This window comes from Enterobacter sp. SCRI0065 (genome assembly GCF_059766475.1).
This window is the reverse complement of the sequence record NZ_JCBAJB010000011.1, coordinates 1-111,251: the sequence shown is the minus strand read 5'-3', so window position 1 is coordinate 111,251 and position 111,251 is coordinate 1. Positions and strand designations below refer to the sequence as shown.

At 54.4% G+C, this 111,251-nt stretch carries 102 protein-coding genes, 1 rRNA gene and 1 riboswitch; of the genes, 49 read left to right on the top strand and 54 right to left on the bottom strand.

All coding sequences use genetic code 11. The annotated features are described in order from the left end of the window. The first annotated feature begins 1 nt into the window (after position 1). A 5S ribosomal RNA gene (rrf, locus tag AC6EMZ_RS21030) occupies positions 2–117 on the top strand. Between the two features lie 69 nt (positions 118–186). Here rrf and mobB read toward each other — a convergent pair. Together mobB and mobA are read right to left on the bottom strand one after the other, a co-directional pair. Further along, a complete protein-coding gene (gene mobB / locus AC6EMZ_RS21025; RefSeq protein ID WP_498404776.1) occupies positions 187–693 on the bottom strand; it encodes a molybdopterin-guanine dinucleotide biosynthesis protein MobB in 507 nt (168 codons plus the stop codon). Continuing rightward, positions 690–1,274: a molybdenum cofactor guanylyltransferase MobA gene (gene mobA, locus AC6EMZ_RS21020; protein WP_498404775.1), complete on the bottom strand. Its 585-nt coding sequence runs from the start codon at positions 1,272–1,274 to the stop codon at positions 690–692. Before mobA ends, mobB begins: the two co-directional genes overlap by 4 nt. Positions 1,275–1,342: 68 nt before the next feature. On the opposite strand from mobA, the gene AC6EMZ_RS21015 reads away from it, so the two are divergent. From AC6EMZ_RS21015 to spfP, 5 genes are all read left to right on the top strand, one after another. Further along, positions 1,343–1,612, top strand: a complete 270-nt coding sequence (locus tag AC6EMZ_RS21015) for a YihD family protein (protein WP_498404774.1) — start codon at positions 1,343–1,345, stop codon at positions 1,610–1,612. Between the two features lie 75 nt (positions 1,613–1,687). Next, entirely contained in the window at positions 1,688–2,674 is a 987-nt protein-coding gene (locus tag AC6EMZ_RS21010; RefSeq protein ID WP_498404773.1) for a serine/threonine protein kinase, read from the top strand. A gap of 26 nt (positions 2,675–2,700) precedes the next feature. Next, a complete protein-coding gene (dsbA, locus tag AC6EMZ_RS21005; RefSeq protein WP_498404772.1) occupies positions 2,701–3,324 on the top strand; it encodes a thiol:disulfide interchange protein DsbA in 624 nt (207 codons plus the stop codon). 567 nt (positions 3,325–3,891) lie between these two features. Beyond that, complete coding sequence (gene polA, locus AC6EMZ_RS21000) at positions 3,892–6,684, top strand: DNA polymerase I (protein ID WP_498404770.1); 2,793 nt, start codon at positions 3,892–3,894, stop codon at positions 6,682–6,684. A gap of 166 nt (positions 6,685–6,850) precedes the next feature. Further along, a complete protein-coding gene (gene spfP / locus AC6EMZ_RS20995; RefSeq protein ID WP_071892919.1) occupies positions 6,851–6,898 on the top strand; it encodes a small protein SpfP in 48 nt (15 codons plus the stop codon). Positions 6,899–6,997: 99 nt separating this feature from the next. Here spfP and yihA read toward each other — a convergent pair whose 3' ends face one another. Further along, entirely contained in the window at positions 6,998–7,630 is a 633-nt protein-coding gene (gene yihA, locus AC6EMZ_RS20990) for a ribosome biogenesis GTP-binding protein YihA/YsxC (RefSeq protein WP_498404769.1), read from the bottom strand. A gap of 579 nt (positions 7,631–8,209) precedes the next feature. Between yihA and yihI the strand changes: the two genes are divergently transcribed. Continuing rightward, the gene (gene yihI, locus AC6EMZ_RS20985; protein ID WP_498404768.1) at positions 8,210–8,725 is read left to right on the top strand and encodes a Der GTPase-activating protein YihI; all 516 of its coding nucleotides are present in this window, start codon (positions 8,210–8,212) and stop codon (positions 8,723–8,725) included. A 188-nt stretch (positions 8,726–8,913) separates the two neighbouring features. Then, positions 8,914–10,287: an oxygen-independent coproporphyrinogen III oxidase gene (hemN, locus tag AC6EMZ_RS20980; RefSeq protein ID WP_498404767.1), complete on the top strand. Its 1,374-nt coding sequence runs from the start codon at positions 8,914–8,916 to the stop codon at positions 10,285–10,287. A gap of 38 nt (positions 10,288–10,325) precedes the next feature. Here the strand turns inward: hemN and glnG are convergent, their stop codons facing one another. From glnG to glnA, 3 genes are all read right to left on the bottom strand, one after another. Beyond that, positions 10,326–11,738, bottom strand: a complete 1,413-nt coding sequence (glnG, locus tag AC6EMZ_RS20975) for a nitrogen regulation protein NR(I) (RefSeq protein WP_498404766.1) — start codon at positions 11,736–11,738, stop codon at positions 10,326–10,328. Between the two features lie 11 nt (positions 11,739–11,749). Beyond that, complete coding sequence (glnL, locus tag AC6EMZ_RS20970; protein ID WP_498404765.1) at positions 11,750–12,799, bottom strand: nitrogen regulation protein NR(II); 1,050 nt, start codon at positions 12,797–12,799, stop codon at positions 11,750–11,752. A gap of 183 nt (positions 12,800–12,982) precedes the next feature. Continuing rightward, on the bottom strand, positions 12,983–14,392 hold the full coding sequence (gene glnA / locus AC6EMZ_RS20965; RefSeq protein ID WP_498404763.1) for a glutamate--ammonia ligase: 1,410 nt from the start codon (positions 14,390–14,392) through the stop codon (positions 12,983–12,985). Positions 14,393–14,771: 379 nt separating this feature from the next. Between glnA and typA the strand changes: the two genes are divergently transcribed. Continuing rightward, complete coding sequence (gene typA / locus AC6EMZ_RS20960; protein ID WP_498404762.1) at positions 14,772–16,598, top strand: ribosome-dependent GTPase TypA; 1,827 nt, start codon at positions 14,772–14,774, stop codon at positions 16,596–16,598. A gap of 59 nt (positions 16,599–16,657) precedes the next feature. Here the strand turns inward: typA and ompL are convergent, their stop codons facing one another. The 7 genes from ompL to yihU all read right to left on the bottom strand — a co-directional run bounded on the left by ompL (position 16,658) and on the right by yihU (position 25,410). Beyond that, positions 16,658–17,344, bottom strand: coding sequence for a porin OmpL (ompL, locus tag AC6EMZ_RS20955; RefSeq protein ID WP_498404761.1), 687 nt, complete (start codon positions 17,342–17,344; stop codon positions 16,658–16,660). A 74-nt stretch (positions 17,345–17,418) separates the two neighbouring features. Then, entirely contained in the window at positions 17,419–18,843 is a 1,425-nt protein-coding gene (locus AC6EMZ_RS20950) for an MFS transporter (protein ID WP_498404760.1), read from the bottom strand. Positions 18,844–18,887: 44 nt separating this feature from the next. After that, positions 18,888–20,270, bottom strand: a complete 1,383-nt coding sequence (locus AC6EMZ_RS20945; protein ID WP_498404759.1) for an MFS transporter — start codon at positions 20,268–20,270, stop codon at positions 18,888–18,890. Positions 20,271–20,315: 45 nt separating this feature from the next. Then, positions 20,316–22,340 (bottom strand): alpha-glucosidase, encoded by a 2,025-nt coding sequence (locus tag AC6EMZ_RS20940; RefSeq protein ID WP_498404758.1) that lies wholly within the window; start codon positions 22,338–22,340, stop codon positions 20,316–20,318. A 27-nt stretch (positions 22,341–22,367) separates the two neighbouring features. After that, positions 22,368–23,609 (bottom strand): sulfoquinovose isomerase, encoded by a 1,242-nt coding sequence (gene yihS / locus AC6EMZ_RS20935; RefSeq protein WP_498404757.1) that lies wholly within the window; start codon positions 23,607–23,609, stop codon positions 22,368–22,370. Positions 23,610–23,623: 14 nt separating this feature from the next. Further along, on the bottom strand, positions 23,624–24,499 hold the full coding sequence (yihT, locus tag AC6EMZ_RS20930; protein WP_498404756.1) for a sulfofructosephosphate aldolase: 876 nt from the start codon (positions 24,497–24,499) through the stop codon (positions 23,624–23,626). Between the two features lie 20 nt (positions 24,500–24,519). Beyond that, complete coding sequence (gene yihU, locus AC6EMZ_RS20925; RefSeq protein WP_498404755.1) at positions 24,520–25,410, bottom strand: sulfolactaldehyde 3-reductase; 891 nt, start codon at positions 25,408–25,410, stop codon at positions 24,520–24,522. 169 nt (positions 25,411–25,579) lie between these two features. Between yihU and AC6EMZ_RS20920 the strand changes: the two genes are divergently transcribed. The 6 genes from AC6EMZ_RS20920 to fabY all read left to right on the top strand — a co-directional run bounded on the left by AC6EMZ_RS20920 (position 25,580) and on the right by fabY (position 30,329). Beyond that, positions 25,580–26,476 (top strand): sugar kinase, encoded by an 897-nt coding sequence (locus AC6EMZ_RS20920; RefSeq protein WP_498404754.1) that lies wholly within the window; start codon positions 25,580–25,582, stop codon positions 26,474–26,476. A 34-nt stretch (positions 26,477–26,510) separates the two neighbouring features. After that, the gene (locus tag AC6EMZ_RS20915; RefSeq protein ID WP_498404753.1) at positions 26,511–27,311 is read left to right on the top strand and encodes a DeoR/GlpR family DNA-binding transcription regulator; all 801 of its coding nucleotides are present in this window, start codon (positions 26,511–26,513) and stop codon (positions 27,309–27,311) included. Positions 27,312–27,443: 132 nt separating this feature from the next. Further along, positions 27,444–28,043, top strand: coding sequence for a glucose-1-phosphatase (gene yihX, locus AC6EMZ_RS20910; protein ID WP_498404752.1), 600 nt, complete (start codon positions 27,444–27,446; stop codon positions 28,041–28,043). Continuing rightward, entirely contained in the window at positions 28,037–28,909 is an 873-nt protein-coding gene (locus tag AC6EMZ_RS20905; RefSeq protein WP_498404751.1) for a virulence factor BrkB family protein, read from the top strand. Before yihX ends, AC6EMZ_RS20905 begins: the two co-directional genes overlap by 7 nt. Next, complete coding sequence (dtd, locus tag AC6EMZ_RS20900; RefSeq protein ID WP_498404750.1) at positions 28,906–29,343, top strand: D-aminoacyl-tRNA deacylase; 438 nt, start codon at positions 28,906–28,908, stop codon at positions 29,341–29,343. Before AC6EMZ_RS20905 ends, dtd begins: the two co-directional genes overlap by 4 nt. 44 nt (positions 29,344–29,387) lie before the next feature. Beyond that, a complete protein-coding gene (fabY, locus tag AC6EMZ_RS20895) occupies positions 29,388–30,329 on the top strand; it encodes a fatty acid biosynthesis protein FabY (RefSeq protein ID WP_498404748.1) in 942 nt (313 codons plus the stop codon). A 19-nt stretch (positions 30,330–30,348) separates the two neighbouring features. Here fabY and AC6EMZ_RS20890 read toward each other — a convergent pair whose 3' ends face one another. Beyond that, positions 30,349–31,263, bottom strand: coding sequence for an alpha/beta hydrolase (locus AC6EMZ_RS20890; RefSeq protein ID WP_498404747.1), 915 nt, complete (start codon positions 31,261–31,263; stop codon positions 30,349–30,351). 200 nt (positions 31,264–31,463) lie between these two features. Between AC6EMZ_RS20890 and AC6EMZ_RS20885 the strand changes: the two genes are divergently transcribed. Then, the gene (locus AC6EMZ_RS20885) at positions 31,464–31,706 is read left to right on the top strand and encodes a ribbon-helix-helix protein, CopG family (protein WP_498404746.1); all 243 of its coding nucleotides are present in this window, start codon (positions 31,464–31,466) and stop codon (positions 31,704–31,706) included. 2 nt (positions 31,707–31,708) lie between these two features. Further along, a complete protein-coding gene (locus tag AC6EMZ_RS20880; protein WP_498404745.1) occupies positions 31,709–32,080 on the top strand; it encodes a type II toxin-antitoxin system VapC family toxin in 372 nt (123 codons plus the stop codon). Between the two features lie 38 nt (positions 32,081–32,118). Here the strand turns inward: AC6EMZ_RS20880 and fdhE are convergent, their stop codons facing one another. Genes fdhE through fdnG form a run of 4 tightly spaced genes read right to left on the bottom strand, consistent with a single transcriptional unit; the run spans position 32,119 to position 37,663 of the window. Next, on the bottom strand, positions 32,119–33,048 hold the full coding sequence (gene fdhE / locus AC6EMZ_RS20875) for a formate dehydrogenase accessory protein FdhE (protein ID WP_498404744.1): 930 nt from the start codon (positions 33,046–33,048) through the stop codon (positions 32,119–32,121). Continuing rightward, positions 33,045–33,680: a formate dehydrogenase cytochrome b556 subunit gene (gene fdoI, locus AC6EMZ_RS20870; protein WP_498404743.1), complete on the bottom strand. Its 636-nt coding sequence runs from the start codon at positions 33,678–33,680 to the stop codon at positions 33,045–33,047. The genes fdhE and fdoI overlap by 4 nt, the downstream gene beginning before the upstream one ends. Next, on the bottom strand, positions 33,677–34,600 hold the full coding sequence (fdxH, locus tag AC6EMZ_RS20865; RefSeq protein WP_498404742.1) for a formate dehydrogenase subunit beta: 924 nt from the start codon (positions 34,598–34,600) through the stop codon (positions 33,677–33,679). The genes fdoI and fdxH overlap by 4 nt, the downstream gene beginning before the upstream one ends. 12 nt (positions 34,601–34,612) lie before the next feature. Continuing rightward, a complete protein-coding gene (gene fdnG / locus AC6EMZ_RS20860; RefSeq protein ID WP_498404741.1) occupies positions 34,613–37,663 on the bottom strand; it encodes a formate dehydrogenase-N subunit alpha in 3,051 nt (1,016 codons plus the stop codon). A gap of 382 nt (positions 37,664–38,045) precedes the next feature. Between fdnG and fdhD the strand changes: the two genes are divergently transcribed. Then, positions 38,046–38,882 (top strand): formate dehydrogenase accessory sulfurtransferase FdhD, encoded by an 837-nt coding sequence (gene fdhD / locus AC6EMZ_RS20855; protein ID WP_498404740.1) that lies wholly within the window; start codon positions 38,046–38,048, stop codon positions 38,880–38,882. Positions 38,883–38,996: 114 nt separating this feature from the next. Further along, complete coding sequence (locus AC6EMZ_RS20850) at positions 38,997–39,209, top strand: YdgH/BhsA/McbA family protein (protein WP_498404739.1); 213 nt, start codon at positions 38,997–38,999, stop codon at positions 39,207–39,209. 53 nt (positions 39,210–39,262) lie between these two features. Here AC6EMZ_RS20850 and AC6EMZ_RS20845 read toward each other — a convergent pair whose 3' ends face one another. Genes AC6EMZ_RS20845 through AC6EMZ_RS20835 form a run of 3 tightly spaced genes read right to left on the bottom strand, consistent with a single transcriptional unit; the run spans position 39,263 to position 40,401 of the window. After that, positions 39,263–39,397, bottom strand: coding sequence for a transcription antiterminator BglG (locus tag AC6EMZ_RS20845; protein WP_498404737.1), 135 nt, complete (start codon positions 39,395–39,397; stop codon positions 39,263–39,265). 21 nt (positions 39,398–39,418) lie between these two features. Then, entirely contained in the window at positions 39,419–39,742 is a 324-nt protein-coding gene (locus tag AC6EMZ_RS20840) for an AzlD domain-containing protein (protein ID WP_498404736.1), read from the bottom strand. Beyond that, complete coding sequence (locus tag AC6EMZ_RS20835; protein ID WP_498404735.1) at positions 39,742–40,401, bottom strand: AzlC family ABC transporter permease; 660 nt, start codon at positions 40,399–40,401, stop codon at positions 39,742–39,744. The genes AC6EMZ_RS20840 and AC6EMZ_RS20835 overlap by 1 nt, the downstream gene beginning before the upstream one ends. Before the next feature lie 101 nt (positions 40,402–40,502). Here AC6EMZ_RS20835 and AC6EMZ_RS20830 point away from each other — a divergent pair, with 101 nt between their 5' ends. From AC6EMZ_RS20830 to AC6EMZ_RS20815, 4 genes are all read left to right on the top strand, one after another. Further along, entirely contained in the window at positions 40,503–41,051 is a 549-nt protein-coding gene (locus tag AC6EMZ_RS20830) for a helix-turn-helix domain-containing protein (protein ID WP_498404734.1), read from the top strand. Positions 41,052–41,071: 20 nt separating this feature from the next. Beyond that, positions 41,072–42,067 (top strand): LacI family DNA-binding transcriptional regulator, encoded by a 996-nt coding sequence (locus AC6EMZ_RS20825; RefSeq protein ID WP_498404733.1) that lies wholly within the window; start codon positions 41,072–41,074, stop codon positions 42,065–42,067. Positions 42,068–42,171: 104 nt separating this feature from the next. Beyond that, positions 42,172–44,295 (top strand): alpha-galactosidase, encoded by a 2,124-nt coding sequence (locus AC6EMZ_RS20820; protein ID WP_498404731.1) that lies wholly within the window; start codon positions 42,172–42,174, stop codon positions 44,293–44,295. Between the two features lie 44 nt (positions 44,296–44,339). Beyond that, on the top strand, positions 44,340–45,605 hold the full coding sequence (locus AC6EMZ_RS20815) for an MFS transporter (protein WP_498404730.1): 1,266 nt from the start codon (positions 44,340–44,342) through the stop codon (positions 45,603–45,605). Between the two features lie 38 nt (positions 45,606–45,643). Here the strand turns inward: AC6EMZ_RS20815 and rhaM are convergent, their stop codons facing one another. The 9 genes from rhaM to rhaB form a co-directional block, all read right to left on the bottom strand. After that, a complete protein-coding gene (gene rhaM, locus AC6EMZ_RS20810) occupies positions 45,644–45,958 on the bottom strand; it encodes an L-rhamnose mutarotase (RefSeq protein ID WP_498404729.1) in 315 nt (104 codons plus the stop codon). Then, positions 45,955–47,103: a lactaldehyde reductase gene (fucO, locus tag AC6EMZ_RS20805; protein ID WP_498404727.1), complete on the bottom strand. Its 1,149-nt coding sequence runs from the start codon at positions 47,101–47,103 to the stop codon at positions 45,955–45,957. Before fucO ends, rhaM begins: the two co-directional genes overlap by 4 nt. 90 nt (positions 47,104–47,193) lie before the next feature. Next, on the bottom strand, positions 47,194–48,198 hold the full coding sequence (locus AC6EMZ_RS20800) for an ABC transporter permease (RefSeq protein WP_498404726.1): 1,005 nt from the start codon (positions 48,196–48,198) through the stop codon (positions 47,194–47,196). Then, on the bottom strand, positions 48,195–49,199 hold the full coding sequence (locus AC6EMZ_RS20795) for an ABC transporter permease (RefSeq protein ID WP_498404725.1): 1,005 nt from the start codon (positions 49,197–49,199) through the stop codon (positions 48,195–48,197). The genes AC6EMZ_RS20800 and AC6EMZ_RS20795 overlap by 4 nt, the downstream gene beginning before the upstream one ends. Beyond that, positions 49,199–50,701: a sugar ABC transporter ATP-binding protein gene (locus AC6EMZ_RS20790; protein WP_498404724.1), complete on the bottom strand. Its 1,503-nt coding sequence runs from the start codon at positions 50,699–50,701 to the stop codon at positions 49,199–49,201. Before AC6EMZ_RS20790 ends, AC6EMZ_RS20795 begins: the two co-directional genes overlap by 1 nt. Before the next feature lie 83 nt (positions 50,702–50,784). Continuing rightward, a complete protein-coding gene (rhaS, locus tag AC6EMZ_RS20785; protein WP_498404723.1) occupies positions 50,785–51,771 on the bottom strand; it encodes a rhamnose ABC transporter substrate-binding protein in 987 nt (328 codons plus the stop codon). 83 nt (positions 51,772–51,854) lie between these two features. After that, entirely contained in the window at positions 51,855–52,685 is an 831-nt protein-coding gene (rhaD, locus tag AC6EMZ_RS20780; RefSeq protein ID WP_498404722.1) for a rhamnulose-1-phosphate aldolase, read from the bottom strand. 89 nt (positions 52,686–52,774) lie between these two features. Continuing rightward, positions 52,775–54,034, bottom strand: a complete 1,260-nt coding sequence (gene rhaA, locus AC6EMZ_RS20775) for an L-rhamnose isomerase (RefSeq protein WP_498404721.1) — start codon at positions 54,032–54,034, stop codon at positions 52,775–52,777. Next, positions 54,031–55,500, bottom strand: coding sequence for a rhamnulokinase (gene rhaB / locus AC6EMZ_RS20770; protein WP_498404720.1), 1,470 nt, complete (start codon positions 55,498–55,500; stop codon positions 54,031–54,033). The genes rhaA and rhaB overlap by 4 nt, the downstream gene beginning before the upstream one ends. Positions 55,501–55,801: 301 nt before the next feature. Here rhaB and rhaS (AC6EMZ_RS20765) point away from each other — a divergent pair, with 301 nt between their 5' ends. Continuing rightward, the gene (gene rhaS / locus AC6EMZ_RS20765) at positions 55,802–56,638 is read left to right on the top strand and encodes an HTH-type transcriptional activator RhaS (protein WP_498404719.1); all 837 of its coding nucleotides are present in this window, start codon (positions 55,802–55,804) and stop codon (positions 56,636–56,638) included. Between the two features lie 72 nt (positions 56,639–56,710). Next, positions 56,711–57,559, top strand: a complete 849-nt coding sequence (gene rhaR, locus AC6EMZ_RS20760; protein ID WP_498404717.1) for an HTH-type transcriptional activator RhaR — start codon at positions 56,711–56,713, stop codon at positions 57,557–57,559. Here the strand turns inward: rhaR and rhaT are convergent, their stop codons facing one another. Then, the gene (gene rhaT / locus AC6EMZ_RS20755; protein WP_498404716.1) at positions 57,560–58,594 is read right to left on the bottom strand and encodes an L-rhamnose/proton symporter RhaT; all 1,035 of its coding nucleotides are present in this window, start codon (positions 58,592–58,594) and stop codon (positions 57,560–57,562) included. 289 nt (positions 58,595–58,883) lie between these two features. On the opposite strand from rhaT, the gene sodA reads away from it, so the two are divergent. Continuing rightward, positions 58,884–59,504, top strand: coding sequence for a superoxide dismutase [Mn] (gene sodA, locus AC6EMZ_RS20750; RefSeq protein ID WP_498404715.1), 621 nt, complete (start codon positions 58,884–58,886; stop codon positions 59,502–59,504). 74 nt (positions 59,505–59,578) lie between these two features. Next, positions 59,579–60,253, top strand: coding sequence for a 6-hydroxyaminopurine reductase (yiiM, locus tag AC6EMZ_RS20745; protein ID WP_498404714.1), 675 nt, complete (start codon positions 59,579–59,581; stop codon positions 60,251–60,253). A 52-nt stretch (positions 60,254–60,305) separates the two neighbouring features. Here the strand turns inward: yiiM and cpxA are convergent, their stop codons facing one another. Beyond that, positions 60,306–61,679: an envelope stress sensor histidine kinase CpxA gene (gene cpxA, locus AC6EMZ_RS20740; RefSeq protein ID WP_498404713.1), complete on the bottom strand. Its 1,374-nt coding sequence runs from the start codon at positions 61,677–61,679 to the stop codon at positions 60,306–60,308. Beyond that, positions 61,676–62,374 (bottom strand): envelope stress response regulator transcription factor CpxR, encoded by a 699-nt coding sequence (gene cpxR, locus AC6EMZ_RS20735; protein ID WP_498404712.1) that lies wholly within the window; start codon positions 62,372–62,374, stop codon positions 61,676–61,678. Before cpxR ends, cpxA begins: the two co-directional genes overlap by 4 nt. 149 nt (positions 62,375–62,523) lie before the next feature. Here cpxR and cpxP point away from each other — a divergent pair, with 149 nt between their 5' ends. The 6 genes from cpxP (at position 62,524) to AC6EMZ_RS20705 (ending at position 68,579) form a co-directional block, all read left to right on the top strand. Next, complete coding sequence (cpxP, locus tag AC6EMZ_RS20730; protein ID WP_498404711.1) at positions 62,524–63,024, top strand: cell-envelope stress modulator CpxP; 501 nt, start codon at positions 62,524–62,526, stop codon at positions 63,022–63,024. Positions 63,025–63,178: 154 nt separating this feature from the next. Continuing rightward, positions 63,179–64,084 (top strand): CDF family cation-efflux transporter FieF, encoded by a 906-nt coding sequence (gene fieF / locus AC6EMZ_RS20725; RefSeq protein ID WP_498404710.1) that lies wholly within the window; start codon positions 63,179–63,181, stop codon positions 64,082–64,084. 174 nt (positions 64,085–64,258) lie between these two features. Next, the gene (pfkA, locus tag AC6EMZ_RS20720) at positions 64,259–65,221 is read left to right on the top strand and encodes a 6-phosphofructokinase (protein ID WP_015961015.1); all 963 of its coding nucleotides are present in this window, start codon (positions 64,259–64,261) and stop codon (positions 65,219–65,221) included. 135 nt (positions 65,222–65,356) lie between these two features. After that, a complete protein-coding gene (locus AC6EMZ_RS20715) occupies positions 65,357–66,346 on the top strand; it encodes a sulfate ABC transporter substrate-binding protein (RefSeq protein ID WP_498404709.1) in 990 nt (329 codons plus the stop codon). Positions 66,347–66,457: 111 nt separating this feature from the next. Next, complete coding sequence (locus AC6EMZ_RS20710; protein WP_498404779.1) at positions 66,458–67,201, top strand: CDP-diacylglycerol diphosphatase; 744 nt, start codon at positions 66,458–66,460, stop codon at positions 67,199–67,201. A 73-nt stretch (positions 67,202–67,274) separates the two neighbouring features. Beyond that, the gene (locus tag AC6EMZ_RS20705; protein WP_498404708.1) at positions 67,275–68,579 is read left to right on the top strand and encodes an SLC13 family permease; all 1,305 of its coding nucleotides are present in this window, start codon (positions 67,275–67,277) and stop codon (positions 68,577–68,579) included. Between the two features lie 49 nt (positions 68,580–68,628). Here the strand turns inward: AC6EMZ_RS20705 and tpiA are convergent, their stop codons facing one another. Next, positions 68,629–69,396, bottom strand: coding sequence for a triose-phosphate isomerase (gene tpiA / locus AC6EMZ_RS20700; protein WP_498404706.1), 768 nt, complete (start codon positions 69,394–69,396; stop codon positions 68,629–68,631). Between the two features lie 111 nt (positions 69,397–69,507). Further along, positions 69,508–70,104, bottom strand: coding sequence for a DUF1454 family protein (locus AC6EMZ_RS20695; RefSeq protein WP_498404705.1), 597 nt, complete (start codon positions 70,102–70,104; stop codon positions 69,508–69,510). Between the two features lie 112 nt (positions 70,105–70,216). Between AC6EMZ_RS20695 and AC6EMZ_RS20690 the strand changes: the two genes are divergently transcribed. Further along, entirely contained in the window at positions 70,217–70,636 is a 420-nt protein-coding gene (locus AC6EMZ_RS20690) for a DUF805 domain-containing protein (RefSeq protein ID WP_498404704.1), read from the top strand. On the opposite strand, the gene fpr is transcribed toward AC6EMZ_RS20690, so the two are convergent. From fpr to AC6EMZ_RS20670, 4 genes are all read right to left on the bottom strand, one after another. Continuing rightward, positions 70,637–71,383, bottom strand: coding sequence for a ferredoxin--NADP(+) reductase (fpr, locus tag AC6EMZ_RS20685; RefSeq protein ID WP_498404702.1), 747 nt, complete (start codon positions 71,381–71,383; stop codon positions 70,637–70,639). Positions 71,384–71,480: 97 nt separating this feature from the next. Beyond that, positions 71,481–72,491 carry a class II fructose-bisphosphatase gene (gene glpX / locus AC6EMZ_RS20680; protein ID WP_498404701.1) on the bottom strand — a complete coding sequence of 337 codons (1,011 nt, stop codon included), beginning with the start codon at positions 72,489–72,491 and terminating at the stop codon, positions 71,481–71,483. 112 nt (positions 72,492–72,603) lie between these two features. After that, the gene (glpK, locus tag AC6EMZ_RS20675; protein WP_498404700.1) at positions 72,604–74,112 is read right to left on the bottom strand and encodes a glycerol kinase GlpK; all 1,509 of its coding nucleotides are present in this window, start codon (positions 74,110–74,112) and stop codon (positions 72,604–72,606) included. 21 nt (positions 74,113–74,133) lie between these two features. Continuing rightward, the gene (locus tag AC6EMZ_RS20670) at positions 74,134–74,979 is read right to left on the bottom strand and encodes an MIP/aquaporin family protein (RefSeq protein ID WP_498404699.1); all 846 of its coding nucleotides are present in this window, start codon (positions 74,977–74,979) and stop codon (positions 74,134–74,136) included. A 394-nt stretch (positions 74,980–75,373) separates the two neighbouring features. On the opposite strand from AC6EMZ_RS20670, the gene zapB reads away from it, so the two are divergent. After that, the gene (zapB, locus tag AC6EMZ_RS20665; protein ID WP_498404777.1) at positions 75,374–75,619 is read left to right on the top strand and encodes a septal ring assembly protein ZapB; all 246 of its coding nucleotides are present in this window, start codon (positions 75,374–75,376) and stop codon (positions 75,617–75,619) included. Positions 75,620–75,806: 187 nt separating this feature from the next. Here the strand turns inward: zapB and rraA are convergent, their stop codons facing one another. The 7 genes from rraA to priA all read right to left on the bottom strand — a co-directional run bounded on the left by rraA (position 75,807) and on the right by priA (position 83,808). Next, the gene (gene rraA / locus AC6EMZ_RS20660; protein ID WP_498404698.1) at positions 75,807–76,292 is read right to left on the bottom strand and encodes a ribonuclease E activity regulator RraA; all 486 of its coding nucleotides are present in this window, start codon (positions 76,290–76,292) and stop codon (positions 75,807–75,809) included. 92 nt (positions 76,293–76,384) lie between these two features. Beyond that, positions 76,385–77,305: a 1,4-dihydroxy-2-naphthoate polyprenyltransferase gene (gene menA / locus AC6EMZ_RS20655; protein WP_498404697.1), complete on the bottom strand. Its 921-nt coding sequence runs from the start codon at positions 77,303–77,305 to the stop codon at positions 76,385–76,387. 68 nt (positions 77,306–77,373) lie between these two features. Further along, positions 77,374–78,705 (bottom strand): ATP-dependent protease ATPase subunit HslU, encoded by a 1,332-nt coding sequence (hslU, locus tag AC6EMZ_RS20650; protein WP_498404695.1) that lies wholly within the window; start codon positions 78,703–78,705, stop codon positions 77,374–77,376. Between the two features lie 9 nt (positions 78,706–78,714). Continuing rightward, on the bottom strand, positions 78,715–79,245 hold the full coding sequence (hslV, locus tag AC6EMZ_RS20645; RefSeq protein WP_498404693.1) for an ATP-dependent protease subunit HslV: 531 nt from the start codon (positions 79,243–79,245) through the stop codon (positions 78,715–78,717). Between the two features lie 92 nt (positions 79,246–79,337). Beyond that, positions 79,338–80,363: a cell division protein FtsN gene (ftsN, locus tag AC6EMZ_RS20640; RefSeq protein ID WP_498404692.1), complete on the bottom strand. Its 1,026-nt coding sequence runs from the start codon at positions 80,361–80,363 to the stop codon at positions 79,338–79,340. A 92-nt stretch (positions 80,364–80,455) separates the two neighbouring features. Next, positions 80,456–81,481, bottom strand: coding sequence for a DNA-binding transcriptional regulator CytR (cytR, locus tag AC6EMZ_RS20635; protein WP_498404690.1), 1,026 nt, complete (start codon positions 81,479–81,481; stop codon positions 80,456–80,458). A gap of 131 nt (positions 81,482–81,612) precedes the next feature. Further along, complete coding sequence (priA, locus tag AC6EMZ_RS20630; protein ID WP_498404689.1) at positions 81,613–83,808, bottom strand: primosomal protein N'; 2,196 nt, start codon at positions 83,806–83,808, stop codon at positions 81,613–81,615. A gap of 202 nt (positions 83,809–84,010) precedes the next feature. Between priA and rpmE the strand changes: the two genes are divergently transcribed. Both rpmE and AC6EMZ_RS20620 read left to right on the top strand, forming a co-directional pair. Continuing rightward, positions 84,011–84,226, top strand: a complete 216-nt coding sequence (rpmE, locus tag AC6EMZ_RS20625) for a 50S ribosomal protein L31 (RefSeq protein ID WP_498404687.1) — start codon at positions 84,011–84,013, stop codon at positions 84,224–84,226. A 350-nt stretch (positions 84,227–84,576) separates the two neighbouring features. Further along, entirely contained in the window at positions 84,577–85,251 is a 675-nt protein-coding gene (locus AC6EMZ_RS20620) for an oligogalacturonate-specific porin KdgM family protein (RefSeq protein WP_498404686.1), read from the top strand. Between the two features lie 78 nt (positions 85,252–85,329). Here the strand turns inward: AC6EMZ_RS20620 and metJ are convergent, their stop codons facing one another. Next, positions 85,330–85,647, bottom strand: a complete 318-nt coding sequence (gene metJ / locus AC6EMZ_RS20615) for a met regulon transcriptional regulator MetJ (RefSeq protein WP_015960995.1) — start codon at positions 85,645–85,647, stop codon at positions 85,330–85,332. Between the two features lie 277 nt (positions 85,648–85,924). Between metJ and metB the strand changes: the two genes are divergently transcribed. From metB to katG, 4 genes are all read left to right on the top strand, one after another. Further along, positions 85,925–87,085: a cystathionine gamma-synthase gene (gene metB, locus AC6EMZ_RS20610; protein WP_498404684.1), complete on the top strand. Its 1,161-nt coding sequence runs from the start codon at positions 85,925–85,927 to the stop codon at positions 87,083–87,085. A gap of 2 nt (positions 87,086–87,087) precedes the next feature. Next, positions 87,088–89,520 carry a bifunctional aspartate kinase/homoserine dehydrogenase II gene (locus tag AC6EMZ_RS20605; protein ID WP_498404683.1) on the top strand — a complete coding sequence of 811 codons (2,433 nt, stop codon included), beginning with the start codon at positions 87,088–87,090 and terminating at the stop codon, positions 89,518–89,520. Between the two features lie 222 nt (positions 89,521–89,742). After that, complete coding sequence (metF, locus tag AC6EMZ_RS20600; protein ID WP_498404681.1) at positions 89,743–90,633, top strand: methylenetetrahydrofolate reductase; 891 nt, start codon at positions 89,743–89,745, stop codon at positions 90,631–90,633. Positions 90,634–90,778: 145 nt separating this feature from the next. After that, complete coding sequence (gene katG, locus AC6EMZ_RS20595; protein ID WP_498404680.1) at positions 90,779–92,959, top strand: catalase/peroxidase HPI; 2,181 nt, start codon at positions 90,779–90,781, stop codon at positions 92,957–92,959. Positions 92,960–93,024: 65 nt separating this feature from the next. Here katG and gldA read toward each other — a convergent pair whose 3' ends face one another. From gldA to argE, 5 genes are all read right to left on the bottom strand, one after another. Further along, the gene (gene gldA, locus AC6EMZ_RS20590) at positions 93,025–94,128 is read right to left on the bottom strand and encodes a bifunctional L-1,2-propanediol dehydrogenase/glycerol dehydrogenase (protein ID WP_498404679.1); all 1,104 of its coding nucleotides are present in this window, start codon (positions 94,126–94,128) and stop codon (positions 93,025–93,027) included. A 12-nt stretch (positions 94,129–94,140) separates the two neighbouring features. After that, the gene (gene fsa, locus AC6EMZ_RS20585) at positions 94,141–94,803 is read right to left on the bottom strand and encodes a fructose-6-phosphate aldolase (protein WP_498404677.1); all 663 of its coding nucleotides are present in this window, start codon (positions 94,801–94,803) and stop codon (positions 94,141–94,143) included. A 128-nt stretch (positions 94,804–94,931) separates the two neighbouring features. Then, positions 94,932–95,714 (bottom strand): helix-turn-helix transcriptional regulator, encoded by a 783-nt coding sequence (locus AC6EMZ_RS20580; protein ID WP_498404676.1) that lies wholly within the window; start codon positions 95,712–95,714, stop codon positions 94,932–94,934. 28 nt (positions 95,715–95,742) lie between these two features. Beyond that, entirely contained in the window at positions 95,743–98,394 is a 2,652-nt protein-coding gene (gene ppc / locus AC6EMZ_RS20575) for a phosphoenolpyruvate carboxylase (protein WP_498404675.1), read from the bottom strand. A gap of 268 nt (positions 98,395–98,662) precedes the next feature. After that, positions 98,663–99,814 (bottom strand): acetylornithine deacetylase, encoded by a 1,152-nt coding sequence (gene argE, locus AC6EMZ_RS20570; protein WP_498404674.1) that lies wholly within the window; start codon positions 99,812–99,814, stop codon positions 98,663–98,665. 88 nt (positions 99,815–99,902) lie between these two features. Here argE and argC point away from each other — a divergent pair, with 88 nt between their 5' ends. The 4 genes from argC (at position 99,903) to oxyR (ending at position 104,327) form a co-directional block, all read left to right on the top strand. Beyond that, positions 99,903–100,907: an N-acetyl-gamma-glutamyl-phosphate reductase gene (gene argC / locus AC6EMZ_RS20565; protein ID WP_498404672.1), complete on the top strand. Its 1,005-nt coding sequence runs from the start codon at positions 99,903–99,905 to the stop codon at positions 100,905–100,907. Between the two features lie 6 nt (positions 100,908–100,913). Beyond that, positions 100,914–101,690 (top strand): acetylglutamate kinase, encoded by a 777-nt coding sequence (argB, locus tag AC6EMZ_RS20560; RefSeq protein WP_498404671.1) that lies wholly within the window; start codon positions 100,914–100,916, stop codon positions 101,688–101,690. 56 nt (positions 101,691–101,746) lie between these two features. Further along, on the top strand, positions 101,747–103,120 hold the full coding sequence (argH, locus tag AC6EMZ_RS20555; RefSeq protein ID WP_498404670.1) for an argininosuccinate lyase: 1,374 nt from the start codon (positions 101,747–101,749) through the stop codon (positions 103,118–103,120). A 289-nt stretch (positions 103,121–103,409) separates the two neighbouring features. Next, positions 103,410–104,327 carry a DNA-binding transcriptional regulator OxyR gene (oxyR, locus tag AC6EMZ_RS20550; protein WP_498404668.1) on the top strand — a complete coding sequence of 306 codons (918 nt, stop codon included), beginning with the start codon at positions 103,410–103,412 and terminating at the stop codon, positions 104,325–104,327. On the opposite strand, the gene sthA is transcribed toward oxyR, so the two are convergent. Further along, complete coding sequence (gene sthA / locus AC6EMZ_RS20545; RefSeq protein WP_498404667.1) at positions 104,310–105,710, bottom strand: Si-specific NAD(P)(+) transhydrogenase; 1,401 nt, start codon at positions 105,708–105,710, stop codon at positions 104,310–104,312. The genes oxyR and sthA overlap by 18 nt on opposite strands. 196 nt (positions 105,711–105,906) lie before the next feature. Between sthA and fabR the strand changes: the two genes are divergently transcribed. Together fabR and AC6EMZ_RS20535 are read left to right on the top strand one after the other, a co-directional pair. Further along, entirely contained in the window at positions 105,907–106,548 is a 642-nt protein-coding gene (gene fabR / locus AC6EMZ_RS20540) for an HTH-type transcriptional repressor FabR (protein WP_498404666.1), read from the top strand. A gap of 3 nt (positions 106,549–106,551) precedes the next feature. Further along, on the top strand, positions 106,552–106,911 hold the full coding sequence (locus AC6EMZ_RS20535; protein WP_498404665.1) for a YijD family membrane protein: 360 nt from the start codon (positions 106,552–106,554) through the stop codon (positions 106,909–106,911). Between the two features lie 5 nt (positions 106,912–106,916). On the opposite strand, the gene trmA is transcribed toward AC6EMZ_RS20535, so the two are convergent. Next, the gene (gene trmA, locus AC6EMZ_RS20530) at positions 106,917–108,017 is read right to left on the bottom strand and encodes a tRNA (uridine(54)-C5)-methyltransferase TrmA (protein WP_498404663.1); all 1,101 of its coding nucleotides are present in this window, start codon (positions 108,015–108,017) and stop codon (positions 106,917–106,919) included. A 104-nt stretch (positions 108,018–108,121) separates the two neighbouring features. Further along, positions 108,122–108,296, top strand: a riboswitch (cobalamin riboswitch). A 66-nt stretch (positions 108,297–108,362) separates the two neighbouring features. Between trmA and btuB the strand changes: the two genes are divergently transcribed. Further along, a complete protein-coding gene (btuB, locus tag AC6EMZ_RS20525) occupies positions 108,363–110,216 on the top strand; it encodes a TonB-dependent vitamin B12 receptor BtuB (RefSeq protein WP_498404662.1) in 1,854 nt (617 codons plus the stop codon). Further along, entirely contained in the window at positions 110,161–111,012 is an 852-nt protein-coding gene (murI, locus tag AC6EMZ_RS20520) for a glutamate racemase (protein ID WP_498404661.1), read from the top strand. Before btuB ends, murI begins: the two co-directional genes overlap by 56 nt. The last annotated feature ends 239 nt before the right edge of the window (positions 111,013–111,251 follow it).

The following is a 111,251-nucleotide window of genomic DNA, read 5'->3' as shown; positions in this document are numbered from 1 at the left end:
GCCTGGCGGCTTTAGCGCGGTGGTCCCACCTGACCCCATGCCGAACTCAGAAGTGAAACGCCGTAGCGCCGATGGTAGTGTGGGGTCTCCCCATGTGAGAGTAGGGAACTGCCAGGCATTAATTAAGCGAAAAGGCCATCCGCAAGGATGGCCTTTTTGCGTATTTAAAACAAAATAAAAACAAGCCTAACGGCCTGCCATCCATTCCTCAATAAAGCTCGCTATCTCATTAACATCATTCAAATTTAGAACCGTTACATCAAGCGGCAGTTCAATGTCGCTGGCCACTGCAATAACATGCTCATCCAGTGCCAATTCGCTGACGTCATGCCCAGCATCGCTTCTAAAAAGCAAAATCTTAGCCACTGACTCATGCTTAAAGCCTTCAACCAGCACTAAATCCAGCGATGAATGATCCATACGGCTTACTAGCCAGGCTAGATCCAGTGGTGATTCATCGGGGGTTTCTGTCATTAATGCCCACCGTTGATCGCTGGCAACCAGAGTTTGAGCGGCTCCAGCTTTACGCAACTCATAGCTATCCTTGCCAGGTTTATCGACATCCATATTGTGGTGAGTATGCTTGATTAACCCCGGGCGGATATGTCGGGCACAAAGTACGGGAATAAGCTTTTTCAAGAGCATGGTTTTCCCGGTACCGCTCCATGCGGCAATAGCCAGAACAGGCTTCATCTTTTCTCCTGCAAAGATTGCAAATCTTCAGTGCTATTCACGTTGATAAAAGCTGATGTTAAATCACTGAAATCGACTGAATGTCCCCCTGACTGGCGCATGAAGACCATCACACGTCGCTCACCTGATAGCAGATAATCCTCTAATTTTGAAATTAACGTCTTATTAATCAATGTGATAGTGGGGTGATCGCGCTCCCCGTCATACACCCAGACTACTGGAGCACTTTGTTGCTGGTCGATCAGTCTTTCAACAAGACAGGCAGGAATAAAGGGGGTATCGCAAGGGCAAAAAACAAACCATTCACTATCGGATTGCTGCATAACAGAGAGCATACCGGCCAGGGGACCTGGAAATTCGGCCAACGTATCCTGATAAACGGTGTATCCGCTTTGCTGATAAGTATCGATATTGCGATTAGCACTGATGACGATTTCCTTCACTTCACCTTGAAGCGCATCGGCGACATGTTGCCATAAAGGTTTGCCGTGCAGTTCCTGCAATCCCTTATCTTTCCCGCCCATACGTGTCGCTCTTCCACCTGCCAGTACGACTCCGGTAATTTCTCGGCACTTATTCACCAATATCGCCTCTTTTAATGTGGGATTGACCCTGATAACGTATCTCTCTCAATGAAAGGAGCACCATCATGAAATGTAAACGCCTGAACGAAGTGATTGAACTTCTCCAGCCAGCCTGGCAAAAAGATCCAGAACTCAATTTGATCCAATTTTTACAGAAACTGGCGAAAGAGTCAGGTTATGACGGTGAATTGACGGACCTTTCTGACGACATCCTGATCTATCATCTCAAAATGCGTGATTCTTCAAAAGATGCAGTCATCCCCGGTATTCAGAAAGACTATGAGGATGATTTTAAAACCGCATTACTGCGTGCTCGCGGGGTAATTAAAGAGTAAAAGCTTGTAAGAGGCGCCACCGAAGTCGCTGTTAAATGATATCCTAAATTATTCGTATATTTTCCGGATGATCGGATGAACGACCAGGCTTTTACTTTTCAGACGCTACACCCGGATACCATTATGGATGCGCTGTTCGACCAGGGCATTCGAGTGGATTCCGGGCTTACCCCGCTAAACAGCTATGAAAATCGCGTATACCAATTCCAGGATGAGGATCGCCAGCGCTTCGTTGTTAAATTCTATCGCCCTCAACGTTGGTCAGCTGAGCAAATTCAGGAAGAACATGACTTTACGCTCGATCTGTTGAGCGATGATGTCCCTGTCGCAGCACCTATTCAATTTAATAATCAAACGCTGTTAACGCATAAAGGTTATTACTTTGCGGTGTTCCCAAGTCTGGGTGGCCGTCAATTTGAGTCCGATAATATCGATCAGATGGAATGGGTCGCTCGGTATTTGGGCCGAATCCACCAAACGGGCCGCAAAAAAGCGTTTAGCGCCCGTCCTACTATCGGTATTCAGGAATATCTAACCGATCCTCGTCAGGTTTTTGAAACCTGCAATCTCATTCCAGCTTCATTGAAAGCCAATTTTCTCAAAGCAACAGATGCACTTATTGATGAAGTCACTGTGCGTTGGGATGATAAAGCAGAAACGCTACGCCTCCATGGGGACTGCCATGCCGGTAATATTCTTTGGCGAGATGGGCCATTATTTGTCGATCTCGATGATGCCCGCATGGGGCCCGCTGTTCAGGATCTGTGGATGCTCCTGAATGGTGATAAAGCCGAACAGCGTATGCAGCTTGAAACCATTATTGAAGCTTATGAAGAGTTTAGTCCCTTCAATTCAGACGAAATTGCCCTGATTGAGCCTTTACGCGCGATGCGTTTTGTATATTATCTCGCATGGTTAATCAGGCGTTGGGACGACCCTGCATTTCCTCGAAACTTCCCGTGGCTTACGGGGGAAGACTACTGGCGCAGCCAGACAACCACATTTATTGAGCAGGTTAAGGTTCTCAAAGAACCTCCACTGCAATTAACGCCAATGTATTAATCGGACACATCAGGAGAAAGTTGATCATGAAAAAAATATGGCTGGCGCTGGCAGGCGTAATATTGGCATTTAGCGCATCTGCTGCTCAATTCAGCGATGGCAAGCAGTTTACTACGCTGGAAAAGCCGGTTGCCGGTGAACCTCAGGTGCTTGAGTTTTTCTCATTCTATTGCCCACACTGCTATCAGTTTGAGGAAGTTCTGCATGTTTCCGATAACGTGAAGAAAAAGCTCCCTGAAGGCACCAAAATGACTAAATACCACGTCGAATTCTTAGGTCCTTTGGGCAAAGATTTGACGCAGGCATGGGCAGTAGCGCTCGCGCTGGGTGTGGAAGACCAAATCACTGCACCTATGTTTGAAGCAGTACAGAAAACTCAGTCTGTTCAGACGGTTGCCGACATCCGCAAGGTGTTTGTAGATGCTGGTGTTAAAGGTGAGGATTATGACGCGGCATGGAACAGCTTTGTTGTGAAATCCCTGGTTGCGCAGCAGGAAAAAGCCGCTGCCGATCTCCAGCTCCAGGGCGTACCAGCCATGTTTGTTAACGGAAAATACCAGGTTAACCCTCAAGGCATGGATACCAGCAGTATGGATATCTTCGTACAGCAGTATGCTGATACGGTGAAACATCTGGTCGAGAAGAAGTAAAAGTGAAAACGCCGGTCAATGACCGGCGTTTTTATTTACAGATTTCATCGCTTCTATTTGTATACCTTTCTCATTCCAGAGCGCATTCGGTCACAGCTGGAATCGACGTTTAAAACCCCTATCATTAATAATGAACTTTTTCAATTGCTTAAGTGGTATTAACGACCGGGTTAAACACGGTGGGCGCCGACTTTAATAGAAAAGAAGATGAGAGAGGGTGCTTTCATACGGTGATCATGTGCAATCGTCAGCTCAACAGAGTATTTATCTGCAAAACCCTATTAGACGCGTCTTATATCCACATAGAGTAAATAGTCATCACATGGGAATATATCGACACGATCGTTTTTCAACCCCATGAAAGATAAGGATAAATAAAAGATCTTAAAAATAATAGTGACTAGATTATTCATACGCGATGAAAGTATGCACAAAGTTATCCACAATTTTAATTTGCGAGCGATCCCGACGATCGCAAAATGTTTACCTGATTTAGGCGCTAAAAACTGATGTTTTCATCCTTCTGTGGCATCCTTTAGCCATAAATTGATTAAAGGCACGGACATTATGGTTCAGATCCCAGAAAACCCTCTTATTCTCGTCGACGGCTCCTCTTACCTGTATCGGGCGTATCATGCGTTTCCTCCTCTGACCAACAGCGCAGGGGAACCCACCGGCGCGATGTACGGCGTGCTGAACATGCTGCGAAGTCTGATCCTTCAGTATCAGCCTTCGCATGCCGCGGTCGTCTTTGACGCAAAGGGTAAAACCTTCCGCGATGAACTGTTTGAAGATTACAAATCTCATCGTCCTCCTATGCCGGATGATTTGCGTGCGCAAATCGAGCCGCTGCATACCATGGTTAAAGCGATGGGCCTGCCTTTGTTGGCAGTTTCTGGCGTTGAGGCTGACGATGTTATCGGTACGCTCGCTCGCGAAGCAGAAAAGCTTGGCCGCCCGGTACTGATAAGCACCGGTGATAAAGACATGGCGCAATTGGTTGCGCCAGGCATAACGCTGATAAATACCATGACCAACACTATTCTTGGTCCGGAAGAAGTGGCCACTAAATACGGCGTGCCGCCAGAGCTTATTATCGATTTTCTTGCCCTGATGGGTGACTCCTCCGATAACATTCCAGGCGTACCCGGTGTGGGCGAGAAAACAGCTCAGGCACTTCTGCAAGGCCTGGGGGGATTGGATACGCTATATGCTGAAATGGACAAAATTGCCGGTCTGACCTTCCGTGGTGCCAAAACCATGGCTGCTAAGCTTGAGCAAAGCAAAGAGGTGGCTTACCTCTCCTACAAACTGGCGACCATTAAAACGGACGTCGAGCTGGAACTCACCTGCGAGCAGCTGGAAGTCCAGCAACCCGCAGACGATGAGCTGCTGGGCCTGTTTAAGAAGTATGAGTTCAAACGCTGGATCGCAGATATTGAAGCCGGAAAATGGATGCAGGCGAAAGGCGCAAAAACGGCTGCTAAGCCAAAAGAGACGATCGTTGTCGATGCTGAAAGTGAAGTGGAAGAAGAAGCTACGGCGTTATCGTCTGAGCATTATGAAACCATTCTTGAAGAAACGCAGCTGATCGCCTGGATTGAGAAACTGAAAAAAGCACCGGTCTTTGCATTTGATACCGAAACGGACAGTCTCGATAATATCTCAGCTAACATGGTCGGACTCTCATTTGCGGTGGAGCCAGGCATTGCCGCGTATGTGCCTGTGGCTCATGATTATCTGGATGCACCAAATCAGATACCTCGAGAACGCGTACTTGAGCTACTCAAACCTCTTCTTGAAGATGACAAAGCGCTCAAGGTTGGACAAAACCTCAAGTTCGATCGTGGAATCTTGCAAAATTATGGTATCGAACTGCGTGGTATTGCTTTCGACACTATGCTTGAATCCTACATTCTGGATAGCGTCGCGGGTCGTCATGATATGGACTCGCTATCCGATCGCTGGCTGAAGCACAAGACCATCACCTTCGAAGAGATTGCTGGAAAGGGTAAAAATCAGCTGACGTTTAATCAGATTGCCCTTGAAGAAGCGGGTCGCTATGCGGCGGAAGATGCTGATGTCACGCTGCAACTGCATCTGAAAATGTGGCCCAAGCTGCAAAAGCTGGAAGGGCCGCTGAACATTTTCGAGAACATCGAAATTCCGCTGGTGCCTGTCATTTCTCGCATTGAGCGCAATGGCGTCAAAATCGATCCAGCAGTGCTGCATAAGCATTCTGAAGAAATTGCTATTCGCCTGAATGAACTTGAGCTCAAAGCGCATGAAATAGCGGGTGAAGCATTTAACCTGGCCTCCACTAAGCAACTGCAAACTATTCTGTTTGAAAAGCAAGGTATCAAGCCGTTGAAGAAAACCCCGGGTGGCGCGCCTTCAACCTCTGAAGAGGTACTGGAAGAACTCGCGTTAGACTATCCGTTACCCAAAGTGATTCTGCAATATCGCGGCTTAGCGAAGCTCAAATCGACCTACACCGACAAGCTGCCGCTGATGATCAATCCAAAAACAGGGCGCGTGCATACCTCCTACCATCAGGCGGTGACGGCGACCGGACGTTTGTCCTCCACCGATCCTAATTTGCAGAATATCCCGGTTCGCAGCGAAGAAGGCCGCCGTATTCGCCAAGCGTTCATTGCCCCGAAAGATTATCTGATCGTTGCCGCTGACTACTCGCAAATCGAACTGCGCATTATGGCGCACCTCTCGCGCGATAAAGGCTTGCTGGCTGCCTTTGCTGAAGGGAAAGATATCCACCGCGCAACCGCTGCGGAAGTATTTGGTCTGCCACTGGATAGTGTGACCAACGAGCAGCGACGCAGCGCTAAGGCGATTAACTTCGGTTTGATCTACGGAATGAGCGCATTTGGCCTTTCACGTCAGTTGAACATCCCGCGCAAAGAGTCGCAGAAGTACATGGATCTTTACTTTGAACGTTACCCTGGCGTCCTTGAATACATGGAGCGGACGCGCGCGCAGGCGAAGGAGAAAGGGTACGTCGAAACGTTAGACGGTCGACGCCTCTACCTACCGGATATCCAGTCCAGCAATGCCGCACGTCGTGCTGGTGCTGAACGTGCTGCAATCAACGCACCGATGCAGGGTACGGCAGCAGATATCATTAAACGTGCAATGATCGCCGTTGATGCTTGGCTGGAAAAAGATAAACCACGTGTAAGCATGATCATGCAGGTTCACGATGAACTGGTATTCGAAGTGCATCACGAAGACCTGGAAAAAGTCTCCAAAAAAATTCATGAACTCATGGAAAGCAGCATGAAACTAGACGTGCCATTGCTGGTGGAAGTGGGAAGCGGTGAAAACTGGGATCAAGCTCACTAAGTGTTCAATGAATGACTCGCTGTTTCTGTAAGTAAGCAACATAACCGACGATATTTTGTGACGGTCATTAGATTTACCTATGTAAAGAGTGAAAAAAAACTACAAAAAGTGCTTTGTCCAGCGATAAAAAAAGAGTAGAGTTATCGACGTAGGGTACAGAGGTAAGATGTTCTATCTTTCAGACCTTTTACTTCACGTAATCGGATTTGGCTGAATATTTTAGCCGCCCCAGTCAGTAATGACTGGGGCGTTTTTTATTGCGGCAAAGAAAATATTTGGACAAAAAAAAGCGCGGACATCGCCGCGCTTGTTCTTACTCTTCCGCTTCTGCTTCCACTGCGGGTTCCAGCTCGTTAAACCAGCTATCCAGCTTTTGGCTGAGCTTATCAACTCCCTGTTTCTTCAACGATGAAAACGGTTCAACCTGCACATCACCGTTGAATGCCTGTACCGCTTCCCGAACCATATTGACCTGCGCTTTGCGCGCACCGCTTGCCAGCTTATCGGCTTTGGTGAGCAGTACCAGGACTTCAATATCGCTTTCAACTGCCCAATGAATCATCTGCTGATCGAGATCTTTCAGAGGATGGCGAATATCCATCAGGATCACCAGGCCCTTCAGGCACTGGCGTTTTTCGAGATATTCACCCAGTGCGCGCTGCCACTTAATCTTCATCTCTTCCGGGACTTGCGCATAGCCATAGCCCGGTAAATCCACCAGGCGTTTCCCCTCCACGACTTCAAAGAGGTTAATCAGCTGGGTACGGCCAGGCGTTTTTGAGGTACGCGCCAGGCTTTTCTGGTTAGTCAGTGTATTCAGGGCGCTGGATTTTCCCGCATTGGAGCGCCCAGCAAATGCCACTTCAATTCCCGTATCAGAGGGTAAATGGCGAATATCAGGCGCGCTGGTGACAAAATGCGTCTGTTTATAGTTCCAGGTAGTCACGTGGTCGTCTCCAAAAATCGTAATCTGAGGGGAGTATACCTGAATGCGGGCAAAAGGCTTTTCCCTTCGCTTCGGCGCTGTAAGTAAAAGCCTTTAAAAATGTAAGACATTGACCATTCATACTATGGGACATTTAAGAGAAATCGCAGGGTGAAAAAAGTACAATATTATAAAAATCATATCTTTAGTTTTAAGTAATAATCTGAAAATCCATTTCTGTACCTTTTCACCGCTTGTCAGATTAACGGAAAAAGGTAAAGTAGCACCCAAGGCGAGGACGCCAACAGGATAATGACTTAAGGATAAGGGTCAGGAACGCCAGGAGGCGAAGACTCAGGATTGTCAGGATGACCGGCGCTTTGGAGGCGTTGAACAAGGATAAGGAACCGTATCACGGACGGTAGCCGCTAAGGGATAAACAGGGTTAGTTGTAGGCAAACATGGATTGTTAGACCCGTTAAGGGTTGAGAGTCAGGAAAAAAGGCGACAGATTGCTCTGTCGCCTTTTTTCTTTGCTTGCTTTCTGCTAGATTTCGCCGCAATTCTATACTGAAGAAAATGGCTTAAAGATAAGGCACCATGAAAAAACCAACCTCTGCATCGGGCGCTAAACGCCCTGCAAAAGCGCACCGTAAGACCCGTGAAGAATTAAATCAGGAAGCGCGCGATCGTAAGCGTGTGAAAAAGCACAGCGGTCATTCCGCCGGTAGCCGTGCAAATGGTAGCGGTGATGCAGGTTCCTCTGCACAGAATTCCAAACAGAAAGATCCGCGTATCGGCAGTAAAACGCCAATCGCACTGGGCGTTACCACTACTACCCCGGTAACCAGGCAGCAAAAACCAAAGAGCGAGAAACCTATGCTTTCACCGCAGGCTGAGTTGGATACGCTGGAGAACGACGAGCGCCTGGACGCGCTGCTGGAACGTCTTGAAGCAGGTGAAAGCCTGAATGCAGAAGAGCAGAAATGGGTCGATGCTAAGCTCGATCGTATCGATGAGCTGATGCAGCAACTCGGTCTTTCTTACGACGATGAAGACGAAGAAGAAGAAGAAAAGCAGGACGATTTAATGCGTCTGCTGAAAGGTGGAAACTAACATTTGCACCCAGCGGGCTCTTTGGTCCTGCTTATAACCCTTCCGGTTATATGTTATCTGGTGTGGTTATTCGTTAAACTACGGCGGTTGTCGCGGCGACAGAGGTTGTTGCGCACCCGGATGATGGCTCGTAATGGGGTCAAAACGGGCCGCCGTAAACGAACGCGATACCAACGGAAGGAGTGAGCATGTCTATACCAACTATCGATTGGGATCTGGCCCTGATCCAAAAATATAACTATTCTGGGCCGCGTTACACCTCGTATCCGACAGCGCTCGAGTTTGCAGAAACCTTCGGCGAGACCGATTTTCAGCAGGCCGTGGTGCGCTATCCCGAGCGTCCGCTTTCGCTGTATGTTCACATCCCTTTCTGTCACAAGCTCTGCTATTTCTGCGGCTGCAATAAAATTGTCACCCGTCAGCAGCACAAGGCCGATCAGTATCTGGATGCGCTTGAGCAAGAAATTCTCCACCGTGCGCCGCTTTTCGCTGGGCGTCACGTTAGCCAGCTGCACTGGGGTGGCGGCACGCCAACCTATCTCAACAAGGCGCAAATTAGCCGCCTGATGATGCTCCTGCGCGCGAACTTCAATTTTAACGAGGATGCAGAAATTTCGATCGAGGTCGATCCGCGTGAAATTGAGCTCGATGTGCTGGATCACTTACGCGGTGAAGGCTTTAACCGCCTGAGCATGGGCGTGCAGGACTTCAACAAAGAAGTGCAGCGCCTCGTGAACCGCGAGCAGGACGAAGAATTTATCTTTGCGCTGCTGAACCACGCGCGTGATATCGGCTTTACCTCAACCAATATCGACCTAATATACGGCCTGCCAAAACAGACGCCAGAAAGTTTTGCATTCACGCTTAAGCGCGTTGCCGAGCTAAACCCAGACCGCCTGAGCGTATTCAACTACGCGCATCTCCCCACGCTGTTTGCTGCACAGCGTAAAATTAAGGATGCCGATCTGCCGTCCGCGCAGCAGAAACTGGACATCCTGCAAGAAACCATCACTTCGCTGACGGAAACCGGCTATCAATTTATCGGGATGGATCACTTTGCCCGTCCGGATGACGAGCTGGCTATCGCACAGCGCGAAGGCGTACTGCATCGCAACTTCCAGGGCTACACCACCCAGGGCGACAGCGATTTGCTGGGCATGGGCGTTTCAGCCATAAGCATGATTGGCGACTGTTACGCGCAAAATCAAAAAGAGCTCAAACAGTATTATCAACAGGTGGATGAAACCGGTAACGCCCTGTGGCGCGGTATCGCACTCACGCGAGATGACTGTATCCGCCGGGACGTTATCAAGGCGCTGATTTGTAACTTCCGCCTCGATTTTGCCGACATTGAAACCCCGTGGGCGCTCGAATTCCGGGATTATTTTGCTGAGGATTTGAAACTGCTCGCACCGCTGGCGAAAGATGGGCTGGTGGATGTGACGGATAAAGCGATTCAGGTCACGCCAAAAGGGCGCTTATTGATTCGTAATATCTGCATGTGCTTTGACGCCTATCTGCGCCAGAAAGCGCGCTTGCAGCAATTCTCAAGAGTCATTTAATGGTTCCCCGGAGCCATGCGGCTCCGGGAAATCTCATCTTATTCCATTCCCAACTCTTTCAGCTTGCGGGTCAGGGTATTACGCCCCCAACCCAGCAGGCGAGCCGCTTCCTGTTTATGGCCTTGAGTGTGTCGCAGTGCCGTTGTCAGCAACGTACGCTCCATCTCTGGCTGGGCTTCTGATAGCAGGTTTTGATGACCGGAACGCAGGGCGCGATCGGCCCATTGCGCCAGAAGCGTTGCCCAACTGTCTGGTAATGATTGCCCGTTGCTGCTCTCCGGAGCGGTTGACTCAAACAGTTCGCTGGGTAAATCCTGAATCAACACTTCCTGGCCAGCAGCCATCACGGTGAGCCAACGGCAGGTATTTTCTAACTGACGCACGTTACCCGGCCAGGCCAGACGCGTCAGGGCGGCATCCGTTTCGGGATGAAGCAGTTTCGCTTCAACGCCCAGTTCACGTGCTGCGTCCTGTAAAAAATGACGCGCCAGACGCGGAATATCTTCGCGGCGCTCGCGCAGCGGTGGCAGGTGGACGCGAATCACGTTCAAACGATGGAACAAATCATCGCGGAACTTGCCTTCCTGCACGCGCTGCTCCAGGTTCTGGTGCGTCGCAGCGATAATACGCACGTCCACCTTCACCGGCGCATAACCCCCCACGCGATAAAACTGCCCGTCAGCCAGGACGCGAAGCAGGCGAGTTTGCACGTCCATCGGCATATCACCGATTTCATCGAGGAACAGCGTACCGCCGTCGGCTTGTTCAAAACGACCCTGACGAATCGTATTCGCGCCGGTAAATGCGCCTTTCTCGTGGCCGAACAGCTCGGACTCAATCAGGTCTTTTGGTATAGCGGCCATATTCAGTGCGATAAAAGGCGCTTTAGCGCGCGGGCTATGGCGGTGCAACGCGTGAGCAACCAGTTCTTTACCGGTCCCGGACTCACCGTTTATCAGCACGCTAATGGACGAACGCGACAGGCGGCCAATAATGCGAAACACGTCCTGCATGGCAGGGGCTTCACCAATGATATCCGTCGTGGGGCCAAACACTGGCGCATTACGTGGCTGTTGTTGTTCCTGATAATGGCTAATCGCGCGCTCAACCAACGCCACCGCTTCGTCGATATCAAAGGGTTTTGGCAGGTAATCAAAAGCACCTTGCTGGTACGCGCTAACGGCGGCATCCAGGTCGGAGTGAGCGGTCATTATGATGACCGGAAGCATCGGGTGGCGTTGTTTGATTTGCTTTAGCAGCGCCAGCCCGTCCATTCCCGGCATACGAATGTCCGAAAGCAGCACATCCGGGGTTTTGGTGATGAGCGCATCGAGCACTTCGCTACCACTTTCAAAGGTGGTGCAGTTTAAGCCCGCTCCGGTCAGTGCACGTTCAAGCACCCAGCGGATCGAACTATCATCATCGACTACCCAGACTATCCCTCGTTGCATCGTCGTCACCTTTATTTTTTTATTGGCAGGTAAACCGAAAACTCGGTATGACCCGGCCAACTGGTAAATTCAATTTTGCCGGAGTGTTGATCGATCAGATTACGGGCAATGGACAATCCAAGCCCGGTACCGCCTTCACGGCCACTCACCATCGGGTAGAACAATGTGTCCTGAAGTTGCGACGGGATGCCTGGCCCGTTGTCTTCAACGTCAATTCTGGCCGCCAGGCGATAACGCACGCCGTGCAGCGTCAGCTGGAATGCCGTACGGGTTCGCAGAACAATCTCTCCGCCCTCTGGGCCTAATGCCTGAAGTGCGTTACGCACGATATTCAACAGAACCTGTTCAACCTGGTCTGGATCGTGCGGGAGTTCAGGCAAGCTCGGGTCGTAATCGCGAATCAGCGTAACGTTGGACGGAAGCTCCATCGACACCAGCTTTACGACGCGCTCGGCGACTTTGTGAATACTTTCGGTGATATGCATGCCCGGCTGCTGTGGGCCCAGTAAACGGTCGACCAGGTTGCGTAGCCGATCGGCTTGCTCAATGATGACATTGGTATATTCGGCAAGTGCAGGGTCGGGCAGTGCTTTGGTTAATAGCTGTGCTGCGCCGCGTAGTCCACCCAGCGGGTTTTTTATCTCATGGGCGAGGCCTCGTACCAGATCGCGTGCCGCAATCTGCTGTGCGTGCTGGAGCTGCTCCTGGCTGAGACGTCGCTGATTATCCATCGGCGCCATTTCCAGCAGGATTAATCCATCAGGCAGTCTTTGCGCGGTGAGCGAAAGAATATGCGAACGCCCGTCGATTACCAGGGTGACTTCGTTATCGGTAAATCCCTGGCCCGCCAGCAGGCTTTCCTGCATCAAGGCAATGTTCAGAGAAAAATAGCTCAACAGTTCTGGTAACGGTGAACCGAACAACTTACGCGAACTTTGGGCGAGCAGCTGTTGCGCCGCAGGATTGGCGTAATGAACCGCCAGTTCGTCGTCGACCAGTAAGATACTGTTGATGAGGGAATTGAGGATCTGCCCAGCATCGGGCAGCGTGCCAGTTGCCATTAAGCAGTCTCCTGGAGTTGGCTGCACTACTTTAGTGCAGTATAGCGTTATCATCGCAAAAAGCGCGTGGGATCAGATTGTTGCTGGAGAAAAAAGCCCATCCGGAGATGGGCTGAAAGTTTCCACGGCAACAAAAACAGCTTTGGGTTCGCGCTAAAAGCGTCGCGCGAAACCCTTTAACTATTAAACGCTGTAGTACAGCTCAAACTCAACCGGGTGTGGCGTCATGCGAACACGGTCGTTTTCTTCAATACGCAGCGCGATGTAGGCATCGATAGCGTCGTCGGTGAACACGCCACCCGCCGTCAGGAATTCACGGTCAGCGTCCAGCGCGTTCAGTGCTTCTTCCAGAGAACCGGCAACCTGTGGGATCTCTTTCGCTTCTTCTGGAGGCAGATCGTACAGGTTTTTGTCCATCGCTTCGCCAGGGTGGATTTTGTTCTTGATGCCATCAAGACCCGCCATCAGCAGGGCCGCAAAGCACAGGTACGGGTTAGCCGCTGGATCCGGGAAGCGTACTTCGATACGACGTGCTTTCGGTGAAGACACCACTGGGATACGGATGGAAGCAGAGCGGTTACGCGCTGAATAAGCCAGCATAACTGGCGCTTCGTAGCCCGGGACCAAACGCTTGTAGGAGTTGGTCGTCGGGTTCGCCAGGGCGTTAATCGCTTTAGCGTGCTTGATAACGCCGCCAATGTAGAACAGTGCCTGCTCGGACAGACCAGCATATTTGTCACCAGAGAACAGGTTCACACCGTTCTTGGACAGGGACATGTGGCAGTGCATGCCGGAACCGTTGTCACCAAACATTGGTTTAGGCATGAAGGTGGCGGTCTTACCGAAACGGTGAGCAACGTTATGCACGACGTATTTGTAAATCTGAATTTCGTCCGCTTTCTTGGTCATGGTGTTAAAGCGGGTGGCGATTTCGTTCTGACCCGCGGTGGCCACTTCGTGGTGGTGCGCTTCAACTACCAGACCCATCTCTTCCATGATCAAACACATGGTAGAGCGGATGTCCTGAGAAGAGTCGACCGGAGGAACCGGGAAGTAACCGCCTTTCACGCCTGGACGGTGACCTTTGTTACCGCCTTCGTATTTGGTGGAGGAGTTCCAGGCACCCTCGATATCATCGATAGCAACGTGGGAACCGGAGATAGACGCACCAAAACGGATATCGTCAAACAGGAAGAACTCGGGTTCTGGCCCAAACAGCACGGTGTCTGCCAGACCAGTAGAACGCAGATATTCTTCAGCGCGTTTTGCGATAGAGCGCGGGTCGCGGTCGTAGCCCTGCAGCGTGCCTGGCTCGAGGATATCGCAACGGATGATCAGGGTAGACTCTTCGAAGAACGGGTCAATGAGCGCGGTAGAAGCATCTGGCATCAGAACCATGTCAGATTCGTTGATACCTTTCCAGCCACCAATCGAGGAGCCGTCAAACATTTTGCCTTCTTCAAAGAATTCGGCATTTACCTGGTGAGCAGGAATTGTGACGTGCTGTTCTTTGCCTTTGGTATCGGTGAAGCGCAGGTCAACAAACTTCACTTCGTGTTCGTTCAGCATCGTCAAAACGTGTTCAGCGGACATACTTAACTCTCCCGGATTGGTCATTGTCGTCGTGGTAACGAGGTCTTCAAATTCTAATATTCAGGCGTTGTTGCCATATTTTTTATAAAGCGAAATCTGTGCCAACTTTTAAATCACCCCAAAAAGGCGTTATCATGCATGTCATAGTGCAATTGAGCTGCACCACGATAGTCATCTTGCACCAGTATAGTGCTTCAACGCGATCGTTGAGCACCATCTTGGTGCAAATTTCGTTAAAGTGCACTTTTAATGCGGCGTGAAAGCGGTCACAAAGCAACTCTGCAATACTTGTTTGCGGAGGATGTTTGTGATCCTGTTTAGTCCTGCGCTTAATCCGTGTACAATAACGCGCTATTTCTAAAATGCCTGAGGCAAAGTTGTGATCGAAAATCTGCGTAATATCGCCATCATCGCGCACGTTGACCATGGTAAAACTACCTTGGTTGATAAGCTGCTGCAGCAATCCGGTACTTTCAGTAATGAACGTGCTGAAGCCACTGAACGCGTGATGGACTCCAACGATTTGGAGAAAGAGCGTGGGATTACCATCCTCGCTAAAAACACCGCTATCAAATGGAATGACTACCGTATCAACATCGTTGATACCCCAGGGCACGCCGACTTCGGTGGTGAAGTTGAACGTGTAATGTCCATGGTAGACTCCGTTCTGCTGGTCGTTGACGCAATGGATGGCCCAATGCCGCAGACGCGCTTCGTAACCAAAAAGGCATTTGCCCATGGTTTGAAGCCAATCGTGGTTATTAACAAAGTTGACCGTCCTGGCGCGCGTCCTGACTGGGTTGTGGATCAGGTCTTCGACCTGTTCGTTAACCTGGACGCAAGCGACGAACAGCTTGATTTCCCAATCATCTATGCATCTGCATTGATGGGTATCGCGGGCAACGAACACACTGACATGGCGGAAGATATGACCCCGCTGTATCAGGCGATTGTTGACCACGTTAAAGCACCAAGCGTTGACCTTGATGGTCCGTTCCAGATGCAGATCTCTCAGCTGGATTACAACAACTACGTTGGCGTAATCGGCATTGGTCGTATCAAGCGCGGTAAAGTGAAGCCTAACCAGCAGATCACTGTCATCGACAGCGAAGGTAAAACACGTAACGGTAAAGTCGGTAAAGTACTGACTCACCTCGGTCTGGAGCGTATTGAATCCACCGAAGCCGAAGCGGGCGATATCATTGCTATCACCGGTCTGGGCGAGCTGAACATCTCCGACACCCTTTGCGATCCGCAAAACGTCGAAGCGCTGCCAGCCCTGTCTGTTGATGAACCGACCGTAACCATGTTCTTCAACGTCAACACCTCTCCGTTCTGTGGCAAAGAAGGTAAATATGTTACCTCTCGTCAGATCCTTGACCGCCTGAACAAAGAGCTGGTGCACAACGTTGCGTTGCGCGTTGAAGAAACCGAAGATGCGGACGCGTTCCGTGTATCCGGTCGTGGCGAGCTGCACTTGTCTGTTCTTATCGAAAACATGCGTCGTGAAGGCTTCGAACTGGCTGTGTCCCGTCCGAAAGTTATCAACCGTATGATCGATGGTCGTCTGCAAGAGCCGTTCGAGAACGTGACTCTGGATATCGAAGAACAGCACCAGGGTTCTGTGATGCAGGCAATGGGCGAGCGTAAGGGCGATGTCAAAGACATGATCCCTGACGGCAAAGGCCGTATTCGTCTGGATTACCTGATCCCGGCACGTGGCCTGATCGGCTTCCGTACCGAGTTCATGACCATGACTTCCGGTACCGGTCTGCTGTACTCCACTTTCAGCCACTACGATGACGTTAAACCGGGTGAAATCGGCCAGCGCCAGAATGGCGTACTGATTTCTAACGGCCAGGGTAAAGCAGTCGCATTCGCACTGTTCAGCCTGCAGGATCGCGGTAAGCTGTTCCTGGGTCACGGTGCAGAAGTTTACGAAGGCCAGATCATCGGTATTCACAGTCGTTCTAACGACCTGACTGTAAACTGCCTGACCGGTAAGAAACTGACCAACATGCGTGCTTCCGGTACTGACGAAGCAACCACGCTGGTTCCAGCACAGAAAATGTCTCTTGAGCAGGCTCTGGAATTTATCGATGACGACGAACTGGTAGAAGTGACTCCTACCTCCGTACGTATCCGTAAACGTCACCTGACCGAGAACGACCGTAAACGTGCGGGCCGTGGCGGTTCTAAAGACTAATACGATACCTTTGTAAGGTGCGTAGTGCGAAAAGCCGCTGATATTCAGCGGCTTTTTTATTAAAACGAATAGCGTAACCCTAAGCGAATACGGTACTGCTCGCGGTTGTAATCATTCCACCGATCAAGCCACTGAAGCTCCATGTACGGCATCCAGTTGCGATCGATTTTATAGCTAAATTTGTTGGTGATTTCCCAATGATGGTCTTTGCCGTTTTTGCTGCGGTAATCATTCACCCGTTGGAAGAAGTGTGGTTCAAAGGTATAGGAAAACGCATCGGTTAATTTGAAGTTCCAGTAATTGGCAAACTCGTGGGTATCGTTTTTATCCATCTCACCGTTATAGTCCGGCGTATCGTAATTATTATGGTTATAGCGATAGCGAAACGTCAGATTAAACCAGTCGACAAATTTATAGTTGGTATCCAGATAAATCGCTCCACCGGATCCATCGCTGCTGTCGTTAATTAACCCACCAGGCTGGAAGGTCAATTTGTCGGTAGGTTTGAACAACGGATACCAGCCCTCGATTTCGTTATAGCTGTGTTTCAGCTCATCCCATTTTCCGACGTTATAGGCGTTGGTGAACATCAGCCCCGCGCCCATATCAAAGTTATATCCGGCGCGCAGGATAACTTCATGCAGTTCAGAGGCGGTGTTATAGGCCTCACGCGTTTCGACGTAGGCACCGGCAAATGCCGAGCATGAAACCGATGAAATCAGTAAGGCAGTGGCTATTTTTTTCATAATTCTTCCATGTGTCAGGTACAGAAGGGCCGCCCCTCCTGTAAACAGGAAGGGAATACCGGCCAGATTTATCGTTATAAAGTGACAGCTGACGCTTTATTTTCGCGGGTCATTTCAGTCATCGGTGTAGGGTGTTTTTTTCGTTTCCCAATCTCCTCAATAATAAAAGCGAAGCGCGCTTCGTTGAGTTTATAAAACAGTCCCATGGTGATGGCGGCAACAATCGCCAGGCCACATGGCCACAGAAATATCAACTGACGCAGGCCGAGCAGGGTGCCTGCGCTCTGTACCGCGTGGGGAATATAGCCAATCTGCGTCAGCATAATGCCCGGCAGGAATCCAGCGAGCGCGGCGGAGATTTTGCGCGAAAACGTATAGCCGGTATAAACCGAGCCTTCTGCACGAATGCCCGTTTTCCACTCGCCGTAGTCCACGGTATCCGGCACTAGCGCCCAGTTCAGGCTATTCACAAACGCCGTACCGAAAAACGCCATGCAGGAAAACAGCACAAACGACAGCGAACTGCTCCCCCAGACAAAGTTCAGTACATCGCCCACGGCCCACAGCGTCAGCCCGCCCAGATAGACCTGCTTCTTGCCAAAGCGCTTCACCGCACCGGGTACCAGGAACACGCCCACCAGAATGCAGCCCATGCTGAAAAATCCCATCCACGACAGCAGATGAATATCGTTGAGCACGTACTGGGTGTAATAGACCTGAATCGCGAGCTTGATGTTAAAGGCCGCCAGCGTACACAGATTGGCGATACACAACACCAGCAGCGGCGGGTTGCGAAAAATGGCGTAGAACGATTTCATGATGCCGGGCTTATGGTGAGCGGGTGTCACCTCAACGTAGCGCTCCTTCACGCCGCTATAACACCACCACATGCAGAACAGCCCAAGGGTCACGAACAGCAGTGCTGCCACCAGATAACCCAGCGACGGCTGGCTCACGAACAGCGCCTGAATCGGCATAAAGCCGACGGTACAGAGCAACAATCCGATCGTTGCCCCGCCCTGACGCCAGGCGGCAAGGTGCGCACGCTCGTTCGGATTTTTGGTGATGGCGGGCACCATCGCCCCGTAGGAGCAGTTCATCAGGCTGTAGAACAGTCCAAACATCATAAACAGTATGGTGGCGATGGCCGTTTTCACCGTCAGGCTAAAGTCATTCGCCAGAAACTGCGCCGTCGCCACCAGCGCGACCGGAACGGAGGCGTACAAAATAAACGGTCTGAATTTGCCCCGTTCACCAATATTACGCCGTGAATCCAGTAGCACGCCGGTCAGCATGTCGGTGAAGGCGGTGAAGAATTTCGCCACCAGAAAAATAATGCCGCCGTAAAACGCTGGCATACCCAACTCGTCGGTGTAAAACTTCAGCAAATACAGCGTGCCAATACACAGCATCAGGTTCGAGCCAAAATCGCCCATCCCGTAGGCGCACTTCTCGCGCAGGCTCAGCTTCAGGGTTAACGGATCAGTGTTGTGGTTCATAGTCGATCCTCATAGCGCCCCGAAGAGCGCTATTTCAAAGTCATTCAGGCTGGACGTTTACGCAGTTCTATCTCTTCAACGATACGCACGTACATCTTCTCGTTGAGGTTATAGAAACATCCCATCGCCACGATAGTGGCCACCGCCAGGATGCTGGGATAGATGAAGATCAGCTGCCGCAAACCTTCCACCGTTCCCGCCGATTGCACCACGTTGGGCATATAGCCGATTTGGGTCAGCATAATGCCGGGGAAGAAGCCCGCCAGCGCTTGCGACACCTTGCGAAAGAAAGTAAATCCGGTGTAGACCGTTCCCTCTGAACGCACGCCGGTACGCCACTCGCCGTATTCGACCGTATCGGAAACCAGCGCCCAGTTCAGGCTGTTCACGAACGCGGAGCCGAAGAACGCCAGGCATGAGAACGCAACAAAGCTGACCGAGCCGCCGCCGAAGAAGTAGTTCAAAAGATCGCCCGCGACCCAGATAAGCAGCCCGCTGATATAGACTTTTTTCTTGCCGAAGCGACGCACCGCACCGGGCATCATAAAGACGCCGATAAAAATGCAGCCCATGCTGAAGAAGCCCATATACGACAACAGAATCGGGTCGTTGAGCACGTACTGCGTGTAGTAAACCTGAATGGCCAGCTTGACGTTAAATGCGCCCAGCGTGCACAGGTTAGCGATACAGAGGATAAACAGCGGTCGGTTGCCCGCAATGGCGCGGAAGGACTGCAACAACCCCGGTTTCTGCGTCGGATGCGCGGGCTGAGGCTCGACATAGCGTTCTTTCACGCCGCGATAGCACCACCACATAAAGAACAGACCAAAGAGCGAAAACAGCGTGGCGGCAAAGATATAGCCGAGCTGGGAATTGCCCTCAATCAGGTTCATCACCGGCACAAAGCCCACGGTACACAGCAGCAGGCCGAGCGTGGCGCCGCCCTGACGCCACGCCGCCAGCGAGGCGCGCTCGTCAGGATTTTTAGTCATAGCGGGCACCATCGCGCCGTAGGAACAGTTCATCATGCTAAAGAACAGGCCATACAGCATGAACAGCACGGTCGCCATCACCGTCTTGCCGGTGACCTCAAAAGAGGTACCGACAAAGTTAGCGATCGCCAGCAGCGTCACCGGGAACGCGGCATAGAGTACGAACGGACGGAACTTACCCTTCGGCCCAATCTTGCGCCGCGAGTCGAGCATAATCCCGGTACCCATATCGGTAAACGCGGTAAAGAACTTGGCGATCAAGAAGATAATGCCGCCGTAGGTCCCCGGTAGCTCCAGCACGTCGGTGTAGAATTTCAGCAGATACAGCGTGCCGATATCCAACAGGATATTGGAGCCCAGATCGCCCATCCCATAGGCGAGTTTTTCTTTAAACGGCAATCGTAGGGTTGCCGGATCGGATGATGTTTGACTCATTATTATTCTCCGTCTGCCCGCAGGTTTCCCCGCGGGCGAGCCTTATCAAATGTGACGTAAGGTGTCGAACAGCTCGGTCCATTCGCTTTGCTGGCGATAGAAGACCGGCGGTTTGCCGAGCGGGGCATCAACGGTCACTTCACCGCCCTGATGCACTTCGCCGGTCCACGCGTTCACCCAGCAGTCCTGTGGCAGATAAAGCGTCCAGTCGCGACGGCCCTGTTCATGCACCGGAGCCACCAGCAGATCGCGGCCAAACAGATACTGGTATTTCAGCGTGTAGGCCTGCGCGTCGTCCTCGTAGTGCAGGAACAGTGGACGCATCACCGGCAGTCCGCTTTTGGCGTTCTGCGCCACCGCGTCTTTGATGTAGGGTTTCAGCGTGGTGAAGACGGTAGTCATCCGCGCGAAGTGGGCGATGGTTTCGGCATCGCCGTCAAACTGCCAGTTATCGCCTGGGCGGTTACCTTCGTGGGTGCGCATCATCGGCGTAAAGGCGCTGAAGTCGCACCAGCGCAGCAGCAGCTCTTTGCTGCGCTTCATGTCGAACAGCGTGGTGTACCCGCCGATATCGCTGTGGTGCAGGCCGTGTCCGGTCATCGCCAGCGACAGCGCCGCCGGAACCACCGAGGCCAGCCCATCGTCCAGGCTCCAGTCGACGTTCTGATCGCCCGCCCACATCATCACCGAGTGTTTCTGGCTGCCCGTATAACCCGCGCGCATAAAGAACAGGATCTCCCCGAGCTTGCCGGTCTCCTCCAGCGCTTCGTAGTTACATTTCGCCCACAGCGCAGGCCAGGCGTTATGCATGATCTCCGCGCTCACGCCGTTATGCAGGAAGGTATCGGTCGGCAGATATTCGCCAAAGTCGGCCATCCAGCCGCCGCAGCCCAGTTCGATCAGGTTCTTTTTGATCACCTCTTTGAACCAGTCGTAGGCTTCTGGATTGGTCAGATCGATAACGCCCGCATAAAACTCGCCGAACTCGACGTGGTAATCCTTGCCGTGAGCGTCTTTGGTCAAATAGCCACGTTGAGAGGCCACTTCGCACAACTCTTTGTCACTGGCGAGATACGGGTTGATATAGGAGAGGAACTGCACGCCTTCGTCTTTCCACTGCGGGATGCGTTCATCAAGCTGCGGATACAGCTCGCTGTTCCACTTCCAGTTCCACATCACGCGCTTGCCGAAAGAGGTCATTCGAATGCCGGACCAGTCCTGCGCCCAGATGCCGTTGACCTTCACGCCGCCGTTTCGCATGGTATCCAGCTTGTTCTGGCAAACGTCGGTGCCGCCCTGAATGCCGAGCGTCACGCCGTCGTAAACCCAGTCCGGCAACTCAGGCTGACGGCCCAGCAGCCCGGTCAGTTTTTCCAGCAGATCGACGTAGGTTTCCGCACATTCGAAGCGCAGGGTGGCATTATCTTCCCAGAATGCCAGCTCGTGGAACTCGGGCGCGCTAAAGTCGAAGTTCATGTAGCAGCTGTTGTCGACATGGCAGTAATACTTCTGCGTGCTGACGAACGTGGGTTGTGGGAAGAAGGTCCAGTAATAATCACCGCCCGCGTTCTCTTTGCAGTCGGCCTGCCAGGTGACGTAGGTCTGTTTGTTACGGCCCACGCCCTGTTCACTGGTCCACAGCGGGAACGGTTTACCGCGCAGATCGAAATAAGAGAACTGCTCGCCGCAGCCGTAAATATGATCTTCTGGCTGGGCTGCCAGCCGCAGCCAGATGCGATTGTGGCTGGTGGCATCATTTTTAAGTTTCAGCTCAAGGCGGCCCTGCTTATCGGTGCCAACTAACAGCGTGGCGCTCACCGTATCGCCGCGGGTAAAGCGAACCGCCCAGCCCGCGCTTTGCTTCGCGATAGTCGCTTCGGTCAGGGCAATCTTTTCGTTGAGCTTGTCTTTGATGCTGAAATTGCCGCGAAACATCTCAATGTCCGCTTCGCCTGCGCCAATCCACAGGCACGGGTTTTCGTCGGTATGCGACAAAATCAGGCGATCTTGCCAGCTCAGGGTGAAGCCGTTACCGGTATTTGTCAGGGTAATATTGTGTAGGGTACTCATAAGATCTCCATCCATCTGGAAGGTTTATTATTTGGCCTGGCTATCCAGCATTCCGGCGGCGACCGCAGGTGCTAATCCCGGTGCCAGCGGCAGACGCGGGATCACCAGGCAGTGCAGCAGGTGATAAATATCCTGCTTGCCGTCCCAGACTTTGGTTGTCACTTCGTTGTTGGTATCCAGCTCTTGCCACCAGGAACCGTTTTCGTAATCCATCAGGTACTTGATGCAGTATTCCCACCACGTCTGATACCAGGTTTCGTACTGGGCCTCACCGGTAACGGTATACAGCGCATAGGCGGTGCCCATCGCCTCGACAATCGGCCAGCGCACACGCTCGCGAACGATAGGCTTACCGTCCCAGCCAACGGAATAGACAAAGCCGTCGGCCCCGTCCGGTGCCCAGGCGTCGCGGATCGTGGCGTGGAACAACCCTTTGGCATCTTCCAGTAGCCACTCCGGCGGCGTTTCAAAGCGGGTCTCCAGCGCGGCGCGCAGATGCAGCATCAGGCGACCCCACTCAATCCAGTGGCCCGGCGTGCCGCCGTAAGCGCGAAAGCGGTGGGCGGGATTATCTTTGTTGTAATCGCGGATGGGGTTCCAGTGAGTATCGAAATGCTCGTTGACGCGATACTCGCCTTTGCGCGCCACGTCGTGAATAATCACCGAGGCAATGCGCAGGGCGCGGTCGAGCCATTTGCGGTCATGGGTCACGTCGTACACAATCAGGAACGCTTCCACGGCGTGCATGTTGGCGTTGCCGCCACGGTAATCCTCGGTTTTGCTAAAGGCTTCATCCCAGGACTCCAGGCACATCTGCTCCTGTTCGCTCCAGAAGTATTTTTCGATGACCTCGATAGCGTCGTCCAAAAGCTGGCGGGCTTCGGGGTGCCCAGTTGTCACCGCGCTGGCCGCGCCGAGTAAAACAAAGAAGTGCTGATAGCCCTGCTTGGAGGCATCGACTACACCTTCGTCATTCACGCAGGCGTACCAGCCGCCGTACTGCTTATCGCGTAGGGCATCGTTCAGGGTATGGATCCCATGCTCGACCAGCGCGTAAGCGCCAGGACGCCCCATGTTCGCCGCGACGGCATAAACGTGCAGCATGCGCGCGGTGATCCACAGGTGCGTACCCATATCGCTGCGCACCTGGCCGTTATTACCCAGCCAGCCGAAACCGGTCGGCACCGCTGCATTCTTGCCAAAATCCAGAATGCGGTCGGTCTCTTGTTCGAGCCAGCGGTTGTGGCTCAGCGTGTTAAACCATTTCATGTCGTTGTCCTTTCTTAACGGCGAGCCATCATATCGTCGACAATCTCACCCAAACGTTGCAGCTTAGGCACGGAAATATCGCGCAACATCAGTTCGGTATCCGGCAGGCCAACGACCGATGACCACACCGCGCGGCCCGCTAAGAACCCGGACGCCCCCGCCTGCATCGCCACGCTCACGGCGCGCGGGAACAGCTTCTCGTCCACACCAGAAGAGAGGATCACCCACGGCATGCTGATGTGCTCATTGAGCTTTTGCGAGGCGGTCAGCAGTTCTTGCTGGGTGCCTTTGCCATACAGCGGCATCTCGACTTTATAGAGGTCGGCCCCGCTGTTACCCAGCTCTTTTGCCGCGTCGATAATGGCCTGCTCACGATTAAAGGCCGCACCACGGCGTGGAGGACGCACTACCGGCTCGATAATGCTCAGTAGCCCGTTGTTGTGGCACAGCTGATTAAACTCGCTCACCATCTCCAGACGCTGCTGTGCGTCTTCATCGCTACGCCACAGCACCAGCAGCTTCAGCGCTTTACCGCCGTCACGTTTGACCGCCTGCGGATCGATGCTTTTATCAATCACCACGCTGTCTACCGGAATACCGTTGCCCGGAATAAACTCGTCAGCCGCGACGATCATGGCGCAGCTTTTAGCCACCGCGTGTTGCTCGACGACCTGGCGATAACAGAACTGCTGATCGACCAGAATAGCGGAGGCATACGGCGACAGAATTTTTGCCGCATTCACTTTGAAATCGGTCAAGTGCCCATCGGTCACAGGAGCAGGTGCGCCCGCCGCGGCAAACATCATGCGCATCGCTTCGCGCTGATCGACCGCGAGCATGGCAAAACCGCCGGAAGGTCGGGTGATATCTTTCAGGGTGTAGGAGGTCATTCGAGAGTCCTTTTTATTGATCAATGTTGAGGGTTCAGCCCGGCGGATGCGCGAACCTGTTCGAGGATGGCGGTCCAGTCTTCGCGTCCGCGTCCGGCGGCGCGAGCCTGGTTATAAACTTCACGAGACGCCGCACCGAGCGGCATCGGAACGTGCAACTGGTTTGCCACGTCCAGTGCGATCCCCAGATCCTTGTGCGCCAGGTCGATCATGAAGGCCGGAGAAAGATCGCCTTTCAGCACCTTGTTCGGCCACGAGGTGGTGAAATGGCCTTTACCGGCAGGCGTGCCGCTCATCACTTTTAGCGCCACGTCAAAGGACAGCCCCAGCGCCTCGCACAGCACGGCGGCCTCAGCGGAAAGGGCGTTCAGGGCAATGCTCATGTAGTTGTTGATGAGCTTGACGCGGATCCCCATTCCGGGGCCACCGGCTTCGATAAGCTCATTACCCATCGCCATCAGTACCGGCGTGGCGCGTTCCACCTGCTGTGGTGTACCGCCCACCAGCAATAGCAGCGTACCGGCGATAGCGTGATCGGAGGTTCTGCCGACGGGCGCATCCATCATGCTGAACCCTTTAGCGTTCATCTCGGCAATGAGTTTGTCGGTTTGCAGCGGGTGGATGGTCGACATATCAATCACCAGCGCCTCGCGCGCCAGCCCTTCGCAGACGCCGCTTTCACCAAACAGCACGGTGCGAACTAAATCGCCGTTCGGCAGCATGGTTATCACAAATTCTGCGTCCATTACCGCGTCGGCAGGCGTGGCTGAGGCCGTCGCGCCTTTCTCGACCAGCGCCTGCACCGCCTGCGGATTCACATCAAAAACGTTAAGCTGATGGCCATGTTTAAGCAGATTGCTCGCCATCGGCGCGCCCATTTGCCCTAAACCTATAAATGCGATTGCTGACATGCTTCTCTCCCGCCGGTGCGTTGTTGTCACTGTTTGTCTGTTAGTGAGCGTTTGTGGTGTCTGTTTTTGATCGTATTTGTAATTTATAGTCAAAAAATTGACACGGGTCACTTTTTAAACATTTGATGAAATTAAAATGTCAGCATCAGAAAACGTAAAAGGAATCACCATGACTCGAATCGCCTGTGTAGGCATTACCGTGCTGGATCGCATCTGGTATCTCAGTGACTTACCGAAAGAAGGGGGCAAATATGTGGCAAATGACTACACGGAAGTGGGTGGCGGTCCGGCGGCAACTGCGGCGGTGGCAGCGGCGAAATTGGGCGCAGAAGTGGACTTTATTGGTCGGGTGGGCGACGACGATACCGGCAACAGGTTGCTTGCGGAGCTGGAGTCCCTGGGGGTAAATACCCGGCATACGCGCGTCTTTAAAGGTGCTCGAACCTCACAATCGGCAGTGCTGGTGGATGCCAGCGGCGAAAGAATTATTGCCAACTATCCCAGCCCGGATCTGCCCGCAAACGCGGACTGGCTTCAGGAGCTCGACTTTTCCCAATGGGACGTGGTGCTGGCAGACGTGCGTTGGCATGACGGCGCGAAGCAGGCCTTCACCCTGGCGCGCCAGCAGGGCATCACCACGGTGCTGGATGCGGATATCACTCCGCAAGATATTGCCGAACTGGTCACGTTAAGCGATCACGCCGCGTTTTCTGCCCCCGGTTTGCAGCGTTTGACGAGCCTCACCGAGCCCGAAGGTGCGCTGAAAAAAGCACAAACGCTCACAAATGGACATGTCTATGTCACTCATGGGAAAGAGGGCTGCTATTGGCTTGATAAGGGTCAGCTTTCTCATCAGCCCGGCTTTAGCATTGACGTGGTGGATACCACGGGTGCGGGCGACGTCTTCCATGGCGCGCTGGCAGTGGGGCTGGCGCAAAACGAGCCTGTTCCAGAGGCGGTACGCTATGCCAGCGCCGTCGCGGCGCTAAAATGCACACGTCCTGGCGGACGGGCGGGAATCCCTGACTGTGATCAAACCCGCTCTTTCTTGTCACTTTTTGTATAAAATGCGGGGCGTGATGGTTTTTAGAGGACAGCCCATGAGCCTTACCGAAATGACCGGTAATCCACGGCACGACCAGCTGCTAACGTTGATCGCCGATCGTGGCTACATGAACATTGATGAACTGGCGCAACTGCTGGACGTTTCCACGCAAACGGTGCGCCGTGACATCCGCAAGCTCAGCGAACAAGGATTGATTACGCGCCATCACGGTGGGGCGGGCCGCGCCTCAAGCGTGGTCAACACGGCGTTTGAGCAACGTGAAGTCTCACTGACCGAAGAGAAGCGGGCGATTGCGGAGGCCATTGCCGACTATATCCCGGATGGTTCGACGATTTTCATCACCATTGGCACCACGGTAGAGCATGTTGCGCGGGCGCTGCTCAACCATAATCACCTGCGAATCATCACCAACAGCCTGCGGGTGGCGCATATTCTCTACAAAAACACGCGCTTTGAAGTGATGGTGCCGGGTGGAACCTTACGTCCGCACAATGGCGGGATTATTGGTCCTGCCGCCACGGCGTTTGTTTCGGGCTTTCGTGCGGATTATCTGGTCACCAGCGTCGGTGCGATTGAAAACGACGGGGCGATGATGGAATTCGACATCAACGAGGCCAGCGTGGTTAAAACGATGATTGCGCATTCGCGGCATATTTTACTGGCTGCCGATCGGACGAAATACCATGCATCCGCCGCCGTTGAGATCGGCAACGTCGCGCAGGTTACGGCGTTGTTTACCGATGAACTGCCAGGGACGGGATTGCAAAATATCCTTAAATCCAGCCAGGTAGAACTGGTTGAAGTCACCTCCAGCGACGAGCAGCAGGCAGGCTAACTCCCCCGTCAAATGCCCCGGTGCGTCATGCGCCGGGTTTTTCTTTCACTTTCTCTAAGCTGAATCTGGCGCATAGCCAAAGCGTATCTTTCCCGCTACAGTTATTTCTTCATGGCGCAAAGGGAGATAAACATGCTTTATATCTTTGACTTAGGAAATGTCATCGTCGATATCGACTTCAATCGGGTGCTGGGCGCATGGAGCGATTTCAGCCGCGTGCCGCTGGCGACGCTTAAGCAAAACTTCACCATGGGCGAGGCGTTCCATCAGCATGAGCGCGGTGAAATCAGCGATGAAGCCTTCGCAGAAGCGATGTGCCATGAGATGGATTTACCGCTGAGCTACGAACAATTTGCCCACGGCTGGCAGGCGGTATTCGTGGCGATCCGCCCGGACGTCATTGATATCATGCACAAACTGCGCGAGCAGGGGCATCGGGTGGTGGTGCTGTCTAACACTAACCGTCTTCACACCACTTTCTGGCCGGATGAATACCCGGAAATTCGCGCGGCGGCCGATAAAATTTACCTTTCTCAGGAGATGGGGATGCGTAAGCCCGAGGCGCGAATTTATCAGGCAGTCCTGCAAGCAGAAGGTTTCTCAGCCACCGATGCGGTCTTTTTCGATGATAACGCCGATAATATAGAGGGCGCTAACCAGTTGGGTATCACCTCAATTATGGTGACCGGAAAAGAGACAATACCGGACTATTTTGCGAAGCAGGTATGTTAAAAAACGTACATCAAAAAGCCTCACATCACACACGCCCGTTTCGGGCGTGGATAAAACTGCTCTGGCAGCGCATTGATGAGGACAACATGACCACGCTGGCGGGCAATCTCGCCTATGTGTCGTTGCTCTCACTGGTGCCGCTGGTGGCGGTCATTTTTGCGCTGTTCGCTGCATTCCCAATGTTTTCGGAAGTCAGTATGCAGCTGCGACACTTCGTTTTTGCCAACTTTATGCCCGCTACGGGCGATGTGATTCAACGCTACATCGAACAGTTTGTGGCGAACTCCAGCAAGATGACAGCGGTCGGCGCGTGTGGATTGATCGTGACGGCGCTGCTGCTGATGTACGCCATCGACAGTGCGCTCAATACCATCTGGCGCAGTAAAAAGGTGCGGCCAAAAGTTTACTCTTTTGCCGTCTACTGGATGATCCTCACGCTCGGTCCGCTGCTGGCCGGTGCCAGTCTCGCCATCAGTTCGTATCTGCTGTCGCTACGCTGGGCCAGCGAGCTAAATACCGTTATCGACAACGTGCTGCGGCTCTTTCCGCTGATCCTCTCGTGGCTCTCGTTTTGGCTGCTTTACAGCATCGTGCCAACCACGCGGGTGCCCAATCGTGATGCCATGACGGGCGCACTGGTTGCGGCCATGTTCTTTGAATTGGGGAAGAAAGGCTTTGCGTTGTACATCACCACGTTCCCCTCTTATCAGCTCATTTACGGCGTGCTGGCCGTGGTGCCGATTCTGTTCGTCTGGGTCTACTGGACCTGGTGCATCGTCTTGCTTGGGGCGGAAATAACTGTCACTCTCGGGGAATACCGTAAACTCAAACAAGCCGCAGAACAAGAAGAAGCAGACCAACCATGATTGCATTGATTCAGCGCGTAACCCGTGCCAGCGTCACCGTGGAGGAAGAGGTGACGGGTGAAATTGGCCCAGGACTTTTGGTGTTGTTAGGTGTCGAAAAGGATGATGACGAACAAAAAGCCAACCGCTTGTGCGAGAAAGTGCTCGGCTATCGCATCTTTAGCGATGCAGAAGGCAAAATGAATCTTAACGTCCAGCAGGCGGGTGGTAGCGTGCTGGTGGTGTCTCAATTTACGCTGGCAGCAGATACCGAGCGCGGCATGCGTCCTGGCTTCTCGAAAGGTGCCGCGCCCGATCGCGCAGAAGCCTTGTACGACTATTTTGTTGAGCGCTGCCGCCAGCAAGAAATAAATACGCAAACCGGACGATTCGCTGCAGATATGCAGGTCTCGCTGGTGAACGATGGCCCCGTCACCTTCTGGCTGCAGGTATGAGCCAACTGGCGGCGCGGCCGCGGGTAACAAGAGAGAGTACAGCTATGTATCACCTTCGCGTACCGCAGACAGAAGAAGAGTTAGAGGTTTATTACCATTTCCGCTGGGAAATGCTGCGCAAACCATTGCATCAACCGCAGGGGTCAGAACGCGACGCCTGGGACGCGATGGCACATCATCAGATGGTCGTCGATGAAGAGGGGAACCTGGTCGCGGTCGGGCGGTTATACATTAATGCCGACGATGAAGCCTCGATCCGTTTTATGGCGGTCCATCCCTCCGTTCAGGACAAAGGATTAGGGACGCTGATGGCAATGACGCTGGAGTCCGTTGCCCGTCAGGAAGGCGTTAAGCGCGTTACCTGTAGCGCCCGTGAAGACGCGGTGGAGTTCTTCTCCAAGCTGGGTTTTGTCAACGAAGGCGAAATCACCGCGCCGCAAACCACGCCGATTCGTCACTTTTTGATGATCAAACCGATTGCCACCCTCGACGATATTCTGCATCGCGCCGACTGGTGCGGGCAGCTTCAGCAGGCGTGGTATCAGCACATCCCGCTCAGCGAAAAAATGGGCGTTCGCATCCAGCAGTACACCGGACAGAAATTTATCACCACCATGCCGGAGATCGGCAATCAGAACCCGCACCACACGCTGTTTGCCGGCAGCCTGTTCTCGCTCGCCACACTCACTGGTTGGGGGCTCATCTGGCTGATGCTGCGCGAACGTCATCTTGGCGGCACCATTATTCTTGCCGATGCCCATATCCGCTACAGCAGCCCCATCAGCGGAAAACCCAGCGCCATTGCGGACTTAGGTTCTCTGGGGGGCGATCTCGACCGCCTGGCGCGGGGACGTAAAGCGCGCGTGCAGATGCAAGTTGAGCTGTTTGGCGACGACAAATCCGGTGCCATTTTCGAAGGCACTTATCTCGTTCTTCCCGCGAAGCCGTATGGCGCGTATGAAGAGGGCGGGAACGAGGAAGAATAGCTTCAGCCAGCCTGGTGCATTACCGGGCTATCCTAACTCGCCATGCGATATCTTTCATGACGTCTCGTGCCGACTGGCTTATACCGCCCAGTTGAAAAAATCCGTGGATCACACTCTGCCACCGCTGAGCAGTACACACTACACTTTGCTCTGTCAGGCGCTGACAGAGTGCCTCGCCCTCATCGCATAGTGGATCAAATTCAGCAGTAATAATGTGTACAGGTGGGAGCCCGCTAAAATCATCACGCCATATCGGACTGGCTTCTGGATGTTTGTGTACACTGTTTGCCAAATACATTTCATAGCCGCTGAGCAGCGTATCGCGAGTGATGACATAATCCACGCCATTGCGGGTATAACTCTCATAGAATGCTGTGGCATCAAGCATGGGATAAATAAGAATAAGCTGCGCGGGTTGCCATGTCCCTGTAGCTTTAAGCCGCAATGACGTCACCAGTGCCAGATGACCACCAGCGCTGTCTCCGCAAAGTGTGAGACGATGTTTATCTGCACCAAATAATTCGGCGTACTTCCAGACCAGATTAGCGCCTTTCTCCGCGTCATTATGCGCAGCGGGGAAGGTATGTTCGGGGGCCAGCCTGTACTGAACCGCAATCACCCGACAGTTACTGTAAAACGCCAGTTGGCGGAGCTGATTATCATGGGTATCAAAACCCCCACTGATAAAACAGCCGCCGTGGTAGTAGATTACCGCTGGTAGAATTTCTGATGCATTGAGTGGAGAAAACACGCGGAAGGTTATGCCTTCAAAATCGAGTGTTTCCACCTCTACACGTGTCTCCGTTTTTCCGGCAAGTTCTCTGCTGGCAACGTATCCCGCGCGTCGGTCATCAATATTCTGGTTTCGAGACGAAGGTCGCCCGGCTGCAATGAAATCCTGAACCAGCTTATCAATCCCCTTTTCCAGTGCCATGAATACGTCCTTTTTTCTGTATGGATATACAGTCTTATAACCCGATTTTTTACAGATGAAAATAGAGGATTTAGGTAGGGATCAGATAATGGAAAACGGCTCGCAGAATCGAAGGCCGTCGGTCTAACGTGCTTTAACCCTAATTTTAATGAGAGTATATTGCTTGAAAATTAACCATTGATGATATACTAAGGTGATATATGAGTCTTTTGGCGGACCTTGATATGGGTAGAATACTGATCGATTTGTCTGATGACGTCATTCAGCGACTGGATAATCTGAAAAAACTGCGGAACAAGCCGCGTGCCGAATTGCTGCGGGAGGCCATTGAGTTATATCTGGACCAGCAGAACGTTTCGGTGATCCGCGATGCTCTTGGCCTGTGGGGAGATCAGAAAGTGGACGGGCTGGAGTATGAACGTAAATTGCGTGAGGAGTGGTAATCATGGAGCACATGGCGGTGTTTGATACTAATATTCTCATCGACCTCTTTAATAATCGCGTAGAGGCTGCGGATACGATTGAAAGCGCTGCACCTCATCGGGCGATCAGTCTCATCACCTGGATGGAAGTCATGGTGGGTGCGCGTAAGCACGGCCACGAAGCTAAAAGTGCGGCAGTGATGGGCGCTTTTGAAATTATTGATGTTTCGCGAGAGATTGCTGAAAGAAGCGTGTCACTCCGAGAGAAGCACGGGATGAAACTTCCCGATGCCATCATTTTGGCTACTGCCCAGAGCAGAAATTGCGCGTTAATTTCAAGAAATACCAAAGACTTTACTGGGATTGCAGGAGTGGTTTCACCCTATAAGCTGTAGGCCGGGCAACGTACGCCGCCCGGCACTAAAGCAGAAAATTACTCCCCCTCGCCCGGGAACAGGAACGGGTTAATCGAGCTGCGGGCAAAGCCCTCTTGCTCCATGTGCGCGTCCAGTACCAGCGTGGCGAGATCGTCGGCGACGGCTTCCACTTTTGGGTCTTTTTCCTGATACAGAATCTTCAGGTACGTCCCGCAATCACCGCAGCTTTCTGCTTTCACCGCAGCGTTTTCGTTTTCCAGCGACCAGTAGTTCAGATCGCGAGTCTGCTCGCAGTTGCTGCATTTAATGCGCACCACGTGCCACTCGGTTTCACACAGGTTGCAGTGCAGGTAGCGCAGGCCTTGGGTAGTGCCGATTTGCACCATGCTGGTGACCGGCATTGAGCCACAGACTGGGCAGAACTGGCGGGCTTCGCCATATTCCGCGCGAGCTTTACCTGGAATCAGGCTCGCCATTTGTGCCCAGTAGAGCGACAGCGCGGCCCAGATAAACGGGGCTTTATCGCTGCTGACCAGCGCAAAGTCAGCGGCAAACAGCGCGCTCGCCATCTCTTCCAGCTCAAGCTCGGAGGCCTTTTCCAGATTCTCGATAACCGACAATGCGGGTCCGCTCATCTCGGGTTTCAGCTCGGCAATCAAAGAATGCAGCAGCGTGTGCCAGTGTTTGTCGCGAGGCAGCACATGGATATCCAGCGGCGGCTTGCCTTGATCGTTCGCTTCTTTTATGCGTGCGGTCAGGTCAATTTGCAGCGGGTGGTCATACAACACCACTTCCTGCGCATGGGCGATCAACGCTGCGAAGCGCAAAAAATCGCCAAGCGGATTGTTCTCTGCCAGCTCACGCAGACGTTCTGCGCGACGGTTGTAGAGGTTCTTGAGTCTGGGGAATAACAACGGCGGAATGTAATCCGCCGTGCGTTTCTCGCTCGAACCCAGCTCATCTTGCGGGATTATGCGAATACTCATTCAGATGACTTATCCTGTTTCTGGCGGACTTCACGATACCAGCGTGGGTGATGTTTCTTCGCCCACGAGCTGGTAACCCATCCTTCCACCATCGCGGTAATGGTGCCTTTCACCCAAAGGGCGGCGTAAATATGCACCATGATAACCACAATTAACGCGACTGCGGCAAATGAATGCAGCATCAGCGCAAATCGGATCACCGGGATTGAGAAAGCAGGCGCGAAATACGGACGCCAGATGATCACACCGCTTATCAGCAACAGGACCAGGAAAATAATCGCCACCCAGAATACGCACTTCTGGCCGAAGTTATAACGCCCGGTGTCACCCACTTCCTCGTTGACGACGATCTTACGAATATTCTTCGCCCAAAAGATATCATCCCGATTGATTAGATTATGGTGCCAATAGCGGAAAAACATGATGATGAACGAGGCAAACATAATCACGCCGACAAACGGGTGCAGAATACGCGCCAGCTGCGGTGTGCCCATGATCTGCATCAGCCAGTTGAAGGACGGGAAGAAGAACCCCAGCCCGCTTATCGCCGCCAGCATGAAGCAGAAGGCGGTGACCCAGTGGTTGATACGTTCCGGCGCCGTGTAGCGCACGATGGTGTCACGTTTCCTCATTTGCGCTCCTCCTCACGATCGTCACGAGGGGTATCTTTTTCCTCATGAAGATTGTCTTCTTCATCATCTGCCCGGTTTGGACCGACGCCGACGTAGTGGAAGATACTGGCAGCGAAGGTGGCGGCAAAGCCAACAGCGGCCAGCGGTTTCCAGATACCTTTCCAGAATTTCACCGTTGCGCTGATTTCCGGGTTCTCCGGCAGGCCGTGATACAGATTCGGCTTGTCGGCGTGGTGCAGCACGTACATCACGTGTGTACCGCCAACGCCCGCCGGATCGTACAGACCAGCGTTATCGTAACCACGGGTTTTCAGCTCAGACACGCGCTCGCCCGCCAGCGTTTTCATCTCCTCTTTGGAGCCAAAGTGGATAGCGCCGGTCGGGCAGGTTTTCACGCAGGCCGGTTCCTGGCCGACGCTCACGCGGTCGACGCACAGCGTACATTTGTAGACGCGGTTGTCTTCCGGGTTCAGTCGCGGCACGTCGAACGGACAGCCCGCGATGCAATAGCCGCAGCCAATGCACTGTTCGGACTGAAAATCGACGATGCCGTTGGCATACTGAATGATTGCGCCTTCCGCCGGACACGCCTTCAGGCAGCCCGGATCGGCGCAGTGCATACAGCCGTCTTTGCGAATCAGCCATTCCAGTTTGTCGTTCTGTTCCACTTCCGAAAAACGCATCACCGTCCAGGACTTGGCGGTCAGATCGGCGGGGTTATCGTACACCCCGACGTTATGACCGACTTCGTCACGGATGTCGTTCCACTCTGAACACGCCACCTGACAGGCTTTACAGCCGATACAGGTGGTCACGTCGATAAGCTTCGCCACTTCCTGCTGGTGGTCCCGCGCCTGAGGCGCGGGCGTGAAACTGTTTGTCGCGGAACGACGAATAATGTCTTGCGATTGATAAGCCATAAGTCGTCTCCGTTACACCTTTTCCACGTTCACGAGGAAGGCCTTAAACTCCGGCGTCTGCGTGTTCGCATCGCCGACGAACGGTGTCAGGGTGTTGGCAATAAAGCCTTTCTTCGCCACACCTTCGTAACCCCAGTGAATCGGGATGCCGATGGTGTCCACCTCTTGCCCGTGTACCTGCAACGTGCGAATACGTTTGGTCACCACCGCCTTAGCCTTGATATAGCCACGGTTAGAGGAAACCTTCACGGTATCGCCATGCGCAATGCCGAGCTTGTTCGCCAGCTTCTCGCCGATCTCTACAAACTGTTCCGGCTGCGCGATGGCGTTAAGCAGCGCGTGCTTGGTCCAGTAGTGGAAGTGCTCGGTCAGACGATAGGTGGTGCCCACGTACGGGAACTTATCTTTCTTGCCCAGCGCCTCGAAATCGCCCTTGAAGATACGGGCTGCCGGGTTTGAGATAACGTTCGGGTGCAGCGGGTTGGTGCCGAGCGGCGTCTCAAACGGTTCGTAGTGTTCCGGGAACGGACCTTCCGCCATCTTATCAATAGCAAACAAACGGCCCATGCCTTCTGGCTGCATGATAAACGGCCCCACGTCGCTGCCTGGTGCGGCAGTGCTGTAGTCCGGAATATCCACGCCACCCCATTTCGCGCCGTCCCATTTCAGGAGCTGACGCTTCGGATCCCACGGTTTACCCTGCGGGTCTGCGGAAGCACGGTTATAGAGAATGCGGCGGTTGAGTGGCCACGCCCAGGCCCAGCCCAGCGTATTGCCAAGGCCCGACGGGTCGGCGTTATCGCGGTTGGCCATCTGGTTGCCTTTCGGCGTCCAGCTTCCGGCGAAGATCCAGCAGCCGCTGGAGGTCGAGCCGTCGTCGCGCAGATGCGCAAAGGTGCTCAACTGCTCGCCTTTCTTCGCCAGTACGGTGCCGGTGGCCGGATCGATAACATCCGCCAGCGCTTTACCGTTGCTCTCCATTGCCACTTCTTCTGGCGCAGGGTTTTCCGGCGTCGAATAGTTCCAGGTCATATTCAGAACCGGTTCCGGGTTCGCGCCGCCTTCTGCTGCATACATCTTACGCATGCGTAAGAAGATACCGGCCAGAATCTCACCGTCGTTCATGGCGATGCCCGGGGCGTCCGCGCCTTTCCAGTGCCACTGCAACCAGCGGCCCGAGTTGACGATAGAACCGTTCTCTTCGGCGAAGCAGGTCGATGGCAGACGGAACACTTCTGTCTGAATCTTCGACGGATCGACATCGTTCGATTCACCGTGGTTCTGCCAGAAGGTCGCGGTTTCGGTGTTGAGCGGGTCAATCGTTACCAGGAACTTCAGTTTGGAAAGCGACTCCACCACTTTGTTTTTGTTCGGGAACGAGGCGACCGGGTTAAAGCCCTGGCACAGATAGCCGTTCACTTTGCCCTGGTGCATCATCTCGAAGTATTGCAGGACGTCATAACCCTTGTCCCACTTCGGCAACCAGTCAAAGCCCCAGCTATTATCAGCCGTTGCTTTATCGCCATAGAAGGCCTTCATCATTGAGACAAAGAATTTCGGGTAGTTGCCCCAGTAGTTCACCTGGCCTTCCAGCAGCGGTTTTGGCGTGTTGGCGGTCAGATAGGTCTGGAGGTCGGTCTGTTTTTCGTTTGGCAGCGTCATGTAGCCGGTCAGGCTTTGTGACAGCAGGCCAATATCGGTCAGACCCTGAATATTGGAGTGACCGCGCAGGGCATTCACGCCGCCGCCTGCCATGCCCATATTGCCGAGCAGCAGCTGAATCATCGCCATGGTACGGATGTTCTGCGCCCCGACGGAGTGCTGTGTCCAGCCGAGCGCATACAGGAACGACGCCGTTTTGTCGTTGACGCTGGTCTCGGCGATGTATTCGCACACTTTCAGGAAGTCGGCTTTTGGCGTACCGCAGATGTTCTCGACCACGTCCGGCGTGTAGCGGGAAACGTGCTCTTTCAGCAGATTCCACACGCAGCGCGGATGAGTCAGCGTGGTATCGCGCTTCGCAAAGCCTTTTTCGTCCAGCTCGTAGTTCCAGCTGGTTTTATCGTATTTGCGTTTATCGGCGTCGTAACCGCTGAACAGGCCATCTTCAAAGCCATAATCTTCACGCACGATCAGGCTGGCGTTGGTGTAGGCCTCGGCGTATTCGCGGTTGTATTTTTCATTGGTGAGCAGGTACAGCAATACGCCCGACAGGAAGGTGATGTCAGTACCGGAACGAATTGGGGTATAGAAATCCGCCACCGACGCGGTACGCGTGAAGCGGGGATCGATAACAATCAGTTTTGCGCCGTTGTGGATTTTGGCTTCCATCGCCCAGCGGAACCCGACAGGGTGCGCTTCAGCGGCGTTACCGCCCATCACCACGATAAGGTTGGCGTTCTTGATGTCGACCCAGTGGTTGGTCATCGCACCGCGACCAAATGTTGGAGCAAGACTTGCTACCGTTGGTCCGTGTCAGACGCGCGCCTGGTTGTCGACTGCGAGCATGCCGAGTGCACGCGTAAATTTCTGGGTTAAATAGCCGGTTTCGTTGCTGGAGGCCGAAGCGCACAGCATGCCGGTGGAGAGCCAGCGGTTGACCGTCACGCCGTCAGCATTCTGCGGCATAAAGTTGGCATCGCGGTCTTCTTTCATGAGCTTAGCGATGCGGTCAAACGCCTGTTCCCAGGTAATCTGCTGCCATTTATCAGAGCCTGGCGCGCGGTATTCAGGGAATTTCAGACGGCTTTCAGAGTGGATAAAGTCCACCAGACCTGCGCCTTTCGGGCACAATGCGCCACGGTTGACCGGATGATCCGGGTCACCTTCGATATGGAAGATAGATGCTTTGGCGTTTTTCGCACCGTCGCCGAGGCTATACATCAACAGCCCACAACCGACAGAGCAGTACGTACAGGTATTACGGGTTTCGCGGGTGCGCAGCAGTTTGTACTGCCGTGTTTCCGCCAGCGCTACGCCTGGGGCAAAGCCCAGTGCCGCTACCGTGGTGCCTGCCATACCGCCAGCGCAGATCTTAAAGAACTGCCTTCTGCTGACCTGCATGGGTCACTCCTTGTTTCTGTTCGACATTGCTAAGAAGTTTTTTCTTTACGATCGTGAATTCACCGCAAAGATGGAAATTTGATCTATTCCCTCAATTCCGCGAGGGGTATGTTCAGAATACCACAATGTCGGTAAGCCTGTTCCAACGGGGTTAAAACAAAGTGAACGTATTATCACTATGATGATTATAAAGTGTGATATTAATCACATTTTACCGCCTTCATGTTGCGGGGGTGTATCAGTGCTTCGGTTGTGCCACTCCGGAATAGGTAGGTAAAATTGAAGAGTATGGGAGCCCAAAAGTTGATCCATACTATGCGCGAGGCCCGCGGTTTATGATGCAATAGCGGGCTTACCACTGTGGTTGCTCAGGAATACCGTTGTGTCTAAACAAAATTGTGATACCCGCTCGTCTTCGTTGCCTGCGGGCATTGTGGAACTGTCGGTACACAGACCTCCTCATATTACCCACTCCACGCCCGATTTCGTGGCAGCGGAAGTCCCCGTTGCGCTGGTTTACAACGGTATTTCCCACGTAGTGATGATGGCGTCGCCTAAAGATCTCGAACTGTTCGCCATCGGCTTTTCGCTCTCCGAGGGAATTATTGAGCAGCCGCAGGATATTTACAGCATGGACGTGGTGCAGGTCTGTAATGGCCTGGAAGTGCAAATCGAGCTTTCAAGCCGCCGCTTTATGGGGCTTAAAGAACGCCGCCGAGCGCTGGCAGGGCGCACGGGCTGCGGCGTCTGTGGCGTAGAGCAACTCAATGATATTGGTAAGCCCATTATCCCGTTGCCGTTTACCCAAACGTTCAATCTTAACCATCTGGACCACGCTCTTGAGCATCTCAATGACGTCCAGCCTATTGGGCAACTGAGCGGATGTACCCACGCTGCTGCCTGGGTGCTTCCATCCGGTGACATTGCGGGTGGACATGAGGACGTGGGCCGCCACGTCGCGCTGGATAAACTGCTGGGTCGTCGCGCCGGAGAAAGCGAGGCATGGCATCAGGGTGCGGCGCTGGTATCCAGCCGGGCGAGCTATGAGATGGTGCAAAAGGCCGCGATGTGCGGTGTGGAAATCCTCTTCGCGGTATCAGCGGCGACCACGCTGGCGGTGGAGGTGGCGCAGCGCTGTAACCTGACGCTGGTGGGCTTCTGTAAGCCAGGCAGAGCGACCGTCTATACGCATTCTCAGCGCATCATCATTAATCAGTAAATTTGAATAACTTTAGCAAATCCTTCCGCTTTTAGTTGTCGGTGATGAGGTCTATTATTTATCACATCAAGGCAAAACGCCTTATCTAAACAACTAAACAACAGGATTTATACCATGAAAAACATCAAAACTTTTGTCGCAGTTATCGCTCTGTCTACTTCTTTCGGTTCATTCGCTGCTCAGTCTGTGACCGCAACCGCCTCGACCCTTGATGGCGCAGAAGCGAAAATCGCCGCTCAGGCACAAGAAGCAGGCGCATCGTCTTACAAAATTACTCAGGCATTTACCGGTAACCAGGTACACATGACCGCTGAACTGAACAAATAAGTCGTGTAGCCACTGTCCCTCGCTCTTCGGAGCAGGGACAGGTTCTTACCTTCTTACCGCAGTAGCGCAATAAACTCCCCGTAGTGCTTCAGTTTCTCTATCGTCTCCGGCGAATGGCGGCTCAACACGCTGGCCAGAAAGCTAAAAATCTTTAATTCCTGCCGATTTGCCGCGCTGGCGCAGGCCATCAGCACATGCCTGCTATTTTATCAATGCAGACCCGCCAGCCGCAGCAGCGCCGTGACGATAGCGGCCGCGAAGATCACCACGATAAGCGGCATCTTGCGCCAGGCCAAAAACACCGCAAACGACACGCCCAGCACGCGCGCCATGCCGGCAAAATGCTCGCCTTCGTAGAACGTCGTCGCCAGCGCCACGGAAAATAGCAGCACCGTGGCGGCATCGGAAAGCAGCGCCTGAGAACGCTCCGACAGCGCCAGTCGATTCCCCAGCTTTGCCCCGCCGAGTCGCATCAGGTATGTTCCCGCCGATAAAATGGCGATACCGAGGATAAAAAAGGTCATGTTTTCCATTATTTCTTCCTCGCGGCAAGGCCGAATAAGGAGAGCAGTACCGGCAGGCCGACGGGGGCAAACGGCACGGCGGCCAGCGACAGCGCTGCGCCGCTATAGGCGCGGATAAGCGTGGTGCGGTTCTTAAACGCCGGGACGACCAGCGCCAGCAAGATGGCGGGGAATACCGCGTCCAGGCCGATGGTTTCCGGCGCGGGTAACAGCTTGCCGACGCCCGCGCCCAGCAGGGTGCCAAGTGGCCAGACGATGGCGACGCCCAGCCCGCACAGCCAGTAGGCGGCTTTGCGCTGCTCAGGCGTTTTTTGCGACAGGCCAAACACCACGCTCTCGTCGTTCATGATGTGGCAGCCCAGAAAGCTCAATCCGCGCTTGCCGACCAGTTCACGCACCGTTACGCCAAACGGAACGTGTCGTGCGTTGACCAGTAAACCTGCGGCGGCAGCGGCAAGCGGATTCCCGCCGCTGGCGACGATGCCAATAAACATAAATTCGGACGCGCCCGCCAGCACCGTTATCGAGAGCACAAACGGCACCCAGATAGGGAAGCCATACGCCATCGCCAGCGAGCCGTAAGACACGCCAACAACCCCTACCGCCAGGCATACCAGAACAATCGCTTTTATCGTGTCGCCTTTCAGGCACGAGAAATAATGCTTCATACAATTTTAGCCATATCGAACGAGTTTCCATTATAATGAACGCATCAATATCGTTTTACAAGATGAACGATTCGTTCGATTTATAGAACAGAGGCCGTTTTATGACGCAGCCAATTAGCGTGATCGCCAAAAGTCTGGTGCGTGAACGTATGCGGACCGGGCTTTCACTGGCGGAAATCGCGCGCCGTGCCGGAATAGCAAAATCAACGCTCTCTCAACTGGAGTCCGGAAACGGTAATCCTAGCCTGGAAACGCTGTGGTCGTTGTGCGTGGCGCTGGGCATTCCGTTCGCCCGCCTGCTTGAGCCGCAGCAGCCGACGACGCAGGTGATTCGCCGTGGCGAAGGGACAAAAGTGACCGCCGAGCATGCCCATTATCAGGCCATTTTGCTGGCAACGTGCCCACCGGGCGCGCGACGCGATATCTATATGCTGATGGCCCAGCCGGGCGCGGACCGTATTTCTCAGCCACATCCACCGGGGTCGGTTGAGCACATTATTATTACCCAGGGCCGGGCGCTGGTGGGCCTGACCGATGCGCCGGAAGCGCTAGGCGAAGGGGATTACATCTGCTATCCCGCAGACCAGCCGCACATTTTCAAAGCCCTTGAGCCAGACACGTACGCGCTGATGGTGGCGGAACAAAACTAAACAGCAGGACACGGAAAATCATGTCGCTTAAAGCCATTGCCAAAGAACTGGGGTTGTCCGTTACCACCGTCAGCCGCGCCCTTAACGGATATGACGACGTCTCCAGCGACACGCGTGCGCGCGTCGAAGCCGAAGCGCAGCGCCGTGGCTATCGTCCCAATACCTTTGCTCGTCGTCTGAAGATGGGCAAAATCGACGCCGTCGGGCTGGTCTTCCCGGTGCATCCGGTTCCGCTCAATAACAGCGTTTTTATGGACATGGTCGGCGAAATTAGCCACGAACTGGCGCGACATGAGATTGATCTGCTGCTGATCGCCGACGACGATTTGGCAGACAAACACAGCTATATGCGCATGGTGCAAAGCCGTCGCGTTGATGCGCTAATCGTGGCGCATACGCTTGACCACGATCCGCGCCTGACGCAATTGCAGGCCGTGAATTTCCCTTTCCTTGCGCTGGGCCGCAGCCAATTACCGCAACCTTACGCGTGGTTTGATTTTGATAACTACGCCGGGACGTATCAGGCGACGCGCTGGCTGATTGAAAAAGGCCATCAGCGGATAGCGTTGCTCGGCGAGAGCAATAATCAAGCCTTCATTACCCAGCGTCGACAGGGCTATCTGGATGCGTTGCGCGAGTCGGGCTTATCCAGCGAATGGCTACGCGCCATGCCGCCGTCACGCCGCGTGGGTTACGCCACGACTCACGAACTGCTCTCTCTTGAAATACCGCCGACCGCCATCATCACCGACTGCAACACCCACGGCGACGGGGCTGCGATGGCACTGGCGCAGCTTGGGCGTTTACACGGCGATAACGCCGTCGCGCTGGTGGTTTACGACGGACTGCCGCAGGACAGCATCGTGGATGCCGACGTGGCCTCGGTTATCCAGTCCACCCGTCAGGGCGTGGGCAAACAGATTGCCGATATGGTGCGCCAGCTGATTAACGGCGACGACGTGTCTCAGCTTCAGGTACTGTGGCAACCGGAATTCTCACCGGGCAAAATGGCCTAAATTTCCTAAAAATTCCCGATCCGATCACAGATCCGAAACGTTTTGGTTTGTATCCGAAACGTTTCGGATCAACACTCAGGACATCTGATGACAGGAGATGTCCGATGCAAGATTCCATTTTACGACTCGAAAGCAAAACGGTAGACGTGGTTGTCAAAACTCACCCGTTCGCCGAAATTCTCTATTGGGGGCTGCATCTTCAGTACTTTTCGCCGCACGATGCCCAAAGCCTTTCTCGCCCGGTGGCCAACGGCAGGCTGGATGTTGATATCCCGCTGACGCTGATGGCCGAGCTGGGACACGGCCTGTTCGGCGCGCCGGGGATTGAAGGCCATCGTCAGGGGCTGGACGGTTCACCGATTTTCAAAACCACCCGCGTGGAGCTGCAGGGGCAAAGCCTGACGCTCACGTCGGAAGATGAACAGGCAGGTCTGCGCCTGACCAGCGAAATCACCCTCGATAACAGCGGCGTGCTCGTGGTGCGTCACGGTCTGACTAACCTGCGCGCGCAGCCGTGGCAGGTCGAGCGCCTGGCGGTGACGCTGCCGATAGCAGAGCGCGCACAGGAAGTGATGGCCTTTCATGGTCGCTGGATCCGCGAGTTCCAGCCGCATCGCGTCAAGCTGGAACACGACAGCTTCGTGATTGAAAGCCGTCGCGGGCGTTCTTCCCACGAGCATTTTCCGGCGCTGATGACCGGCACGCCGTCCTTCAATGAAATGCACGGCGACGTGTGGGGCGCGCATCTCGGCTGGAGCGGCAACCACCGCCTGCGCGCCGAGGCCAAAACCGACGGTCGTCGTTATTTGCAGGCCGAGGCGCTGTACCTGCCGGGTGAAATGGCAATTGATGAGGGTGAAACCCTGTGGACGCCGCGCCTGTACGCCAGCTACTCCGCGCAGGGGCTGAACGGAATGAGCCAGCAGTTCCATCGTTATCTGCGCGACAACATTATTCGCTTCCCGAACGACAAGCCGCGCCCGGTTCACCTGAACACCTGGGAAGGCATCTACTTTGACCACGATCCTGAGTACATCATGCGGATGGCAGACGAAGCCGCCGGGCTTGGCGTGGAGCGCTTTATCATCGACGACGGCTGGTTTAAAGGGCGCAATAACGACCACGGCGCGCTGGGTGACTGGTATCTCGACGAGCAAAAATATCCCAACGGTTTAGCGCCAGTGATTCACCACGTTAAAAACCTCGGCATGGAGTTCGGCATCTGGGTCGAGCCTGAAATGATCAGCCCCGATTCCGATTTGTATCGCGCCCATCCCGACTGGGTGCTGGCGATGCCGGGTTATGCCCAGGCCACCGGTCGCCACCAGTGGGTGCTCAATTTGAACATTCCCGAGGCCTTTGATTACGTGCTGGAACGCCTGAGCTGGCTGCTGGGTGAACACGCGATTGATTACGTAAAATGGGACATGAACCGTGAGCTGGTGCAGCCGGGCCACCACGGTAAAGCTGCCGCCGATGCGCAAACTCACCAGTTCTATCGCCTACTCGACGTACTGGGCGAACGTTTTCCGCAGGTCGAGTTTGAATCCTGCTCTTCGGGCGGTGGACGTATCGATTACGAGGTACTGACCCGCTGCCACCGCTTCTGGCCATCGGACAACAACGATGCGCTGGAGCGCAACAGCATCCAGCGCGGGATGAGCTATTTCTTCCCGCCGGAGGTGATGGGCGCGCATATCGGTCATCATAAATGCCACGCTACGTTCCGCCAGCACAGCATCGCCTTCCGTGGCCTGACCGCGCTATTTGGTCACATGGGGCTGGAGCTGGATCCGCTTACCGTGGATGAGCAGGAACGAGACGGTTATCGCCACTACGCCGCGCTGCACAAGCAGTGGCGTGAGGTGATTCATCACGGCACCCAGTGGCGCGTGGATATGCCCGATGCCACTACCCTGGCGCACGGTATAGTGAGTGAAGATAAGAAGCAGGGGTTGTTTATCGTCAGCCAGCTTCAGATGCCAGATTACACCCTAATGATGCCGCTGCGCATGCCGGGGCTGGACGCCCGCGCGCAGTACCGCATCACGCTGCTCGATCACCCAAATATTTGCCTGACCGGTGAAGGGGGCCACACCATGCGCAAGCTGCCCGCGTGGATGGAAGCGCCGCAAACGGTGAGCGGCGAATGGCTAATGCAGGCGGGGATCGCGCTGCCGATTCTCGATCCGGAAACCGCCATTCTGATTGGCGTTGAACGCGTGTAAAGGTGACGGGCCGGGCAACCGGCCCTCAGTTGAGGATAAAAATAATGAATACGACTGCCTGTACCCACAAAGACAACCCTAACTTCTGGATTTTCGGGGCGTTCTTCTTTCTCTACTTCTTCATCATGGCCACCTGCTTTCCGTTCCTGCCGATCTGGCTCTCGGACGTTATCGGCCTGAACAAAACGCATACCGGGATTGTGTTCTCCTGTATCTCGCTGTCCGCGATTGCCTTCCAGCCGGTGCTGGGTGTGATTTCGGACAAGCTGGGGCTGAAAAAACACCTGCTGTGGATAATCGCGGTGCTGCTGTTTTTGTTCGCACCCTTTTTCCTGTACGTCTTCGCGCCGCTGTTGAAAACCAGCATCTGGCTCGGTGCGCTAAGCGGCGGGTTGTACATCGGTTTTGTCTTCTCGGCGGGGTCGGGTGCCATTGAGGCTTACATCGAACGCGTGAGCCGCAATAGTCACTTCGAATACGGCAAGGCGCGTATGTTTGGTTGCCTGGGGTGGGGACTGTGCGCCTCCACGGGCGGGGTGCTGTTCAGTATCGATCCGTCGTTGGTGTTCTGGATGGGTTCCGCCGCCGCGTTACTCCTGATGTTGCTGTTGGTGGTCGCCAAACCGAAGCCCAATCAGACCGCCGAAGTGATGAACGCGCTGGGCGCTAACCAGCCGCAGATCACCGCCAAAACCGTGTTTAGCCTGTTCCGCCAGCGCAAAATGTGGATGTTCATTTTGTACGTGATCGGCGTGGCCTGCGTGTATGACGTGTTCGACCAGCAGTTTGCCACCTTCTTTAAATCATTCTTCGCCACGCCGCAGGAAGGGACGCGCGCCTTTGGTTTTGCCACCACCGCAGGCGAAATCTGTAACGCCATTATTATGTTCTGCTCACCGTGGATCATTAACCGTATCGGCGCAAAGAACACGCTGCTGATTGCCGGGCTGATTATGGCAGCGCGCATTATCGGCTCGTCGTTCGCCACCACGGTGGAAGAAGTGATTGCCCTGAAAATGTTGCACGCGCTGGAAGTGCCGTTCCTGCTGGTGGGTGCCTTCAAGTACATCACCGGCGTGTTTGATACCCGCCTGTCGGCGACGATCTATCTGATTGGCTTCCAGTTTGCCAAACAGTCGGCGGCGATATTCCTCTCGGCGTTCGCCGGGAACATGTACGACCGGATCGGCTTCCAGGATACCTATCTGATGCTCGGGTGTTTTGTGCTGATGATTACGGTGGTGTCGGCGTTTACGCTGAGCAACCGACAGCAGATTGCAGCAGGCGCGAAGACGGTACAGGTGAATTAAGAAAAGGCGCTGCCGCGAGTGCGGCAGCGCGTAAAAGATTACGCCAGGTAAAACACTTCTTTCAGCTCGGCGCTCACCGGGCTGTTGTCCGGATTTGACGGCATCACGTCGCGCATGTGCTTCCACCAGCGCTGGCAGACATCGGTGTTCGCCACCGCGTTCCAGCGCTCCTCCGATTCAATCTCGACGGTCGCAAACAGCAGGTTACGGGCTTTATCGAGATAGATGGCGTAATGGTGCGCGCCGTGGTCTTTCAGCACCGACTCCAGCTCCGGCCAGATTGGCGTGTGGCGGCGCTCATATTCGTCGTGTGATTCCGGGTTCACCTGCATCACAAACGCTTTGCGGATCATAATGCCTCCAGATATAGCTCGCGTACGTCGTCGCGGCTGGCGGTGCGCGGGTTGCACGGCGCGCACGGGTCGGCGAGGGCTTTATCCAGCCAGCCTTCGATATCCGCTTTGGTCACGCCGAGCTGGCTAAAGCCTGATGGAATGCCGACGCGAGCGCTGAGATCGCGGATCGCCTGAATCGCCGACATACTTGCCGCCTCATCGCTCATGCCGCGCGTCTCGACGCCCATTGCCTGCGCCACGCGTGCAAAGCGAGCTACGGCGTTTGGACGGTTAAAGTTTTCGATGACCGGCAGCAGGATGGCGTTGCACACGCCGTGCGGCAGGTTATGCGTCGCGCCCGGCTGATGCGCCAGTGCGTGAACCAGACCCAGACCGGCGCTGTTAAACGCCATGCCTGCCAGATATTGACCGAAAGCCATCTGCTCACGCGCTTCCAGTCTATGCCCGTCGTCGACCGCTTTTGGCAGCCACAGAGCGATCAGGCGAATGGCTTCCAGCGCGTTGGCGTCAGTCAACGGATGTGCGCCGACGGAAACGTAGGCTTCGATGGCGTGCGTCAGCGCATCCATTCCGGTGGCCGCCGTGACGGAGGCCGGAATATCGAGCATTACGCTGGCATCATCCACGGCGATATCCGGGATGATGTTGGAATCGATAATCACCTCTTTAACCTGACGCTCGGAGTCAATAATCACCGCATTGCTGGTCATTTCCGCCGCTGTGCCTGCGGTGGTGTTGATCGCCACCAGCGGCACGCCCGGGTTTTTAACCTTGCCCACGCCGGAGTAGGCGGTGGACGGGCCAGGGTTGGCGGTGAGGATTTTAATCGCTTTGGCGGTATCAATCGGGCTACCGCCGCCGAAGGCCATCACGTAATCACATTCCGCGTCCTGATACGCGGCAAACCCTTTCTGCACCAGCGCTTCGGTTGGGTTCGGGAACACGTCGTCGAACAGGTGATACGACATCTGGTGTGCGTCCAGCGCGGTAAACAGGCTATCGAGCAGGCCCATTTTGACCAGCTGGCCGTCGGTCACAATCAGCGCTTTTCCCCACTGTTTGTCTGCCACCAGATTGACCATATCGCCGATTGCGCCCGCGCCGTGCAGGCTGATTTTTGGAAGCGCCAACATAAAGCTCATGATAATTCTCCTTAATATGATTTTGGGTAATCCGTTTCCCCTCACCCTAACCCTCTCCCATCCGGGGAGAGGGCAGGGGTGAGGGGCAATTTAAATCCGTCTTCGTTGCATCACCCGGCGCGTAATAATCGGCAGCGAAATAACCACAATCAGCATTGCGCCGATAATCACCGACATCACGATGCCGGGCACGTTAAGCAGGCTCAGGCCAAAGGTCACCAGTCCCATCAGGAAGGCGGCGATGATCACGCCCACCATGCTGCCGGACCCGCCGAGAATATTGATGCCGCCGAGCACCGCCATCGTCACCACCGCCAACTCCCAGCCCATTGCAATCGTCGGGCGCGTGCTGCCCAGACGTGAGGTGAGCAGCACCGAGGCCAGCCCGGACATCAGCCCCACCAGCGCGAATAGCAGCAGGTTATGGCGCTTGACGTTAATGCCGGAATACCACGCCCCGGTCGGGTTGTTACCGATGGCGTAGGTGCGGCGGCCAAAGTTAGTGCGGTGCAGCAAGAAGGCAAACAGCAATGCCAGCACGATAAACAGCGCGAACTCAAACGACAGCGCGCCCCAGACGTAGCCTTGCCCCAGCCAGGCGAAGCTTTCCGGATAGCTGTTTAGCGCCTGATCCCCCAGCAAAATGTAGGTAATGCCGCGATACAAACTCATGGTGCCGATGGTTATCACGATCGACGACAGATTAAAGCGGGTGACCAGCAGGCCGTTGAATAACCCGCACAGCAGCCCGACGCCTAATCCCACGCAGACCAGCAGCGGCGTATCGACGCCCGCCGCCGCGCAAAAGCCCATCACCGTGGAGCTGAGCGCAATCGTCGACGCCACCGACAGGTCGATTTCCCGGGCGATAATCAACATCGCCATCGGCAGCACGATGATCGCTTTTTCGGTGAAGTTAAACGTCGCGTCGGACAGGTTCCAGATATCGAGGAAATAGGGCGAGGCGAGGGCATTCACCCCAAACACCGCCAGCGTCACTGCCAGCAGGAAGCCTTCCCAGCACAGCAGGCGCTGGAAAATCCCCGTGGCGGCAGGCGCGTTTTTGATGGCTTCAGAGGCCATTATTTTGCTCATGAGTTCACCGCCTGTTTCTGACGTGCCAGCGCCGCATCGCGCAGAATTAACCGGCCTTTACGTTTGTTGCCGCGCTCGTTGAGCAGAACCGCAATCACGATCACCGTGCCGGAAATCGCCATCTGCCAGAAAGGAGACACGCCGATAACCGGCAGCGCGTTGTTAATTACGCCAAGGAACAGCGCCCCGAACAGGCAGCCCAACACGCGTCCAGTACCGCCCATGGTGCTGATCCCGCCAATCACGCAGGCGGCCACCACCTGCAATTCAAACCCGTTTGCGACGTCGACGTAGGCCACCGCAAAGCGCGAGATCCACAGATAGCCGCAGAACCCGGCCAGCGCGCCGGACAGGCAGAAGCTGACGAACTGCATTTTGCCCGCGTTGATTCCGGTGTAGTACGCCGCCGTGGCGTTGCCACCTGCGGTATAAAGCGCGCGCCCCGTGCGGCTGTAGCGCAGGAAATAGCCCACCAGCAGCAGAGCGGCAACTGCACACCAGCTCAGCACTGGCATCCCCAGCACCGACGCGCGCGGCAGTGCCAGAAAATCGCCGCCCATCTGGTTGGAGTTCACCCAGCCGCCGCCGGAGAGCAAAAAGATAATGCCGCGATAGATGCTCATGGTGCCTAAGGTCACCACAATCGCCGGGATGCCGAGCTTCCACACCAGCAGCCCGTTGATCGCCCCCATTAACAGGCCGAGCGCGGTCGCCAGAATCAGCAGCGCCCAGACCGGCACGTCGGGATAATGGAAGTTAATCAGCGCGACAATCATCCCGGTTAGCGCCAGGTTGGCCGCCATCGACAGGTCGATGCCTTTGGTCAGCAGCACCATCATTTGCCCGAGGGCGAGGATGATCAGAATGGCGGTGTCGTTAAACATCTCCACCAGATTGCCCGGTGCGATAAACGACGGCACGCGGCTGCCGATGGCGATTATCATCAGTAAGATGACCGCCCCAAGCAGCGCTTCGCGATGTTTTAGCAGTTGCTTTATCATTACGCGGCCTCCTGTTTGGCACCGCTGGCGGCGCTGACGATGGTTTCCGCCGTCGCTTCACCCGCCTGATATTCCGCCACCATCAGCCCTTCGTGCATGACGATAATGCGATCGGCCATGCCCATCACTTCCGGCAATTCCGACGACACCATAATCACCGCCAAACCCTGGCCGACCAGCTCGGACATAAACTGATGTACGGCTGCTTTTGAGCCAATATCGATGCCTTTTGTCGGCTCATCGAGGATGATCACGTCTGGATGGGTCGCCAGCCATTTGCCGATGACCACCTTTTGCTGATTGCCGCCGGACAGCGTTTCGACCGGCTGTTTCCAGCTAAAGGCCTTCACCTGCAGACGGGTTGCGTACTCATCCGCCAGCGCCCACTCGCGATCGTTATTCAGCACGCCGCTGGGGTTGAGCCTGCCAAGCTGCGGCAGGCTGATGTTCTGGGCAATCGGCAGTGCGATGATGGCCCCTTGCTTCTGCCGTTCTTCCGGCACGCAAACAATCCCCGCTTTGATGGCATCGGCAGGCTGGCGGAAGCGCTGCGCTTTGCCATTTAGCACGATCTCGCCAGAGGAGGGACGCGTCACGCCGGATAGCGCCTGCATCAGCTCGGTCCGTCCTGCACCGACCAGGCCGTAAAAACCGAGGATTTCGCCTTTACGCAGGGAGAAGGAGATATGCGCGAATTCGGTCGGGTGGCAGAGATCGTTGACCTCCAGCACCGTATCGCCTTTTTCGCAGTCGACTTTTGGGAAGGTCTGGGTGATGGCTCGCCCGACCATCATCGATACCATGCGTTCTTCGGTGATGTCACTCATCGCGCCTGCCCCCACGAACACGCCGTCGCGCAGGATGGTGTAGCGATCGGCCAGCTCAAAAATCTCGTCGAATTTGTGCGAGATAAACAGGATCGCTTTGCCTTCCTGCTTCAGGCGTTCGACGATGTGATAAAACTCGAGGATTTCGTGTTGCGACAGTGCGGCGGTTGGCTCGTCCAGGATCACCACCTGCGCTTCAAACGAGAGCGCGCGGGCAATAGCGACCATATGGCGCTGGGCGATACTCAACGTTTTCAGCGTTGCGCGCGGGTCAATCTGCACTTCCAGGCGCGTGAGGATCGCCTGCGCCCGGCGGTGCATCTCCGGCCAGTCGAGCTTTTTGAAAAAGCCTTTATGCAGATACTGGCCGACAAAAATGTTTTCAGTGACCGACAGCTCATCGAACAGCACGGTTTCCTGATGAATAGCAGTGATCCCGATTTTGTGCGCCGACTCCGGCGTCGGGAGGTGAATGGGGATGGATTTGTAGAGGATTTCGCCTTCTTCCGGCTGATAAATGCCGGTCATCACTTTGACCAGCGTAGATTTGCCCGCACCGTTTTCACCGATAAGCGCGGTGACTTTGCCGGGCCAAAGCTCAAGCTGCACGTTTTCCAGAGCGCGTACGCCCGGGAAAACTTTGGTGATGTCCTTGAGTTGAAGCAATGGGGTCATGATAGTTCTCCAAAGTATACCGTCTCCCCTCACCCTAACCCTCGCCCCTATGGGGAGAGGGGTTGGGGTGAGGGGTGAAGTGGTTAGAAGATCTTCGAGAACTTATCAATGTTGCTGGCATCGTACACAAACGGTTCGGCCATCGCGCCATTACCGTCAGCATCGAGCTTCACTTTGCCAAGTTTGCCCATGCTGGCTTCACCTTTGGTGGCGGTGCCTTTCACCAGGTCGTCGGCTAAATAAGTGGCGGCATAGCCCAAGTCAATCGGGTTCCAGATGGCGAAGCTTTTACTTGCTCCGGATTTCACCGCACCCGCCATTTCAGACGGCAGACCCAAACCGGTGACGTACACTTTGCCAATCTTGCCCTGATCCTTCACCGCCTGTGCAGCGGCCACGATGCCGACGGACGACGGAGAGACGATCACTTTTAAATCGGGATAGGTTTTCAGCAGGCCGACCGCTTCGCGGTAGCTTTTATCAGAGAGATCGTCGCCGTAGGCCACGGTCACGAGGTTGACGGACGGGTACTGTGGCAGCACCTTTTTCATCTCGGCAATCCAGGTGTTCTGGTTGGTCGAGGTCGGCGTGGCGCTCAGCACTGCCACATCGCCTTTTTCAACGTTCAATGTTTTCAGCGCGTCGGCGGCGAGCTTGACGTTGGTTTCGCCAATCAGTGCGTTATTGGATGGATTCAGGTGGATTTGACGGCCAGCTTTCGCCACGCCGGAATCCCACGACACCACTTTGATGCCGCGCTGCATCGCTTTTTTCAGCACCGGTACTAAAGCATCAGGATCGTTGGCAGAAATGGCGATCGCATCCACACCCTGGGCGATCAGTCCGTTCAGCACTTCGATCTGCGCTTCCGCAGTGGTGGTGGTCGGGCCGGTATAAATCACTTTTACATCGCCTAACTCTTTCGCGGCTTCCTGCGCGCCAACGTTCGCAGCCTCGAAGAATCCATTTCCGAGGGATTTCGCCACGAGGGCGATTTTGACTTCTGCTAGTGCGGAACCGGACAACGCCAGAGCGGCAACGGTGAGGATCAAGCTTGTCTTTATTTTCATTGCTTTTACTCCACTGAATAAGTGAGTTGTGTAGGGATTGCAGGTGGTTTTCGCCCCGTCTCATTGAGCGGGGCGCGATGTTTTTATAGGTACAAATCTAACGCCGACTGCATTGGGGTGACGCCAAAACGTTGACCCAACGCAATCAGTTCTTCTCGGGTGATGGTCTGCTTCATGCCGCCCATCGAATAGACTTTGACTAAGACTTCAGCCGATTTCTCGGCGGTGTCGATCAGGCCAAACGCTTCGTCCAGCGTCGGACCGCTGCCGAACACGCCGTGGAACGGCCACAGCACCAGCGAATGTTTTTGCATGTCCCGCGCGGTGGCTTCGCCGATTTCGTCGGTACCCGGCACCATCCACGGCAGAATGCCCACGCCGTCCGGGAACACCACCAGACATTCGGTGCTGCCTTCCCACAGTTTGCGGGTAATGAAATCAGCGCTGTTTTCCAGCACGTAGGTCAGCGCGATCAGGTTGGTGGCGTGGCAGTGCATGATCACGCGGTCTTTACCGTGGGTCGCTTTAATGCGCTCGCAGTGGGAAAGGAAGTGCGCCGGCAGTTCGGAAGTTGGCACCGCTTCGTTCGTTAGCCCCCAAAGAATGTGGTAGCCCGCGCCGTCGCTGTCCACTTTTACCACGCCTAAATTCGCGGCCGGGTCGAGCTGCACATTGCGGAAGAACTTGCCGGAACCGGTAACGATAAACGGCGTATTGGCGAGCATCGGCATCGGCTGGCTCAGCGCAATGTAGCGTGGCTTCTGGTGGAAATCGGCTTCGAACGGTGCAATATCCGCATCGTCGAGACGCAGCGTCAGGTTACCGCCGTTGCGCTCGTCCCAGCCTTTCAGCCAGGCGTCGGTGGTGGCTTTAATCATGCCCTGGACGAACCAGGAAGTCGTAATGGTTGGCATAGTGTTCATGTTCCTGTTAATTCGGAGAAGTTTGGCCCCCTCACCCCGGCCCTCTCCTATGGGGTGAGGGGTGAAGGGTAAAGGTTGTGTTACCCGCGCTTGCTCAACACGTCTTTCTCATATGCCCGCACGTTGTCCAGCCACTGGCTGCCCGCCGGGGCGTCGTTACGCTGGCAGTACATTTCCCACACGGCTTGCCACGGCAGGGATTTTTGCTCTTCCAGCAGGGCCAGACGCGCGGTGTAGTCGCCATCGGCCTCCAGCTGTTTCAATGCGGAGACGGGCTCCAGCAGGGCGCGCAGCAGGGCTTTTTTCATGTTGCGCGTGCCGATGACCCAGGCCGCGATGCGGTTGATGGAGGCATCAAAGAAGTCGAGGCCAATGTGTACGCGGTCGAACAAATCGTGACGGATGATTTCGCTGGCGATGGCCTGGGTTTCGTCATCCAGCAGCACCACGTGGTCGCTGTCCCAACGCACCGGACGGCTCACGTGCAGCAGCAGGCGCGGCACGTACAGCATGGCGGCGGAGATTTTGTCGGAGATCACTTCTGTTGGATGGAAGTGGCCCGCGTCCAGGCACAGCGCGGTCTGGCGGCTGGTGGCGTAACCCATATAAAACTCGTTGGAGCCGACGGTGTAGCTTTCGGCACCGATGCCGAACAGCTTGCTCTCTACCGCGTCAATGTGATGGGCCGGATCGAGTTTTTCGCTGATGACCTCATCGAGCGCGTCCAGCAGGCGCTGGCGCGGGGCCAGACGGTCGACGGTAATGTCCTTCATGCCGTCCGGGATCCAGATATTCATCACCGATGGGGTGCCGAGCTGTTCGCCAAAGTAGGCTGATACGCGGCGGCTGGCCTTCACGTGATCGATCCAGAACTGGCGGATTTCCGGGTCGGCGTGGGAAAGGGTAAACCCGTCAGCACTCAGTGGATGTGAGAAGCAGGACGGGTTGAAATCCAGACCCAGCTTGTTGGCTTTTGCCCACTCGACCCAGTTCTTAAAGTGTTCTGGTTTGATTTCATTACGCGCGACCGGCTCGTCGGCCTCGTGGTAAATCGCGTGCAGGTTCAGGCGTTTTGGGCCGGGGATCAGGCTCAGCGCCAGCTCAAGATCGGCGCGGAGTTCGGTGGCGTTACGCGCTTTGCCAGGATAGTTACCGGTGGCCTGAATACCGCCCGTAAGCGCCCCGCCCGTGTTTTCGAAGCCTGCGACGTCATCGCCCTGCCAGCAGTGCATTGAGACGGGCAGACGGTCTAGCTGACGCAGCGCCTCCTCGACATCCACGCCTACGGTGGCGAAACGCTGTTTAGCCAGTTCCCAGGCTTGTTCAAGTTGAGTGGTCATGCGCAAAGCTCCTTTGTCAGTCGTTTTTGCAGAAACTGCGCCCGATAGCGGGCAATTTCATGGCAGGAATGAGGGGTAAACGTGGTCAGCGCAGAGTTGTTGGTGACCAGGGTGCGGAAATCGTCGACGTTGGACAGCTCGTCCAGCGTCATCAGTTGAATGCCGATGTTGCCGAGCGTGGAGGCCTCAATCGGCCCTGCAACTACGGTGATCCCGCAGGCGTCGGCGCACAGCTGGTTAAGTAAGTGGTTCTGGCCGCCGCCGCCCACGATATGCAACTGGCTGAACGGTTTGCCGCGCAGTTCCGCCAGCTCGCTCAGCACGTCGGCATAGAGCAGGGCGAGGCTGTCGAAGATGCAGCGCGCCAGCTCGGCGGCGGTGTTCGGTATTGGCTGCGCGGTGTCCCGGCAGGCGGCCTGGATTTCGGCGCTCATATTGGTCGGGTTGATAAAGCGATCGTCGTTCGGGTTAATCACAAAACGGCACGCTTTTAGCGTTTCTGTGTCGGCAATCAGCGCCGACAGGTCGGTAATGTTTTGTTCTTTCAATACGCGCTGGAGCAGCCACAGGCCCATGATGTTTTTCAGCACCCGATAGCGGCCTTCTGCGCCGCCTTCGTTGGTGATATTGGCCGCCAGGGCTTTATCGCTGGTGTACGGCGTTTTGCTCTCAAAGCCCATCAGCGACCAGGTTCCGGACGAAAGATAGGCGGCGTCTTTGTCGGCCAGCGGAGAAGCAATCACCGCGCTGGCGGTGTCGTGACTGGCAACGGCAACCACCGGGATGTGATTACCCAGCGGGCAAATCCAGTGACCGATCACATTGCCGGGATGCGTCGGTGTGCCGAACCAGTCGCGTGAGGCACCGGTCCAGTTGAGCAGGTTTTCATCCCAGTTATCTGAGTTGATATTCACCAGTTGGGTGGTGGTGGCGTTGGTGTATTCCCAGTTGAGGTTGCCCGTCAGGCGATAGCTGAAGTAGTCCGGGATCAACAGGGCGTGGGCGACGTTCGCGGCCAGTTCTGGCTGTTGTTCCATGAGCGCGCGCAGCTGATACAGCGTGTTGAATGGTAAAAATTGAATGCCGCTACGCCCGTAAATCTCCGCTTTGCCGAGCTGTTCCATCGCCCGCGCCATCACGCCGTCGGTGCGGTTATCCCGATAGGAGACCGGCAGGCCAACGCGCGCACCGTGGCGGTCCAGCAGGACATAATCCACACCCCAGGTATCAATCCCGATACTGTCGATAAGAATGCCTTCGTCGCACACGTTGGTCAGGCCGGTGCGGATTTCTGCTTCCAGGCTGTCGATATCCCAGATATCTACGCCGTCCTGCTTTTGCAGGCAGTTAACGAAGCGGTGGATTTCGCGAAGCGAGAGTGCGCGCTGTTCAGGGGCGTAGCTTGCCAGCATTACGCGGCCGCTGGACGCGCCTAAATCGACAGCCACACAATGGCGAAGAGTCATGTTCCGGTCCTTCATTGAGTCATTACCGAAGAGTGTAAGAAAAGGAACAAAAACCGACCTTCTCGCCACTGACAGCCAAAATCGGCGGCTGGCAAGAATTCAAAGATGAACGTGAGGGAGTTCACAATTTCCAGTAATAGCGGGGGTTTCAGGCCATGTGACGGTTGCCTCATTTCCCGATCTTTCCGCTCGTTTCTTGAAAAACCGACAGGCTTTGCGCGCTTTGCTGTCGAAAATTTAAGGTGAGAACCACGTCTCTTAATTACTATTTTGAGAACATTTCTCATCGGTGGTGGCCTTTATGACCGTACTGCACAGCGTGGATTTTTTCCCTTCGGGTCGTTCGTCGGTTGCGATTGAGCCACGGCTTCCTCAAGCCGCTTTCCCGGAACATCACCATGATTTTCATGAGATTGTGATTGTGGAACACGGCACCGGGATTCACGTATTTAACGGCCAGCCGTACACCATCAGCGGTGGAACGGTCTGTTTTGTGCGTGACCACGACCGGCACTTGTATGAACACACCGATAATCTGTGCCTGACCAACGTGCTCTATCGTTCGCCGGATGCGTTCCAGTTTCTGTCGGGGCTAAACCAACTGCTGCCGCAGGAAAAGGACGGGCATTATCCGTCGCACTGGCGGGTGAATCAGGCCACGCTCCAGCAGGTGCGACAGCTTGTGGGCCAGATGGAGCAGTCTGAAGACAACACCGAAACCCATGCGCTGGCGACCCGCGAACTGATGTTTATGCAACTGCTGGTTCTGCTGCGTCGGAGCAGCCTGGTCGAAGGGTTAGAGAATAACGATGCGCGGCTCAACCAGCTGATTGCCTGGCTGGAGGACCACTTTGCGGAAGAGGTGTGCTGGGAGACGCTGGCGGAGGGTTTTTCGCTTTCGCTGCGGACCTTGCATCGCCAGCTCAAGCAGCAGACGGGCTTAACGCCGCAGCGCTATTTAAACCGCCTGCGGCTGATCAAAGCTCGTCATCTGCTGCGCCACACTGATGAAAGCGTGACGGATATTGCTTATCGCTGCGGGTTTGGCGACAGTAACCACTTTTCGACGCTATTTCGCCGCGAGTTTAGCTGGTCGCCGCGCGACATTCGTCAGGGAAGAGATGCGTCGCTTCAGTAACGCGAGGGTAATCACCGTTTTTTTGCTGCAAAACGGCTAATAATGTCCGGTTATTTGCCGCTGAGGTGTGCTGTGGGCGTTCCGTTAGTGCTTCGCAAAGCTGATTTTTTTGCCAACGCCGGACAGGCTGTCGCGGTGGCGGATCGCTATCCGCAAAATGTCTTTGCCGAACATACCCATGAATTTTGCGAACTGGTGCTGGTGTGGCGCGGCAACGGCCTGCACGTCCTCAACGACCGTCCTTATCGCATCACGCGCGGCGATCTGTTTTACATCCGCGCCGAAGATAAACACTCTTACGCGTCGGTAAACGATCTGGTGCTCCAGAATGTGATTTATTGCCCGGAAAGGCTGAAGCTCAATATTGACTGGGCGGCCACGATTCCAGGGCTGAATAACGCACACGGCACGCCGCACTGGCGCTTGAGCAGTAACGGCATGGCGCAGGTCCGACCGGTCATCACCCAGCTTGAGCAGGAGAGCCAAAAAGCCGATCCGCTGGCGAACGACATGGCGGAACTGCTGTTTGCCCAATTAGTGATGACGCTGAAACGCTACCGTTACGCCATTGATAACGCGTGCGCGAACGAGCAGGAAGCGCTGCTCGATAAACTGATCACCACCCTGGCAGGCAGCCTTAACCGCAGCTTTGTGCTGGAGAAATTTTGCGAACAGGAGCAGTGCAGCGAGCGGACGTTACGCCAGCAGTTTCGCACGCAGACGGGCATGACGGTGAACCACTATTTGCGCCAGCTGCGGATCTGCCACGCGCAATATTTGCTGCAACATACGGAGCTGATGGTGAGTGAGGTGGCGATGCGCTGCGGCTTTGAGGACAGTAACTATTTTTCTGTGGTGTTTAACCGTGAGCTGGGGATGACGCCGGTTCAGTGGCGTCATCGTAGTCGAAAAGCCGCGTAATCAGCTCGCCATGCCGAGACCGACAATGTTGGCGGCAATAATAATCACCACGCAGCCCAGGCTCAGCACGCCGACCGGACGACGCCCGGCGTTCTTCCACTCCTTCAGCACCAGCCCAACCAACCCGCCGCACAGCACGTAGAAGCTCATGTGCAGCATCCAGCTCATGTAGTCATACTGTGGCGGAATACTGGCGTGGCCCCAGGCGTAAAAGAAGAACTGCAAATACCACATCAGGCCACCGAGCGCCGAGAGCAGCACGTTGGTGATGATTAAGGATTTTGCCACCGAGAAGTCGGCTTTTACCGACAGGTTCTTCACTTTTGCCAGACGAATGATGCAGAAACCAAGGTTAACTAACGCCCCGCCGCCCATGATCACCACGTAGCTCGGGAGCGCGACGTAAAGCGGGTCAACGCCCAGCGCGGCGGCGGCTTCGTGCATTGGTTTGGCGGCGTTCATCGCAAACGACATGCCTGCCGAGAAAATACCGCACATGACCGCCAGCACCAGGCCTTTCTTCAGATTGAAGTCTTCTGCCTTGATGCCCATTTTGCGCTCTTTCAACTGGCCTGCGCGGGTGACAATCCCCACGCCAATCACCGCAACCAGCACGCCCAACAGCGTCATCCGCCCGCCCTGGGTGTTAATCAGCACGTCGAAGTTACCGTTCAGGATTGGCGTCATCAGCGTGCCGACAATCAGCGTAATCCCGATGGCGATCCCAATACCCATCGACATGCCGAGATAGCGCATGGTGAGGCCGTAGTTGATATTACCGATGCCCCACATCGCGCCAAACAAAAAGACTGGCAGCAGCGTGGAGGCGCTAAAAGAGGAGAAATATCCCCAAAAATCAGGGAGGAGTAGGGCGCTGACCGTCCAGGGCAGAATAAGCCACGAAACAGTACCGCCGACGGACCACATGGTTTCCCATGACCAATGTTTTACCTTTTTAAACGGGGCATAGAAACAGGCTGCACTGGCTGCGCCTATCAAATGCCAGAAAATACCCATCGTAATCGCATGATTCATTTTTACATCCTCATCGTTTTTATAGGTCGTTGGCTTCCCTCCGACCCGATGAGTGTAAAAATTAAGCGGTGAGCGAACCTTCAGAAGGTTGCCGTACTTTTCGTGTGAATGGCAGTCAGCACGTTAACCGCGTGAGCAGACTCACAATTTCTTGAATGGTACAAAAAGTTATAACCTTATAAAAACTACGGCATTGATAATCATTTTCAATATCATTTAATTAACTATAATGAACCAACTGCTTACGCGGCATTAACAGCTGTGCCGCCCGACAATAATGGAGAGGATTATGAGTTATACACTGCCATCCCTGCCGTATGCCTATGACGCACTGGAACCGCATTTCGACAAGCAGACGATGGAAATCCATCACACTAAACACCACCAGGCTTATGTAAACAACGCGAACGCTGCGCTGGAAAGCCTGCCAGAATTCGCTAATCTGCCGGTTGAAGAGCTGATCGCAAAACTGGACCAGCTGCCAGCAGACAAGAAAACCGTACTGCGCAACAACGCGGGCGGTCACGCTAACCACAGCCTGTTCTGGAAAGGCCTGAAAACCGGTACCACCCTGCAGGGCGACCTGAAAGCGGCTATCGAGCGCGACTTCGGTTCTGTAGATAACTTCAAAGCAGAATTTGAAAAAGCGGCTGCGACCCGTTTCGGCTCTGGCTGGGCGTGGCTGGTACTGAAAGGCGACAAGCTGGCCGTGGTATCCACCGCGAACCAGGATTCCCCGCTGATGGGTGAAGCGGTTTCTGGCGTGTCTGGTTTCCCAATTGTGGGCCTGGACGTGTGGGAACACGCGTACTACCTGAAATTTCAGAACCGTCGCCCGGACTACATCAAAGCCTTCTGGGACGTAGTGAACTGGGACGAAGCAGCAGCACGTTTCGCCGCTAAAAAATAAGGTTGCATTGCCGCCTGTGAGAAGCGAGTCTGATGACTCGCTTTTTTTGTATCTGTAAAAAGGAGTCACGATACATGCGCTATCCGGTAAACGTGTTTACAGGCAAGGTCAGGGACTACGACGGCAGCCGACCGAGCGCCATCGCTAAAATCCAGGTAGACGGCGAGCTCACGCTAACCGACCGTGGGCTTGTGGGCGATGAGCAGGCTGAAAAGAAAATCCACGGCGGGCCTGAGCGCGCGCTGTGCCACTATCCGCGCGAGCATTATCTTCACTGGGCGCGTGAATTCCCCGAGCAGGCAGAGTGGTTTGTTGCGCCTGCGTTTGGCGAGAATCTTTCGACCCAGGGGATGACCGAAGAAAGCGTCTTTATCGGCGATATCTATCGCTGGGGCGAGACGCTGATTCAGGTGACGCAGCCGCGTTCTCCTTGCTTCAAGCTTAACTTCCATTTTGGTATCAGCGATATGTCTGCGCAGATGCAAAAAGCCGGGAAAACCGGCTGGCTGTATCGTGTGGTGCTTGGCGGGAAGGTTTCAGCGGATGCACCGCTGGAGCTGGCGTCGCGCCTGAGCGATGTCTCGGTGTACGAGGCCTGTGCAATTGCCTGGCATATGCCGTTTGATGACGATCAGTATCGTCGTTTACTGTCGGTGGCGGGGTTATCGACGAGCTGGACGAGAACGATGCAAAAGCGGCGGATAAGCCGGGAGATCGAGGATAATTCGCGGAGATTGTGGGGGAAATAGGGGCAATCCTTACCCCTCACCCTAACCCTCTCCCCATAGGGGAGAGGGAATACTACGAACGTTTATACAACGGCAACCAGAGCGTTAACCGCAAGCCACCCAGCGGGCTGTCGTCGGCTTTCACCCAGCCGCGATGCTGCTGAATAGCGGTTTCAACAATCGCCAGTCCAAGCCCCGTGCCACCTGACTCGCGATCGCGGGCTTCGTCAGTACGGTAAAATGGACGGAAAATCTGTTCGCGGTCTTCCGGGCTGACGCCAGGACCGTCGTCATCCACGTTGATGGTGACACCATCTTTATCGACCGAGAACGCCACCTCAATCTTCGTGTGCGAGTAGCGCAGGGCGTTACGTACGATATTCTCCAGCGCGCTTTCCAGCGTGTTGGGGTTACCGTACAGCGGCCATGGCCCCGGCGGGAAGTTCACGGTGAACGATTTACCCATTTGCTCGGCTTCAAACGCGGCGTTGTCCAGCACCTCATGCCACAGGTGATTGGCTTTCACCGTTTCGCTCACCAGCGCATTTTTCTGCTGATTGCGCGACATCACCAGCAGATCGTTGATCATGCTGTCCAGACGATGCGCCTCCATCTCAATACGCTCCAGCTCTTTGCTTTCGCCACTGCGGCGACGCAGCAGAGCGGTACCTAACTGCAAACGTGTCAGCGGCGTGCGCAGCTCGTGCGAGATGTCCGACAGCAAACGTTGCTGTGTGGTCATCATCCGTTCGAGTGCCGTTACCATCTGGTTAAAGCTGGCTCCGGCGGCCAGGAATTCTTGCGGTCCGGCTTCCAGTTCTGGATGCTGGCGCAGATTGCCCTGTGCCACTTCATCGGCGGCGTTTTTCAGCTTACGTGCGGGTTTCGCCAGGCTCCACGCCAGCCATAACAGCAGCGGTGAACTCAGCAACATCGTGACAATCAGCAACAGCAGCGGACGGTCAAACAGTAGGTTGATAAAGTCGGTCTGGGAACTGCTTGCCGGTCGAATCAGATAGAGTTGGTAATTATCTTCCCCATCCTTGATGGAGAATGGCCCGACCATTTCTACCCGACCGTACTTTTTCTTCTGCGGATGATCGGCGTTATCTGCCTGACCAATAAAGTTACGAATAACCTGCATTTCATTGCGTTCCGCACCGATCACGCGCCCTTCGCTGGTGACCAGCAGCAGGCGTTGTCCGGGCGGTGCCCACTTGTCGATAGCGCGAAACAGCCTGCGCCACCACATCAAATCATTGGGCGGATCGTTTGCCAGTTCTGCTTCTACGTGCTGTTCGATCATCACGCCCTGACGTTGCTCGCTGTCGAGAAGCTCCGTCATCTGGCGTGAGTCGAGTTTTGGCAACATCAAAACCAACATTAAAACCAGTGCCAGCGTCAGCCAAAAAATGGCGAAGATGCGGGCGGTTAAGCTGCCTATCATGAAGCGGAAACCATCAGATAACCGCGACCACGTAGGGTTTTAAACCATGGGTGACCGTCTTTGCGCTCCGGCAGCTTACGGCGCAGGTTAGAGATGTGCATGTCGATAGCGCGGTCAAACGGCGTAAGACGTTTACCCAGCACTTCCTGGCTTAAATGTTCACGCGATACCACCTGGCCGAGATGCTGCGCCAGCAGATAAAGCAGGGTGAACTCGGTGCCGGTTAATTCCAGCGTCACGCCATCAAAGCTCGCTTCCTGACGACCCGGGTTCAGGCTCAGAGAGTCCACTTCCAGCGTCGGAGAACTGTTGTCGCTGTTCTGCTGCTGCTCGCTCCAGTGGGAACGACGCAGGATGGCGCGAATACGGGCAACCAGTTCACGATCGTTAAACGGTTTAGGTAAATAGTCATCGGCACCCAGCTCAAGGCCGAGTACGCGATCCAGTTCGCTGCCGCGTGCGGTCAGCATAATCACAGGTGTCTGGTGTGTCTGGCGTAACTCTTTGAGCGTATCGATACCGTTTTTCTTCGGCATCATTACGTCGAGCAAAAGTAAATCGATGCTGTCGTCAAGGAGACTTAGCGCCTGTTCCCCATCATGGGCAACAAGAACGTCGAAACCTTCCATGTCGAGCAATTCCTTTAAAAGGGAAGTGAGCTCTCGGTCATCATCTACTAACAGGATTTTATTCATTGTTTAAATACCTCCGAGGCAGAAATTACGACATCAAGGCTATCTAATCCATGACTTTACGTTGTTTTACACCCCCTGACGCATGTTTGCAGCCCGTATCGTAATCTGTCTTCGTTGAATCGCGATACCAAATAATGTGGGAGCAAGTGATGCGCAAAGTTACCGCTGCCGTCATGGCCTCAACACTGGCGTTTAGTACTCTAAGCCAGGCTGCTGGAGTCATCACCGGCGATAACGGGTCCTCAGCAGAGGGCATTACGCAGCAAAGTGTTCAGGGCCACATGTTTGACGGCATAAGTTTAACCGAACATCAGCGTCAACAGCTGAGAGATCTGATGCACAGGGCACGACACGATCGACTCCCTGTTAATGTTAGCGAAATGGAGACAATGCATCGCCTTGTCACCGCAGAAAATTTTGACGAAAGCGCAGTGCGCGATCAGGCAGAAAAGATGGCACAGGAGCAGGTTGCTCGCCAGGTCGAAATGGCCAGAGTTCGCAACCAAATGTACCATCTGTTATCGCCCGAGCAGCAAGCGGTTTTGAACCAGAAACACCAGCAACGAATGGACCAGTTGCGTGAAGTTGCAAAGATGCAGCAAAGCTCCGAGATGAAGATTTTCAGTAGCAATACCCGAAGTCCCCAGTAGACCCTGTTTTTCCTTGCCATAGACACCATCCCTGTCTTCCCCCACATGATGTGGGGGTTTTTTTTGCCCTTCATTCAAGTTTGTTAACCGTTTATTCATCCTTTGACTCCTGATGCATCCGTTATACTAGCGGCAGGGCATGACGGGAGTGTTTATGAATCAATCCTATGGACGGCTGGTTAGCCGTGCCGCAATCGCTGCGACGGTCATGGCGTCGTGTTTACTGATCATTAAAATTTTCGCATGGTGGTACACCGGTTCCGTCAGTATTCTGGCCGCGCTGGTAGATTCGCTTGTCGATATCGCCGCTTCGCTGACCAATCTGCTGGTGGTGCGTTACTCTCTTCAACCCGCTGATGAAGAGCACACGTTTGGTCATGGCAAAGCGGAATCGCTGGCGGCGCTGGCGCAAAGCATGTTTATTTCTGGCTCCGCGCTGTTCCTCTTTTTGACCGGTATTCAGCATTTGGCTTCGCCGACGCCAATGAAAGATCCCGGCGTCGGTGTCATTGTGACCATTATCGCGCTTATAAGCACAATCGTTCTTGTAACGTTCCAGCGCTGGGTGGTTCGCAAAACGCAAAGCCAGGCGGTACGGGCAGATATGCTTCATTATCAGTCTGATGTTATGATGAATGGTGCGATTCTTATTGCGCTAGGACTGGCCTGGTATGGCTGGCATCGCGCCGACGCGTTATTTGCGTTAGGGATTGGGATCTATATTTTATATAGCGCCCTGCGTATGGGGTATGAAGCGGTGCAATCGCTTCTGGACCGCGCGCTTCCTGATGCAGAACGTCTCGAAATCTTTGAAATTGTGACCTCCTGGCCCGGCGTCAGCGGCGCTCACGATCTTCGTACGCGGCAGTCAGGGCCGACCCGCTTTATTCAGATTCATTTAGAAATGGAAGATAATTTGCCGCTCGTTCAGGCTCACTTAGTGGCTGAACAGGTTGAGCAGGCAATTCTGCGACGTTTTCCGGGTTCTGATGTGATTATCCATCAGGATCCCTGTTCCGTTGTTCCCAAGGAAGGCAAAGGACATTTTGAGCTTTCGTAATTCGTTGTAAAAAAGTGAGCCAGGCCAGCATTTTGTGGATAAATTACCACCATTAGGGCTGACCTGAATCAATTCAGCTGGAAGTGGTTGATATACTATTTGCAGTATTGGTTGGTTGAATAGACGTCTTCCGGCAACAGATTTCATTTTGCATTCCTAAGTTCAGAGGTAGTCATGATTAAGAAAATCGGTGTGTTGACAAGCGGCGGTGATGCGCCAGGCATGAACGCGGCAATTCGTGGGGTTGTTCGTGCAGCGTTGACGGAAGGTCTGGAAATTTTTGGCGTATACGACGGCTACCTGGGTCTGTATGAAGACCGTATGGTTCAGCTCGATCGCTACAGCGTATCTGACATGATTAACCGTGGTGGTACCTTCCTGGGTTCCGCGCGCTTCCCGGAATTCCGCGAAGAGCACATCCGCCAGGTAGCTATCGAAAACATGAAGAAACGCGGCCTGGACGCGCTCGTCGTTATCGGCGGTGACGGTTCTTATATGGGCGCAAAACGTCTGACTGAAATGGGCTTCCCCTGTATCGGTCTGCCAGGCACCATCGACAACGACATCAAAGGCACCGATTACACCATCGGCTTCTTTACCGCGTTGGGTACTGTTGTTGAAGCGATTGACCGTTTGCGTGACACCTCTTCTTCTCACCAGCGTATCTCCATCGTTGAAGTGATGGGCCGCTATTGTGGCGATCTGACTCTGGCGGCGGCCATTGCAGGCGGCTGTGAGTTTATCGTGGTGCCAGAAGTCGAATTCAGTCGTGAAGACCTGGTTAACGAAATCAAAGCCGGTATCGCGAAAGGTAAGAAACACGCCATCGTCGCCATTACCGAGCACATCTGCGATGTGGACGAGCTGGCGAAGTACATCGAAACCGAAACCAAACGCGAAACGCGTGCGACCGTACTGGGCCATATCCAGCGCGGTGGTTCCCCTGGTCCTTACGACCGTATCCTCGCCTCCCGTATGGGCGCTTACGCTATCGATCTGCTGTTGCAGGGTCACGGCGGTCGCTGCGTCGGTATTCAGAACGAAAAACTGGTTCACCATGACATCGTTGACGCCATTGAAAGCATGAAGCGTCCGTTCAAAGGTGACTGGCTGGACTGCGCGAAAAAACTGTACTAATCCCTCTCGCCCTCTTCTCAACGGAGAGGGCTTTTTATTCCACTCAGTTATAGCCAATCTTTTTTTATTCTTTAATCATTGGTTCGCTTTCTGTCACGCTGCATTCATCAAAACACTACATAAGAGAGCTGGGCGATGAATAAATGGGGCGTGGGCTTAACGTTATTGCTGGCATCGACCAGCGTTCTGGCTAAAGACATCCAGTTACTGAACGTGTCGTACGATCCGACGCGTGAGCTTTACGATCAATACAACAAGGCTTTTGCGGCGCACTGGAAGCAGGAAACCGGCGATAACGTCGTGATTCGTCAGTCGCACGGCGGCTCCGGTAAACAGGCGACGTCCGTCATCAACGGTATTGAAGCCGATGTGGTAACACTGGCGCTGGCCTACGACGTGGATGCCATTGCTGAGCGTGGCCGTATTGATAAAAACTGGATTAAACGCCTGCCGGATAACTCCGCGCCGTACACGTCCACCATCGTTTTCCTGGTGCGCAAAGGCAACCCGAAACAAATTCATGACTGGAACGATCTGATTAAACCGGGCGTTTCCGTGATCACGCCGAATCCGAAAAGCTCCGGCGGCGCACGCTGGAACTATCTGGCGGCCTGGGGCTATGCGCTGCACCATAACAACGGTGACCAGGCGAAAGCACAGGAGTTCGTCAAATCACTGTTCAAAAACGTTGAGGTACTCGACTCTGGCGCTCGCGGTGCAACCAATACGTTCGTCGAACGCGGTATCGGTGACGTGCTGATTGCGTGGGAAAACGAAGCCCTGCTGGCAACTCATGAACTGGACAAAGACAAGTTCGAAATCGTCACGCCGAGCGAATCTATCCTCGCGGAGCCAACCGTTTCTATCGTCGACAAAGTCGTCGAGAAGAAAGACACCAAAACGGTGGCAGAAGCCTACCTGAAATATCTCTACTCTCCAGAAGGCCAGGAAATCGCCGCGAAGAATTTCTATCGTCCGCGCGACCCGGCTGTGGCGAAGAAATATGACAGCGCGTTCCCGAAACTGAAGCTGTTCACCATTGACGAAGAGTTTGGCGGCTGGGCGAAAGCGCAGAAAGAGCACTTCTCAAACGGCGGTACTTTCGACCAGATCAGCAAACGTTAAGCGATTTAAAAAGCATGATACGAAGACCCGGCGTGAGAAATCCGCCGGGTTTTTTATTTGGTCATCATTTTGCGTTACTCTTTCGCTTCAACTGGATACAGGGAACGCATGATGAAAAAGATAATCGTACTGGCGCTGGTCGTCATCGTGGCGGCGGCGGGCGGCTGGTATTGGATGAAGGCCGGTAATCCGGATGCGTTGCGCCATATCGTTCTCGAACAGTGCCTGCCTAATCAGCAGCAAAACCGCAATCCTGCACCCTGTGCGCAGGTAAAACCTGACGCAGGCTACGTGGTATTTAAAGACCGCAACGGACCATTGCAGTATTTGCTGATGCCGACTTACCGCATCAACGGCACCGAAAGCCCGCTGCTGACCGAGCCGCAAACGCCCAACTTCTTCTGGCTGGCGTGGCAGTCGCGCAATTTTATGAGCATGAAGCGCGGCTCTGAAGTACCTGACAGCGCGGTGTCACTCACCATCAACTCCCCCGCCGGACGTACGCAGAATCACTTCCATATTCATATTTCATGCTTACGCGCTGACGTGCGGCAGAAGCTGGATGCAAATCAGGGGAAAATCGGTACCCAGTGGCTACCGTTTCCGGGCGGGCTGCAAGGGCATGAGTACCTGGCGCGGCGGGTGACTGAAAACGAGCTGGTGCAGCGCAGTCCCTTTATGATGTTGGCACAAGAGCTACCGGAAGCGCGCGACCATATGGGGCGCTTTGCGCTGGCGATGGCGCAGCAGTCTGACGGCTCGTTTGTATTGCTGGCGACCGAGCGTAATTTGCTGATGCTGAATCGTGCCTCCGCTGAGGAATTGCAGGATCATCAATGCGATATCCTGAATTGACCCCACCATAAATAGCGTTTACTCGCACTGCCTGTCGCCGTAGACTTGCTGAAAAAATCTACAGGAGACAGGTATGTCGCTCTGGTTTACTCACCCTCTGTTCCTGCCCTCACTCATTGTCGGCATCACCATCGTGCTGTGGGCAACCTCGCTCCTGCCGGAGTTTCTTACCGCACTGCTGTTCTTTACGGCGGCGATGATCGCCAAAATTGCGCCAGCGGAGGTGATTTTTGGTGGCTTTGCGTCATCAGCGTTCTGGCTGGTATTTAGCGGTTTTGTACTCGGCGTGGCGATCCGCAAAACCGGGCTGGCGGACAGGGCGGCGCGAGCGCTATCGGCAAAGCTCACCGACTCCTGGGTACTGATGGTCGCAAGCGTGGTTCTCCTGAGCTATGCCCTGGCGTTTGTGATGCCCTCGAACATGGGGCGTATCGCGCTGCTGATGCCGATTGTGGCGGCGATGGCGAAAAGGGCCAGCATTCCCGACGGATCGCGGGCGTGGTATGGCCTGGCGTTGGCCGTGGGGTTTGGGACTTTCCAGCTTTCGGCCACCATCCTACCCGCCAACGTGCCCAATCTGGTGATGAGCGGTGCGGCGGAAGGATCCTACGGCATCCACCTAAGCTATGTCCCCTATTTGCTGCTGCATACGCCGGTGTTGGGTATCCTGAAAGGATTGATTCTGATTGGCCTGATTTGCTGGTTATTCCCCGGCTCACCGAAACATCCGCAGGAGCTTTCCCCAACAGAACCGATGGGCCGCGATGAGAAGCGTCTCGCCTGGCTGCTGGCCGTTGTGCTGGTGATGTGGGTGACGGAGAGCTGGCACGGTATTGGTCCGGCCTGGACGGGGCTTGCCGCGTCTTTGGTGGTGATGCTGCCGCGCGTGGGGTTTATCACCGGAGAGGAGTTTTCGACGGGCGTGAATATGCGCACTTGTATTTATGTGGCGGGCATTCTGGGGCTGGCGATTACCGTCACGCAAACCGGGATTGGAAGCGCGGTAGGCGAAGCGTTACTCCAGCTTATGCCGCTGGATGCGGATAAGCCCTTTACCAGTTTCCTGGCGCTGACCGGTATCACCACGGCACTCAACTTCATCATGACCGCGAACGGGGTACCGGCGCTATATACCACGCTGGCGCAGAGTTTCTCGGACGCCACCGGTTTTCCGCTGCTGTCGGTGATTATGATTCAGGTGCTGGGTTACTCCACGCCGCTGCTGCCGTATCAGGCGTCGCCGATTGTGGTCGCGATGGGGCTCGGAAAGGTGCCTGCAAGGGCGGGAATGCTGCTGTGTCTGGCGCTGGCAGTCGCAACCTATCTGGTGCTTTTGCCGCTGGATTATTTGTGGTTTAGCGTATTGGGTAAATTGTAGGTCAGTGCGGTCTGTTCCCTCTCCCCGTAGGGGAGAGGGATGAAGGCGATTATGCCTGCTTAGCGGCTTCTGCTGCTTTAACGATGACCGCGAAAGCGTCAGCTTTCAGGGATGCACCGCCAACCAGCGCGCCATCAATGTCCGGCTGGGTGAACAGCTCAGCAGCGTTCGCTGCGTTCACGGAACCGCCGTACTGGATGATCACTTGCTCAGCCACTTTTGCGTCGGCTTTAGCAATGTGGTCACGGATAAATTTGTGAACAGCCTGTGCCTGAGCTGGGGTCGCTGATTTACCCGTACCGATTGCCCAAACGGGTTCGTAAGCGATAACCGCGCCTTCGAATGCCGCTGCGCCCTGAGTTTTCAGCACGGCGTCAATCTGACGTGCGCATACTTCTTCCGTTTTGCCCGCTTCGTTTTCTGCTTCGGTTTCACCGATGCACAGAACCGGCACCAGACCTTGCTCTTTCACTACGGCAAATTTCTTAGCGATGAACTCGTCAGATTCTTTGTGGTAAGTACGACGCTCGGAGTGGCCGATGATGATGTATTTTGCGCCGATGTCTTTCAACATTTCAGCAGAGGTTTCACCGGTAAATGCGCCAGACAGGTTAACGTCAACGTTCTGCGCGCCCAGAATGATATGGCTGCCGTCAGCGGCGTGTTTAGCCTGATCCAGGTAGATGTCTGGTGGAGCGATAGCAACGCCACAGCCGGTTACGCCAGCCAGCTCTTTACGCAGGTTAGCAATCAGCTCGTTCACCATGTGGCGGCTGCCGTTCAGTTTCCAGTTACCCATCACTAAAGGATGTCGCATTTCAATTCTCCACGCTACAAAAGCGAATTAAGGATTATGGCCGCCCAGAAGGGCAGCATGGTCTGTGAATCAGTATAGAGATTTTCCCCTGAAAGGCTTTGCTTTTTGTCATTAATTCGCCCCTCCGAGGGTGTCAGATAGCGCCAGCTTAATCGGTTCAACGGCTAAGGTGAGGCCCTTTTCCCCGTTGTCTGCAACAACATAGCGAATTGCACCTTCTGTTTCGGCGTAATAGCGTTTGTTTTTGCCCGCGGTGAGCAATTTTTGCAGCCTTTGCTGACTTTGTGCTTTCGTCAGTACCGGGGTGAAAGCGCGCAAAATCGCGCTCATATATTCCAGCGCTTTGGCTTTGGCGGCCTTTTGCTCGGGCCCCTGAATCGGTAGCCAGGTGATCTGCATGCTTTTGATCTTCAACGTGCCACGCTCAAGTGCGGTGGACGCATACAAATTTTCGTTAATTTTACTCGCTGCCCGCGTCAGGGTGGGCGTATCACGCGCGCCGTCAATGGCCCGGAACTCGCCTAATGCCAGCGTGGGATTGTCCTGGTTGAAGCTTTCGCGAAACTGACTTATGGATTGATCGAACGAGGGTGCCCCTGAGAGCAGATAGGGTGCGGTTGCGGGTGCAGAAGTCTCATTGGCGTGCAGGGTAGTACTGACGCTCAGTATGGTTAAACACAGCAAAAGAGAGTGAGTCCATCTTTTCATCGGTATTGTCCCTGGTCGTCACTGTTCATATTTAAAACGAAATCCGGTCGGCTTGTCAAAAGGTCGCCACTCCAGGGTAAACTACGCGGCATTACGATAAAAGGAACCTTACATGACCATACAGCAGTGGCTGTTTTCATTCAAAGGGCGTATTGGACGCCGTGATTTCTGGATCTGGATTGGCCTGTGGATTGCCGGCATGTTGCTGCTTTTTAGTCTCGCAGACACCGCGCTTCTTAGCTCGCAAATGGCGGCGTTCGCGCTGGTTTGTCTGCTGTGGCCAACGGCATCGGTGATCGTCAAACGTCTGCACGATCGCGGGCGCTCAGGCCTGTGGGCGCTGCTGGTCGTGTTGGCCTGGATGCTGCTGGCAGGGAACTGGTCAATGCTGCCGTCCGTGCTGCCCTGGCTGGTGGGGCGCTTTGTTCCCACGCTGATTTTTGTGATGATGTTCATCGATCTGGGCGCGTTTGTGGGCACCCAGAGCGAGAATAAATACGGTAAAGACACGATAGAAGTGAAGTACCGCTAATTACCAGTAATGCTCGGCAGTCATATGGCCCGGTCGGCGACGCAAATGTTTAGTCATCTGCCGGGATTCTTTCAGTAACTGCTGGGTATCACGCACCATCTGCGGGTTACCGCACAGCATGACATGGCTGGTCTCGGTGTTCATCTGCAAACCAACGGCTGACTCCAGTTCACCACTTTCAATCAGTGCTGGAACGCGCCCGGTCAGCGATCCGGCTACCGTTTCGCGGCTCACCACGGTCTGAATTTTGAGCTTCCCTTCGTATCGTTTCTGCAATTCTTGCATTAATGGCAGATAACTCAGGTCGGCGGCATAGCGCGCGGCATGGATCAGCACGATATTTTTGAAGCGTTCCAGATCCTTTCCGTACTGCAAAATAGAGAGATAAGGCCCGATGGCCGTTCCGGTCGCCAGCATCCACAGCGTGTCGCAATCCGGAATTTCATCCAGCACAAAGAATCCTGCGGCTTCGCTGACGATTTGAACTTCATCGCCGGGTTGAAGCGCGGCCAGACGTGGGCTGAGTTTGCCGTCAGGAACGGTAACCAGATAAAACTCGAGATCCGGATTATCCGGCGCATTAACGTAAGAATACGCACGCTGGACGCGCTCGCCGTCAATTTCCAGCCCCAGCTTGGCGAATTGCCCAGCCGTAAATGGTTGGATAGGGGCATGAACGGTGATACTGAAGAGTGCATCGGTCCAGAACTCTATCTTTGTGACTTTACCTGTTACCCAGTCCGCCATGACGTTCTCCTGTGCTGAAATTCTGTTGCTATCTTCCGTTCTTGCCGGGGAGATTTCCAGCCCAGCGGGGCCGGAAAGCTCTATTGATCAAATCACCTTACAGGATGTGAGTTTGAACATTCGGGTCTTTGCGATCCAGATAGTGAATCGACTGGATACGGCGAATCGTGCGCGACTTGCCGCGGATCAGCAGGGTTTCGGTGGTGGCCATGTTGCCCTTGCGGGTGATACCGTCCAGCAGATCGCCTTTGGTGATACCGGTTGCGGAGAAAATAACGTTATCGCTGCGCGCCATCTCATCCAGACGCAGGACCTTGTTCGCTTCGATACCCATTTCTTTGCAGCGCGCCAGCTCCTCCTCGCCGATACGACGGTTCTCTTCGCTGTCGCCCTTCACGTCATGGCGCGCCAGCAGGCGGCCCTGCATATCGCCATCCAGCGCACGGATCACCGCCGCCGAGACGACGCCTTCCGGTGCGCCGCCGATGCCGTACAGCACATCCACTTCGCTATCCGGCATACAGGTCAGAATAGATGCCGCCACGTCGCCATCTGGAATTGCAAATACTCGCACGCCGAGTTTTTGCATGTCGGCGATGGTCGTGTCGTGACGCGGCTTCGCTAGAATGGTCACGGTCAGCTCGCTAAGAGGTTTGCCGAGTGCGGTGGCGACGTTGCGTAAGTTCTGTTCCAGCGGCAGGTTAAGATCGATAGACCCTTTTGCGCCAGGACCGACGGCAAGCTTTTCCATGTACATGTCAGGAGCGTTCAGGAAGCAGCCTTTATCACCCACGGCGAGCACTGCCAGCGCGTTGGCCTGGCCCATCGCCGTCATACGAGTGCCTTCAATGGGATCGACGGCAATATCGACCGCATCACCGTTGCCGGTCCCGACTTTTTCACCGATATAGAGCATTGGCGCTTCGTCGATTTCGCCTTCGCCAATCACGATGGTGCCGTCGATGTTGACCAGATTGAGCATAATACGCATCGCGTGGACGGCAGCGCCGTCGGCGGTATTTTTGTCGCCACGACCTAACCATTTATAGCCCGCCAGGGCGGCGGCTTCGGTTACGCGGGAAAATTCGATAGCTAGTTCACGTCTCATTTGATACTCGTGCAGTCAAAAGGAATTGCACGAAGTTTATCACAGAGTGGGGATAGTGCGGTTTGAGTACCCTAACCCTCTCCCCTTTGGGGAGAGGGTTAGGGTGAGGGGATTACTCTTCGTGGTCTTCCCACGCCAGGGCGCGTTTGACCGCTTTCTTCCAGCCACTGTAGCGATAGTTACGCTCGGTGGTTTCGATACCCGGGCGGAATTCACGCTCGATAACCGCTTTTTCCTGCAACTCGTCCAGGTTTTGCCAGAAGCCCACCGCCAGACCCGCAAGATAAGCCGCACCCAGCGCGGTCACTTCGCGCACTTCAGGACGCTCCACGCGCGTGCCCAGAATGTCGGACTGGAACTGCATCAGGAAGTTATTGGCTACCGCGCCGCCGTCCACGCGCAGGGCGTGCAGACGAATGCCGGAGTCAGCTTGCATTGCTTCCAGCACGTCGCGTGTCTGGTAGGCGATGGATTCCAGCGTGGCGCGGATGATGTGATTCGAGTTCACACCGCGCGTCAGGCCGAAGATTGCGCCGCGAGCATACGGGTCCCAGTAAGGCGCGCCGAGACCGGTAAAGGCAGGCACCACGTATACGCCGTTGGTGTCTTTCACTTTGGTCGCAAAATATTCGGAATCGAACGCGTCGCTGATGAGCTTCATTTCGTCACGCAGCCATTGAATGGATGCGCCCGCCATGAATACCGCGCCTTCCAGCGCATAGTTCACTTCGCCACGTGGTCCACAGGCGATGGTAGTCAGCAAGCCGTTTTCTGATTTGACCGCTTTCTCGCCGGTATTCATCAGCATAAAGCAGCCGGTACCGTAGGTGTTTTTTGCCATCCCTTCTTTTACGCACAGTTGGCCAAACAGCGCCGCCTGCTGGTCACCGGCGATGCCGGAGATAGGAATACGCGTGCCGCCTTTACCGCCGATGTTGGTCTGGCCATACACTTCAGACGATTTACGGACTTCCGGCAGCATGGCGCGCGGGATGTCCAGCGCGTCCAGCATCTTGTCATCCCACTCGAGGGTGTTGATGTTGAACAGCATGGTGCGTGAGGCGTTGGTGTAGTCGGTGACGTGTACGCGCCCCTGAGTCATCTTCCAGATAAGCCAGGTATCCACGGTACCAAACAGCAGTTCGCCGCGTTTTGCACGCTCACGAGAGCCTTCTACGTGATCGAGGATCCACTTCACTTTAGTCCCTGAGAAGTACGGGTCCACCACCAGGCCAGTGGCGCTGCGGATGTAATCTTCCATGCCGTCGCGCTTGAGTTTCTCGCAGATTTCAGCCGTACGGCGGCACTGCCAGACGATGGCGTTATAGATCGGCTTACCGGTTTCGCGTTCCCAGACAATGGCAGTTTCACGCTGGTTGGTAATACCAATAGCGGCAATCTCATCGGAGCTGATATCAGCTTTCGCCAGCACTTCTACCAGCGTGGAGCTTTGTGACGCCCAGATTTCCATTGGGTCGTGCTCTACCCAGCCTGGTTTAGGATAGATCTGCTCGAATTCACGCTGTGACACGCTGACGATGTTCGCGTCATGATCCATTACAACAGCGCGGGAGCTGGTCGTGCCCTGGTCGAGCGCAACGATATATTTTTTGTCAGTCATAGTAGGTGTCCCGTAGTCAGATTACAGCGAAGCTTTTTGCTGTGCGGTAGAGGTCGTTTCTTTCTCTTCTTCCACACAGGTGTCGCACGGTAAGTGGCGACCAATGAATTTGCGATAGCCGAATGCACCCAGTGCTGCCCCCACAATCGGGCCAAACAGCGGCACCAGGAAGTAAGGAATATCTTTCGCACCGGTAAAGGCGACTTCACCCCAGCCCGCAAAGAAGGCAAAGGTTTTTGGGCCAAGATCGCGCGCCGGGTTCATCGCAAAGCCCGTTAACGGACCCATCGATGCACCGATGACCGCAATCAGCAGGCCAATCAACAGCGGTGCCAGCGGCCCGCGTGGAATGCCGTTGCCATCATCGCCCAGCGCCATGATAACGCCCATCAGGATAGCGGTAATGACCATCTCAACGGCGAAGGCCTGCATAAAATTGATATGTGGGTTTGGATAGGTTGAGAAAATACCCGCTAGATCAAGACTTTCGACGCTGCCACGCACCATGTGATGCGTCTGTTCAAAGTCGATGAAAAGATTGTAATAAAGCCCGTAAACTAATGCCGCTGCGCAAAAGGCGCCGGCAAACTGAGAAATGATGTAAGGCGCAACTTTACGTCCGTCAAAGCACGCGAACAGCCACAATGCGATAGTCACCGCCGGGTTAAGATGTGCGCCGGAAACCCCTGCGGTCAGGTAGATGGCCATTGCCACACCCAAACCCCAGATAATGCTGATTTCCCACTGACCGAAGGTAGCGCCTGCCACTTTCAGTGCTGCGACACAGCCGACCCCGAAGAAAATCAGCAGCCCGGTGCCAAGGAACTCGGCGATACACTGGCCTTTCAAGGTTGATGTCTGACTCATAATCGGATCCTGAAGAAAGATGAATGTTTATTGTTAGCGCAGCAACAACCGGAGGCCACGATGTCCTGTAGACATGGTGTTAATTTATCGTTAACGAGCAAAAACGAGAAATATCGAAATCAAAATGTGTGTGCTGCGTCAATAAAATGAGCGTTATCGCGCCATAAAGCGCATTTTTGCATCATCTATAAAGTGTGAGCTGAATCATTTCATTAACTAAAGTATTAACAACTTAGTGGTATATGCGTCGAAATCACCAGGACGAGGCCGAAAAGTGTTGCAAACCACGATCTGCGCGGCATGTCGCTGGACAGGGAAGGCGGCGCTCCATACAATCGACACTATATATTGTGCGCGTTTACGTTAAAGCGTCGCCTTGCAATTCAGGAGAGGTATTGTCATGTCATTAGAAGTTTTTGAGAAACTGGAATCGAAAGTACAGCAGGCGATCGACACCATCACGCTTTTGCAGATGGAAATCGAAGAGCTGAAAGAAAAGAACAACTCACTGGCGCAGGAAGTACAGTCTGCACAGCACGGCCGTGAAGAACTTGAACGCGAAAACGGTCAACTGCGCGAACAGCAGGACGGCTGGCAGGATCGTCTGCAGGCTCTGCTGGGACGTATGGAAGAAGTGTAATTCCCCGTCATCTTTCGCGCCGTAGCGGCGTTGGTTGCGCGCATTCACCCCAGTCACATAGCAGCCTATGTTCCTGGGGATTCATTTGCTTGCTGCCTTGCTACAACACGAAAGCTTTAGGGAAAGCGTACAGATGCAGATAATGAGAAGGCCGGGTAAGGCATCGCGCCGCCACCCGGCTTTTTTATTACTCGATATCCAGTGGATCTTCGGAAAGGATAATACCGGTATTGTCGGCGTAGAGATGGTCGCCGGAGAAGAAGGTTACGCCGCCGAAATTAACGCGTACGTCGCTTTCGCCGATGCCATCACCTGCCGCTCCTACTGGAATGGCTGCAATGGCCTGAATGCCTAAATCCAGCTCTTCCAGATCGTCTACCTGGCGGACGGCACCATACACCACAATCCCTTCCCACTCGTTTTGCAGAGCAAGGCGGGCAAGGTCTGCATCAATTAACGCACGACGCACAGAACCGCCACCATCAACTAGCAGAATGCGACCACGGCCGTTCTTTTCGAGCAGATCGTACAGCAACCCGTTGTCCTCGAAACATTTTACCGTGATGATTTGCCCGCCAAACGACGACCGTCCTCCAAAGTTAGAAAACAGCGGTTCCACGACGTTGACATCTTCCTGGTAGATGTCACAAAGCTCGGAGGTATCGTATTTCATAAGGTTAACGCTCAGTTGCTGCGAATGTGTTCAGTATATCGCGCGAAAGGTGCTGTTGGCAAAATCATCAATTGTTAATTGATATTTGTCAGTTAACCGACCGTCTGGCTCAGCACAATTCCAATCACGAACAACAGGTTAGTCAGTAGTGCGCCTTTTACCGTGCGTTCGAGCATAGGAGGCATCGCCGAGGCGTTTAGCTCTCGCATCACGAAGCGCGCCTGTTTAAGCAGTAGCGGAGCCGCCAGTACAAATAGCCAACCCCAGATGCTATGCAAAGAGATCAGGTTGAATAGCGCCAGGCAAACCAATGCGCCTGTTAACAAGCCCGCATGATAACGACGCGCGTTGACTGGGCCTAGACGTACTGCCAGCGTGTTTTTACCGTTCTGACGGTCGCTGTCTATATCGCGCAGATTATTGACATTCAGTACCGCCGCAGCCAGGAGTCCGCAGGCGGTGGCGGGCAGGAATAGGGCAGGTATCAACATATGAGCCTGGAGATATCCGCTACCCATCACGCTGAGCCAGCCGAAGAACACCAGTACCGAAATATCACCCAAACCAATGTATCCGTAAGGGCGTGTGCCGACGGTGTAGGTAATGGCTGCAACAATGGCCAACAGGCCCAGCACCATAAAACCAATAAAATCAGCAGGCGTTTTACACGCGACCGAGACCAGCGCCAGACCGGAAAGACAAATCAGTACCACGGTGATAATCAACGCGCGTTTCATCTGTGCCTGGGTAATCGCCCCTTTTTGCATGCCACGCAGCGGCCCAATGCGATCGGGTTTGTCGCTGCCTTTCACGGCATCGCCGTAATCGTTAGCCAGGTTAGAGAGGATTTGCAGCAGGCCAGCGGTGGTAAGCGCCAGTGCGGCGACCAGTGGATCAAAATGACCTTGCCACCAGGCGAGCGCGGTGCCGACGACGATGGCGGCAAAGGCCAGAGGCAATGTTTTAGGACGCAGGCTTTCCAGCCAGGCTTGGGTACGGCTGATTTCTGTCATAGTTTTTTAGCCAATAAAAATGGGGCTTTTTAGCCCCATCAACAGTGATGAAAATGCAATAACCGCGATTATAGGATAAAACGGCTTAGATCTTCATCTGCCACTAACGCATCCAGATGTTTACTCACATAATCTGCGTCAATGGTAATGCTTTGACCGTTCAGGTCGCTGGCTTCATAAGAGATATCTTCCACCAGACGTTCCAGTACGGTGTGCAGGCGACGCGCACCGATGTTCTCGGTGGTTTCGTTAACCTGCCACGCGGCCTGAGCAATGCGTTTGATACCGTCTTCGGTAAAGTCGATAGTGACGCCTTCGGTCGCCATTAGCGCTTTGTACTGCACGGTGATGGACGCATTCGGTTCGGTCAGAATGCGCTCGAAATCTTCAGTCGTCAGCGCCTGAAGTTCAACGCGGATCGGCAAACGGCCCTGCAGTTCCGGGATTAAATCGGAAGGCTTAGCCACCTGGAACGCGCCCGAGGCAATAAACAGAATGTGATCGGTTTTGACCATGCCATGCTTGGTCGAAACGGTGCAGCCTTCAACCAGCGGCAGCAGGTCGCGCTGTACGCCCTCGCGGGACACGTCTGGACCGTTAGATTCTCCGCGCTTACAGATTTTGTCGATTTCGTCGATAAACACGATCCCGTGTTGTTCAACGGCGTCGATAGCGTCTTGCTTCAGCTCTTCCGGATTCACCAGCTTCGCGGCTTCTTCTTCAATCAGCAACTTCATTGCGTCTTTGATTTTCAGCTTGCGCGGCTTCTGCTTTTGTCCGCCCAGGTTCTGGAACATGGACTGCAGTTGGCTGGTCATCTCTTCCATGCCAGGAGGAGACATAATTTCTACGCCCATCGGTGCGGCGGCGAGATCGATTTCAATCTCTTTGTCGTCCAACTGGCCTTCACGCAGTTTTTTGCGGAACGACTGACGTGCGGCAGACGGCTCCTGAGGCTGTTCATTCTGACCCCAGTTATTTTTTGCCGGAGGAATCAGCGCGTCGAGAATGCGCTCCTCGGCGAGTTCTTCAGCGCGATAACGATTCTTCTCGATCGACTGAATACGTACCATCTTGATCGCTGAATCAGTGAGATCGCGGATGATAGAGTCAACTTCTTTACCCACATAGCCCACTTCGGTGAACTTGGTGGCTTCAACTTTGATGAACGGCGCGTTTGCGAGCTTCGCCAGACGACGAGCGATTTCGGTTTTACCGACACCGGTCGGGCCGATCATCAGAATGTTTTTTGGGGTGACTTCGTGGCGCAGCTCTTCATCAAGCTGCATACGACGCCAGCGGTTACGCAGGGCAATCGCCACGGAACGCTTGGCGTTGTCCTGGCCGATAATGTGTTTGTTCAGCTCGCTGACAATTTCGCGTGGGGTCATTTCAGACATGGGAGATCCTTACGCTTTGGAGGTCAATTCTTCGATGGTATGGAAGTGGTTGGTGTAGATGCAGATATCACCTGCAATACCCAACGCCTTCTCGGCAATTTCACGTGCGCTCAGCTCGGTATTTTCAAGCAAAGCACGCGCAGCGGCTTGGGCGTAAGGACCGCCGGAGCCGATAGCAATCAGGTCGTTCTCTGGCTGAACGACGTCACCATTACCGGTGATAATCAGAGAGGCGTTTTCATCGGCCACTGCCAGCAGCGCTTCGAGCTTGCGCAGCATGCGGTCGGTACGCCAGTCTTTAGCCAGCTCAACGGCGGCTTTCACCAGGTGGCCCTGATGCATTTCAAGTTTGCGTTCAAACAGTTCAAACAGCGTGAAGGCGTCAGCCGTACCGCCCGCAAAACCGGCGATCACTTTGTCGTTATACAGACGACGCACTTTTTTCACATTGCCCTTCATGACGGTATTACCCAGCGTGGCCTGGCCATCACCGGCAATAACCACATGGCCGTTACGGCGTACACTTACTATTGTTGTCACGAGCAGACCCCCTGGTTACAAATTCGGAATAGGGGCCCTGAGCCTATGCTCAGGGCTGAATAAAATGATAGATGGGGGAGATTTTGGGGGTTTCAACCCCCAGAGGCGAGTCGAATGCAGTTTGTATGGCCAGCGACCTTCAGACGGCTAATGGTGCCATCGGCGTTTTCTTTGCCTTTTACCGGGCCAATCACGACGCGATTCCAGCCGTTATTGGTGGTAATACGTGAGTCGAATCCTTCAAAGGCCAGCTGCGCGCGAACGGTTTCGGCCTGTTCAGCACCTTTAAACGAGCCGCACTGCACCATCCAGCGGCGTTCATCTTTTTTCTCGGCGGTCTGCTTCGGCGCCTCGGTGGCCTGAGCGACCGGCGCAGTTTGCTGCGGCTGCGCTTTCGGCTGCTGCGTGGTGTTGTGCGCTGGCGTTTGCAGCAGGTCCTGATAAGGCTGTGCAGAGGCCGTTTGTTTCTGCTGTTGCGGCTGCGTCTGGCGCGGCTGCTGGACTGGCTGCGACTGAACGGTACGCGTCTGCTGCTGTGGCTGCTGATACGGTTGTTCGGTCACGCGCGGCTGCGTACGTGGTTGCTGAACCGGCTGCGTTTGCGTCCACTGCTGTTGTTGCTGCTGCTGAACTTGCTGTTGAACCTGACGCTGGCGTTGCAGGGTTTGCTGACGCTGCTGCGGCGTTTGCTCATTCCACGGCACTTCGGTCAACTGTGTAGGCTGCTGGCGCATATCGGCCTGCATCTGCGCCAGAAGCTGGCGTTGTTCATTGGTGAGCTGATCGGCGTTTTTCACCTCGCCACCGGCAGAAGGCTCGGTTGGCGCGCGTACGCCCGGCTGGCGGCTTTCAAGTTCTTTAATGTAGCGCCAGCGTTCTTCAGGCTTGGGTGGCAAACCGTTCCCGACTACTTTATTACCCTGAAGGGCTTCAGACTCTTCTTTCTTGTGGTGAGTAATAAAGTACAGGCCACCGATAAAGGCCACCAGCACAGCGGCGGCAATCGCGACCATTGCTGGCGAGACAGACGGCAGGCTACGCTGCTTGCTCCGTGGGGCGCTCTTTTTGCGTCGCGAAGGTGCCGGCTGGCCGCGACGTACATAATCTCGTTGTGCCACTATCGTTTCGCTGTATTTATTCGTTCGTCAGCCCGCCATGTTACTTAAGCGGCGGGCCTTTGACCAGAGAGGGAGTCCTAAAGCCGTTTACTTTAAGTAAGCGGCTGCGTAGAGCCTCGGATAATCAGTTCGCAATCCAGTAAACGCGAACCGCTGCTGACCGTTTGTCCATGCAGTTGATCGAGAAGCAAAAGCATGGCTTCGCGACCAATCTCGTAGCGCGGCTGTGCCACCGTCGAAAGCGGCGGGTCGCAAAACTCGGACAGCGAAATATTATCGAAGCCGATAATCGATAAGTCTTGGGGTACGCGCAGGCCGCGGCGTTTGGCATACGACAGTGCGCCCAGCGCCATGACATCGCTGTGACAGAACACGGCGGTAGGCGGCTCAGGCTGAGAGAGTAACTTTTCCAGCGCCAGGCCACCGGCTTCAAGGGTAAAATCGCCCCGCGCAATATAATGAGGATCGACGGTCACCCCTGTGCGACGTAATGCCTGAACGTAACCCTGCAAGCGGTAATGGCACAGCGGCATCTCTTCTGGCCCGGCAATACAGCCAATTCGCTTATGCCCTAACTCCTGAAGATAGTTCACGGCGTTAAAGGCGGCGGTCAGATTATCGATATGAACGGTTGGCAGTTTCAGCTCAGGTGCGAACTCGTTCGCCATCACCATTGGTGGCAGATTACGCTGTTCTTCGATGCTGGCATCAAACGGCAGGCGCGAACCGAGCAGCAGCATGCCGTCGATTTGCTTGGTGATTATCAGATCAATAAAGGTTTTTTCCTGCTGATTTTGATGGGCGCAATCGCCAATTAATACCAGATAACCTTGTCCCGCGGCGGTGACTTCTATGCCGCGAATAATTTCGCTAAAAAACGGATCGCAAATGTCCGGCACAATCACCAGGATGGTGCGTGATTCATTACGTTTTACGTTACGCCCCATGGCCTGGGGTAAGTAACCCACTTCCAGCGCCGCCTGCTCCACCTTGTTACGGGTAGCCTGAGAGACTTTATCCGGGTTCATTAATGCTCGGGATACCGTTGCCGTGGATACCTTAGCTTTCTGGGCAACGTCTTTCATGGTCGCCGCAGCAACCTCTTTCCTGGACTTCAACGTCTTCTCCTCGCAGGGACCACAGAACTTCTGACGACTTCATTTTTACAGATAGTTAATGGAAGCGGTTACAGAATTTTCATAAAAAGTGTGAGGAGTGTTCAATTTTTCGATCCCTCTCGCACCGTGCATTAGCCTTCAATGGGATCAACGTCGAGAACCCACTTCACTTTGCGCGCCTCCGGCAGCGTGTTGATTAAGGCCAGCGCGCCGCTGATGACGTGCTGTAAACGGATGCGCGAAGGGTGCTGGAGTAAAATTTGCCAGCGATAACGGCCCCCGCGTTTTGGTGCCAGCGCAGGAACGGGGCCTAAAATCCACAGCTGACTATCGACCAGTGGACTGGCCTGCAACAGATTACGCAACTGCTGTAAGAAAAGCGGAGCCTGCTGATTATTATGGTCTTCTGCACGGATTATCACGTGGCTGGTCCATGGCGGTAGCTGCATCGTCTGACGTTCGGCCAGCGCCTGCTCGGCAAAGGCGTCGTAGCCCTTATGCAGTAAGGTTTGCAGCAAAGGGTGTTCCGGGTGATGGGTTTGCAGCACCACTTCCCCTTGTTTCCCTGCGCGTCCGGCGCGGCCAGCTACCTGCGTATAAAGCTGAGCGAAACGTTCAGCCGATCGGAAATCGGCAGAAAACAGCGCGCCGTCGACGTCCAAAAGCGCGACCAGCGTGACGTCGGGGAAGTGATGCCCTTTTGCCAACATTTGTGTGCCAATCAGAATGCGCGCGCCGCCACGATGCACTTCGGCCAGTTGCTGCTCCAGCGCCCCTTTACGGCTGGTGGTATCCCTGTCGATACGCGACAGCGGTACGTCGGGGAAAAAGGGCGCAAGCGCCTGCTCAAGCTGCTCAGTACCCAAACCCACGGGCACCATGTGCGTGGAGCCGCACGACGGGCACTGACGCGGCACGGGTCGCTGGCTATCGCAGTGGTGGCAACGCAGTTGATGCTGAGCCTGATGCAGGGTGTAGTAATGATCGCAGCGTGGACATTCGGCAATCCAGCCGCAGTCGTGGCATAGCAGCGCCGGGGCGAATCCACGGCGGTTCAGGAACAGGATCACCTGATTATCCGCCTGAAGATGCTGGCGCATACGGCTAATCAGTGCGGGCGCTAATCCTGCCTGTACCTGCTGACCTTTCAAATCCAGCACGTGCTGCGTGGCCGGGCGTGCATTGCCCGCACGGCGCGTCAGGCGCAGCATGTGGTACTTACGCTGACGAACGTTGTGCAGCGTTTCCAGCGCGGGCGTGGCCGAGCCTAGAATAATCGGAATTTGCTCGCTATGGGCGCGGTAAACGGCCAGGTCACGAGCGTGATAGCGCCAGCCTTCCTGCTGTTTATAGGAACTGTCGTGTTCTTCGTCGATGACGATAACGCCAAGATTTTTAAACGGGGTAAACAGCGACGAGCGCGTACCAATAACAATTGCGGCCTCGCCGTTTTTGGCTTTAAGCCAGGCGCTGAGGCGCTCGCTGTCGTTTAAACCGGAGTGCAATACCTCAACCGGCGCGTTAAAGCGTTCGCGGAAACGGGCGATGGTTTGCGGCGTCAGACCAATTTCGGGCACCATCACCAGCGCCTGCTTGCCTTTGGCGAGCACGTTTTCCAGTACGCTTAAATAGACTTCAGTTTTACCAGAACCGGTGACGCCAGCTAACAGCCAGGCAGAGAAATTATCGAAGGCGCTATGAATGGCCCCGACGGCGGTGGCCTGCTCGGTATTAAGCCGCAAGCGTTCACCCGGTACGCTGAAACTATCGCGCCAGTCCACCAGTGCAGGTGCTTCGCTCGCCAGCTCGCTCAGCCCTTTTTTGCGTAAGGCCTGGAGTGCTGCGTCATTAAATTCCAGTTCTTCAACCTGATGCCGCCATATTCGGCCCTGACGCAACGCGGCCAGCGCCTGTTGCTGCTTAGGCGAGCGTTTCAGGCTATTGATATCAACCGCCTGGCCCTGCTCGGTGGCAAACCAGAACCACGTCGGCGCGTGGCTGGCATTTTTGCCCTGACGCAGCAGAATGGGTAGCGCGTGGAACAGGACGTCACCAATCGGATGATGATAGTAATCGGCCGCCCAAAGCAGCAATCGCCAGACGCTGCTGGAATACACCGGCTCGCTATCCAGCACCTCAACGACGCTTTTAAGCTCGTTGAGCGGTAACTCGCTTTTCTCGCTTACCGAAACCACGATGCCGACACGCTGTTGTTTACCAAAAGGCACAGTCACGCGACAGCCCGCTTTGGCGCTCATGCCGTCGGGCAGCAGATAGTCAAAGGTGCGTGGAAGCGGAACGGGCAGGGCAACGTGAGCTACGGGCATCGAATCTTCCTGACTTGAAAAGTGGCGCGTTAGTATACACATTAGTAAAAGGCAGCGTGCGGATCAGTTTGCATACTCGGGTCTTATTCTGTATGATTCGCCGCCTTTGGTGTATTTTACGCTAAAGAACTTACAATCAACATCGCGTGGTGTCTGGCGTTAGGGCTGGAAGAGCGACGCGGCCTTAACTGAGGTTCTCCCCATGAAAAAAGATATTCACCCTAAATACGATTTCATTACTGCGAACTGTTCTTGCGGTAACTCTATCCAGATCCGCTCCACCGTGGGCCACGATCTGAACCTGGACGTGTGCGGCCAGTGCCACCCGTTCTACACTGGTAAGCAGCGTGATGTTGCAACCGGTGGCCGTGTTGACCGCTTCAACAAGCGTTTCAGCCTGCCAGGCGCTTCTAAGTAAGCGACCTGAAAAAAAGCGCCGAAAGGCGCTTTTTTTGTATCCGTAATCGCCCTCCAGAATAAATTCACTTCTGCTATTTAGCTTGTAAATTCATTTTTCATATATTTTAAAAAATATGAATTAACGGTTCCTTTAATAAATACATTTACCTGATTTATATATTTTCAAAAGGTGATGTTCATCTTCATTTTCTTTATTTGATTGCCAAATTTTTCATTTTAATGGCAAAAGATATAAGGTTTGCCGAACTTTGTAAAACTACACTGCGCGCATCAGGATAGTTAAATAGAACATTACGCACGTCGCGTTTTTACAAGGCTGTAATCTCCTTTTGGGAAATGATGATGAAAATGAAAAAATTTATATTTTTGCTTCCGTTAGTATCATGTGCGGTACAGGCAGGTTATGTTGATTACCGTCACGAATATTATGATGATGGTCGTAACTATGATCGTGTCTACATGTCGCATCGTTTTGCCACAGGCTTTGGTGTGGCTGTAGAGGCGGTTTCACGCTCCGATAGCAGCCAGTCTAACGATGCGCTGAATAATATGGAAAGTAATAGCAGCGAATATACGGCAAGTTATCAATTTGCCTGGCAAGGTTTCCTGTGGCAACCGGGTGTGGCCGTTGAAATGGGTGATGATATGGCAATATATAAACCGTATCTTCGCGTACAGTACAACATAGATGATAACTGGTGGACCGCTTTCCGCTACCGCACTGAATATACGCGACGCAATGCCGATGGTAAAGACGACCGCATAGTTTATCGCCCGGAAGCATGGGTCGGATATAATATTGATAACTGGATGTTTGAAATAAACGGAATTTATAAATTTGCCGATAGCGAAGATTTGTATAACAACAAAAAAGAAGACTATGAATATAACTTCCGTGTTGCTTATAACATCGACTCGTGGATTCCGTTTATCGAAGTGGGCAACGTCTCTTCAGGCTACAATACGGCAACATCAGACGATCGTCAGACGCGTTTCCGTGTTGGTTTAGGCTACAACTTCTAAGAAGTTATCCCGCTGAGAATGCTCAGCGGGATTGAACGGAGAAGGTAGAGATTTTTCTACCTTCTACCTTCTGCCGTCTTAGTATTCCCACGTATCCGGGTCGATACCCAGTTCACGCATAATCACTTTAGCCGCTTCTGGAATTTCATCACTACGCTCTTTGCGCAGGTCTTCATCGTTCGGTAACGGTTGACCGGTAAACGCATGCAGGAACGCTTCGCAAAGCAGTTCGCTGTTGGTCGCGTGACGCAGGTTATTCACCTGACGACGCGTACGCTCATCGGTGAGGATTTTTAACACCTTCAGAGGAATGGAAACCGTAATTTTCTTTACTTGTTCACTCTTCTTACCGTGCTCAGCGTATGGGCTGATATATTCGCCGCTCCATTCAGCCATGAGATACCTTTAATCCTCTCTGTCATTTATAAAGGGCCAAAACCTCATATCATGTAGGGTTTTGAACCGTAATCTCGCGTAGTTTACCGTAGAGACGATACCGTGACACGGATATTGAGCCTGCGGCGTGCACTAAAGCATGTAATTTTAACGGCTATTCTCGCATTGCTCAATCTATACGCAAAGAAGTTTAGATGTCCAGATGTATTGACGTCTATAGTTTGAGTGTTTACTCTGGTGCCTGACTTTTCACCTAATAAGCCAGGAAGCCCTCACCATGACGCGTAAACAGGCCACCATAGCAGTGCGTAGCGGATTGAATGATGACGAGCAGTACGGCTGCGTTGTCCCGCCGATTCATCTCTCCAGTACCTATAACTTCACCGGATTTAATGAACCTCGCGCGCATGACTATTCGCGTCGTGGCAATCCTACGCGTGACGTCACACAGCGCGCGTTGGCGGAACTGGAAGGCGGCGCGGGCGCGGTATTAACCAATACCGGCATGTCGGCGATTCATCTGGTGACGACGGTCTTCCTGAAACCTGGCGATCTGCTGGTGGCACCACACGACTGCTACGGTGGTAGCTACCGTCTTTTTGATAGCCTGGCAAAACGTGGCTGTTATCGCGTGCTGTTTGTCGATCAAAATGACGAACAGGCGCTAAAACAAGCGCTTGCAGAAAAACCAAAGCTGGTTTTAGTGGAAAGTCCAAGCAATCCATTACTGCGCGTAGTCGATATTGCGAAAATTTGTCAGCTCGCAAGGGATGCGGGAGCGATAAGTGTAGTGGATAATACGTTCCTCAGTCCGGCGCTTCAGAACCCGTTGGCACTGGGTGCCGACCTGGTATTGCATTCATGCACTAAATATCTGAACGGCCACTCTGATGTCGTCGCCGGTGTGGTGATTGCAAAAGATCCGGATGTTGTCACCGAACTGGCATGGTGGGCTAATAACATTGGCGTCACTGGCAGCGCGTTTGACAGCTATCTGCTGCTGCGCGGTTTGCGCACCTTGTCGCCGCGTATGGACGTGGCGCAACGTAATGCCCAGGCGATTGTCGATTTCCTGAAAGACCAGCCGCTGGTGAAGAAGCTTTATCACCCGTCGTTGCCGGAAAATCAGGGTCATGAGATCGCCGCGCGCCAGCAGAAAGGTTTTGGTGCGATGTTAAGTTTTGAACTGGATGGCGATGAGCAAACGCTGCGTCGCTTCCTGAGCGGGCTGTCGCTGTTTACGCTGGCGGAATCGTTAGGGGGAGTCGAGAGCTTGATCTCCCACGCCGCAACAATGACGCACGCCGGCATGGCGCCAGAAGCGCGTGCCGCCGCCGGTATTTCTGAGACGCTGCTTCGCATCTCGGCCGGTATTGAAGACTGTGAAGATTTAATTGCCGATCTGGAAAATGCCTTCCAGGTCGCAGCCAAGGGGTAATCATGAGTGTGATAGCGCAGGCAGGGGCGAAGGGTCGTCAACTGCATAAGTTTGGTGGTAGTAGTCTTGCTGATGTGAAGTGTTACCTGCGTGTCGTAGGGATCATGGCCGAGTATTCGATGCCGGGTGACATGATGGTTGTCTCAGCGGCGGGCAGCACTACCAACCAGTTGATTAGCTGGCTCAAGTTAAGCCAGACCGATCGCTTGTCTGCGCATCAGGTTCAACAAACGTTACGCCGCTATCAGAGCGAACTGATCGCTGGCCTGCTGCCAGCAGAAGTGGCTGATGGGCTGATTAGCGCCTTCGTTCACGATCTGGAACGTCTGGCCGGGCTGCTCGATAGCGGCATTACCGACGCCGTCTACGCTGAAGTGGTCGGGCACGGTGAAGTCTGGTCTGCACGCCTGATGGCTGCGGTTCTTGAACAGCAAGGGCTGGAAGCGGCCTGGTTGGACGCGCGTGATTTCCTTCGCGCCGAACGCGCGGCGCAGCCGCAGGTAGACGAAGGTTTATCCTGGCCGCTGCTGCAACAGCTGCTGGCTCAGCATCCTGGTAAACGCATTGTGGTGACCGGTTTCATCAGCCGCAGTAACGCGGGCGAAACCGTGCTGCTGGGCCGTAACGGGTCAGACTACTCTGCGACACAAATCGGTGCGCTGGCTGGCGTGTCTCGCGTGACCATCTGGAGCGACGTCGCTGGTGTATTCAGCGCTGACCCACGTAAAGTGAAAGATGCCTGCCTGCTACCGCTGCTGCGTCTTGATGAAGCCAGCGAGCTGGCGCGTCTGGCGGCTCCGGTTCTGCACGCCCGTACGCTGCAACCGGTATCCGGCAGCGACATCGACCTGCAATTGCGCTGCAGCTACACGCCGGACCAGGGATCGACGCGTATTGAGCGCGTATTGGCTTCCGGTACCGGTGCGCGCATTGTGACCAGCCATGACGATATCTGCCTGATTGAATTCCAGGTGCCTTCGGGGCAGGACTTCAAACTGGCATACAAAGATATCGATTTGATTCTCAAGCGTGCGCAGGTGCGTCCGCTGGCCGTTGGCGTTCATCATGACCGCCAGCTGCTGCAATTCTGCTATACCTCTGAAGTGGCCGACAGTGCACTGAAAATTCTGGACGAAGCGGGTCTGCCAGGCGAGTTGCGCCTGCGTCAGGGCCTGGCGCTGGTGGCAATGGTCGGTGCGGGTGTCACCCGTAACCCGTTGCATTGCCATCGTTTCTGGCAGCAGTTGAAAGGCCAACCGGTCGAGTTTACCTGGCAGTCGGAAGAGGGTATCAGCCTGGTTGCCGTGCTGCGTAAAGGCCCAACCGAGAGCCTGATTCAGGGGCTGCACACCACGCTGTTCCGCGCCGAAAAGCGCATTGGTCTGGTGCTGTTTGGGAAAGGCAATATCGGCTCCCGCTGGCTTGAGCTGTTCGCTCGTGAACAGACCACGCTGTCGGCGCGTACCGGTTTTGAATTTGTGCTGGCGGGCGTAGTCGATAGCCGCCGCAGCCTGCTGAATTACGACGGGCTGGACGCCAGTCGCGCGCTGGCTTTCTTTAATGACGAAGCCGTTGAGCAGGATGAAGAATCGCTATTCCTGTGGATGCGTGCGCATCCTTACGATGATTTAGTGGTGCTGGACGTGACAGCCAGTGAACAGCTTGCCGATCAATACCTGGATTTCGCCAGCCATGGCTTCCACGTGATCAGTGCGAACAAGCTGGCGGGTGCGAGCAGCACGGATAAATATCGCCAAATCCACGATGCATTCGAGAAAACCGGTCGCCACTGGTTATACAACGCCACCGTTGGCGCGGGCTTACCGGTTAACCATACCGTGCGTGACCTGATCGACAGTGGTGATAGCATCCTGGCGATTAGCGGGATTTTCTCCGGCACGCTCTCGTGGCTGTTCCTGCAGTTTGACGGCACGGTGCCCTTCACCGACCTGGTCGATCAGGCGTGGCAGCAGGGGCTGACCGAGCCTGATCCGCGCGTCGATCTCGCCGGTAAAGACGTGATGCGCAAGCTGGTGATTCTGGCGCGCGAAGCGGGCTACGATATTGAGCCTGGCCAGGTACGCGTGGAGTCTCTGGTGCCTGCTGGCTGCGAAGAAGGGTCGGTCGATCACTTCTTCGAGAATGGCGACGAGCTGAACGATCAGATGGTACAACGCCTGGAAGCGGCCCGTGAATTGGGCCTGGTCCTGCGTTACGTGGCACGTTTCGATGCTAACGGTAAAGCGCGCGTGGGCGTCGAGGCGGTTCGTCCAGAACACCCGCTGGCGGCGCTCCTGCCGTGCGATAACGTATTTGCCATCGAAAGCCGCTGGTACCGCGATAACCCGCTGGTCATTCGTGGTCCGGGTGCGGGACGTGATGTGACCGCCGGGGCGATTCAGTCCGACATCAACCGTCTGGCGCAGCTGCTGTAAACCCCTCATCCTAACCCTCTCCCCATAGGGGAGAGGGGACTGCTCGGTGCGGTCTTTCCCCCATCATGACTTCTCTTCATCTTCCCTGAGCAATCCTCACCGTTATTGTTGATGATTTCTGTTGACGCCACTGCGCTTTTCCGTCATTTTTACATCTGGACGTCTAAACGTATAGAAGTTCACAACACAACATAAAACGATAAGCGATTGATGAGGTAAGGTATGAGCTTTTTTCACGCCAACCAGCGGGAAGCCCTGAATCAGAGCCTGGCTGAAGTGCAGGGTCAGATTAACGTCTCTTTTGAATTCTTTCCGCCGCGCACCAGTGAAATGGAGCAAACCCTGTGGAGCTCTATCGATCGTTTGAGCAGCCTGAAGCCAAAATTTGTCTCTGTGACTTATGGCGCAAATTCAGGTGAACGCGACCGCACGCACAGTATTATCAAAGGCATTAAGGATCGTACCGGTCTGGAAGCTGCTCCGCATTTGACCTGCGTTGATGCAACCCGCGACGAACTGCGCACCATTGCTCAGGACTACTGGAACAACGGGATTCGCCACATTGTTGCCCTGCGTGGCGACCTGCCGCCGGGCAGCGGTAAACCGGAAATGTACGCTACCGATTTAGTCGCGTTACTGAAAGAGGTGGGTGATTTTGATATCTCCGTTGCCGCGTATCCTGAAGTGCATCCAGAAGCAAAAAGCGCGCAGGCGGATCTGCTCAACCTGAAGCGTAAAGTGGATGCGGGTGCCAACCGCGCGATCACGCAGTTCTTCTTCGATGTCGAAAGCTACCTGCGTTTTCGCGACCGCTGCGTTTCCGCTGGAATTGACCTGGAAATTATCCCGGGTATCCTGCCGGTTTCTAACTTCAAACAGGCGAAGAAATTCGCGGATATGACCAATGTGCGCATCCCACTTTGGATGTCAAAAATGTACGAAGGCCTGGACGATGACGCGGAAACGCGCAAGCTGGTGGGTGCCAACATCGCCATGGACATGGTGAAAATTTTAAGCCGCGAAGGCGTAAAGGATTTCCACTTCTATACTCTGAACCGCGCCGAAATGAGTTACGCCATCTGCCACACGCTGGGCGTAAGGCCTGGTGTGTAAAACGAATAAGCCCTCAAGTTGAGGGTTTTTTTATGGGTGTAGAAAAAACGAAAGGAATTAACTATCGAATCTGTGGATTATTTCAACTATCGCTAAACTCTAGTGGTGTATATCGTAACGGTAACACTATAAAGGGAGCATAGAGATGAGCATGTCAGACGATTCTAATAACACGTTAGCCACCGGCAAATGTCCATTTCACCACGGCGGGCCTGACCAAAGCGCGGGCGCAGGAACAAATAGCCGAGACTGGTGGCCTAAACAACTCCGTATTGACCTCTTGAATCAACATTCCAATCGTTCGAACCCCCTGGGTGAAGACTTCGACTATCGCAAAGCATTCAGCAAACTCGATTACTCTGCCCTTAAAGGCGATCTCAAAGCACTTCTGACTGATTCCCAACCCTGGTGGCCAGCCGACTGGGGCAGCTATGCGGGCCTGTTTATTCGTATGGCATGGCACGGCGCAGGCACCTACCGTTCCGTTGACGGTCGCGGTGGCGCAGGGCGTGGTCAGCAGCGTTTTGCTCCCTTAAACTCCTGGCCGGATAACGTGAGCCTGGATAAAGCGCGTCGTCTGTTGTGGCCAATCAAACAAAAGTACGGGCAGAAAATATCCTGGGCTGACCTGTTTATCCTGGCGGGTAACGTCTCTCTCGAAAACTCAGGCTTCCGCACCTTTGGTTTTGGTGCCGGGCGTGAAGACGTCTGGGAACCGGATATGGACGTGAACTGGGGTGATGAAAAAGCCTGGCTGACGCACCGCGACCCGGAAGCGCTGGCAAAACGCCCATTAGCCGCCACCGAAATGGGGCTGATTTACGTTAACCCGGAAGGGCCAAACGCCAGCGGTGAGCCGCTGTCTGCGGCGGCTGCGATTCGCGCCACTTTCGGCAACATGGGGATGAACGACGAAGAGACCGTGGCGCTGATTGCGGGCGGCCATACGCTCGGCAAAACACACGGCGCGGCAGCAGCCACGCACGTTGGTGTTGATCCAGAAGATGCCCCGATTGAATCTCAGGGTCTAGGCTGGACGAGTACTCATGGAAGCGGCGTTGGCGCAGACTCCATCACCTCGGGTCTTGAAGTTGTCTGGTCACAAACCCCAACCCAGTGGAGTAACTACTTCTTCGAAAACCTGTTCAAATATGAGTGGGTCCAAACGCGCAGCCCGGCAGGTGCGATTCAGTTTGAAGCGGTGGATGCTCCTGAAATTATTCCCGATCCGTTCGATCCGTCTAAAAAACGCAAGCCAACGATGCTGGTGACCGACCTGACGTTGCGCTTTGACCCTGAGTTCGAAAAAATTTCTCGTCGCTTCCTGAACGATCCGCAGGCCTTCAACGAAGCCTTCGCCCGTGCCTGGTACAAACTGACGCACAGAGATATGGGGCCAAAAGCACGCTACATCGGACCGGAAGTCCCGAAAGAAGATCTGATTTGGCAAGACCCGCTGCCGCAGGCGGTGTTTACTCCTTCTCCGGAAGATATCGATAGCCTGAAAGCTGAAATTGCTGCATCCGGGCTGTCCGTGAGTGAGCTGGTGTCCGTGGCGTGGGCCTCTGCCTCGACCTTCCGTGGCGGTGATAAACGCGGCGGTGCGAACGGCGCTCGCCTGGCGTTGGCTCCTCAGCGTGACTGGGACGTGAATGCCGCGGCGGTTCGCGCTCTGCCTGCTCTGGAGGCCATCCAGCGCACCACGAATAAAGCGTCACTTGCCGATATCATTGTGCTGGCAGGCGTTGTTGGCGTAGAGCAAGCAGCGAAAGCGGCTGGAGTTTACGTCAATGTACCCTTTACGCCGGGTCGAGTGGATGCTCGCCAGGACCAAACCGATATCGAAATGTTTGACCTGATGAAGCCTGTCGCGGATGGTTTCCGTAACTATCGCGCTCAGCTTGATGTTTCTACCACCGAGTCTCTGTTGATCGATAAAGCTCAGCAACTGACGCTGACCGCACCAGAACTCACCGTTCTGGTGGGTGGAATGCGTGCGTTAGGCGCTAATTTTGATGGCAGCCAGAATGGCGTCTTCTCAGAAAGCGTTGGCGTACTCAATAATGATTTCTTTGTGAATCTGTTGGATATGGGCACTCAATGGAAGGCAACCGACGCTTCCAGTGAACGATTTGAAGGCCGTGACCGTCAGAGCGGAGACGTGAAATACACGGCAACGCGAGCCGATCTGGTGTTTGGTTCAAATGCGGTTCTGCGTGCCCTGGCCGAGGTTTATGCCAGCAGCGATGCCCACGAGAAGTTCGTTAAGGACTTTGTCGCGGCATGGGTGAAGGTGATGAACCTGGATCGTTTTGATGTGCAGTAAGTGACAAGAATCCCCGCCTCGGCGGGGATTTTTTTTAGGACGCAGCCGTCACACGGCAATATTTGCTATTCCCATTCCTGCAAAAAACGCTGGCCGTATCGGTCGGCTACCAGCAGCGCTGCGTATGCCTGATCCGGCGTTACGCAGCCGGGCATGTTGTGAATCGTCTCTCCGTCTACGCAGGATGCTTCTGCCACCAGACGCATTTTGGCAGGAACGTCCTCTTTGATATCCAACTGTGCCAGCGTAATTGGCAAACCCACGCTGTGACAGAGTGCGGCGACGGTTTCAATCTCTTCCACCGGCGCATTTTCCAGCACGAGTTGAGCCAGGGTGCCGAATGCCACTTTTTCACCATGATAGAAGCGGTGCGCATCCGGGATTGCCGTCAGGCCGTTGTGAATGGCGTGAGCGGCTGCCAGCCCGCCGCTTTCAAAACCGACACCGCTAAGATAGGTGTTGGCTTCGATAATGCGTTCAAGTGCTGGCGTAACCACATGCTGTTCTGCCGCCAGCATCGCTTTTTCACCCTCTTCAACGAGTGTGTTGTAGCACAACTCGGCCAGCGCTAGCGCGGCTTGTGTGCACTTACCGCCCGCCATGGTGGTGGCGCCGCTGCGAGAGCAAGCGCGGGCTTCGAACCAGGTCGCTAGCGCATCACCAATGCCCGCTGCCAGCAAGCGTGCAGGTGCACCAGCCACCACTTTGGTGTCAACGATGACGATATTCGGGTTATGCGGCAGCATCAGGTAGCGATCGAATTCACCCTCATCGGTGTAAATTACCGAAAGTGCGCTGCATGGCGCATCGGTAGACGCAATTGTGGGCGCAATGGCGACGGGCACATCCATAAAGTGGGCAAGCGCCTTGGCGGTATCAAGCGTTTTCCCACCGCCGATCCCCAAAACGGCCATGCAGTCTGCACTATCTGCCAGTTTTCTTAATCTATCAATTTCGTTTTGTGAACATTCGCCGCCGAATGGCGCGATTTCGATATGAAGTTCTGCATTTTTGAAACTTTGGCGTAACGTCTCTTCGGCAAATCCAAGCACAAATTTATCACCGACCACCAGCCAGCGTTTTGCCAGCGGTTTTAGATAGTCGCCCAGACGAGTAAGAGCATCAGCACCCTGAATATATTTACCGGGCGATTGAATAATACGGTCCATAACGTGTCTCCTTTAGAGATTGAGGTTACCAAACGCGTTCTTCCAGTCTTGTTCAAACTTCTCTATAGCCGACTCTACCGCGGGCGTGCCGAGTATTTGTTGCGCTACATCTAACGGAAGCGTGATGGCTTCACATCCGGCGAGCAGGCAGTCGAGCGCCTGACGCGGTGTTTTAAAGCTGGCCGCCAGCACCTTGCTACCCGGCGCGTGCAGTTCCAGCAGGGATTGCAGCTCCTGCACCATACGGATACCGTCTCCGCCTTGTGCGTCCACGCGGTTAACATAGGGTGCGACGTACTTTGCGCCTGCCAGCGCGGCGAGTAAGCCTTGTGCGGCGCTATAAACGGCGGTGCCGAGCGTCGTAATGCCTTCTCTCTTCAGCACTTTGATCGCGGCAAGGCCTTCTGCGGTGACGGGGATTTTGACTACGATATCGGGCATCGCATTGTTCAAACGTTTTGCTTCCGCCACCATGCCATCGGCATCGCGGCTCATGGTTTGGGCAAATAGCGTGCCTTCAGGGCCGACCGCTTTTTGAAGGCGGGGTAACACATCCCAGATGGATTCACGGCTTGCGGCCACAATGCTTGGATTGGTGGTCACGCCCGCAATGGGGAAAATACGCGCCAGTCTTTCAACTTCTGCCACGTTGGCGGTGTCCAGGTACAGTTCCATTATTATTCCTTAAGTCAGCAAGTCTGAGTAAAGGATAAGGCGGGGCCAGTGATAGGGGATACAGGTCAATTTTGCCAAATACTGGACAAATGTAATGTCCTTAGCGAAGTGCGAGGGCGATCACAATGCTAGTTTTTAGCCGTAATTTGGCTGTGATATTGGCGGCGGTATTCGGACGGGGAGCGTTCAGTGTGTTTGCGAAATAGACGGCAGAAATAGTTACTGTCAGTAAAACCGCAGGCATGCGCGATCGCTTTGACGTTCAGGTCATATCCTTTCAGTAACTGGCGGGCATGTTCAAGGCGTGTTCGTGTCAGATATTCGTTAAATCCAACGCCGCCGGTATGTTGAAAAAGATGCGAGAGGTAATTCGGCGAGATATAAAATGCGAGGGCGACCGATTCACGCGTGAGCGCCGAAGCATAATTTTCTTCAATATGGGTCCGAATAGCGTCGAAAAGTACCTGACTACGGCTAGCCGTATGGATGTCGCTGCCAAGCAGGTCGCGACAATGGCTGAGTAAGCTCAACACCACCAGACGGGCTGTCTCCTGTGCCTCTGGCTGCATCTGCAATTCAGTCAGCGTATGAAGTAAGAACGAACCGATGCGCGGGCCGCGTCGGGCGACATGATGTTGCGTCAGACAGTGGTTTGCATGGTTGTCGATATTCTGGTGAAGCAGGGTTAATTGCTGTTTACCAAACAGAAGGGAAAGCAGGGTGACGGACGTTTTGCCAGGCCGCAATAGCTTTCCACCCGCTGGGATAAAAAGAGCGTTGTGGGCGTGTAATACACCCGCTTCGCCCTCCAGCACAATCTCAAGACGGGGAACGGGGGAGTGGTCCTCACTCACCAGGCTCCGATCGCTGGCAAAGTGAATATGATAAAGCGGCATGTCGCCGCTTATCATTTTAGTGAGGATGTCCCGAAACACGTGATTAGCCGGTATTACGCATGCCTGCCGCAACGCCTGCAATCGTCACCATCAGCGCTTGTTCAACGCGTGGGTCCGGTTCCTGACCTTCTTCTTCCGCCTTACGCGAACGGTACAGCAGTTCTGCCTGTAGAACGTTCAACGGATCGGTGTAGATGTTACGCAACTGGATAGACTCGGCAATCCACGGCAGATCGGCCATCAGGTGAGAGTCGTTGGCGATAGCCAGAACGACTTTGATGTCGCCTTCCAGCAGTTCACGCAGCTCTTTGCCTAACGTCCACAGCTCCGGCTTCACCAGACGCTGATCGTAGTATTCTGCCAGCCACAAATCGGCCTTAGAGAACACCATCTCAAGCATGCCCAGGCGAGTGGAGAAGAACGGCCAGTCGCGGCACATCGTCTCAAGCTCGCTTTGCTTACCATCTTCCACCACTTTTTGCAGCGCCGCGCCCGCGCCCAGCCAGGCTGGTAGCATCAGACGGTTTTGTGTCCAGGCGAAGATCCAGGGGATAGCGCGCAGAGATTCAACGCCACCGGTTGGACGACGTTTAGCTGGACGAGAACCCAGCGGCAGTTTGCCGAGCTCCTGCTCCGGCGTGGCCGAGCGGAAATAAGGCACGAAATCTTTGTTTTCACGCACGTAGCCGCGGTACAGATCGCATGAGATATCTGACAGCTCGTCCATGATATGACGCCAGGCATCTTTCGGTTCCGGCGGTGGCAACAGGTTCGCTTCCAGAATCGCGCTGGTGTAGAGCGACAGGCTGCTGATAGTCACTTCCGGCAGGCCGTATTTAAAGCGAATCATTTCGCCCTGTTCGGTGACGCGCAGGCCGCCCTTCAGGCTGCCAGGCGGTTGGGAGAGCAATGCTGCATGAGCAGGTGCGCCACCGCGACCAATAGAACCGCCGCGACCGTGGAACAGGGTCAGCTCGATACCGGCTTTCTCGCAGGTTTTGATCAGCGCATCCTGTGCCTGATACTGCGCCCAGGATGCCGCCATCACGCCTGCGTCTTTCGCCGAGTCTGAATAGCCAATCATGACCATCTGTTTGCCCTGGATAAAGCCGCGATACCAGTCGATATTCAACAACTGGGTCATCACGTCGTTGGCGTTGTTCAGGTCGTCGAGGGTTTCAAACAGTGGGGCAACCGGCAGCGCAAAACTGATACCGGCCTCTTTTAACAACAGGTGAACGGCCAGAACGTCGGACGGAGTCTTCGCCATGGAGATCACGTAGGCGGCGACCGATCCTTTCGGCGCGTCGACGATCGCTTTGCAGGTATTGAGCACTTCGCGCGTTTCTTCGCTTGGCTCCCAGCTGCGCGGCAGAAGCGGGCGTTTTGAATTCAGTTCGCGGATCAGGAAGGCCTGCTTGTCGGCTTCTGACCAGCTTTCATAGTCGCCAATGCCGAGATAGCGCGTCAGTTCACCCAGCGCTTCGGTGTGACGGGTACTTTCCTGGCGCACGTCGATACGCACCAGCGGTACGCCGAAACACTTCACGCGGCGCAGGGTGTCGAGCAGTTCACCGTTAGCGATGATGCCCATGCCGCACGCCTGTAGCGACTGGTAACAGGCGTATAGCGGATCCCACAGCTGTTCGTTTTGACTCAGCAAGCCCACTGGCTTCGGCAGGCGCTGGCCCTTCAGGCGGGCTTCCAGCCAGGTTTGAGTCGCCATCAGCTGGCCGCGCAGGTTTTTAAGCAGGAAGCGGTAAGGCTCGGTTGCACCGGCTTCACCAACGAGTTCAAGCAGTTCCGGTGTGGCATCGACCATCGACAGCTCGGAAATCAAAATCTGAATGTCTTTCAGGAACAGGTCGGTGGCTTTCCAGCGGCTCAGCAGCAGCACGTGGCGGGTGATGTCAGCGGTGACGTTCGGGTTACCGTCGCGGTCACCGCCCATCCAGGAGGTGAAACGCACCGGCACAAAATCGACCGGCAGGCGATAGCCGAGGTTCTCTTCCAGCTGTTCGTTCAGCTCGCGCAGATAGTTCGGCACGCCTTCCCACAGGCTGTTTTCAACGACCGCAAAGCCCCATTTGGCTTCGTCAACCGGGCTTGGGCGATACTTGCGGATTTCATCGGTGTGCCATGACTGCGCAATAAGCTGGCGCAGACGACGCATCAGCTGGTTGCGTTCGTAGTCAGCAATCTCTTTGTTATCCAACTGCTTAAGGCAGCTATTCACTTCACCCATTTTGTGGATCAGGGTGCGGCGAGTGATTTCGGTAGGGTGTGCGGTGAGTACCAGCTCCAGAGAAAGCGATTCGACCGCTTTTTTAATGGTGGCTTCGTTAAGATCGGGCTGGTCTTTCAGCTTTCTGAGCGTCTGGGCAATCACTTCCGGGTTGCTGGCACCTTCGCCTTTTGGCGAAATGCTATGGTATTGCTCAGCGGTGTTTGCCAGATTCAGGAACTGGCTGAACGCGCGAGCAACGGGCAGCAGCTCATCATTGGACAGGTTTTGCAGCGTGGTGAGCAACTCCTGGCGATTGGCTTCGTTTCCTGCTCGGGAGGATTTCGACAGCTTACGGATGGTTTCAACGCGGTCGAGAATGTTCTCTCCCAGCGCATCCTTAATGGTATCTCCCAGCACTTTGCCGAGCATACTGACATTACTACGCAACGCGGAATATTGTTCGTTCATAAAAACCCAATCACCCCATCATTTTTGTTTATGCCCAGTCGGAAATCTTTTGGACATTATTTTGTCATCTCCCTTTATAAAGCCACGTAAAACCCCCGTCGTCAATTGCTGCGAAAACGGTTCAGCAAACGAATAAATGTGGGCAATTTACGAAATTTAATTCACTTCGCGTCAGATAAGAGATGCTTATGGGAATGTGATGGGGATCATGGGATTTTGACTCCCGTCACCCTAACCCTCTGGGGTTAGGGTGACGGGAGAAACAGTTTTAATGCCAGCAGAAATGATGCACAACCTGCGTAATTAACTCGCGCGTCGGCTTAATAAAGCGGGTTTCCAGGTATTCATCCGGCTGGTGGGCCTGATTGATAGAGCCTGGACCCAGCACCAGCGTCGGGCACAGCGTCTGAATAAACGGCGCTTCGGTGCAGTAGTTCACCACGTCAGTTTTTTCGCCGAGCAGTTTTTCCACGACCTGAACGAGCTGGTGGTCAGGGGGGCATTCGTAACCTGGAATCGGTGGGTGCAGCTCGGATACCGTCAGGCGACCCGGCCAGCGTTCGCTCACGGGGGCTAGCGCTTCCGTCAGCAGGCCATCGAGATCGCTTAGCGTCATCCCCGGCAGCGGGCGGATATCCATGTGCAGCTCACAGCAGGCGCAGATGCGGTTAGACGCATCGCCACCGTGCAGGCTGCCGAGGTTTAACGTTGGGTACGGCACTGTGAATGAATCGTGGTGATAACGCTCTTTTAGCGAGTCACGTAGCTGCATGATGCGGCCAATGGCGTCGTGCATCAGTTCAATGGCATTCACGCCGCGCGCCGGATCGCTGGAGTGGCCGGACTGGCCCAGCACACGCACCGCGGTAGAGATATGGCCTTTGTGGGCGCGAATCGGTTGCAGGGACGTGGGCTCGCCGATAATGGCGCAGTCCGGGCGGATCGCCGTATTTTCAGAGAAATAGCGTGCGCCAGCCATGCTGGTCTCTTCGTCGGCGGTGGCCAGAATATAGAGCGGTTTTTTCAGCGTCTTCACGTCTACGTCACGTAGCGCGTCGAGAATAAAGGCAAAAAAGCCTTTCATGTCGGCGGTGCCCAGACCGTAAAGCTTGCCGTCGTGTTCGGTCAGGGTAAACGGATCGCGCGTCCAGCGGCCATCGTCGAACGGAACGGTATCAGTGTGACCTGCCAGTAACAGGCCGCCTGAACCCTCACCGGTACTCGCGAGCAGATTGAATTTATGACGGGTTCCTGGAACGGGTTGAACTTCCACCTTAAAGCCAAGATCGCTAAACCAGCCAGCCAGCATAGTGATTAAAGACTCATTGCTCTGATCGAGCGCTTCTTCGGTCGCGCTGATGGACGGCGTGGCAATCAGGGCGCGGTAAATCTCGATAAAGGGTGGTAAATTCATTTTCATTGTTGACATACCTTAGGTCGTGATAGTATCAATATTCATGCACTAAATGTGAATAAAAATACACTAACGTTGATCGTAAAGGAACCCGATGTTGAATACGCTGATTGTGGGCGCTAGCGGTTATGCGGGCGCAGAGCTTGTAAGCTACGTGAATCGCCATCCTCATATGACCATAACCGCTTTGACTGTGTCAGCGCAAAGCAATGATGCGGGAAAGTTAATTTCCGATTTACATCCGCAGCTTAGGGGGATCGTCGACCTTCCGCTGCAGCCAATGTCCGATATCAGCGAGTTTGCGGGCGGCGTGGATGTGGTGTTTCTGGCCACCGCGCATGAAGTGAGCCATGACCTGGCCCCGCAGTTTCTGGCAGCGGGTTGCGTGGTGTTCGATCTTTCCGGTGCGTTCCGCGTTAACGATAGTGCGTTCTATGAGAAATATTATGGTTTCACTCACCAGCATGCCGATTTGCTTGAGCAGGCGGTTTACGGTCTGGCCGAGTGGAACGACGACAAGATAAAAGAAGCCAATTTGATTGCCGTGCCGGGCTGTTATCCGACGGCGGCGCAGCTTTCGCTTAAACCGCTGATCGACGCCGACCTGCTGGATCTTAACCAATGGCCAGTGATCAACGCGACCAGCGGCGTGAGCGGTGCCGGGCGCAAGGCGGCCATTGCTAATAGCTTCTGCGAGGTGAGCCTCCAGCCTTACGGCGTGTTTAATCACCGTCATCATCCGGAAATCACCACGCATCTGGGCGCGGACGTTATTTTTACGCCGCATCTGGGCAGCTTCCCGCGCGGGATTCTGGAAACCATCACCTGCCGCCTGAAGCCGGGCGTGACAAAAGAACAGGTGGCTGACGTCTTTACACAAGCGTATGCCAATAAACCGCTGGTACGTCTGTACGACAAGGGCCTTCCGGCGCTGAAAAATGTGGTCGGTCTGCCGTTCTGCGATATCGGGTTCGCCGTTCAGGGCGAGCACCTGATCGTGGTTGCCGCAGAAGATAACTTACTTAAAGGCGCTGCGGCCCAGGCCATGCAGTGTGCAAATATTCGTTTTGGCTACGCCGAAACCCAGTCTCTTATTTAAGGTGTGATGATGAATCCATTAATTATCAAACTCGGTGGCGTACTGCTGGACAGCGAAGAAGCGCTTGAGCGTCTTTTTACCGCGCTGGTCGACTATCGTGAATCACATCAACGTCCGTTGGTGATTGTGCATGGCGGCGGCTGCGTGGTGGATGAGCTGATGAAAGGCTTAAATCTGCCGGTGAAAAAGAAAAATGGCCTGCGCGTGACGCCTGCCGATCAGATTGACATCATTACCGGCGCGCTGGCGGGAACGGCCAACAAAACGCTGCTGTCATGGGCGAAGAAGCATAATATCGCCTCCGTCGGCCTGTATCTCGGCGACGGCGATAGCGTCAGCGTGACTCAGCTCGATGAAGAACTCGGTCACGTTGGCCTGGCAAAACCGGGTTCGCCTAAACTGATTAATACGCTGCTGGAAGGCGGTTTCCTGCCGGTGGTGAGCTCTATCGGTGTGACCGAAGAAGGGCAACTGATGAACGTGAATGCCGATCAGGCCGCGACGGCGCTTGCCGCCACCCTGGGCGCAGATTTGATTCTGCTCTCGGATGTGAGCGGGATTCTGGATGGTAAAGGTCAGCGCATCGCTGAAATGACCGCCGCCAAAGCCGAGCAGCTGATCTCGCAGGGCATTATTACCGACGGCATGATCGTAAAAGTGAATGCAGCGCTGGATGCCGCACGCACGCTGGGCCGCCCGGTCGATATCGCCTCGTGGCGTCACGCAGAGCAACTGCCCGCGCTGTTTAACGGCACGCCGATCGGCACGCGTATTTTGGCGTAAAAATTTTTACCCCCTCATGAGAGGGGTAACATTAAACGAATTTAAGGAAGCATGTTATGGCACTTTGGGGTGGGCGTTTTACACAGGCAGCGGATCAGCGGTTCAAACAGTTCAATGACTCTTTGCGCTTCGACTACCGCCTGGCCGAACAGGATATCGTCGGCTCTGTGGCCTGGTCTAAAGCGCTGGTCACCGTAGGTGTACTGACCGCCGATGAGCAAGTACAGCTGGAAGAGGCGTTGAACAATTTGCTGGAAGAGGTTCGCCTGAATCCGCAGCAAATTCTTGAAAGTGATGCTGAAGATATTCATAGCTGGGTAGAAGGTAAGCTGATCGACAAAGTGGGCCAGTTGGGTAAAAAACTCCACACGGGCCGTAGTCGTAACGACCAGGTCGCGACCGATCTCAAGCTGTGGTGTAAAGACACCGTGGTGGAACTGCTGTCGGCAAACCGCCAGCTACAGAACGCACTGGTTGAAACTGCGCAGAGCAATCAGGATGCGGTGATGCCGGGTTATACCCACCTGCAACGCGCGCAGCCGGTGACGTTTGCTCACTGGTGTCTGGCCTACGTTGAAATGTTAGCCCGCGATGAAAGCCGTTTGCAGGATACCCTGAAGCGTCTGGACGTAAGCCCGCTGGGCAGCGGTGCGCTGGCCGGTACCGCATATGAAATCGATCGCGAACAGCTGGCGGGCTGGTTAGGCTTTGCCTCCGCCACCCGCAATAGCCTGGATAGCGTATCGGATCGCGATCACGTGCTGGAACTGCTGTCTAACGCCTCTATCGGGATGGTGCATTTGTCGCGCTTTGCCGAAGATTTGATTTTCTTCAACTCTGGCGAAGCCGGTTTTGTTGAGCTGTCCGACCGTGTGACGTCGGGTTCATCCCTGATGCCACAGAAGAAAAACCCGGATGCGCTGGAGCTTATCCGTGGCAAGTGTGGCCGCGTACAGGGTGCGTTGACGGGCATGATGATGACCTTGAAAGGTCTGCCGTTGGCGTACAACAAAGATATGCAGGAAGATAAAGAAGGGTTGTTCGACGCGCTCGACACCTGGCTGGATTGTCTGCATATGGGCGCACTGGTGCTGGATGGTATTCAGGTGAAACGCCCGCGTTGTCAGGAAGCCGCGCAGCAGGGCTATGCGAACTCTACCGAACTGGCCGATTATCTGGTCGCGAAGGGGATACCGTTCCGTGAAGCGCACCATATCGTGGGCGAAGCGGTGGTTGAAGCCATTCGTCAGGGCAAACCGCTGGAAGACTTGCCGCTTGCCGACCTGCAAAAATTTAGCGCGGTGATTGGCGATGACGTTTATCCGATTCTTGCACTGCAATCCTGTCTGGATAAGCGCGCAGCAAAAGGCGGCGTATCGCCGAAGCAAGTTGCGCAGGCGATTGCGGATGCGAAACAACGTTTAGTCTGAATCTTGTCGCCCCGGGTGGCACCTCGCTGACCCAACATACTGATAATGAGCCAGCCATGAGCTGGCTTTTTTACGCAAAAAAAAGCGGACCACGGGGTCCGCAAAAGTTCACGTTGGCTTTAGTTGTTCGAGTTTGAGAGAAACTCTTCTGACTCGGCAGGAACTTCAAGGGTCAAACAGAACCGCCTCGTCTATGTGGTGTATTATTCAACAGAACCCTTGATAGGGATAATCGTTCGTTGCTATGCTATCTATCGCCATGAACTATCATGGCGACGGAGGATGAATAATGAATATTCGTGATCTTGAATACCTGGTCGCACTTGCAGAACATCGTCATTTTCGCCGCGCGGCAGATTCCTGCCACGTTAGCCAACCCACGCTGAGCGGGCAGATCCGCAAGCTAGAGGATGAGCTGGGCGTGATGCTACTGGAGCGCACCAGTCGTAAAGTGCTGTTCACCCAGGCCGGTTTGCTGCTGGTGGATCAGGCGCGCACCGTGCTGCGCGAGGTCAAAGTGCTCAAGGAAATGGCAAGCCAGCAGGGGGAGGCAATGTCCGGCCCGCTGCATATCGGCCTGATCCCAACCGTTGGCCCGTATCTGTTGCCGCAAATCATTCCGATGCTGCATCAGACCTTCCCGAAACTCGAAATGTACCTGCATGAAGCCCAAACCCATCAGCTGCTGGCGCAGTTGGATAGCGGCAAACTCGACTGTGTGATTCTGGCATTGGTCAAAGAGAGTGAAGCCTTTATCGAAGTGCCGCTGTTTGATGAGCCGATGATGCTGGCGATCTATGAAGATCACCCGTGGGCCAATCGAGATCGCGTGCCGATGTCCGATCTGGCGGGTGAAAAACTGTTGATGCTCGAAGACGGGCACTGCCTGCGCGATCAGGCGATGGGTTTCTGCTTTGAAGCGGGTGCCGATGAAGATACGCACTTCCGCGCAACCAGCCTTGAAACGCTGCGTAATATGGTGGCGGCGGGAAGTGGTATTACGCTGCTGCCTGCCCTGGCGGTGCCAAATGAGCGCAAGCGTGATGGCGTCGTTTATCTGCCGTGCATCAAGCCTGAGCCGCGTCGCACTATTGGCCTGGTCTATCGCCCGGGATCACCGCTGCGCAGCCGCTATGAGCAGTTGGCAGAGGCCATCCGCAGCTCGATGGATGGCCATTTCGACAGCGCGTTAAAACAGGCGGTTTAAGCCGTTCAGCGCGGCTACCCGATAGGCTTCTGCCATGGTCGGGTAGTTAAAGGTGGTGTTAACGAAGTACTCGATAGTGTTACCGCCACCTTTTTGTTCCATGATCGCCTGGCCGATATGAATGATTTCCGCCGCGCGTTCACCGAAGCAGTGAATGCCGAGGATCTCTTTCGTCTCGCGATGGAACAAAATCTTTAGCGTGCCCACGCTCATACCCACGATTTGTGCCCGAGCCAGATGCTTAAACTGAGCACGACCCACCTCGTAAGGCACTTTCATTGACGTCAGCTGTTGCTCGGTTTTCCCGACTGAGCTGATTTCCGGAATGGTGTAAATGCCCGTCGGAATGTCTTCGATAAGATGAGTGTTCGCTTCGCCCTTCACCAGCGCCTGCGCGGCAATGCGGCCCTGATCGTAAGCGGCAGAGGCCAGACTCGGATAGCCAATCACATCGCCCACAGCGTAAATATGCGGAAGTGCCGTCTGGTACAGGCTGTTGACCTTCAACTGGCCACGGCTGTCGGTGGCTAAACCGATGTTTTCCAGCGCCAGTGAGTCGGTGTTACCGGTTCGACCGTTGGCATACAGCAGACAGTCAGCTTTTAGCTTCTTGCCGGATTTCAAGTGCATGATCACACCGTCATCGCAGCCTTCGATTTTCTCGTACTCTTCGTTGTGGCGAATGACCACGCCGCTGTTCCAGAAATGGTACGAGAGCGAATCGGACATCTCCTGATCGAGAAACGCCAGCAGGCGATCGCGGGTGTTAATCAAATCGACTTTGACTTCCATTCCACGGAAGATCGACGCGTATTCGCAACCAATGACGCCCGCGCCGTAAATCAACACATGGCGTGGCTCATGTTGCAAGCTCAGGATGGAGTCGCTGTCGTACACGCGCGGGTGCGAAAAATCGACGTCGTCTGGGTGATAAGGGCGTGAACCGCAGGCGATAACGAATTTCTCGGCGGTAATCGTCTCGACGGAGCCGTCGTGGCATTTCAGCGCCAGCGTGTGCTCGTCTACAAAGTGCGCGTCGCCCTGCAGAATTTCACAGTGGTTACGCTCGTAAAATCCCTGGCGCATCCGCGTTTGCTGATTAATGACGGTGTCAGCATGATTGAGGATGTCGGCAAAGGACGATCGAAGAAGTCGGGTATGGTCGCTGTAAAGAGGGTTCTGATTAAATTCGATAATGCGGCTAACGGCGTGGCGGAGGGCTTTTGAAGGGATGGTGCCCCAGTGGGTGCAACCGCCGCCAACATTATGGTAGCGCTCAATGACGGCTACTCGGGCTCCCTGCTTAACCAGCCCCATAGCAGCACCTTCGCCGCCGGGGCCGGAACCAATAACAATTGCGTCGTAATCGTAGGAATGTGACATGGCAAGGCTTACCTGTTCTTATACATAAAAGCAACAGAATAGTAACATCATTGGCAGGATAACCCAATTATCGTTGTGCTCTTTTCGGGCTGTGGAGCACAAACCGCGCGTAAACAATCATTCACAAAGCTCCACAAACAGATTAATTTTATTCTCTGGTATAGTGCCTTAAGGCCTTTGGAAGGATTCAACTATTGTGATGGGCGTAAGAGCACAACAAAAAGAGAAAACCCGGCGTTCGCTGGTGGAAGCGGCATTCAGTCAACTGAGCGCTGAGCGCAGTTTTGCCAGTTTGAGCCTGCGCGAAGTAGCGCGTGAGGCCGGGATTGCGCCAACGTCCTTCTATCGTCATTTTCGTGACGTCGATGAGCTGGGCCTGACCATGGTGGATGAGAGCGGCCTGATGCTACGCCAGTTGATGCGCCAGGCGCGCCAGCGTATCGCCAAAGGCGGGAGCGTGATTCGTACGTCGGTCTCGACCTTTATGGAATTTATCGGTAACAACCCCAACGCATTTCGTCTGCTGCTACGTGAACGTTCGGGAACCTCTGCCGCGTTTCGTGCCGCTGTGGTGCGCGAAATTCAACATTTTATTGCGGAACTTGCCGACTATCTCGAAATCGAAAACCATATGCCGCGTGCCTTCACGGAAGCGCAGGCCGAGGCGATGGTGACAATTGTCTTCAGTGCGGGTGCCGAAGCACTGGATGTGGGCGTTGAACAACGCAAACAACTCGAAGAGCGACTGGTATTGCAACTGAGAATGATTTCTAAAGGGGCTTACTACTGGTATCGCCGTGAACAAGAAAGGTCGGCGCATCAAATTGACGAAGGGTGAGTAATGAAACAGTCTGGTCAGGATAAAGGTACGTTGTTGCTGGCATTGATCGCTGGCTTATCAATCAATGGCACGTTTGCCGCGGTTTTTAGCTCCGTTGTGCCGTTTTCGATTTTCCCGATTATCGCCCTGGTGCTGACGGTATATTGTCTGCACCAGCGCTATCAGAACCGCACCATGCCGGTAGGTTTACCGGGTCTGGCGGCAGCGTTCTTTATTCTGGGTGTCCTGTTGTATAGCACCGTAGTGCGCGCGGAGTATCCGGATATCGGCTCAAACTTCCTGCCTGCCGTGCTCTCTGTGGCGCTGGTGTTCTGGATTGGCATTAAAATGCGTCACCGTAAGCACCAGCTTCCGGAATGATGGCGTTATTTCGCCGTTAGCAGAACCCCACACTCCATATGGTGCGTGTACGGGAATTGATCGAATAGCGCCAGACGTTCAACCTTGTGCGTCTGGCTTAATGTTTCCAGATTCTTGCATAAGGTTTCTGGGTTGCAGGAGATATACAAGATACGCGGGTACGCCTGCACCATCTTCTCGGTTTCGCTGTCCAGCCCGCTGCGCGGCGGATCGACGAAAATCGTTTCACACTGGTAGCTCTTCAAATCAATTCCCTGCAAACGGTTAAATTCGCGTTCGCCGTTCATCGCCTGGGTGAACTCTTCTGCTGCCATGCGAATAATCTGCACGTTATCAATATGGTTGGCCGCAATGTTGTATTGCGCGGAGGCCACGGATGGTTTGGCGATTTCGGTTGCCAGAACGCGTTCGAAGTTGCGTGCCAGCGCCAGTGAGAAGTTACCGTTGCCGCAGTACAGTTCGAGCAAATCGCCCGTAGATCCTTCCGTTGCTTTTAATGCCCACTCCAGCATTTGTACGTTCATAGCTGCATTCGGTTGGGTGAAGCTGTTTTCTACCTGGCGATAAACCATCTCTTTACCCGCCACCGACAGACGTTCATCAACATAATCCTGATCGAGCATGATTTTGGTTTTCGTTGCGCGACCAATCAGATGCACATTCATGTTGTTCGCACGTAGCGCATCACGCAGTTTTTCGGCTTCCTGACGCCATTCATCGCTCAGTGCTTTGTGATAAAGCAGGGAGACGATCGCCTGATTGCTTTGCGTGGTCAGGTAGTCAATCTGGAACAGCTTATGACGCAGCACAGGGTTATCGCGAACGCCCTCAATCATCAGCGTCATCAATTGATTAATTAATTCGCTAGCCGCCGGGAAAGTATTAACGCGGATGCGTGATTTGGTTTGCTGATCGAAAATGATGTGATACAGGTCGTCGCCGTCGTGCCAAATACGGAACTCAGCACGCATGCGGTAGTGGCTGACCGGTGAGCGAAACACCTCTGGAACGGGCGCCGCGAAAGGCGTCATCATACTTTGCAGGCGGACAACTTTTTCTGCCAGCTGCGCGTCGTACTGTTCTGTCGGGAGGTGTTCGGGGGTCATGATGCGTCCTGAGTGGTAAAGAATTTCGCGGGGATTGTAAGCACTGTACAGGGGATGTCCAGATTTAATGATGCATAGCTATCTGGACATCCATACGTTTCTAATTGTAGCATTCTGTTTCCGGTCTCCTTTAAGTGAAAAGGGAATCCAGTGCGAATCTGGAGCTGACGCGCAGCGGTAAAGATTGGCGGGATGAGAGTTGTAGACACTGTGAAAGCGGGAAGTCTTCATCCACACACGCCACCAAGCCCGAAGACCTGCCGGAATCACGTCGCATTTGGTTTCATCATCGCGTGCTATAGATGACGCCTGCGGCATCCTTCTTATATTGTGGATGCTTTAACAATGATTAAAAAAGTATCGCTGATGACGGCACTGTCCGTCACGGCATTTTCGGGCTGGGCGCAGGATAGCGCTGATTCGATGGTGGTGACAGCAAACCGTTTTGAGCAGCCGGCGAACACCGTCCTGGCGCCGACCTCTGTGGTCACGCGTGAAGATATCGAACGTTGGCAGGCAAAAAGCGTTGTGGAAGTGATGCAACGTCTACCGGGCGTGGATATCGCGCAAAGCGGTGGTATGGGTGCTACCTCCTCGACCTTTATTCGTGGGACTGAATCTCGCCATGTTCTGGTGCTGATTGACGGTATTCCATTGAACAACGCGGGGATCAGTAACGTCGCGGATCTCAGTCAAATCCCCGTTTCTCTTATCCAGCGTATTGAATACATCCGTGGGCCGCGTTCGGCATTGTATGGTTCTGATGCGATTGGCGGTGTCATCAACATTATTACCGGGCGCGATAAACCGGGCGCTGAAATTACTGCAGGCGTCGGCTCAAAGGGCTATCAGACTTACGATGGCTCATTCCAGCAGGTGTTCGATAAAACCAAAATCACCATGGCGGGTAACTACACTTACACGCGTGGTTTTGACATTGATGCGAAGGATGCGCCACGTCAGCCGGATCGTGATGGTTTTATGAGTAAGTCGCTTTATGGCTCGGTTGAACAGCAGATTACCGACAGCGTGAGTGGGTTCTTCCGTGGCTTTGGCTACGACAACCGTACCGCCTATGACGGCTACGATCACTATGACGCAAACTTCATGATCGATGGCAGACCGGATACCCGTCAGCTCTACAGCCAAAACTGGGATACCGGCTTGCGCTATAGCCAGGGGATTTATCAGTCCCAATTGGTGGCCGGTTACGGTCGCAGTAAAGATCAGAACTATGACCCGAAAAAAGGGCGTTACGCTGATTCCGCCACCACCGATGATGTGAAGCAGTACACCACGCAATGGCTGAACACCTTTACTGTCGGCCACGGCAGCATCGGCGCGGGGCTCGACTGGCAAAAACAGAAAACTCAGGCAGGAACGGGCTATCTGGAAAAAGGCTACGAGCAGCGCAATACGGGCGTCTTCCTTTCTGCCATGCAGCAATTTGATAGCGTGACGTTAGAAGCGGCAGCGCGTAATGATGACAACTCCAACTTTGGCAATCATGGCACCTGGCAAACCAGTGCGGCGTGGGAGTTTGTTGAAGGCTACCGCATCATAGGTTCTTACGGTACAGCGTACAAAGCGCCAACCATGAGCCAGATCCACAGTGCAACCTATGGCAACCCTGACCTCAAGCCTGAGGAAAGCAAGCAATGGGAAGGTGGCTTTGAAGGTTTGACTGGCCCAGTGACCTGGCGCGTGACGGGCTACCGTAACGATGTCGATAATCTGATCAGCAGCGACCCGCGCACCTTCCGCTATTACAATGTGGGTGAAGCGCGAATTAAAGGCGTGGAAGCGACCGCTCAGTTCGATACTGGACCGGTCGGCCATCAGATATCTTACGATTATGTTGATCCACGCAATGCGAAAACAGACGAAGTGCTCGCGCGTCGCTCTAAGCAACAGGTGAAGTATCAGCTGGACTGGCAGGTCTGGGATCTCGACTGGAACCTGGCGTACCGCTATCTCGGTACCCGTTATGATGTCGCATATGACCCAAACACGTATACCTCCCAGCGCGTGCAATTGGGCGGTGTAAGTCTGTGGGATGCCGCAGTTTCGTATCCTGTCACCTCACATCTCACAGTTCGTGGTAAAATAGCTAACCTGTTCGATAAAGATTACGAGACAGTTTATGGCTACCAAACTGCAGGACGGGAATACACCTTGTCTGGCAGCTACACCTTCTAATCCGCGTCCCACCGTGCTGGTGTTTGACTCCGGCGTCGGTGGGCTTTCGGTTTATGACGAGATTCGGCATCTCCTGCCGAATCTCCACTATATCTATGCGTTCGATAATGTGGCTTTTCCCTACGGAGAAAAGAGCGAGGACTTTATTGTCGAACGCGTCGTTGAAATCGTCACGGCTGTCCAGGCGCGCTACCCTTTAGCACTCGCGGTCATCGCCTGCAATACGGCGAGCACGGTTTCCCTTCCCGCCTTGCGCGACAAATTTCCTTTCCCGGTTGTGGGCGTCGTTCCCGCCATTAAGCCTGCTGCGCGCCTGACAGCAAATGGCATCGTTGGATTGCTCGCGACGCGTGGAACGGTAAAGCGTCCTTATACACGTGAGCTGATCGCCCGCTTCGCGAATGAATGTCAGATTGCCATGTTGGGATCTGCTGAACTGGTGGAAATGGCTGAAGCGAAACTGCATGGCGAACCCGTGCCGCTGGAAGAGCTGCGTCGTATTCTGCGCCCTTGGCTGCGTATGCCTGAACCACCGGATACGGTGGTATTAGGTTGCACCCACTTTCCTCTATTACAGGAAGAGCTGCTGGCGGTGCTGCCAGAAGGCACTCGGCTGGTGGATTCCGGCGCGGCCATCGCCCGCCGTACGGCCTGGTTACTTGAGCATGAAGCGCCAGATGCAACATCTTCTGATGCAAATATCGCTTTTTGTATGGCGCTCACGGCAGAGACTGAGCAACTTTTACCCGTTTTACAGCGTTATGGCTTTGAAACGCTCGAAAAACTCGCACTTTAGCGTGGTTTTGCGCAAAAAAGAGACGGTTGAAAGTTTTTTTTAAAAGAGGGGTTGTCAACGTCTGAGAACTCCCTATAATGCGCCTCCACTGACACGGAACAACGGCTTACAGGCCGCCGGGTTAGCGGGGTTCAGAGATGAACGCCAGCAGAGAAAAGCGAAAATAAACGCTTGACTCTGAATGAGGAAAACGTATTATACGGGACCTCGCAACGGTGAGCGAAAGCCGCGTTGCACTG

Bases quoted from the DNA above. Each gene is read 5' to 3' on its own strand.
- mobB (WP_498404776.1), bottom strand. From the start codon at position 693: ATGAAGCCTGTTCTGGCTATTGCCGCATGGAGCGGTACCGGGAAAACC.
- AC6EMZ_RS21015 (WP_498404774.1), top strand. From the start codon at position 1,343: ATGAAATGTAAACGCCTGAACGAAGTGATTGAACTTCTCCAGCCAGCC.
- AC6EMZ_RS21010 (WP_498404773.1), top strand. From the start codon at position 1,688: ATGAACGACCAGGCTTTTACTTTTCAGACGCTACACCCGGATACCATT.
- dsbA (WP_498404772.1), top strand. From the start codon at position 2,701: ATGAAAAAAATATGGCTGGCGCTGGCAGGCGTAATATTGGCATTTAGC.
- polA (WP_498404770.1), top strand. From the start codon at position 3,892: ATGGTTCAGATCCCAGAAAACCCTCTTATTCTCGTCGACGGCTCCTCT.
- yihI (WP_498404768.1), top strand. From the start codon at position 8,210: ATGAAAAAACCAACCTCTGCATCGGGCGCTAAACGCCCTGCAAAAGCG.
- hemN (WP_498404767.1), top strand. From the start codon at position 8,914: ATGTCTATACCAACTATCGATTGGGATCTGGCCCTGATCCAAAAATAT.
- glnG (WP_498404766.1), bottom strand. From the start codon at position 11,738: ATGCAACGAGGGATAGTCTGGGTAGTCGATGATGATAGTTCGATCCGC.
- glnL (WP_498404765.1), bottom strand. From the start codon at position 12,799: ATGGCAACTGGCACGCTGCCCGATGCTGGGCAGATCCTCAATTCCCTC.
- glnA (WP_498404763.1), bottom strand. From the start codon at position 14,392: ATGTCCGCTGAACACGTTTTGACGATGCTGAACGAACACGAAGTGAAG.
- ompL (WP_498404761.1), bottom strand. From the start codon at position 17,344: ATGAAAAAAATAGCCACTGCCTTACTGATTTCATCGGTTTCATGCTCG.
- AC6EMZ_RS20950 (WP_498404760.1), bottom strand. From the start codon at position 18,843: ATGAACCACAACACTGATCCGTTAACCCTGAAGCTGAGCCTGCGCGAG.
- AC6EMZ_RS20945 (WP_498404759.1), bottom strand. From the start codon at position 20,270: ATGAGTCAAACATCATCCGATCCGGCAACCCTACGATTGCCGTTTAAA.
- AC6EMZ_RS20940 (WP_498404758.1), bottom strand. From the start codon at position 22,340: ATGAGTACCCTACACAATATTACCCTGACAAATACCGGTAACGGCTTC.
- yihS (WP_498404757.1), bottom strand. From the start codon at position 23,609: ATGAAATGGTTTAACACGCTGAGCCACAACCGCTGGCTCGAACAAGAG.
- yihT (WP_498404756.1), bottom strand. From the start codon at position 24,499: ATGACCTCCTACACCCTGAAAGATATCACCCGACCTTCCGGCGGTTTT.
- yihU (WP_498404755.1), bottom strand. From the start codon at position 25,410: ATGTCAGCAATCGCATTTATAGGTTTAGGGCAAATGGGCGCGCCGATG.
- AC6EMZ_RS20920 (WP_498404754.1), top strand. From the start codon at position 25,580: ATGACTCGAATCGCCTGTGTAGGCATTACCGTGCTGGATCGCATCTGG.
- AC6EMZ_RS20915 (WP_498404753.1), top strand. From the start codon at position 26,511: ATGAGCCTTACCGAAATGACCGGTAATCCACGGCACGACCAGCTGCTA.
- yihX (WP_498404752.1), top strand. From the start codon at position 27,444: ATGCTTTATATCTTTGACTTAGGAAATGTCATCGTCGATATCGACTTC.
- AC6EMZ_RS20905 (WP_498404751.1), top strand. From the start codon at position 28,037: ATGTTAAAAAACGTACATCAAAAAGCCTCACATCACACACGCCCGTTT.
- dtd (WP_498404750.1), top strand. From the start codon at position 28,906: ATGATTGCATTGATTCAGCGCGTAACCCGTGCCAGCGTCACCGTGGAG.
- fabY (WP_498404748.1), top strand. From the start codon at position 29,388: ATGTATCACCTTCGCGTACCGCAGACAGAAGAAGAGTTAGAGGTTTAT.
- AC6EMZ_RS20890 (WP_498404747.1), bottom strand. From the start codon at position 31,263: ATGGCACTGGAAAAGGGGATTGATAAGCTGGTTCAGGATTTCATTGCA.
- AC6EMZ_RS20885 (WP_498404746.1), top strand. From the start codon at position 31,464: ATGAGTCTTTTGGCGGACCTTGATATGGGTAGAATACTGATCGATTTG.
- AC6EMZ_RS20880 (WP_498404745.1), top strand. From the start codon at position 31,709: ATGGAGCACATGGCGGTGTTTGATACTAATATTCTCATCGACCTCTTT.
- fdhE (WP_498404744.1), bottom strand. From the start codon at position 33,048: ATGAGTATTCGCATAATCCCGCAAGATGAGCTGGGTTCGAGCGAGAAA.
- fdoI (WP_498404743.1), bottom strand. From the start codon at position 33,680: ATGAGGAAACGTGACACCATCGTGCGCTACACGGCGCCGGAACGTATC.
- fdxH (WP_498404742.1), bottom strand. From the start codon at position 34,600: ATGGCTTATCAATCGCAAGACATTATTCGTCGTTCCGCGACAAACAGT.
- AC6EMZ_RS20850 (WP_498404739.1), top strand. From the start codon at position 38,997: ATGAAAAACATCAAAACTTTTGTCGCAGTTATCGCTCTGTCTACTTCT.
- AC6EMZ_RS20845 (WP_498404737.1), bottom strand. From the start codon at position 39,397: ATGGCCTGCGCCAGCGCGGCAAATCGGCAGGAATTAAAGATTTTTAGC.
- AC6EMZ_RS20840 (WP_498404736.1), bottom strand. From the start codon at position 39,742: ATGGAAAACATGACCTTTTTTATCCTCGGTATCGCCATTTTATCGGCG.
- AC6EMZ_RS20835 (WP_498404735.1), bottom strand. From the start codon at position 40,401: ATGAAGCATTATTTCTCGTGCCTGAAAGGCGACACGATAAAAGCGATT.
- AC6EMZ_RS20830 (WP_498404734.1), top strand. From the start codon at position 40,503: ATGACGCAGCCAATTAGCGTGATCGCCAAAAGTCTGGTGCGTGAACGT.
- AC6EMZ_RS20825 (WP_498404733.1), top strand. From the start codon at position 41,072: ATGTCGCTTAAAGCCATTGCCAAAGAACTGGGGTTGTCCGTTACCACC.
- AC6EMZ_RS20820 (WP_498404731.1), top strand. From the start codon at position 42,172: ATGCAAGATTCCATTTTACGACTCGAAAGCAAAACGGTAGACGTGGTT.
- AC6EMZ_RS20815 (WP_498404730.1), top strand. From the start codon at position 44,340: ATGAATACGACTGCCTGTACCCACAAAGACAACCCTAACTTCTGGATT.
- rhaM (WP_498404729.1), bottom strand. From the start codon at position 45,958: ATGATCCGCAAAGCGTTTGTGATGCAGGTGAACCCGGAATCACACGAC.
- fucO (WP_498404727.1), bottom strand. From the start codon at position 47,103: ATGAGCTTTATGTTGGCGCTTCCAAAAATCAGCCTGCACGGCGCGGGC.
- AC6EMZ_RS20800 (WP_498404726.1), bottom strand. From the start codon at position 48,198: ATGAGCAAAATAATGGCCTCTGAAGCCATCAAAAACGCGCCTGCCGCC.
- AC6EMZ_RS20795 (WP_498404725.1), bottom strand. From the start codon at position 49,199: ATGATAAAGCAACTGCTAAAACATCGCGAAGCGCTGCTTGGGGCGGTC.
- AC6EMZ_RS20790 (WP_498404724.1), bottom strand. From the start codon at position 50,701: ATGACCCCATTGCTTCAACTCAAGGACATCACCAAAGTTTTCCCGGGC.
- rhaS (WP_498404723.1), bottom strand. From the start codon at position 51,771: ATGAAAATAAAGACAAGCTTGATCCTCACCGTTGCCGCTCTGGCGTTG.
- rhaD (WP_498404722.1), bottom strand. From the start codon at position 52,685: ATGCCAACCATTACGACTTCCTGGTTCGTCCAGGGCATGATTAAAGCC.
- rhaA (WP_498404721.1), bottom strand. From the start codon at position 54,034: ATGACCACTCAACTTGAACAAGCCTGGGAACTGGCTAAACAGCGTTTC.
- rhaB (WP_498404720.1), bottom strand. From the start codon at position 55,500: ATGACTCTTCGCCATTGTGTGGCTGTCGATTTAGGCGCGTCCAGCGGC.
- rhaS (WP_498404719.1), top strand. From the start codon at position 55,802: ATGACCGTACTGCACAGCGTGGATTTTTTCCCTTCGGGTCGTTCGTCG.
- rhaT (WP_498404716.1), bottom strand. From the start codon at position 58,594: ATGAATCATGCGATTACGATGGGTATTTTCTGGCATTTGATAGGCGCA.
- sodA (WP_498404715.1), top strand. From the start codon at position 58,884: ATGAGTTATACACTGCCATCCCTGCCGTATGCCTATGACGCACTGGAA.
- yiiM (WP_498404714.1), top strand. From the start codon at position 59,579: ATGCGCTATCCGGTAAACGTGTTTACAGGCAAGGTCAGGGACTACGAC.
- cpxA (WP_498404713.1), bottom strand. From the start codon at position 61,679: ATGATAGGCAGCTTAACCGCCCGCATCTTCGCCATTTTTTGGCTGACG.
- cpxR (WP_498404712.1), bottom strand. From the start codon at position 62,374: ATGAATAAAATCCTGTTAGTAGATGATGACCGAGAGCTCACTTCCCTT.
- cpxP (WP_498404711.1), top strand. From the start codon at position 62,524: ATGCGCAAAGTTACCGCTGCCGTCATGGCCTCAACACTGGCGTTTAGT.
- fieF (WP_498404710.1), top strand. From the start codon at position 63,179: ATGAATCAATCCTATGGACGGCTGGTTAGCCGTGCCGCAATCGCTGCG.
- pfkA (WP_015961015.1), top strand. From the start codon at position 64,259: ATGATTAAGAAAATCGGTGTGTTGACAAGCGGCGGTGATGCGCCAGGC.
- AC6EMZ_RS20715 (WP_498404709.1), top strand. From the start codon at position 65,357: ATGAATAAATGGGGCGTGGGCTTAACGTTATTGCTGGCATCGACCAGC.
- AC6EMZ_RS20710 (WP_498404779.1), top strand. From the start codon at position 66,458: ATGAAAAAGATAATCGTACTGGCGCTGGTCGTCATCGTGGCGGCGGCG.
- AC6EMZ_RS20705 (WP_498404708.1), top strand. From the start codon at position 67,275: ATGTCGCTCTGGTTTACTCACCCTCTGTTCCTGCCCTCACTCATTGTC.
- tpiA (WP_498404706.1), bottom strand. From the start codon at position 69,396: ATGCGACATCCTTTAGTGATGGGTAACTGGAAACTGAACGGCAGCCGC.
- AC6EMZ_RS20695 (WP_498404705.1), bottom strand. From the start codon at position 70,104: ATGAAAAGATGGACTCACTCTCTTTTGCTGTGTTTAACCATACTGAGC.
- AC6EMZ_RS20690 (WP_498404704.1), top strand. From the start codon at position 70,217: ATGACCATACAGCAGTGGCTGTTTTCATTCAAAGGGCGTATTGGACGC.
- fpr (WP_498404702.1), bottom strand. From the start codon at position 71,383: ATGGCGGACTGGGTAACAGGTAAAGTCACAAAGATAGAGTTCTGGACC.
- glpX (WP_498404701.1), bottom strand. From the start codon at position 72,491: ATGAGACGTGAACTAGCTATCGAATTTTCCCGCGTAACCGAAGCCGCC.
- glpK (WP_498404700.1), bottom strand. From the start codon at position 74,112: ATGACTGACAAAAAATATATCGTTGCGCTCGACCAGGGCACGACCAGC.
- AC6EMZ_RS20670 (WP_498404699.1), bottom strand. From the start codon at position 74,979: ATGAGTCAGACATCAACCTTGAAAGGCCAGTGTATCGCCGAGTTCCTT.
- rraA (WP_498404698.1), bottom strand. From the start codon at position 76,292: ATGAAATACGATACCTCCGAGCTTTGTGACATCTACCAGGAAGATGTC.
- menA (WP_498404697.1), bottom strand. From the start codon at position 77,305: ATGACAGAAATCAGCCGTACCCAAGCCTGGCTGGAAAGCCTGCGTCCT.
- hslU (WP_498404695.1), bottom strand. From the start codon at position 78,705: ATGTCTGAAATGACCCCACGCGAAATTGTCAGCGAGCTGAACAAACAC.
- priA (WP_498404689.1), bottom strand. From the start codon at position 83,808: ATGCCCGTAGCTCACGTTGCCCTGCCCGTTCCGCTTCCACGCACCTTT.
- rpmE (WP_498404687.1), top strand. From the start codon at position 84,011: ATGAAAAAAGATATTCACCCTAAATACGATTTCATTACTGCGAACTGT.
- AC6EMZ_RS20620 (WP_498404686.1), top strand. From the start codon at position 84,577: ATGAAAAAATTTATATTTTTGCTTCCGTTAGTATCATGTGCGGTACAG.
- metJ (WP_015960995.1), bottom strand. From the start codon at position 85,647: ATGGCTGAATGGAGCGGCGAATATATCAGCCCATACGCTGAGCACGGT.
- metB (WP_498404684.1), top strand. From the start codon at position 85,925: ATGACGCGTAAACAGGCCACCATAGCAGTGCGTAGCGGATTGAATGAT.
- AC6EMZ_RS20605 (WP_498404683.1), top strand. From the start codon at position 87,088: ATGAGTGTGATAGCGCAGGCAGGGGCGAAGGGTCGTCAACTGCATAAG.
- metF (WP_498404681.1), top strand. From the start codon at position 89,743: ATGAGCTTTTTTCACGCCAACCAGCGGGAAGCCCTGAATCAGAGCCTG.
- katG (WP_498404680.1), top strand. From the start codon at position 90,779: ATGAGCATGTCAGACGATTCTAATAACACGTTAGCCACCGGCAAATGT.
- gldA (WP_498404679.1), bottom strand. From the start codon at position 94,128: ATGGACCGTATTATTCAATCGCCCGGTAAATATATTCAGGGTGCTGAT.
- fsa (WP_498404677.1), bottom strand. From the start codon at position 94,803: ATGGAACTGTACCTGGACACCGCCAACGTGGCAGAAGTTGAAAGACTG.
- AC6EMZ_RS20580 (WP_498404676.1), bottom strand. From the start codon at position 95,714: ATGATAAGCGGCGACATGCCGCTTTATCATATTCACTTTGCCAGCGAT.
- ppc (WP_498404675.1), bottom strand. From the start codon at position 98,394: ATGAACGAACAATATTCCGCGTTGCGTAGTAATGTCAGTATGCTCGGC.
- argE (WP_498404674.1), bottom strand. From the start codon at position 99,814: ATGAAAATGAATTTACCACCCTTTATCGAGATTTACCGCGCCCTGATT.
- argC (WP_498404672.1), top strand. From the start codon at position 99,903: ATGTTGAATACGCTGATTGTGGGCGCTAGCGGTTATGCGGGCGCAGAG.
- argB (WP_498404671.1), top strand. From the start codon at position 100,914: ATGATGAATCCATTAATTATCAAACTCGGTGGCGTACTGCTGGACAGC.
- argH (WP_498404670.1), top strand. From the start codon at position 101,747: ATGGCACTTTGGGGTGGGCGTTTTACACAGGCAGCGGATCAGCGGTTC.
- oxyR (WP_498404668.1), top strand. From the start codon at position 103,410: ATGAATATTCGTGATCTTGAATACCTGGTCGCACTTGCAGAACATCGT.
- sthA (WP_498404667.1), bottom strand. From the start codon at position 105,710: ATGTCACATTCCTACGATTACGACGCAATTGTTATTGGTTCCGGCCCC.
- AC6EMZ_RS20535 (WP_498404665.1), top strand. From the start codon at position 106,552: ATGAAACAGTCTGGTCAGGATAAAGGTACGTTGTTGCTGGCATTGATC.
- trmA (WP_498404663.1), bottom strand. From the start codon at position 108,017: ATGACCCCCGAACACCTCCCGACAGAACAGTACGACGCGCAGCTGGCA.
- btuB (WP_498404662.1), top strand. From the start codon at position 108,363: ATGATTAAAAAAGTATCGCTGATGACGGCACTGTCCGTCACGGCATTT.
- murI (WP_498404661.1), top strand. From the start codon at position 110,161: ATGGCTACCAAACTGCAGGACGGGAATACACCTTGTCTGGCAGCTACA.